This window comes from Streptomyces sp. NPDC018026 (genome assembly GCF_044327745.1).
GTDB classification, from domain to species: domain Bacteria; phylum Actinomycetota; class Actinomycetes; order Streptomycetales; family Streptomycetaceae; genus Streptomyces; species Streptomyces rubrogriseus.
The window spans coordinates 1-111776 of the sequence record NZ_JBIRFY010000016.1; the positions used below are offsets into that span (position 1 = coordinate 1).

A 111776-nucleotide genomic window follows, 5' to 3' on the forward strand; every position below is an offset into this window, starting at 1 on the left:
GGCCGCCGTCGAACTGCCCATCCCCTACGACGGCGTGGTCCGCGAACTGCACTTCCCCGAGGGCACCACGGTCGACGTGGGCACCTCCATCATCGGCATCGGCATCGGCATCGGCACGGGTGCGGCTGCTGCGGCCCCGAGGCAGACACCACCGTCCGAGGGGCGCCAGCCGGTCCTGGTCGGGTACGGGGTCTCCACCTCCGCGACCCGCCGCCGCGCCCGCAGGGGTGCCGAGGCCCCGGCCCGGTCCAACGGCCACGCCCCGGTCACCGGCGAGCGCCCGCTGGCCAAGCCCCCGGTGCGCAAGCTCGCCAAGGACCTCGGCGTCGACCTGACGACCGTGGTCCCGTCCGGCCCGGACGGCATCATCACCCGCGAGGACGTCCACGCGGCGGTGTCGGCGCCGGCGCCGGCGCCGTACGACACCACGCGCGAGACCCGTATCCCGGTCAAGGGCGTGCGCAGGGCGACGGCGGCGGCGATGGTCGGCTCCGCGTTCACCGCGCCGCACGTCACCGAGTTCGTGACGGTCGACGTGACGCGCACGATGAAGCTGGTCGAGGAGCTGAAGCAGGACAAGGAGTACACGGGCCTGCGGGTCAACCCGCTCCTCCTGATCGCCAAGGCCCTCCTCGTCGCGATCAAGCGCAACCCGGACATCAACGCCTCCTGGGACGAGACGGCCCAGGAGATCGTGGTCAAGCACTACGTCAACCTGGGCATCGCCGCCGCCACCCCCCGCGGCCTGATCGTCCCCAACATCAAGGACGCCCACGCCCAGACCCTGCCGCAGCTCGCCGGCTCCCTGGGCGAGCTGGTGTCAACGGCCCGGGAGGGCAGGACGTCCCCGGCCGCCATGCAGGGCGGCACGGTGACCATCACCAACGTCGGCGTCTTCGGCGTCGACACCGGCACGCCCATCCTCAACCCGGGCGAGTCCGCGATCCTCGCGGTCGGCGCGATCAAGCTCCAGCCATGGGTCCACAAGGGCAAGGTGAAACCGCGCCAGGTCACCACCCTCGCCCTGAGCTTCGACCACCGCCTGGTCGACGGCGAACTGGGCTCCAAGGTCCTCGCCGACGTGGCAGCGGTCCTGGAACAGCCCAAACGGCTGATCAGCTGGACGTAGCCACGGCCGGTGCCGGGCGGACCGGGCGGACCGGGCGGTGCGGTGTCCGGTCAGTCGTCGAAGGCCGTGGCCCGGGTGTGCTTCTCCCACGCCTCGACGTCCTCGCGGACCTGGTCGAGGTGGCCGAGGACCGCGCTCACACCGTCGTCGCCCAGCGGCAGGCGCAGCGGGGTGTGCTCGGCGGCGAGGGCCGCGCGGATGACCGCCGCCGCCCTGGCCGGGTCGCCGGGCTGGCTGCCGTCGGCCGCGGCGATCATGCCGCGGGTCTCGCCGACCTTGGCGTACACGCCGCTGTCGGCGCTGATCCCGGCGTTTCCGTCCCCGAACAGACCGGTGCGGAAGGAACCCGGCTCGACGATCAGCACCTTGACGCCGAACTCCCGTACCTCGTCCGCGAGCCCCTCGGACATGCCCTCCAGCGCGAACTTCGTGCCGCTGTAGGCAGAGAAGCCCGCGAAGGACATCTGCCCGCCCATGCTGCTCATCTGCACGATGGCTCCCGAGCGCCGCTCCCGCATGGACGGCAGCACCGCGCGCGTCAGCGCGGCCGGGCCGAAGACGTGCACGTCGAACAGCGCGCGCAGCTCGTCCTCGCCGGTCTCCTCAAGGGCCCCGACGTGCGTGCGGCCCGCGTTGTTGACCAGGACGTCGATCCGCCCGTGCCGTCCCAGCACGTCCCGTACGGCGTCCGCGGCGGCGGCCGTGTCGGCGACGTCCAGGCGCAGCGCCTCCATCTGGTCCGGGTGCCCGGCCACGAGGTCGTCGAGTGCTTCGGGGCGCCGGGCCGCGCCGACGACGACGTCGCCGTCGGCCAGGGCCGCCTCGGCGATCGCCCGCCCGAAGCCGCTGCTCGCTCCGGTGATCAGCCACACCTTGTTCATTCCGACTCCCTCGTGTCCGCGGTTGCGACTTCCGTCGCTCCGACACCAACCACCCTCGCCCACCCGCCGGTTGCCGGTCCAAGACCCGAGGTGATAACCAACGGTTATGACGACGGACGTACATCTGCGGGAGCTGCGCTACTTCGCGACGGTGGCCGAAGAGCTCCACTTCACGCGGGCGGCCGAGCGCCTGTACGTGTCGCAGCCCGCGCTGAGCAAGCAGGTCCGGGCGCTGGAGCGGCAGTTGGGTGCCGAACTGTTCCACCGCGGCCCTCGGGGCGTGGCCCTCACCGAGGCGGGGGCGGCGCTGTTGCCGCACGCCCGGCGGGTGCTGGCCGACTGGGCCGAGGGCGCGGCGGCGGTGGCGGCGACCCGTTCCGCTCGGCGCCGCACGCTGCTCGTCGGCATGAGCACCAGTCCCGGCCGCGGCGGTCTGCTGCCCGCGATCCGGTCCCGCTTCACGGCGGCCCACCCGGAGGCGGTCCTGCGGCTGCGGCAGACGAGTTGGGAGGACCCGACCGCGGGCCTGGCCGACGGCACGGCCGACGTCGCGTACCTGTGGCTGCCGCTGCCCGACGCCGACCGCTACGCCTGGACGGTGGTCGCCGAGGAACCCCGGCTGGTCGCCCTCCCCGACACCCACCCCCTGGCCGCCCGCGAGGAGATCGACTTCGCCGATCTGGCCGACGAGCCGTTCCTGGCCCTGCCCCCGGAGGCGGGCGTGCTGCGCGACTTCTGGCTGGCGCTGGACGAACGGCGTGCGCTCGACGGGCCCGAGGTCCGGCCGCCGCGCGTCGGCGCCGAGATATCCGGCACGGAGGAGACGTACGAGGCCCTGGTCGCGGGCCTCGGCATCTGCTTCGTGGCCACGGGCAACGCTCCCCTGATCACGCTGGGCGGCGTCACCACCCGCCGGGTGCGCGGCCTGGCCGCCAGCCGCTACGTCCTGGCCTGGCGCCGCGAGGACGAGAAGCGGCCACTGGTGCGCGGGTACGTGGACGCGTGTCGCCGGGTGACGGACCGCGGCTGACGGCGCCCCGCCACCGCCCCGTCACCGCCCCCGTCACCGACCCCGCCCCGGCCACCGCCCGGACGGCCGCTCAGTCGTCCCGCTCACCGCTCCCGATCCGGCCGGCGCCGCCGCGCACGTGCGCCCGCACGCCCTGGAGCCCGAACAGGACGAGCAGTTCGACCGCGCCGCCGTCGGCGCTGCCCAGCCAGTGCGGCAGGGAGGTGTCGAACTCGGCCGCCTCACCGGACGACAGCGTCAGGTCGCGCTCGCCGACCAGCAGGCGCAGCCGGCCGCCGAGCACGTACAGCCACTCGTGGCCCTCGTGGGTCTGCGGGGCCGGTTCGAGCGGCGCGGGACGGCTCGGGATGATCATCTTGAACGCCTGGGTGCCGCCCGGCCGCCGGGACAACGGTACGAAGACCATGCCGTAGCGCTTGACCGGCTTCAGGTGGATGCGGGGGTCGCCGGTGCGCGGGGCGCCGACCAGGTCGTCCAGGGGGACGTCGTAGATCCGGGCGAGCGGCAGCAGCAGCTCCAGGGTGGCCCGGCGCTGCCCGCTCTCCAGCCGGGACAGCGTGCTCTCCGACACGCCGGTGGCCGCCGAGAGGTGGGCGAGCGTGATGCCCCGCTCGCGGCGCAGCGCGCGCAGTCGTGGGCCCACCGCGTCGAGTACGTCGTCCGTTCCGGCGTCCATCGGGCCACCTTGTCATAACGGCAAGTTTTCGTGCCGGATCGGGCGGTCGCTGCCGACACTGGCCACGTCCGTCGCCCGCGCCCGACCGAGCGGGCCGAAGGCCGGACAACAGCAGGCCGAGGACCGAGCGAAAGCCGACCGAAGGAGTTCCGATGAGTGCCACCGACGCGGTCACGTTCTGGGACGGCGTGTACGCCGCCCGTCCGGCGCCCGACGCGCCACGCCCCAACGTCCGCCTGGTCGAGACGGTCACCGGCCTGCCGCCCGGTGACGCGCTGGACCTGGGGTGCGGCAGCGGCGGCGACGCGCTGTGGCTGGCCCGGCGGGGCTGGCGGGTCACGGCCGTGGACATCTCCGGCGTGGCGGCCGAACGGCTCGCGGGGCACGCCCGCGCACACGGCCTCGGCGACCTGGTCGACGCCGTACGGCACGACCTGCGCGCGTCCTTCCCCGAGGGCCGGTTCGACCTGGTCTGCGCCCACTACCTGCACACCCCCTTCGACCTGGACCGCGCGTCGGTCCTGCGCACGGCCGCGCACGCGCTGCGTCCGGGCGGGCGGCTGCTGGTCGTCGACCACGGTTCGACCGCGCCGTGGTCGTGGGACCAGGACCCCGACACGCGGTTCCCGTCCCCGCAGGAGGTCGCCGCGGGTCTCGCGCTGGACCCGGTGACGTGGCGGGTCGAGCGGGCCGACGCCCCGCGCCGGACCGCGACCGGACCGGGCGGGCGCACCGCCGAGGTCGTCGACCACGTCCTGCTCGTCCGCCGCACGGACTGACGGCCAGGTCCCACGAGGAGGTCACCATGCCCACCACCCCCCGCACCCCCCGCCGGGACGCCCCGCCGCCCCGGACCGGCGGCAGCGAGGCCGAGACCCTGCGCGGGTTCCTCGACTACCTGCGGACCTCGATCGCCGGCAAGGTCGAGGGCGCCCCGGAACCGCAGGTCCGCACGGCCGCGGTGCCGTCGGGCACCAACCTGCTCGGGCTGCTCAATCACCTGACCCACGTCGAGCGCGCCCTCTTCCTCGGGGATGAGGTGCGGAGCTGGCCGGCCACCTTCCGGGCCGCTCCCGAGGACGGCGTGGCCGAGGTCGCCGCCCGCTACCGCGCGGCCGTCGAACGGGCGAACCGCGTGCTCGACGCCTGCGCCGACCTCGGCGAACCACTCCCCCGGGCCCGTCCCGGCCGCCCGGCGCCCAGCGTCCGCTGGGCCCTGACCCACATGATCGAGGAGACCGGCCGCCACGCCGGCCACGCGGACATCCTGCGCGAACTGATCGACGGGACGACGGGGCGCTGACGGGCAGCGTGGCCGCGGCCACTCCCATCGCCCAACCGCGCGGTCGACAAGGGACGTTGACAACAGTGACGAGGTGGGCGAACCCTGGCGAGGGCACAGCCTGCCCCGCACACCCACGGGCACCACGGGTGCCACAGGCACGGCAGGCACCGTAGGCACCGCAGGCACGGCAGGCACCATCGGGAGGAGACGGCATGGCGAACGGGATCGAGATCCGTCCGGCGGACAAGACGGAGACCACCGGCGACAGCGGTGGCAACGGCGGCGCCTGACCGGACGCGCCCGATGCACCGCTACCTCACGGTCGCGGAGGCCGCCGAGTCGGCGCGGCGGCTGGTCTCCCGGTTCCCCGGCGCCTGCCGCCTGCGCCGGATCGGCACGTCCCGGGCCGGCCGGCCGATCCTGATGCTGTCCGTGGGCCACGGGCCGCGGCACGTCCTGGTGGTGGCCCGGCCGCATTCGGACGAGCCGGTGGGCGGCGCGACCGCGCTGGCCCTGGCGCAGCGGGTGGCCGACGGCGACCGCCGGTCCAGGGCGACCGACCCCGACACCGTCACCTGGGACTTCGTCCTGTGCCTCGACCCCGACGGCGCGGCCCTGAGCGAGGGCCTGGAGGCGGCGACGGCCGCTCCCGGCCACGCCCTGGAGCGCTACTACCGCGCCGCCTTCCGCCCGGTCGCGGCGGAGCAGCCGGAGTGGGCGCCCATCGAGGGGCGGCGGCTCCCGGAGAGCCGTGCGCTGTTCGACGCGATCGACGAGCTGCGGCCCGTCCTCCAGTGCTCGCTGCACAGCGTCGACGCCGGTGGCACATGGGTCCAGCTGACCCGTGGCCTCCCCGGCCTCGCGGCGCCCTTCCGCGCGTCCGCCACCTCGGTCGGCGTCCCCATCCAGCACGGCACGTACGACGCCCTGTACTGGGAGAACCCGGCCCCCGGCATCCACGTCCTGCCCCCGCCGGACAGCACCGCCCGGCTGGCGGCGGGCTCCGAGAACATCGGCCTGTCCACCTGGTGCGCGCCCCAGCGGTACGGCGGTGTCACGGCGATCGTCGAGGTCCCCCTGTGGGCCACCGGTACGGCCGACGACCCGTCCCCGCACCCCGACCCGGCCGGTGCCCTGCGCGAGCTGTCCGGGCTGGTGCGGGAGGGCGGACGGCAGGTGACCGCCGTCTTCGACAGGGCCCGGGGCTTCCTGCCGCCAGCCGGGGACAGCCCGCCCAGGCGCGTACTCGAGTGGATGGCCGACGGTCTGTACGACCTGGTGGCCGAATCCTGGGAGCCCTTGCTCCGGCAGCCGGACGAGGGTTCCGGCACCGCGGCCTCACCCCGGCTGACGACGGCCGAAATCAGCGCCCTCGAGGTCGTCGCGCGCCGCCAGCCGCTGCGCGCGGCGGGGCTCCTGCTGCGGCTGCTCCGGGCGGCCGACGACCCGGCGGCCGCCGGACTCCACCACGAACTGGACGACCTCTTCACCACCTGGTGCACGGACTTCGAGCGGTCCCTGCGACTGCGCCGGGTGCCCGTGCCCGACCAGGTGGCACTCCAGACCCGCACGGTGGTGGCGGCGGCGGAGTGCGCGCTGAGGCGCTGACACACCCACCCGCTGACACACCCACCCGCTGACACACCGACCCACTGACCCGCTGGCCCACCGACCCACCGGCCCGGTCCCGGACCGGCGGCGCGGGTCACCGCGTCGGCGTGCCGATCCGCAGCCGGTTGCCGTCGGGGTCGCGCAGCTCGACCTCGCGCGCCCACGGGGCGTCCTGCGCCCGCACCCCGAACTCGGCGGCGACCGCGTCGACATCCCGGACGCGGAGGTAGACCAGCGTGTCGGGGCGGGCGTCGCCCTCGTGCTCCGACAGGAACAGCCGCACCCCGCCCCGGGCGACCTCCACGAACGCGGGGAACCCCGGTTCGAAGCGGTGTTCCCACTGGCGGACGAATCCCAGTCGCCCGTACCAGGCGACCGCGGCCGCGGCGTCCTCGACACGAAGTACGGGAATGGCTTCCTCGTGGTCCATGACGCCATGGTCGCAGACCGTCGGCGCCCGGTTCAGGAGAGCCGCACGCCGATGACGTACTTGCCGCGGACACCGCCGGATTCGAGCCGCCGATGGACGGCCGCGATGTCGTGCACGGGGAAGACGGTGTCGATCACCGGCCGGATCGTTCCCGCCTGGACGGCCCGGGTGGGGTCGGCGATCCGGTCGGCCGACGGGTTGTTGGAGCGCCTGGCGCGGCTCTGCGGCGAGGCCCGGTCCCTGGCGCGCGAGCACCCGCCCGCGACCGCCCTCCCGACGCCGCGCAACACGCCAGCCGGCTCATGGGGATCGCCGTCGAGGGCCTGGGCGTGACCGGACACGTCCCCGGCCGGTGACCCGCGTTCAGCTCCAGACCTGCCGCTCCCGGCCGCGGGGATCGTCGACCGGCGTCCACTCGGCGTCGATGCGCATGGTGGCCCGGCGGTCGGTGTCGTACGGGTCCCAGCCGGGGTCGCCGGTCCGGGCGAACCGGATCCAGGTCCCGTGGACGCGGCCGGCGAGGTCCGCGGGGGCCTCGTCGGGGCCGAGCAGGGCGCGCGGGCCGTGGAGTTCCGGCCGGTCCGCGATGTCGAACACGAAGGGCAGTTCGACGCCGTGGGTGGCGCCCAGTTCTCCGTCCAGGGCACGGGAGCGCCAGGCGAACCGGTAGGCGTAGGTGGCGGACCGCCGGTGGGCGGCATGGGCGTCGGCCAGAGCGCGGCTGCCCGCGCCGAACAGGGCGTCGCCCATGATGGCGGAGCGCAGTTCCGCGAAGGACGCCCCGGGACGTGCCGCGCGGTAGGTCTCGACGAGCCGCGCGGGATCGGGGTGCGAGCGTGCGGCGGCCTCGTCGACGTCGGCGGCGGTCGAGGTGGCGTACTTGCCCACCGGGACCAGGTAGAGGTTGCCCTCCTCGGCGTTGGTGCCGATGAGCAGGTCGACGTCGGCGGCGCGACCGGCGGCGACGGAGACGGCGGGCTGGGTGTCCAAGACCAGGCTGAAGGGGCTGAGGCCGATCAGCGGGTCGCCGTGGGTCCCGGTCCGCAGGTCGATGTCCGTCAGCCCGGCGGCCGCCTCGACGAGCCGCTCGTCCGGGATGCCGCCGAAGGCGTCCACGTGGGGCTCGACGCCCAGGGCCCCGGCCGCGGCGCGGGTGACACGGGCGGCCTGCTCGGGCGTGAACGCGCCCAGGCCGCTGCCGCTCTGCACGATCGCCCGGCGGAACAGCCCGGCGGCCTCGGGGGTGGCGAGGACGCCGCCGACGACGGTCGCCCCGGCCGACTGGCCGAAGAGGGTGACGTTGTGCGGGTCGCCGCCGAAGGCGGAGACGTTCTCCCGGACCCAGCGCAGCGCGGCGACGACGTCGAGCAGACCGCGGTTGGCGGGCGCCCCGGGGATGTCCAGGAACCCGGCGATGCCGAGCCGGTAATTGAGGGTGACGAGGACGACGCCGTCGCGGGCGAACGCGGAGCCGTCGTACAGGGCGGCCCGCGTCGATCCGGCGACGAAGCCGCCCCCGTGGACGAAGACCATGACCGGCAGGGCGTCTCCTCCGGCGGCGGGCGCGAAGACGTTGACGGTCAGGTAGTCCTCGCCGCGGCTCCAGCCGGTGCCGAAGTAGGGGGTCATGTCGATGTCGCCGAGCCTGCGCGCGGACTGCGGGGCGTTGGGCCCCGGCACGGTGGCGTCCCGTACGCCGTCCCACGGCTCGTGCGGTTGCGGCGGGGCGAACCGGCCGGCGCCGCGGGGCGGAGCGGCGTAGGGGATGTTCAGGAAGGTGCGGGTGTCGCCCCGGCGCAGACCGCGGACGGCGCCCCGCACGGTGGTCACGACGGGTTCGGGGTGGTGGTTCATCTCTCGTGTCCTTCCGCGGACCTCAGGCCGACTCGGTGTACCTGGTGAAGGGCGCCCAGCCCTTGACGGCGAACTTGCCGCCCTCGCGGACGACTTCGGCGGCGCCGTGGCCGCCGAGGTGCGCGGGGAAGACCAGGGCGTTGCTGTCCACCGCCGAACCCAGGAGCCGGTGGCGGGTGGCACGGGCCTCGGCGGGGTCCTCGCAGAAGCAGCTGTTGGCGTCCGGCTCGTGGATCTGGATCGGGCTGTGCATCAGGTCGCCGACGAACAGGGCCCGGTCGGAGCCGGACTCCAGCCGCAGCACCGACGAGCCGGGGGTGTGGCCGGGGGCGGGTTCGAGGCGCAGGTGGGAGTCGATGCGGTGGCCGTCCTCCCACAGCAGGGTGAGACCGGCCTCGTGCACGGGGGCGACGCTGTCCTCGAAGACGTTCTGGTTGCCGCGGCCGAGCAGGGTCTTGATCTCGTTGGCCGGGTTCCAGTAGTCGAAGTCCGCCTTGGCCATGAGGTAGGTGGCGTTGGGGAACGTCGGTACCCAGGTCCGGCCGTCGAGGTAGGTGTTCCAACCGACGTGGTCGACGTGCAGGTGGGTGTTGATCACGATGTCGACGTCCTCGGGCCGGACCCCGGCGCGGGCGAGGTTGCCCAGGAAGTCGGTGTCCAGGCGGCTCCACACCGGCGCGTACGGCCGGTCCTTGTGGTTGCCGACGCCGGTGTCGACCAGGATGGTCCGGCCCTCGCTGCGCAGGACCCAGGTCTGGATCGCGGTGTTGACGATGCGGGTCTCGGCGTCCAGGAAGTCCGGCACCAGCCAGGAACGGTGCGTGTCCCACGCCTGGGCCGGGCTGTCCGGGACGAACGCCTCGGGCGTCAGGCCGACGGGGCCGTAGTACTCCCGGACCCGGGTCACGGTGACATCGCCCAGGGTGATGGTGTCCAAGGGGTGCTCCAGTTCAGAAGATCTCCAGAGGGTCGGGCGTGAACGCCCCTGTGCCGCAAGAGTGCGACGCGGGTGACGGGCGGCGGTATGCGTCACGTGACTGCACCCGCGGCGGCCCGGACCCGTGGTGAGCGGCGGTGAGCGGCCGCGACCCGGCCGTGAGCGGCTGGGGGTTCGCAGGAATACGGCCGCCGCCCTGGCACGTTGCGTCGGAGGTGTCTCAGTTCCTGGAGCATCCGTGAAGAATGGTGAACGCGCCCGAGCCGGCCGCGGCTCGCCCGCGGGCCCCGGTCCGACCGTGGTGGGCCGGGAGGCCGAGATCGCGGAGATCAGGAGTCGCCTCGCCGCCGGCCCGTCCCAGGGCTCGGTGCTGATCGTCGAAGGCGACCCCGGTGCCGGCAAGAGCGTCCTGCTCGATCTCGCCGTGCGGTTGACCCGCGGTACCGGCCATCGGGTACTGCGGGCGGTGGGCAGCGAGTCCGAGGCGCCGCTGGCGTTCGCCGGTCTGCACCAGATGCTCCGCCCGGTGCTGGGCAGCCTGGACGGCCTCCCGGCCCGCCAGCGCTCCGCGCTCCGGACAGCCCTGGGACTGACCGAGGACGCCGAAAACCCCGACGCCCTGCTCGTCGGCCTGGCCGTGCTGACCCTGGTGTCGGACCTGTCCGAACCGGCCCCGCTGCTCGTGGTGGTCGACGACGCCCAGTGGATCGACCGCGCGACCCTGGACGCCCTCTCCTTCCTGGCCCGGCGCATGGACAGCGAGCCCGTGACACTGCTGATGGGCGTGCGCGCCGCGGCCGTACTGCCCGGGTTCGACAAGGGCTACGAGCGGCTGGGAATCGGGCCGTTGAACGGAGACGCGGCGAACCGGCTGCTCGACGAGCAGCCGGAGCGGCCCACCGGCCGTACCCGGGCCCGGATTCTGCAGGAGGCGGCGGGCAATCCGCTGGCCCTGGTCGAACTCGCCCGCGCCGCCGCGGACAGACAGCCGGAGGGCAGCGGAGTGGAGGGCCCGCTGCCCGTCACCGACCGGCTCGAAGGGATCTTCGCGCGCGACATGCGGAGCCTGCCCGAAGCCACCCGCCGCGCCCTGCTGTCGCTCGCCACCGCCGACGCGGCGGACGCTCCGGTGGCCGCACGGGGCCTGCCCGAGGCCGACGACCCGGTATGGCTGCCCGCCGAACGGGCCGGTCTCGTACGGCGGGACGGCACCGGGGTCTCCTTCCGCCACCCGCTCGTCCGCTCGGCGGTCTACCACGCCGCGCCCTTCGAGCAGCGCAGACGGGCCCACCTCGCCCTCGCCCGACTGCTGGGCGAGGAGCCCGACCGCCGCGCCTGGCACCTCGCCGCCGCGGCCGTACGGCCCGACGAGCAGGTGTCGGCGGCCCTCCGGGAAACCGCGGGCCGGGCCAGCCGCCGAGGCGGCCACGCGGCCGCCGCCGCCGCTCTGGAACGCGCCGCGGAACTCAGTCCGCACCGCGCGGACCAGGCGCGGCTGCTGGCCGACGCCGCGGACACGGCCGTCTTCACCGGTCAGCTCGGCTGGGTGGAACGCCTGGCCGCCGGGGTACGGGAGCGCAGTGACGACCCGGCGCTGACCGGCCGGGCCGCGCTGGCGACGGGGCGGCTCATGACCATGGGGTCGCACCACACGGCCGCCTTCGCCCTGCTGTCCCGCCTCGCCGGCGAGGCGGCGGCCACCCGGTCGCCCCGCCTGCTGGACGTGCTCGCCGCGGCGGCGGTGGTCCGGTACTACTCGGGCGAGGAGTCCCAGCGGCGGCGGATCGAGGCGCTGCTCGCCGATGTGCCGGACTCCGCCGCGGGTGGTGCGCTGCGCGCCTGGGTACTGGCCGTCTCCGATCCCACCGGCGCGGGAGCGTCCCTGGCCCCGGCGCTGCCCCGGCTGATCACCGCGGCCAGGGACGAGGCCGGATCACTGATGGCGCTCGCCGTCGTGGCCTGGCTCCTCGACCGGACCCCCCTCGCGGCCAGGACCTTCGACGAGGCGTTCGGGCGCTGGCAGGCCCATGCCCCGCTGCCGGCCGGTCTGGCCTGCGCCGCCGGCTGGGCCTATCTGGAGCAGGGCCGCTGGGCCGATGCCCGCTCGGTGGCCGCCGAGATCGCGGAGGTGGCCTCGCAGGCCGGACTGGATCACGCCGAGGCGTGCGCACGAGCTCTCGACGCGACCGTGCTGGCGCTGCTCGGTGAACCGGCCGGGGCACGCGCCGGCGCCGAGCGGGCGCTGGCCCTCGTCGATCCCCTGGAGAGCCGCTCCGTCGCGGTCTTCGCCCGCCGTGCCCTGGGGCTGGCGGCGGTGGCCGAGGGCGACTACGACAGCGCGTACGCGCAGTTCCGCACCGCCTTCACCGAGGACGGAGACCTGGTCCACTACCACGTCTCCCCCACCGTCCTGGCCGAACTCGCCGCGGCGGCCGTCCGCCGAGGCCACCGCGAACACGCCGCACGACTGCTGGAGCGCTCGGCACGGCACCTGGGCCCCGGCAGGTCGGCACGCCTCTCGCTGTTGATCGAGCGAGGCCGCGCGCTGCTCGCCGAACCGGAGCGTGCCGAACGCCACTTCCGGGCGGCGCTGGCTGGGGAGGCGGGCGAGCAGTGGCCCTTCGAGCGGGCACAGACCCGGCTGGACTACGGAGAGTGGCTGCGCCGGCAGCGCCGGGTGGCGGAGGCCCGCCCACTGCTGACCGGAGCCCTCGACACGTTCCGGCGGCTGGGCGCCCGGCCGTGGATCGACCGCGCGAAGGCGGAACTGCGGGCCGCCGGCATCGAGGCGAACACCGCCGCACCCGGTGCCCTCACCGAACTCAGCCCCCAGCAGCAACAGATCGTCCGGCTCGCGGCCCACGGCCTGACGAACCGCGAGATCGGGGAGAAGCTGTTCCTCTCCCCGCGCACGGTCGGCTCCCACCTCTACCGGGTCTTCCCCAAGCTCGGCATCACCGCCCGCACACAACTGCGCGACGTACTCACCGGCCGCCGGCCCGTGCCGGTCGAAGGGCGGCTGCTCTAAGGTCGGCGCCCCAGGTAGGCGGCCAACCGGGTGTAGACGTCGGCGTCGTCGGACACCGCTACGACCGGGCTGAACGGGCCCTGTTCACTGCGGTCCTCCGGCGGCGCGAACTTCGAGAACGCCTCCAGTGCCCTCGCGGCAAGGTCGGGGTCTAGCTCGGCAACTCGCCGGGTGGCATGGGCGAGGTCCCAGGAATGAGCGGTGAACTCGTGGGTGTACGCCTCAAGGGCATCCCGGCCGGGCAACGTCGCCCAGGGGAGGGTGACCATTCGGTCGAGCTTCTCGCCATCGGCCCACACTCGCTCGACCTCGCTACGGGCTCGGTCGAATGCGCTGGTCCAGCCGTCGTCGGGGATCCCGTCGAGCACATCGGGGACGTCGCGGGCATCATCTCCGGTGCCGACCCGGACGAGCTTGTGCAGCACTGAAACCACATGCCCGAGCAGCGCGCGAACGTCGTAGTCGGCACACGGAGTGCGGTTGCTCAGCTCATCCGGACGCACCGCCGCAACCTGTTTCCCGGCTTGGTCAAGTGCCCGGGAGAAGACCGGACGGGGGTCATGGAGTGTCATTCGGCGATCCTCAATCGGTATCGGATGGGCGCTTTGCGCCACCAGGGCATCTCTACCCAGAGCTGCGGCATACGACGTCGGCCCGTTACGGCAGCACGTGTTCGGCCTCGGCCTCCGCCCCCTCGGTCGCTGCCCGCGCCTGTGCCGGCGTGGCGGGGATGAGCAGGGAGGCGAGCAGGCCCAGAGCGACGAACCCTGCTGCGACGTAGCCGCCGATGGCGACGCCGTCGGACATCGCCGAGCGGGCCGCGTCGGCGACCGAGGCCGTCTGCGGGTTGCCGGCGAGCGGGCCGATCGCAGCGCCCGCGCTGTCGGTGACGGCATGGGCGAACTCGTCGGCGGCAGCTCCGGACAGGCCGGAGGAGACCAGGCTGTCGTGCAGCCTGGAACTGAGGGTCGTGAAGAACACCGTGGTGAGCGCGGCGATGCCGAGGGCGGAGCCGAGCTGGCGGAAGGCGCTCTGAATACCGGAGCCCTGACCACTGCTGTCGGCGGGGATGTCGGCGAGTACGACGCTGGTGACCTGGGCGGTGGCGAAGCCGACGCCGATGCCGTAGAGGAAGAGCACGGCGGAGACGGACCACCAGGAGGTGTCCGGGGCGGCCACGAGCGAGACGCCGGCCAGGCCGACGGCTTCGAGCGCGAGGCCGATACGCAACTGGATCAGCGGCGAGATCTTGGCGGCCATGCCAAAGCCGGCGCCGCTGGCGACGAAGCTGCCGATGGCGACGGGCACCAGGGCGAGCCCGGCCTGCAGCGCGCTGTAGCCGAGGGTGAACTGCAGCCACAGCGGGAGCACCGCGACGATGCCGAACTCCCCGACACCGATGATCAGGGCGGCGATGTTGCCGCCCCGGAATGAGGCGATGGAGAACAGGCGCACGTCCATCATCGCCTTGGAGGCGTCGCCGCTGTGCGTCAGCTTCGACTGGCGGCGCACGAACAGACCCAGGGCGAGGGCGGCGAGGATCAGCGCGACCAGGACGGGCGACGGCCCGCTGTCCCAGGTGAGGCCAAGAAGGTCGAGCGGGTGGACGGTGGTCACCCAGCCGTGGGTGCGGCCCTCGACGAGCCCGAAGGCGAGCAGGCCGAGCCCGATGACGGACAGGACGGCGCCGAGCACGTCGATGCGCCCCTTGGTCCGGGACGAGCGGGCCATGCAGCGCACCACGCCGAACGCGACCAGCACGGACAGCGGCACGTTGATACCGAACGCCCAGCGCCACGAGATGTGCTCGGACAGCCAGCCGCCGAGCAGCGGACCCAGCGCGGCGGCGGCTCCGATGGTCGAGCCCCAGACCGCGAACGCCTGGCCGCGGGCCCTGCCGGTGAAGTTGGCGTTCAGCAGGGCCAGCGAAGCCGGCAGGATCATCGCCGCACCCACGCCCTGCAGGAAGCGGGCCAGGATCAGCAGCTCGCCGTTGGGCGCCAGGCCGGCGAGCACGCTGGTGGCTCCGAAGACCACAACGCCCCAGGTGAAGACCTGGCGGGCGCCGAGCATGTCGGACAGTCGGCCGGCCAGCAGCAGCAGCGCGGCGAAGACGATCGCGTACGACTCCTGGATCCACTGCGCCTGCGAGGAGTTGACGCCCAGGTCCTCGACAACCGATGGCGTGATCACGTTGACGATCGTCGTGTCCACGACGATCAGCGCCACACCCAGGGCGATGGCGATCAGGCCGAGCCACCGCCTGGTGGCTGTCGAGTCCGACATCCCTATACCTCCATCGTGAAGTAATTCCACCGTGAAGGTAAATCGGGGCGGGTAGATTGTCAAAGACGATCTGCGGGTGCGGGTCCGGCGATGTGCGTGCAGGGGAAGGACGGCCGCTGACGATGGAGGAATCGGCGCTCGACGGCGCGACGGCGCAGCGCGAGCTGCTGGTGGAAGCCCTGAGGGTTCACAGCGGTCGCTATGCCGAGCTCAGCCGCAGCTTCGCCGCCCATCTCGGCCTGTACTCCACAGACGCGACCGCGCTGCTGGAGATCATCGAGGCCGAGGAACGGGGCACCCCGATCTCCCCGGCCCGCCTCAGCAAGCGCATCCTGCTCTCGTCGGGTGCCACGACCTCACTGCTCAACCGCCTCGAAGGAGCCGGGCACATCGTCCGCAGTCGCGAGCACAGCGACCGCCGCGTGGTGACCCTGCGCAGCACCCCGCACATCCAGGAACGCGCCGATGAATTCTTCCGCCCGCTGGCGGCGCCCATGGACGCTGTCGTCGGCCGCTACCCGCCGGAACTCCTGGACCGGTTCCGGGACTTGCTGGGAGAGATGTGCGCCGTCATTGACACGCACCTCGCACAGGTGAACCAGGACGCGCAATGACGCGCACCCGCCCAGGCCGAGAGGACATCACCTCGCCCCACCCGGCACGGGAAAAGCCTGCGGCGACGCCCCGCGCAGGGCACTGACCTGGGGTCTCCTGGTTGGCATGCGTTGGCTCCCGACGGCCGTTTACGGGCGTCCTGCGGACTGGCTGCGGACCGGAGGACACCCTCACTCGGCCGACATGAGCCTCTCGTCCGTCATACCCAGACGCGCCTGTTCCTCCTCGACGATCCGACGTGCCAGCTCGGTGTCCGACACGTCGACCGCGTCCGGGGTGGCTTCTGCCACGGCGCTGCGGCGGGCATAGGCATCGAACAGGCGCGTCTTGGCTCCCAGCATCTTCACCATGCGTTCGTCCACGCCTACGGTGGCGAGGAGACGGTGCACGCAAACCCCGTGTCCAGTTCACGAGGACGCTCGCCGGGCAGACGACCATGAAGTGACTCTGCCCCTCGGCGGCCAGGTGCGTGAGGACGGCGATCGCCTGGATGGTCTTCCCGAGACCCATCTCGTCGCCGAGGATCACCTTGCGCTGCGCAAGCGCGAACCGTGCGCCGAACGACTGGTAACCGCGCAGGGAGACCCGCCGGTGCGTGTCGTCGAGGTGCTGGGTCCGTACCCGCTCCGCAATCTCGTCCGGCAGAAAGCCCTCTGCGGCAGCCGCGTCCGGCAGCCGCCCGGAAATCTCGGCGAGCAGGCTGTAGTACTCGGCGGAGCGGAGTTCGAAGTCCACCCAGGCCGCGACGTCGGACGAGAGCCCCCGGAGCAGGTCCACGCGCGAGCCTTCTTCTCCCGGCCGGCCAGCAGCATCCGGAACCTTCCGGCGGCGGGCCCAGCGTCGGCCAGCGGCGGACCGAGCCGTTCCGCCAGGATGGTGGCCTTGTCGACCGCACGCTGGGCGTCCGGGCCGGCCTCCACCAGGACATGCAGGGCCATGACGAGCGCAGTGGTGCTCGGTTCCGGCCGGTCCACGTCGATGTGGACGGCCACGGTCTCGTGCACGGCCCCGGAGAGCCGGCGGGCGGCGGCGAGCATCTGGTCGACCGGGCGCTGCCCTACACCCGGAATCTGCCGCAGCCGGTAGGGGCCCGCTTCGAGAACACTGCCCACGGTGCGCAGTCCGCTCCTCTCGACGCTCCCCAGCCGCAGCCGTCCTTCGGCGACGTCCTGCAGCCGGGCAACGGGAATGGCGTCGAGCTCCCGCTTCACCGCCGCATCATGGATCGGCTTCAGTGCCGCCCGTACCGCCTCCACTGCCCGTCCATGGTCACCGACCGCTGCCTGCGCCGCCTCGTACAGTCGCGTCCCCCTCGCGACTGTGTCCCGCTCGCCACGCCCCACGCTTCCCGCACCTCTCCGGCCCTCCCCGCATCCTTCCACCGCCCACACGGGGCCTCGACGGGCATGCGCAGCTCCCTGCTGATCAACCGAACCTCGGGGCAGTCATTCACACCCCCAGACTTACGACCACCGGTAGGATCGGCACCATGAGCGGTAGTAGGAAGTATTCGATCAGCCTGCCCGAGGATCTCGCCGAGGCCGTACGCGCCCATGTCGGGCCCGGCGGTTTCTCCGCCTATGTCGCCGAGGCTCTGGAACAGAGGGTCGCCATGGACAAGCTGCGGGAGATCGTCGCCGACTTCGAGACCGACAACGAAGCTCTCACCCGCGAGGAGGTCGAGGCCGCCCGGGCGCTGCTGCGCCACGACCACCGGCAGGCCGGCGGGGCCGCCGCCTGATGCCCGGCACCCTCCTGCTCGACAGTGAAGGACTCTCGAAGCTCTACCGCAAGGACCGCACCGTGGTGGTCCTGGTCCAGGCGGCGTCGGAGGAGGGCGTCCGAGTCGCCACCAGCGCCATGACCACGCTTGAGGCCGACTACGAGCGCATTCACCCGGCCCGCATCAAGTGGGTCCTCTCCCGCGTCGACGTCCACGACGTCACCAAGGAGATCACCGACCGGGCCGCCGTCCTCCTGCGCACCCATCACCTTCACGGCCACAAGTACGCCATCGATGCCGCTCTCGCCGCCATCGCCCGCAACGCGCCCCAACCGGTCACCGTCCTCACCTCCGACCCCGAGGATCTGACACTCCTGTGCGGCCCTTCCGTGGAGGTCGTCAAGGTCTAAGACCGCGTCGCTGCCACGCCGCCCGGCCAAACGCTGTCACCGCATCGCGGGATCGGGGACTCACTGCGGACACACAGCTGTGCCCGACCGGCCAACAGGAAGATCGGGCACAGGTATTGACATGGCGTCAGACGTTGAAGCGGAACTCCACCACGTCCCCGTCCTGCATGACGTAGTCCTTGCCCTCCATGCGGGCCTTGCCCTTGGCGCGGGCCTCGGCGACCGAGCCCGTTTCGACCAGGTCGTCGAAGGAGATGACCTCCGCCTTGATGAAGCCCTTCTGGAAGTCGGTGTGGATGACACCGGCGGCCTCGGGGGCGGTGGCGCCCTTCTTGATGGTCCAGGCGCGGGATTCCTTGGGGCCGGCCGTCAGGTAGGTCTGCAGGCCCAGGGTGCGGAAGCCGACGTGGGCGAGGGTGGCGAGGCCGGGCTCGTCCTGGCCGACGGACTGGAGGAGCTCCAGGGCCTCGTCCTCGTCCAGCTCGGCGAGGTCCGCCTCCAGCTTGGCGTTGAGGAAGATCGCCTCGGCGGGGGCGACCAGGTCGCGCTGCTCGTTCTTGAAGGCGTCGTCGGTCAGCTCGTCCTCGTCGACGTTGAAGACGTAGAGGAAGGGCTTGGTGGTGAGGAGGTGGAGGTCGTGGAGGAGCTCCGCGCGCTCGGTGCCCTGGAGGATGCCCTGGGAGAAGAGGGTGTCGCCCTTCTCCAGGATCTCCTTGGCCTCCTCGACCGCCTTGACCTTGGGAGCGACGTCCTTCTTGATGCGCGACTCCTTCTGGAGGCGCGGGAGGACCTTCTCGATGGTCTGGAGGTCGGCGAGGATCAGCTCGGTGTTGATCGTCTCGATGTCGTCCTTCGGCGAGACCTTGCCGTCGACGTGGACGACGTTCTCGTCCTTGAAGGCGCGGATGACCTGGCAGATCGCGTCGGACTCGCGGATGTTGGCCAGGAACTTGTTGCCCAGGCCCTCGCCCTCGCTCGCGCCGCGCACGATGCCCGCGATGTCGACGAAGTCGACCGTGGCCGGGAGGAGCTTCTCGGAGGAGAAGATCTCGGCCAGCTTCGTCAGGCGGGGGTCGGGGACGCCGACGACGCCGACGTTGGGCTCGATCGTGGCGAACGGGTAGTTGGCCGCGAGCACGTCGTTCTTGGTCAGGGCGTTGAACAGGGTCGACTTGCCGACATTCGGCAGACCGACGATTCCGATCGTGAGCGACACGTTGCGACTTCCCGTACGTGAGATGCGGAGGGGCGGGGTGTGATGGGCAGGCCAGGCATGGGCCGATCCACCAGTCTACGGGGTGTGCCGCACCGGACCCGCGCGGAGTCGAACGCTTGGCCAAGGCGCGCCCGACGGCGTGTCTGTCGGCCTATTCGGCACATAAACCGACCTAAGTTGGTCCAGTGGAGCAACACAGGACGCGACCTGCCCAGTACGGACCGCGACGAAGCCGGGCGCCGCTGCCCTCGCAGGGGCGGGGTGGCACCCCCGCGCGGCCGCCCGCGCGGCCGCCCGCGGGGCGGGCCGGGCGGCCGGCGGGACAGCGCACGGCACCGGTGCGACCGTCCCCGGGGGCGGGTTCGCCGGTGGCGAGGGTGGTGCGTGCCCTGCGCGGGATGCCCAATCCGCGGTTGACGGGGCTGGGCAGCGGCCTGTTCTGCGCGGCGGTGATGACCCTGCTGGGCTTCCTCGACGAGCTGCTGTTCGGCGCGTCCCTCACCGCGTACGGCGTGCTGTTCGTGCCGGTGAGTCTGCTCACCGCGCTCTGGGTGCGCCGGGGCGACCTGCTGACCGCCCCCGTCGTCGTGCCGATCGCCTTCGCCGTGGGCCTGGTGCCCGTGGCGGAGAGCGGGGACGGGGGTCTCGGCGGACGGCTGATGGGGATCGTGACCGCGCTGGCCACCGAGGCGGGCTGGCTGTACGGCGGGACGCTGGTCGCCGGGTCGACCGTGCTCGTCCGCCGGATCCGGCTGATGCGGCGACGGGCCGCCGCCGCCCGGAACCGGCCCCCCGCCTGACCGCTCCCGCTCAGCCGGCCGCGTGCATCGCCGCGCCCACGATCCCCGCGTTGTTCTGCAGCTGGGCGGGGACGATCTCGGCCCGGATGCCCGCGATGTGGGGCAGGAACTTCTGGGACTTGCGGCTGACCCCGCCGCCGATGATGAAGAGCTCCGGCGAGAACAGCATCTCGACGTGCGCGAGGTACTTCTGGACGCGGTGGGCCCAGTGCTCCCACGACATGTCGTGGTCGTCCTTGACCTTGCTGGAGGCGCGCTTCTCCGCGTCGTGACCGTCCAGCTCCAGGTGGCCCAGCTCGGTGTTGGGGACCAGGAGGCCGTCGGTGAACACCGCGCTGCCGATGCCGGTGCCGAAGGTGAGCAGGACGACCGTGCCCTTGCGGCCGCGGCCGGCTCCGAAGTGCATCTCCGCGACGCCCGCCGCGTCCGCGTCGTTGACGACCGTCACGTCGAGGCCGCCCAGCCGCTCGCCGAACAGCGCCCGGGCGTCGGTGTCGACCCAGCTCTTGTCGACGTTGGCCGCGGTGCGCACGGTCGCGCCGCCCGTCACCACGCCCGGGAAGGTGAGGCCGACCCGTCCGGTCCAGCCGAAGTGCTCGACGACCTGCTTGACCCCGTCGGCGACGCCGTCGGGGGTGGCCGGGTGCGGGGTCAGCACCTTGCAGCGCTCCTGGGCCAGGTCGCCCCTGTCGAGGTCCACAGGGGCGCCCTTGATCCCGGATCCGCCGATGTCCACGCCGAAGATCTGCATGGCCCTACGTTACGACGGACCACTGACGGTCACCCAGGCGGCCGCCCAGCGGTCACCCGGCGGCCGCCCGGCCGGTCAGGCCCCCGCCGCCCCGGAGCCGCCCCGCTCCGCCACCAGGGACGCCGCCTCCTCGCGCAGGTCGCGGCGCAGTTCCTTGGGCAGCGAGAAGATGATCGACTCCTCGGCGGCCTTGACGATCTCCACGTCCTCGAAGCCGCGCTGCGAGAGCCATTCCAGGACCTGCTCGACCAGCACGTCCGGGACGGAGGCGCCGGAGGTGACGCCGACCGTGGTGACGCCGTCCAGCCAGGTCTCGTCGATCTCGTCGGCGAAGTCCACCAGGTACGCCGCGCGGGAGCCGGCCTGCTTGGCGACCTCGACCAGGCGCTTGGAGTTGGAGGAGTTGCGGGAGCCGACGACGATCACCAGCTCGGCCTCGGCACCCATCTGCTTCACCGCGAGCTGGCGGTTCTGCGTGGCGTAGCAGATGTCGTCGCTCGGCGGGGAGATCAGCTGCGGGAACTTGTCCTTGAGCGCGTCGACGGTCTCCATGGTCTCGTCGACGGAGAGGGTGGTCTGGGAGAGCCAGACGACCTTCGAGGGGTCGCGGACCTCGACCTTCGCGACGTCCCCGGGGCCGTCGACGAGCTGGATGTGGTCGGGGGCCTCGCCGGAGGTGCCGATGACCTCCTCGTGGCCCTCGTGGCCGATCAGCAGGATGTCGTAGTCGTCGTTCGCGAAGCGGACGGCTTCCTTGTGGACCTTGGTGACGAGCGGGCAGGTGGCGTCGATGGTGGCGAGCTTCCCGCGCTCGGCCTCCTCGTGGACGACGGGGGCCACGCCGTGCGCGGAGAACATCACGATGTTCCCCTCGGGGACCTCCTCGGTCCGCTCGACGAAGATCGCGCCCTTCTTCTCCAGGGTCTGGACGACGTACTTGTTGTGGACGATCTCGTGCCGGACGTACACCGGAGCCCCGTACTGCTCCAGGGCTTTCTCGACGGCGATCACGGCGCGGTCCACACCCGCGCAGTAGCCACGGGGGGCGGCGAGCAGGACACGGCGGCCAGGCGAAGCAGTCATGGCACCCATCGTAAGGCCGCGTTCGGCGGGTCAGAGATCGCGTGGGTGCGGCGTTGCCGGGGAGACTGGCGGGAACGTTCCGAGGCGTGGCCCGAAGCGGAAACCCGGGCGGGAACCGAGGCACTGGCGGAGGCACGATGTCGCAGGCGGATACGACGGCCCCTGGGGCCGGTGGTGAGCACCAGCTCAGGCGCAGTCTGGGCTTCCGGGACCTGGTGGTCTACGGGCTTCTGTTCATCGCGCCGATGGCGCCGGTCGGCGTGTTCGGCACGCTGGACGCCAAGTCGCACGGTGCGGTGGCCCTCGTCTACCTCGTCGCCACGGTCGCGATGGCGTTCACCGCATTCAGCTACGCGCAGATGGTGCGGGTGGTCCCCCAGGCGGGGTCGGTGTTCGCCTACGCGCGCGCGGGGCTCGGCAACGGGGCCGGGTTCGTCGCCGGGTGGATGGCGATGCTGGACTACGTCCTGATCCCGGCGGTGGCGTACCTGTTCTCCGGCATCGCGATGGAGGCGCTCGTCCCCGAGGTGTCGCGGTGGGTGTGGACAGCGATCGCGGTGGTCGTCACGACGCTGCTGAACCTGTGGGGGGTGCGGACGGCGGCCCGGGTGGGTTTCCTGGTGCTCGCCATGGAGATCGTCGTACTGATCGTCTTCGTGGCGACGGCGATCGTGGTCCTGGCGCAGGACGGGGCGGAGCGCGACTGGCTGTCGCCGCTGTCGGGGGACGGCACGCAGGGGGCGTTCGCGCTGTCGGCGGTGGTCGGGGCGGTGTCGGTGGCGGTGCTGTCGTACCTGGGCTTCGACGCGATCGCCACGTTCGCCGAGGAGGTCACCGGCGGTTCGGCGAAGGTCGCGCGGGCGCTGCTGTTCTGCCTCGCCCTGGCGGGCGTGCTGTTCGTGGCGCAGACGTACCTGGTGGCGCTGCTGGAGCCGGTGTCGTCGGCGCAGCTGGCGGCGGAGCCGGAGCGGCAGGGGGCGGCGTTCTACGACGCCGTGGACGCGTCGGTGGGCACCTGGCTGCACGACCTGGTGGCGGTGAGCAAGGCGATCGGCGCGGCGTTCGCGGCGCTGGCCGGGCAGGCGGCGGCCGGTCGGCTGCTGTTCGCGATGGGCCGGGACCGGCGGCTGCCGGGGGTGCTGTCGCGGACGGACGCCGGGGTGCCGAGGGTGGCGCTGCTGGTGTCGGCGGTGATCACCATGGCGGCGGCGGTGTGGGCGGCACGCCGGGACGACGGTCTCGACCACCTGGTCTCGGTGGTCGACGTGGGCGCGCTGACCGCGTTCACGCTGCTGCACGCGAGCGTGGTGGGCTGGTTCGTGGTGCGGCGCGGCGGGGGCCGGGTGAGCTGGTGGCGGCATCTGCTGGTGCCGGTGCTCGGCGCGGCGATCACGATCGCGGTGATCGTGGAGGCGTCGGGGACGGCCCAGGTGGTCGGCGCGATCTGGCTGGCGGTGGGTCTGGTGGTGCTGGCGGCGCAGTGGAGGGGACGGCGGGAAGCGGACCCGACGGGGGCGTGACCGGCCCAGCGGGGGCGTGACCGGCTCAGCGGGGGTGCGACGCGGACCCGGTGGGGGTGCGACTCGGACCCGGCGATGGCGCGACGGGGCCCGGCGGAGGCATGACGGGGGACCGCGGAGGCATGACGGGGGCGCGACGGGCACGGCTCCCGCGCGCGTGGACCCGGCGGGTGGGCGACGGTGGCGTACGCGCGGGCCGGATTGTCGGACCCGGCCGTTACGCTCGGGCGCATGGCTGCCAACTCGACCCCCGAAAGTCCGCTGCCCGTGGGCGAGGTGTCCCGGCTGATCGGGGGCTGGATCGACCGGCTCGGCGCGGTCTGGGTCGAGGGGCAGATCACGCAGTTGTCGCGGCGGCCGGGCGCCGGTGTGGTGTTCCTGACGCTGCGCGACCCGTCGTACGACATCTCCGTGAGCGTGACCTGCTACCGGCAGGTGTTCGACGCCGTGGCGGACGTGGTCGGCGAGGGCGCGCGAGTGGTCGTGCACGCGAAGCCGGAGTGGTACGCGCCGCGGGGGCAGCTGTCGCTGCGGGCCGCCGAGATCAAGCCGGTGGGCGTCGGTGAGCTGCTGGCGCGGCTGGAGCAGCTGAAGAAGGCACTCGCGCGCGAGGGGCTGTTCGCGGTGGAGCGGAAGCGGCCGCTGCCGTTCCTGCCGCAGCTGATCGGACTGGTGTGCGGGCGGGCGTCCGCGGCCGAGCGGGACGTCCTGGAGAACGCCCGGCACCGCTGGCCCGCCGTCCGCTTCGAGGTGCGCAACGTCCCGGTGCAGGGCGTGCACGCGGTGCCGCAGGTGGTGCAGGCGGTGAAGGAGCTGGACGCGCGGGACGACGTGGACGTGATCGTCGTCGCGCGGGGCGGCGGCAGCGTGGAGGACCTGCTGCCGTTCTCCGACGAGCAGCTGGTGCGGGCGGTCGCCGCCTGCCGTACGCCGGTCGTCTCGGCGATCGGCCACGAGCCGGACAGCCCGCTGCTCGACCTGGTGGCCGACCTGCGCGCCTCCACGCCGACCGACGCCGCGAAGAAGGTCGTGCCGGACGTCGGCGAGGAGTACGAGCGGGTACGGCTGCTGCGGGACCGCGCCCGGCGGTGTGTGGCGGCGTTCGTCGACCGCGAGGAGCGTGGGCTGGCCCACGCGCTGGCCCGGCCGTCGATACAGGATCCGCACCGGATGATCGAGGAGCGGGCCGAGCAGGTGACGGCGCTGCTCGACCGGGGCCGCCGTTCGCTGCGGCACCATCTCGACCGGGCCGACTCCGAGCTGACGCACACGCACGCGCGCGTGGTGGCCCTCTCCCCCGCCGCCACTCTCAAGCGCGGGTACGCGGTGCTCCAGCGGGCCGACGGCCACGCGGTCCGCGACCCCGGCGAGGTGGAGCCCGGCGAGACGCTGCGGGCACGGGTGTCCGAGGGCGATTTCTCCGTACGAGTCGACGCATAGGGTGGGTGGATGACCAGCGAGGTGGAGCAGCCGACGGCGATGTCCGAGGCGCTCGGGTACGAGCAGGCGCGGGACGAGCTGATCGAGGTCGTCCGGCGGCTGGAGGCCGGCGGTACGACGCTGGAGGAGTCCCTCGCCCTGTGGGAGCGGGGCGAGGAGTTGGCGAAGGTGTGCCGCCGTCGGCTGGACGGCGCGCGGGCCCGCCTGGACGCGGCGCTGGCCGAGGAGGCGGACCCGGAGGACGGAGCCTCCGACGAGGACGGCGGCGGGGCGGGCTAGGCCCCCTGGGCCGGACCGGCCTTCGCCGGGTCCTCGGCCAGGGTGTGTGCGACGAGGGCGTTGGCGTGCCCGTGGCCGAGGCCGTGCTCGGTCTTGAGCCAGGCGACGAGTTCCATGTGCTTGGTGAGCGGCGAGGACCGGATGAGGTCCTTCCACTCCGCGACCGGGCGGCCGTACTTCTTCTCGATGGACGGGAAGTACGAGGCCGGGCCCTTCACGGTGGCGGTCATGTCGATGCGCTCCCTGTGGACGAGGTGCGGGGTACGGGTCACGAGTGGTGATGTGCCCTTGGGACCGCGGCCGGTGCGGGAAATGATCGGCGACCGCATGTGATGCGCGTCACCCGACCTTCAGCCGCCAATGCGCCGGGGCGGAACAGCGGCCGGTCACTGTCCCCGGGCGATGGCGGCGCACGTGGGGCCGGCGGCGAGCGAGTGGCCCAGCCCGCGCAGCAGGAGGGCTCTCACTCTCAGACGGAGGTGTGAAGCGGATCACCGCAATCCCCTTTTGGTTGAAGCTTGAACTTCTTTGGCGTACTGTCGTGTGCGTCAACGGCCCCCGGTCCCCACACCGCGCGGAGCCGACGCACCCCCGCAGAAAGATCACGCATGTCTCTCGTTCTTGACCCCGCCGCCCAGGACCTGCTGTTCCGCGAGGCCCGCACGGCGAACACCTTCACCGACGAGCCGGTGACCGACGAGCAGGTGCAGGCGATCTACGACCTGGTCAAGTACGGCCCGACCGCCTTCAACCAGTCGCCGCTGCGCATCACGCTGGTCCGCTCCCCCGAGGCCCGCGAGCGCCTGGTGGCCCACATGGCCGAGGGCAACCAGCCCAAGACGGCCACCGCCCCGCTGGTCGCGATCCTGGCCGCGGACAACGAGTTCCACGAGGAGCTGCCGCACCTCTTCCCGCACTTCCCCGCCGCGAAGGACGCCTTCTTCAGCGAGCGTCCGGTCCGCGAGGGCGCGGCCACCCTGAACGCCGCCCTCCAGGCCGCGTACTTCATCGTCGGCGTCCGCGCCGCGGGTCTGGCCGCCGGACCGATGACCGGCCTCGACTTCGAGGGCGTGCGCAAGGAGTTCCTGGACGACGACCACACCCCGCTGATGGTCGTGAATATCGGCCGCCCGGGTCCGGACGCCTGGTTCCCGCGCTCCCCGCGGCTGGCCTACGACCAGGTCGTCACCACGGTCTGAGTCGCGCGGCACCGCACACCACGACGAAGCCCCCGGCAACTCGCCGGGGGCTTCGTCGTGGTGTGCGGGCCGAACCGGGCCGCGCGCCCGGTGGCCGGTCAGGCCAGCTTCAGGGCCGCCGCCATCTTGCCCAGCTGCTCGAACGATCCGGTGCCGGCCACGACCGTCGTCGCGCCCTTCATGTCGCCGGTGCCGTCCAGCACCAGCGCGTCGTACCGGCCGCCCGTGTACCGCGTCCAGGTCCGGCCGCCGATCTCCTCGGTCCGCTCGGTCGCCTGCCCGCCCTGGCTGGCGTCGTGGATGAACGTGGACGGCTTCTTCGTGGACTGCTCGACCGCCACGTACTCGCCGTCCGGGGCCCGGAACCCCAGGTGCCAGGCGTCGGAGTCGTCACCGCGGAAGCGGACGGAGGTCGGCTTCCAGTCCTCGGACAGCCCCTCGGGCGCCGCCACCGGGTACGACGCGGCGCGCTGCGCGGTCAGCAGCTCGACCCGGTAGTCGACCCGCTTGACGTCCGGTTCGCCGTCGTCGTGCGGGATGAAGATCCAGATCACGCCCGCCGCCAGGACGATGACCCCGAGGGACAGAATCATGTCCCGGGCCGACTTCTGCTTGCCTTTCATACCTGCCACGCCCCCTATCGTCGCAGGTGCCCGCTCCGCTCATACGTGGGGTCCCCTGCTCATTTTGTCGGACTGACGATAGAGTCGTGGCCATACCCTCATCCGGCCGTCGTCGTATCAGAAAGGTGCGTTCCGATGACCGAGCATCATCTCCCGTCCGAGCTGGACGTCCCCTCGGAGGCCCCCGACCGCAACCTCGCCATGGAACTCGTGCGGGTCACCGAGGCCGCGGCGATGGCCGCGGGCCGCTGGGTCGGGCGCGGTGACAAGAACGGCGCCGACGGTGCCGCGGTACGCGCCATGCGGACCCTCGTCCACACCGTCTCGATGAACGGCGTCGTCGTCATCGGCGAGGGCGAGAAGGACGAGGCCCCGATGCTCTTCAACGGGGAGCGGGTCGGCGACGGCACCGGCGCCGAGGTCGACATCGCCGTCGACCCGATCGACGGCACCACGCTGACCGCCAACGGCATGACCAACGCGATCGCGGTGCTGGCCGCGGCCGAGCGCGGCTCGATGTTCGACCCGTCCGCGGTCTTCTACATGGACAAGCTGGTCACGGGCCCCGAGGCCGCCGACTTCGTCGACATCAACGCGCCCGTCGCCGTGAACATCCGCCGGATCGCCAAGGCCAAGCGGCGCACGCCCGAGGACGTCACCGTCGTCATCCTCGACCGGCCTCGGCACCAGGGCCTCATCAAGGAGGTCCGGGAGACCGGCGCCCGGATCAAGCTGATCTCCGACGGCGATGTGGCCGGCTCGATCCTGGCCCTGCGCGAGGGCACCGGCATCGACCTGCTGCTCGGCATCGGCGGCACGCCGGAGGGCATCATCTCGGCCTGCGCCGTGAAGTGCCTGGGCGGCACCATCCAGGGCAAGTTGTGGCCCAAGGACGACGAGGAGCGGCAGCGCGCGGTCGACGCCGGGCACGACCTGGACCGGGTGCTGACCACCGACGACCTGGTCTCCGGGGACAACGTCTTCTTCGTCGCGACCGGCATCACCGACGGCGAGCTGCTGCGCGGGGTGCGGTACCGCTCGGAGACGGCGACGACCGACTCGATCGTGATGCGGTCCAAGTCGGGGACGGTGCGGCGGATCGACTCCGAGCACCGGCTGAGCAAGCTGCGGGCGTACAGCGCGGTGGACTTCGACCGGGCGAAGTGACTCCGTCGTCGGGGGGCGCCTGCTGAAGCGGGGGTGCCTGGTGTGTGGCGGCTGCGGCGCCGTCGTGGCTGGTCGCGCCCGCGCGGCTGAGCCGCAGATCGGACACAGCCCCGCGCCCCCTTCGGGTCGGCTGCGGACCCCGGCGTTGAAAGGGCACCCTCTGTGCGGAGAGGGTGCCCTTTCGCGTGGCTGGGTGCTAGCCGGCCGCGGCTATGCGGCCCGTCGTGCGGGCGGCGTTCTTGAGTTCCACGTCGCGGCGGCGGCGTCGGGCCAGGACCACGCGGCGCTCGGCGGCGGTGAGGCCGCCCCAGACGCCGTAGGGCTCGGGCTGCAGGAGGGCGTGCTCGCGGCACTCGACCATGACCGGACAGCGCGCGCAGACGCGCTTGGCGGCCTCTTCGCGGGAGAGCCGGGCGGCGGTCGGTTCCTTGGAGGGGGCGAAGAACAGTCCGGCCTCGTCGCGCCGGCACACCGCCTCGGTGTGCCAGGGAGCGTCTTGGTCCCTGTCCCGCACGGGCCCCCGCTGGGCCGGAACGGCAGCTACCTGCAGGGACGAATGCGGCGGTTGCAGCACGGGTCTACTCCTGACGACGGCTTCGCTAGCGAGAGACGATGCGTCAAGGCTTACCCGTTGTACGCGCGCCTATGCACAGGGTCCCCAACCGCTGCCGGTGCCGTCCTACACGTGCTTGCGCAAACCCTTCTCGACGCGTCGGTGCACCCGGTCGAGGATGTCGGCGACGACCTTGCCGCGCTTGGGGCGGGCCTCCACGCTGCCCAGTACGGCCCAGCCGTCTATGTAGATCACGGGGGCCTCGGCCTCGCTGGAGTCGAGGGTGTGGACCTCGAAGCTGCCGAGCACGCTGCCGCCCGCGCCGCGCACCGACACGTTCTCCGGGACGCGCACCTCGACGCTGCCGAAGACGGAGAACGCCTTGATGACGACCTGCTGGTACTCGAAGACCGCCTCGCTGAGGTCGATCTCGACGCTGCCGAAGACCGCGTAGGCGTGGATGCGGCGGTTCGCCCGCCAGCGGCCCTTGCGGACGGCGCTGCTGAAGACCGCCACCACGTTCTCGTCGGGCTCCGCCGGGATGGCGCCGGCGGTGGGGCGGTGGGGGGCCGGGGCGGTGGTCTCCCGGCCTCGGTGGGCGGCGGGCAGGTCCCGCACGAAGACGTCCAGCTCGCCCACGGTCTTGGCGGCCAGCACTCCCTCGACGCGCTCGGCGTGCTCGTCGGCGGTGAGCCGTCCCTCGGCGAGGGCCTCGCGCAGCATGTCGGCGACGCGGTCGCGGTCGGCGTCCGAGGCGCGCAGCTCGGCGGTGCGCGGGGCGGCTTCGGGGGCGTACTTCTGAAGGTCCACGGCAGTAGCGTACCGAAACGCGATAGATCGCGACTACCCCTGTGGACAACCTTGTCGCGGACCCGAGGTCGCCAACTGAGTCTTACCTCACCCGCTCGGCGTCGCGGGCAGGTTTTACGCTGGTTGGCGCTGCCAATGGAGGCCAGCCGTCGTTGCTGAGGAATCCAGCCGCGCGTGATGTCGAGTGAGGAATGGGCGAGATGCCTGAGTTCGCGTACACCGATCTGCTCCCCCAGGGCGAGGACACCACTCCGTACCGGCTGGTGACCGCCGAGGGTGTCGCCACCTTCGAGGCCGACGGGCGGACCTTCCTCAAGGTGGAGCCGGAGGCGCTGCGCAAGCTGGCCGAGGAGGCCATCCACGACATCCAGCACTACCTGCGCCCGGCGCACCTGGCGCAGCTGCGCCGCATCATCGACGACCCGGAGGCGTCCGGCAACGACAAGTTCGTCGCCCTGGACCTGCTGAAGAACGCGAACATCGCGGCGGCGGGCGTGCTGCCGATGTGCCAGGACACCGGCACGGCGATCGTCATGGGCAAGCGCGGCCAGAACGTGCTCACGGCGGGCGGCGACGAGGAGGCCCTGAGCCGGGGCATCTACGACGCCTACAAGAACCTGAACCTGCGCTATTCACAGATGGCGCCGCTCACCATGTGGGAGGAGAAGAACACCGGCTCCAACCTCCCCGCCCAGATCGAGCTGTACGCGACCGACGGCGGCGCCTACAAGTTCCTGTTCATGGCGAAGGGTGGCGGCTCGGCCAACAAGTCCTTCCTCTACCAGGAGACGAAGGCCGTCCTGAACGAGTCCTCCATGATGAAGTTCCTGGAGGAGAAGATCCGCTCGCTGGGCACGGCCGCCTGCCCGCCGTACCACCTGGCGATCGTGGTCGGCGGCACGTCGGCCGAGTACGCGCTGAAGACCGCCAAGTACGCCTCCGCGCACTACCTGGACGAGATCCCGGCCGAGGGCTCGGCGCTCGGGCACGGCTTCCGGGACCAGGAGCTGGAGGAGAAGGTCTTCGAGCTGACGCAGAAGATCGGCATCGGCGCGCAGTTCGGCGGCAAGTACTTCTGCCACGACGTGCGCGTGGTGCGGCTGCCCCGGCACGGGGCGTCCTGCCCGGTCGCCATCGCGGTGTCCTGCTCGGCCGACCGGCAGGCCGTCGCGAAGATCACCGCGGAGGGCGTCTTCCTGGAGCAGCTGGAGACCGACCCGGCCCGCTTCCTGCCGGAGACGACGGACGAGCATCTCGAAGCCGACGGGGACGTCGTCAAGGTCGACCTCAACCAGCCCATGGACGCCATCCTCGCCGAGCTGACCAGGCACCCGGTCAAGACCCGGCTGTCGCTGACCGGTCCGCTGGTCGTGGCCCGCGACATCGCGCACGCCAAGATCAAGGAGCGGCTGGACGCGGGCGAGGAGATGCCGCAGTACCTGAAGGACCACCCGGTGTACTACGCGGGTCCGGCCAAGACGCCGGAGGGGTACGCCTCCGGGTCCTTCGGTCCGACCACCGCCGGGCGCATGGACTCCTACGTGGAGCAGTTCCAGGCGGCGGGCGGCTCGAAGGTGATGCTGGCCAAGGGCAACCGGAGCAAGCAGGTCACCGACGCGTGCGACGCGCACGGCGGCTTCTACCTGGGCTCGATCGGCGGTCCGGCGGCGCGGCTCGCCCAGGACTGCATCAAGAAGGTCGAGGTCGTCGAGTACGAGGAGCTCGGCATGGAGGCGGTCTGGAAGATCGAGGTCGAGGACTTCCCAGCGTTCATCGTGGTGGACGACAAGGGCAACGACTTCTTCCAGGACCCGGCGCCCGCGCCGACGTTCACGACGATTCCGGTACGCGGGCCGGGACTGGCGTAACCCTCGTCCCCTCGTCCCCTCGTCCCCTCGTCCCCTCGGCAGCAGGCCGGTCCGGCTACGTCCGGACCGGCCTTTCCCGTCTCCCCGCCGTCCGGATATCGAACGGACGGTTCTTCTTTCGGACAACCTGCCCTCCCGGACGTCCGTTCCGTTGACTGTCCCGGCTTCCACTGTGAGTCTTTCGCCGCTCCGACATGTACACGCCATGCGTGCATGCCGTGCGTGGCCACCCCTCAGCCACTTCTGGAGGACCAAGGTGAAACGAAGATTCGCCGTGGCGAGCCTGTCCCTCGCCGTCGTGCTCGGCCTCGGCACACTCCCCGCCGTCGCCGCGGACTCCGCGCCCACCGCCCAGTCGCCCGACGTCGACGTGACGAAGGTGACGGCGCACCTGACCGAGCTGCACTCCATAGCCGGACGCAACGGCGGCAACCGCCGCTCGACCGGCCAGGGGTACCGCGACTCCGTCGCCTACGTGAAGGGCAAGCTGCAGGCGGCCGGTTACACCGTCACCGAGCAGCCGTGCACCTCGGGTTGCAGCAGCGGCGCCGGCCCCAACCTGATCGCCGAGTGGCCGCACGGCGACGCGGGCAACGTGTACATGTTCGGCGCCCACCTGGACAGCGTCTCGGCGGGCCCCGGAATGAACGACAACGGCTCGGGCTCGGCGGCCCTCCTGGAGAACGCCCTGACCCTGGCGGAGCAGAACCCCACGATGAAGGGCCGGGTCCGCTTCGCCTGGTGGACCGACGAGGAACAGGGCCTCAACGGCTCCGACTTCTACGTCCGCTCCCTCTCCTCGGCGCAGCGGTCCGCCATCACGGCGTACTACAACTTCGACATGGTCGCCTCCACCAACGGCGGCTACTTCGTCAACCACGTCACCTCGGCCGCCGCCGCGCCGATGAAGGCGTACTGGGACTCGCTGGGCCTGCAGCCCGAGGAGAACACCGAGGGTGCCGGGCGCAGCGACGACTACTCCTTCGAGCAGTACGGCATCCCGACCTCCGGCTACGCGATGGGCGCCGGGGCCCGCAAGACCTCCGCGCAGGCCGCCAAGTGGGGCGGCACCGCCGGGTCCTCGTACGACCCGTGCTACCACCGGTCGTGCGACGACCTCGGCAACATCAACACCACCGGCCTGGACCGCGCGTCGGACGGCATCGCGTACACCATCTGGCAGCGCGCCGTGGACACCGGCGGCGACGGCGGCGGCTGCGACACCGACCCCGTCGCCAACGGCGGTTTCGAGAGCGGCAGCTCGCCGTGGACCGGGGACACCGGCACCATCGGCGCCCACTCGGGCCAGTCGGCGCACACCGGGACCCGCTTCGCGTGGCTCGCCGGTTACGGTTCCACGCACACCGAGTCGGTCGGCCAGACGGTGACCGTGCCGGCCGGATGCACCCGGCTGACGTACTGGCTGCACATCGACACCGACGAGTCGGGCGCGACGGCGTACGACACCTTCACGGTGAAGGCCGACGGCACCACGCTCGCCACCCTGTCCAACGCGGACGCCCGCGACGGCTATGTGCAGCGCACGGTCGACCTCGGCGCCCACGCCGGCCGGCAGGTGGCCCTGAGCTTCACCGGCAGCGAGGACGGCAGCCTGCAGACCGGCTTCGTCCTGGACGACGTGAGCCTACTGGCAGGCTGACCCGCCGGGCGGGTGCCGGACCACCGCGTGAGACGGCACCCGTTCGGCCCGGCCCCGGAACATCCGCGCCGCCCCGCACGCTGTACCCGGTATGAGCGAATACCGCATCGAGCACGACTCCATGGGCGAGGTCCGCGTCCCCGCGGACGCCAAGTGGCGCGCCCAGACGCAGCGCGCCGTCGAGAACTTCCCCGTCTCCGGGCAGCGCATCGAGCGCGCGCACATCGAGGCGCTCGCGCGGATCAAGGGCGCGGCGGCGAAGGTCAACGCCGAGCTGGGAGTGCTCGACGAGGACCTCGCCCGAGCGATCCAGGAGGCGGCCGGTGAGGTGGCCGAGGGGAAGTGGGACGAGCACTTCCCCGTCGACGTGTTCCAGACCGGGTCCGGGACCTCGTCCAACATGAACACCAACGAGGTCGTCGCCACCCTGGCGAGTGAACGGCTCGGCCGCGACGTGCATCCCAACGACCACGTCAACGCCTCCCAGTCGTCCAACGACGTCTTCCCGTCCTCGATCCACATCGCCGCCACCGCCGCCGTCACCCGGGACCTGGTCCCGGCCCTCGACCATCTCGCCGGCGCCCTGGAGCGCAAGGCCGCGGAGTTCGCCGACGTGGTGAAGTCCGGGCGTACGCACCTCATGGACGCCACGCCCGTCACCCTGGGGCAGGAGTTCGGCGGCTACGCGGCCCAGGTGCGGTACGGCATCGAGCGGCTTCGGGCCTCGCTCCCCCGGCTCGCCGAGCTGCCGCTGGGCGGCACCGCGGTCGGCACCGGCATCAACACCCCGCCCGGCTTCTCCGCCGCCGTCATCGAGGAGGTGGTCCGCGCGACGGGGCTGCCGCTGACCGAGGCGCGCGACCACTTCGAGGCGCAGGGCGCCCGGGACGGCATCGTCGAGACCAGCGGGCAGCTGCGGACCATCGGCGTCGGACTGACGAAGATCGCCAACGACCTGCGCTGGATGGCGTCCGGGCCGCGCACCGGGCTCGCGGAGATCTCGCTGCCCGACCTCCAGCCCGGGTCGTCCATCATGCCCGGCAAGGTCAATCCGGTGATCCCCGAGGCGGTCCTCATGGTCGCCGCCCAGGTCACGGGCAACGACGCGACGGTCGCCGCGGCGGGCGCGGCCGGCAACTTCGAGCTGAACGTGATGCTGCCGGTCATCGCCAAGAACGTGCTGGAGTCGGTGCGGCTGCTCGCCAACGTCTCCCGGCTGCTCGCCGACCGCACCGTGGACGGGATCGTGGCGCATCCCGAGCGGGCCCGCGAGTACGCCGAGTCCTCGCCCTCCGTGGTGACGCCGCTCAACAAGTACATCGGGTACGAGGAGGCCGCCAAGGTCGCCAAGAAGGCGCTGGCCGAGCGGAAGACGATCCGCCAGGTGGTGCTGGAGGGCGGGTACGTGGAACGCGGCGACCTCACGAAGGAGCAGCTGGACGAGGCCCTGGACGTGCTGCGGATGACCCGCCCGTGAGGGGTGCGGACGATCACGGGGGCGTACGCCGGCACCCGCTCTCGCGATCTTCGGCGCGCCGATTGGCCATGGCACCTAATATCTCTCCATGACAGACGGAGAAGCGGTGAGCGCGACGGCGGGGCCGGGAGCGGAGGGCCCGCCGGGCCCGGTGGAACGCTGGGCGCCCGGCAGCCACATCCTGTGGCGGTACCGGGAGAACGGCGGCCCGCACATCCACATCGCGCGCCCCGTCACCGTCGTACGGGACGACTCCGACCTGCTCGCCGTGTGGCTGGCTCCCGGCACCGAGTGTGTGAAGCCGGTCCTGGCCGACGGCACGCCCGTGCACCTGGAACCACTGGCCACGCGCTACACCAAGCCGCGCGCCGTGCAGCGCGACCGGTGGTTCGGCACGGGGGTGCTGAAGCTGGCGCGGCCCGGCGAGGCCTGGTCGGTGTGGCTGTTCTGGGACCCGGGCTGGCGGTTCAAGAACTGGTACGTGAACCTGGAACGGCCGCTGACCCGTTGGGAGGGCGGGGTCGACTCCGAGGACCATTTCCTGGACATCTCCGTCCACCCGGACCGCACCTGGCACTGGCGCGACGAGGACGAGTTCGCGCAGGCCCTGCGGGACGGCCTGATGGACCCCGCGTCGGCCGAGCGGGTGCGCCGGGCGGGACGGGCCGCGGTGGCCGGGATCCGCGCCTGGGGGTCACCGTTCGCCGACGGCTGGGAGCACTGGCGGCCCGATCCGGCGTGGCCGGTACCGTCGCTGCCGGGGGACTGGGATCGCACGCCCGCGCACGTCTCCTCATGAGACCCTTGATGTGCCCCCCGGCAAGAAACGTAGGATCGTCCTCCGCAATGAGCGCGGCAGCGGCAACCGGCGGAGCGTGCGCTGTGCTTGACCGATCGTCACCGAGGGGCGGCAGGACGTGAGCGAGGGGTACGAGGGCAACACGCAGACGGGCCGCGGACGGCCCGCCGGTGACACAGGAACAGCCTCTGACCACGCGGGAACCCCGTTCCTTGGGCACGGATTGCGGGTATCGGGATTTCTGCGGGACGAACTGCACGCGCCGCGCGCAGTCCCGGACGGATGGATTCGACACGCGTGACGGAGCACCCGACCTCCTTCGACCGCCCCTCGACGGGCGCCGACCCCACGGATCCCCGCGGGGCGCTCCTGCCTGCCCCCGTGCCGCCGCGCACCTCCGGGTCCGCGTTACCGGCTCAGGGGCGCACCGGGCAGACGCCGCCCACCGCGGGCGCGGACTCCCCGGGGGCCTTCGAGCACTCCCAGCCGGGCGCCGGGCAGGCGGCCGAGCCCGACACGCACCGCCCGCGGCCCGGGTCCGACGGCGTCCCCGCCCAGCCGGACGGCGGGCAACCGGACGGCGCGCAGCCGGGCGGTGAGCCGTCCGGCGCGACGCCGGGTGTCGCGCCGCCGGAGCCGGACCGGCGTACCGGGCAGCCCACCGCGCCCGGACAGCCCACGCCCATGCGGCGGGACGGGGACCGGCTGCGCTTCGTGGGCGCCGCGACCCGGCGGATCGCCCGGGGCATGGACCTGGACGAGATCGTGATGGGGCTGTGCCGGGCCACCGTGCCCACCTTCGCGGACGCCATCCTGGTCTATCTGCGCGAGCCGCTGCCGGTCGGCGACGAGCGGCCCACCGGCCCCCTGGTGCTGCGGCTGCGGCGCACCGACCGCATACCGGCCGAGCGGGACACCGAGGGCGGCTTCGCACCCGCGGCCCAGCCGGAGCCCTCCGAGCTGGAGACGGTCGGCGCCGAGCTGTGCGAGGTACGGCCGGGCAGCGCGCTGGCCGAGGTGCTGCGCGGGGTGCGCCCGGTCTTCACGGACACCCCGGCCGCCCGCGCCGCACTGCCCGAACTGCTGGGCGAGGAACGCGACTTCGCCCTGCCCGACGGCCGCAGGGCGATCCTCGCGCCGCTGCGCGGCCGACGCCGGGTGATCGGCGCCGCGCTGTTCCTGCGCGGTCCGGAGCGCATCCCCTTCGAGGCCGACGACCTGCTGGTGGCCGCCCAGCTCGCCACGCACAGCGCGCTGGGCATCGACAAGGCGGTGCTGTACGGGCGGGAGGCGTACATCGCCGACGAGCTGCAGCGCACGATGCTCCCGGAGAACCTCCCGCGCTGCACCGGCGTACGGCTGGCCTCCCGCTACCTCCCGGCCGCCGAGACCGCCCGGGTGGGCGGCGACTGGTACGACGCCATCCCGCTGCCGGGCAGCCGGGTCGCGCTGGTCGTCGGGGACGTGATGGGCCACTCCATGACGTCGGCGGCCATCATGGGCCAGCTGCGGACCACGGCGCAGACCCTGGCCGGGCTCGACCTGCCGCCGCAGGAGGTGCTGCACCACCTGGACGAGCAGGCGCAGCGGCTGGGCACCGACCGGATGGCCACCTGCCTGTACGCGGTGTACGACCCGGTCTCGCACCGGATCACCGTCGCCAACGCCGGCCACCCGCCGCCCGTGCTGCTGCACCTGGGCGGTCACGCCGAGGTGCTGCGGGTGCCGGCCGGTGCCCCGATCGGGGTGGGCGGCGTGGACTTCGAGGCCGTGGAGCTGGACGCCCCGGCCGGCGCCACCCTGCTGCTCTACACCGACGGGCTGGTCGAGTCCCGGCTGCGGGACGTGTGGACCGGCATAGAGCAGCTGCGGGAGCGCCTGGCGGCGACCGCGCAGCTGACCGGGCCGGACCATCCGCCGCCCCTGGAAGCCCTGTGCGACGAGGTGCTGGACATGCTCGGCCCGGGTGACCGGGACGACGACATCGCGCTGCTCGCCGCCCGCTTCGACGGCATCGCGCCCAGCGACGTGGCGTACTGGTTCCTGGAGCCCGAGGACGCGGCCCCCGGCAAGGCCCGGCGCCTGGCCCGGCGGGCGCTCGCCCGCTGGGGCATGGAGGACCTCACGGACGCCGTGGAACTGCTCGTCAGCGAGGTGGTGACCAACGCGGTGCGGTACGCCTCCAAGCCGGTCACCCTGCGGCTGCTGCGCACGGACGTGCTGCGCTGCGAGGTCGGCGACGACGTGCCGCAGCTGCCCCGGCTGCGGCAGGCGCGGGCGACCGACGAGGGCGGTCGCGGGCTGTACCTGGTGAACCGGCTGGCCCGGCGCTGGGGCGCGACGCGGCTGAGCACCGGCAAGGTGGTGTGGTTCGAGCTGAACCGCGGCTGAACCACGGCCGGTTACCGGCTGGGGAGCGGCGTCGCGCGAAGGGGCGCCCGGTGAGCACCGGGCGCCCCTTCGCGCGTGTCCGCGACCGCCGACGGTCTACTGTCCCCAGTCCCCGCCGGGGAACTCCGGGTCCCCCGGCTCGGTGGACCCGCCGCCGTCCGGCGGTGGTTCGGTGGACGGGCTGTTCGACGGCGACTGCGTCGGCGACTCCGGCGGTTCCTCCGTCGTCGGTTCGTTGGACGGCGGCGCCTCGGTCGTCGGGTCGTTGGACGGCGGCGGCGCCTCGGTCGTCTCCTCCTGGGTCGGCGACTGGGTCGGCGACTCGGGAGCCGTCGGCGACTTGCTCGGCCGCACCGCGGCGCCCTGCTTGGTCTCCAGGTCGAACTCGGTGACCTCGTCCATGACGCCGAAGGTGTACGCGGCCCAGATCTCCGCCGGCGGGCCACCGCCGTTGACGCGGTAGTCGACCCCGGCCGCCTCGTACATCGGGACCTGCTTGTGCGGCGGCTTGTCGTCCTCGCCGAACAGTCCGACGGAGGTGACGAGGCCGGGGGTGAAGCCGGTGAACCAGGCGGACTTGTTGTTGTCGGACGTACCGGTCTTGCCGGCCACCTTCTGGCCGTCGCGCAGCGGGTTCTCCCGGACGGAGGTCTTGGCCGTACCGTCGTTGACCACGCCGGTGAGCACCGAGGTCACCGTGTCGGCGGCCTCCCGGCTGATGATCTCCTCGCCGATGGGGTCGGGCATCTCGATCGTGCGGTCCTTGTGCTCGACCGACTTCACGATCGCCGGGGTGACCTTCTTGCCGTGGTTGTCGAAGGTGGCGTAGACGCCTGCCATCTCCAGCGGGCTGGCGCCCATACTGCCCAGGGTCTGCGCGGGCACGGCCTGCTCGCCCTCGGTGTCCATGCCGAGGTCGGCGGCGACCTTCATCACCTCGGGCATGCCGACGTCGATGCCCATCTGCGCGAAGACGGAGTTGACGGACTTGTTCATCGCCTCCTGGACGTCGATCTCGCCGTAGTCCCGGTCGTCCTCGTTGGGCGGTGCGAAGCCGACCTCGTTGTCGCCGTCCATCACGGGGCGCTCGCTGTCGCCGTCGTAGAGGGTGTTGGCCGTGATCGGCACGCCGTCCTGGGTCTCGGCGTCGTGGTCCACGGCGGCGGCGAGGATGACCGGCTTGAAGGTGGAGGCGGGCTGGTAGTCGTCGCGGGTGGCGTTGTTGGTGTAGTGCTTCAGGTAGTTCACGCCGCCGTACATCGCCACCACGGAGCCCGTCTTCGGGTCGACGGAGACGGCTCCGGCCTGGACGTCGGCGTCGACCTTGCGCTTGTCGGGGTCCAGCTTGCTGGTGAGCTGCTTCTTGACCGCATCCTCCAGCGCGGCCTGCTTCTTCTTGTCGATGTTGAGGGTGACGGTGTAGCCGCCGAGGTCCACCAGGGCCTTGGCCTGCTCCATGTCCTCGGCAGCGCCCTGGGCGACCAGCTGCTTCTTGAGCGCGTAGTCGGCCGCGTCCACCAGATAGCCGACCTGGCCCTCCTTGCCCGCGGCGGCCTTGGGCTCCTTGGGCTCCGGGAACTTCATGCCCTGGCGGTCGCCCGCGCCCAGCCACTTCTGCTCGACCATGTTGTCCAGGACGTAGTTCCAGCGCTGCTGGACGAGCTTCTTGCCGGTCTCGCTGGCGATCGCCCAGTCGTACTGGTTCGGCGCCTGGAGCAGCGCGGAGAGGTACGCGCCCTGTTCGACCGTCAGGTCCTCGGCGTCGACGCGGTAGTAGGCCTGGGCGGCGGCCTGGATGCCGTAGGCGCCCCGGCCGTAGTAGCTGGTGTTGATGTAGCCGGCGAGGATGTAGTCCTTGGACTTCTCCCGGTCCAGCTTGAGGGAGATGACCAGTTCCTTCAGCTTGCGCGAGACCGTCTGTTCCTGGGTCAGGTAGTAGTTCTTGACGTACTGCTGGGTGATCGTCGAACCGCCCTGCGCGCCCTTGCCGGAGAGGGTGTTGAGCACGCCGCGCGCGGTGCCCTTGAGGTCGACGCCGGCGTCGTTGTAGAAGGTCTTGTTCTCGGCGGCGACGAAGGTCTGCTGGACGTCCTTGGGGATCTTGGCGAGGTCGACGATCTCGCGGTTGCGGTCCCCGGTGCGGGCCATGACGCTGCCGTCGCTGTACTTGTAGACGTTGCTCTGCAGCTCGGCCTCGGGGTTGCCCTCGGGGATGTCGATCATCATGTACAGCACGATGAAGGCGCCCATGCAGAGCAGGCAGAAGCCGAAGAACGCGCCGAGGATCTTCTTCCAGGTGAACAGCCGGCGTATCCGGCTCTTTCCGCCCGAGGCACTGCCCGCGGCACCGCCCGCACCCGACGAACGGCGGCGTTTCGGCGCCGCGCGGCGTCCACCGCGCTGTCGCGCTTTTCTCTCTTCCGCTCGTCCCATGGGTCCGATCCGCTCCGCTTCGGTCATCTGTGGGCACGCCTCGCTCACGCGTCACACAGGTTCGTCGCTCAGGTCAGCTCAGAAAGCTAACACCGGGAGATGTGACAAACGGCAACCGATCCAGCCTTGTACGGACGTGAGAATCAGCACCCGTTCCACAGGAACCGACGTACGAGAGGGGTGCAGGGTTGTCATTTGCGAGTAAAGTGATATCAGTTAGTAAGCAAAGAGAGAACGGGGGACCACCCATGTCCACGCACGATGCCCCACAGGTCACCGCGGATGTGCCCGAGATGCCGGCGCCGCGGGTGCGCGAGAACCAGGCGCACAGCATCGGCGGCGGTTTCGCGCTGCTGCTCGGTCTGGTCGGGCTGCTGGTCGGCGCCGGTCTGATCGCGGGCGCCACGGCGGTCGGCTCGACCGGCGGCAAGGCCGTGCTGATCATCGGCGGCATCCTGATCGCCCTGGCCGCCTTCCTCGCGATGTGCGGCCTGAACATGGTGGCGCCGGGCGAGGCCCGCGTGGTGCAGCTCTTCGGGCGGTACCGGGGCACCATCCGCCAGGACGGCCTGCGCTGGGTCAACCCCTTCACCTCCCGCACCAAGATCTCGACGCGGGTGCGCAACCACGAGACGGCGGTCCTGAAGGTCAACGACGCCTACGGCAACCCGATCGAGCTGGCGGCGGTCGTGGTGTGGCGGGTGGAGGACACCGCGCAGGCCACCTTCGAGGTGGACGACTACGTCGAGTTCGTCTCCACCCAGACCGAGGCGGCCGTGCGGCACATCGCCATCGAGTACCCCTACGACGCCCACGACGAGGACGGCCTCTCGCTGCGCGGCAACGCCGAGGAGATCACCGAGAAGCTCGCCGTCGAACTGCACGCGCGCGTGGAGGCGGCCGGCGTACAGATCATCGAGTCCCGCTTCACGCACCTCGCGTACGCGCCGGAGATCGCCTCGGCGATGCTCCAGCGGCAGCAGGCCGGTGCGGTGGTCGCCGCGCGGCGGCAGATCGTGGACGGCGCGGTCGGCATGGTCGAGGCCGCGCTCGCCCGGATCAGCGAGCAGGACATCGTGGAACTGGACGACGAGCGCAAGGCGGCGATGGTGTCCAACCTGATGGTCGTGCTCTGCGGGGACCGCGCCGCCCAGCCGGTCCTGAACACGGGGACGCTCTACCAGTGACGAACCCGCCCGAGGGTTCCGCGCCCGAGGATTCCGCGCAGGATTCCGCGCAGGGTTCCGCGCCGTCCGAGGGCCCGGCCCCGAAGCGTCGGCCGCAGCAGCGCAAGCAGGTGCTGCTGCGCCTGGACCCACAGGTCTACGAGGCGCTGGCCCGCTGGGCGGGCGACGAGCTGCGCTCGGCCAACGCCCAGATCGAGTTCCTGCTCCGCAGGGCGCTGGCCGAGGCCGGCCGGCTGCCCGGCGGCACCGGACCGATACCGCGCCGCGGCCGCCCGCCCAGGGGCGGCGGTCCGGGGGCCGCGCCACCCCCGTGAGCGACCTTCACCCGCCGCGCCTACGCCACCGGGCCAAGGCGCGGCCTCCGTCGTAGCGGAACCGTGACAATCGGCCCCCACCTGCGGCGCCGCACCCTGGCCGATCCCGGACCGCACCCGCCGCCACGATCTCTGCACTGTGCGTATACATGGTGCGTATACACCGTGTGTAGAGTGCTCCGCATGTCCATCGGTCACACCCTCCTGGGGCTCCTGGAGTCCGGGCCGCGCCACGGTTACGACCTCAAGCGCGCCTTCGACGAGAAGTTCGGTCACGACCGGCCGCTGCACTACGGCCAGGTCTATTCGACGATGTCCCGCCTGCTCAAGAACGGCCTCGTCGTGGTCGACGGCATCGAGGCGGGCGGCGGTCCCGAGCGCAAGCGGTACGCGATCACCGACGAGGGGATCACCGACGTACAGCGGTGGCTCGCCACCCCGGAGAAGCCCGAGCCGTACCTCCAGTCGACGCTGTACACCAAGGTCGTCCTCGCGCTGCTCACCCACCGCGACGCCGCCGACATCCTCGACACCCAGCGTTCGGAGCACCTGCGCAGCATGCGCATCCTCACCGACCGCAAGCGCAAGGGCGATCTCGCGGACCAGCTGATCTGCGACCACGCCCTCTTCCACCTCGAGGCCGACCTGCGCTGGCTGGAACTGACCGCCGCGCGCCTCGACAAGCTCCGTGAGGCGGTAACCCGATGACTCCCCCCGCAGGCTCCCTCCTCTCGGCGGACCAGCTCCGCAAGGCCTACGGCCCCACCCTCGCCCTCGACGGCGCCGAGTTCTCCATCCACCCCGGCGAGGTCGTCGCCGTCATGGGCCCCTCCGGGTCCGGCAAGTCGACGCTGCTGCACTGCCTCGCCGGCATCGTGCCGCCCGACTCGGGGACGATCACGTACAACGGGCGCGAGCTGTCCGCGATGTCCGACGCCCAGCGCAGTGCGCTGCGCCGCTCCGACTTCGGGTTCGTGTTCCAGTTCGGCCAGCTGGTGCCGGAGCTGACCTGTGTCGAGAACGTCGCCCTTCCGCTGCGCCTGAACGGCACCTCCCGCAAGGAGGCCGAGCGGGCCGCGCTGAGCTGGATGGAGCGGCTGGAGGTCGACGACCTCAAAAAGAAGCGGCCCGGCGAGGTCTCCGGCGGCCAGGGGCAGCGGGTCGCGGTGGCCCGCTCGCTGGTCACCAACCCGCGGGTGCTCTTCGCGGACGAGCCGACCGGCGCGCTGGACTCCCTCAACGGGGAGCGCGTGATGGAGCTGCTCACGGACGCCGCCCGCTCCACCAACGCCGCGGTCGTGCTGGTCACGCACGAGGCACGGGTGGCCGCCTACTCCGACCGCGAGATCGTCGTACGCGACGGCAAGTCCCGGGACATGGAGCGGGTCGTATGAACGTGCGCCAGTGGGCCGCCGACCTGATGCTGGGCGTCCGCTTCGCCTTCACCGGCGGCCGCGAGGGCTGGACCCGGGCCGTGCTGACGGCCGTCGGCGTCGGTCTCGGCGTGGCGCTGCTGCTGCTGACGACGGCGATCCCGAACGCCCTCAGCGTGCGGCACGAACGGGAGGCAGCACGCTCCGACATCACCTTCGCCTCCGACCCGATGCCGAAGGCGAACGACACACTCGTGCTCGCCAGGGTCGACGACTACTTCCGCGACGACGACGTCCGGGGCCGGGCCCTGGAGCCCGAGGGGCCGCGGGCACCGCTGCCGCCGGGGGTGGAGAAGTTCCCGGCGGTGGGCGAGATGGTGGTCTCCCCCGCGCTGAAGGAGCTGCTGGAGTCGGACTCCGGCGCGCTGCTGCGCGAGCGGCTGCCGGACCGGATCGTCGGCACGATCGCGGAGGACGGGCTGATCGGCTCGGCCGAACTCGCCTACTACCGCGGCGCGGAGGGGCTGGCGGAGCAGATCACCCCGGGCCGGATCGAGCGCATCGACCGGTTCGGCGACCCGGATCCCGGGGAGGAGCGGTCCGACCCGGTGCTGATCCTGCTGATCCTCGTCGTCTTCGTGGTGCTGCTGATGCCGGTCGCGGTGTTCATCGCCGCCGCCGTGCGGTTCGGCGGAGAGCGGCGGGACCGGCGGCTCGCGGCGCTGCGTCTGGTCGGCTCCGACAGCCGCATGACCCGGCGCATCGCCGCCGGTGAGGCGATGGCCGGCGCGGCGCTCGGGCTGGTCTTCGGTGCCGGGTTCTTCATGGTCGGACGGCAGCTCGCGGGCAGTGCCGAGGTGTTCCGCATCAGCGTGTTCCCCAGCTATCTCAACCCCTCGCCGCTGCTGGCCCTGCTGGTCGCGGTGGCGGTGCCCGCGGCGGCGGTGCTGGTGACGCTGTTCGCGCTGCGCGGGGTCGTCATCGAACCGCTCGGCGTGGTGCGCGCGGGCCGTCCGGCCCGGCGCCGGCTGTGGTGGCGGCTGCTGCTGCCGCTGGCCGGACTGGCGATGCTCTACCCAATGATCGGCAAGGGCCGGGAGAACGGCGACTTCAACCAGTACCTGGTGACCGGCGGCGTCGTCCTGCTCCTGGTCGGCGTGACCGCGCTCCTGCCGTGGATCGTGGAGAGCGTCGTCGCCAGGCTCGGCTCCGGCGGCGTGGCCTGGCAGCTGGCCGTGCGCAGGCTGCAGCTGAGCAGCGGGACGGCGGCCCGGATGGTCAACGGCATCGCGGTGGCCGTCGCCGGGGCGATCGCGCTGCAAATGCTGTTCGCCGGTGTGGACGACGACTACACCAAGTCCACCGGGCAGGACGTGTCGCGGGCGCAGATGGAGGCACAGCTGTCGAGCGGGGTCCCGATGGCCCCGGCGGCCGAGAAGTTCCGCGACACCAAGGGCGTGCAGGCGGTCTACGCCTTCTCCGAGGGCTACCTGGGCGACCGCGCCCGGGACCCGGAGCACGGCACGATGATCACCGTGGGCGACTGCGCGTCGCTGCGGGAGGTCTCCGAGCTGCCCTCGTGCACGGACGGGGACGTGTTCGCCGTTCACGGTGCCGAGTGGGACACCGGGGAGGACATGTCGAAGCTGGCCGCACCCGGCCGGAAGCTGTATTCGGACCCGACCTACGAGGGCGGCCCGACCAGGGAGGCGGTCCCCTGGACGGTGCCGCAGGGCATCAAGACGGCGAAGGCGCGTCCGGGGCTGGTCGCCGGAACCGACCGGGGCGGCTTCCTGATCACGCCGGGGGCGCTGCCGGACGCGCTCGGGCCGACGCTGGACGGGCACGCCTACCTCAAGGTGGACGAGTCGGTGTCGGACGTGCAGGACCTCGTGCGGAACACCTCGGCGGCCGTCGATCCCCTGGCGGACACCGTGACCTGGGCGGCGACCGAGCGGACCGACCGGTTCGACGCCATCCGCACCGGCCTGTTCGTGGGGGCGGCGTGTGTGCTGGCGCTGATCGGCGCCAGTCTGCTGGTCTCGCAGCTGGAGCAGCTGCGCGAGCGCAAGAAGCTGCTGTCGGCCCTGGTCGCCTTCGGCACCCGGCGCCGCACGCTCAGCCTCTCGGTGCTCTGGCAGACGGCGATTCCCATCGTGCTCGGTCTGCTGCTCGCCACGGTGGTGGGTCTGACCCTGGGCACGGTGCTGCTGAAGATGACTAGCACCCCGGTCGGCGTCGACTGGACCGGCGTCCTGGCCATGACCGGCATCGGCGCCGCGGTGGTCCTGGTGGTGACGCTGTGCAGTCTGCCGCCGCTGCTGCGGCTGATGCGGCCGGAGGGGCTGCGCACGGAGTAGGCCCCGCAGGTGCACGGCTGGGGTCCCTCAGTCGTGCACCGTCCGCACCGGCAGGTCCGCCATCGCCTCGCGCAGGGCCGCGGCCAGTTCGCCGTACTCCGCCGAGCGGGCCGCGCCGGTGCGCATGGCGAGGGCGATACGGCGGGTGGGGGCCGGGTCGCTGAAGGACGCGGTGAGGAGCCGGCTGGAGCGGGAGGTCTCCACCCGGACGGCGGTGCGCGGCAGCAGCGTCACCCCGAGGCCGCCCGCCACCAGCTGCACCAGCGTCGACAGGCCGGCGGCCGTGGTCGTCGCCGGGACGCCCGCGCGGCCCGCCTCCCGGCAGATGTCGAGCGCCTGGTCGCGCAGGCAGTGCCCCTCGTCGAGCAGCAGCAGCTTCAACTCGCGCAGCACCGAGCGCTCCAGGCCCTCCCGGCCGCCGAGCCGGTGGTCGAGCGGCGTGACCAGGACGAAGTCCTCGTCGAAGAGCGGGAGTTCGGCGACGCCGGGGACACCGAGGGGCACCGCGAGCAGCAGCAGGTCGAGCCGCCCGGTCGTCAGGCCCTCCAGGAGACTCGCCGTCTGCTCCTCGTGGACCTGGAGGTCGAGGTCGGGGTAGCGCTCGTGGACGAGGCGCAGCACCGTCGGCAGCAGGTACGGCGCCACGGTCGGGATGACGCCGAGCCGCAGCGCGCCGGTGAAGGGTGCCCGCACCGCCTCCGCCTCCTCGATGAGCGCGCCGACCTCCGCCAGCACCGCCTTGGCCCGTACCGCGAGCCGTTCACCGGCCGGGGAGAGCAGCACCTTGCGCGTCGTACGCTCCAGGAGGGTGACACCCAGTGCCTCCTCCAGGGCGGAAACGGCGCCCGAGAGCGCCGGCTGGCTCATGCCGATCGCGGCGGCGGCGTCGCGGAAATGCAGGTGCTCGGCGACCGCTTCGAAAGCCCGCAGCTGAGCGAGGCTGGGCTGCCTCTTCTTACTGGACACTAATAGCTACCTCCGATCAACTCGACCGAGTGTAGCTATTTCACTAATCAATGCACCCTGTGCCAACATCACTAACGTCCAACCCATGGGAAACGCTCGCAAAATGGGCGTTTCTTCGCTGCGCTTTTGGAGAGCACGTGCTCACTGTCGGTGACAAGTTCCCCGAGTTCGACCTGACCGCCTGTGTCTCGCTGGAGAAGGGCAAGGAGTTCCAGCAGATCAACCACAAGACCTACGAGGGTCAGTGGAAGGTCGTCTTCGCCTGGCCCAAGGACTTCACCTTCGTGTGCCCGACCGAGATCGCCGCCTTCGGCAAGCTGAACGACGAGTTCGCCGACCGTGACGCCCAGATCCTCGGCTTCTCCGGCGACTCCGAGTTCGTGCACCACGCCTGGCGCAAGGACCACCCGGACCTGACCGACCTGCCCTTCCCGATGCTGGCCGACTCGAAGCACGAGCTCATGCGTGACCTCGGCATCGAGGGCGAGGACGGCTTCGCGCAGCGCGCGGTCTTCATCGTGGACCAGAACAACGAGATCCAGTTCACGATGGTCACCGCCGGCTCCGTCGGCCGTAACCCCAAGGAGGTCCTGCGGGTCCTCGACGCCCTGCAGACCGACGAGCTCTGCCCGTGCAACTGGAGCAAGGGCGACGAGACCCTGGACCCGGTCGCGCTGCTCTCGGGGGAGTGATCTGACATGTCCCTCGACTCCCTGAAGTCCGCCGTCCCGGACTACGCCAAGGACCTGAAGCTCAACCTGGGTTCGGTCATCGGCAACTCCGGCCTCCCGGCGCAGCAGCTGTGGGGCACCGTGCTGGCGACCGCCATCGCCTCGCGCTCCCCCATCGTGCTGCGCGAGCTGGAGCCGGAGGCGAAGGCCAACCTCACGCCCGAGGCGTACAAGGCCGCCAAGTCGGCGGCCGCCGTGATGGCGATGAACAACGTCTTCTACCGCACCCGGCACCTGCTGTCGGACCACGAGTACGGCACCCTGCGCGCCGGTCTGCGGATGAACGTCATCGGCAACCCGGGCGTCGACAAGGTCGACTTCGAGCTGTGGTCCTTCGCGGTGTCCGCCGTCAACGGCTGCGGCATGTGCCTGGACTCGCACGAGCAGGTGCTCCGCAAGGCCGGTGTGGACCGCGAGACGGTCCAGGAGGCGTTCAAGATCGCCGCCGTGGTCGAGGCCGTCGGCGTCACGCTGGACGCCGAGGCGGTCCTCGCCGCCGAGTAGTCCCGCGGAGCAGTCCCGCACGGGATGCGTCCCGGTGCGGTACGCACGGCACGGGCCCCGCTCACCGAGAGGTGGGCGGGGCCCGTTCGCGTACCGGTGCCCCGGCGGCGCCGCGCCGCTCGCAGGCTCCGCTCGCCGGCTCCGCTACGCCGGGGAGGTGTCCGACGGCGGGCCGTCCGCCGGGGGTTCCGGGGTCTTCGGCGGGCCCGGCACCCGGTCGACGGCCGGGGCGGCGTCGGTCGAGGTGGCTCCGTGCGGTCTCGGCGTCTGCCGCAGGGCGGCCTCGCGGGAGTACGCCCGCAGGTAGCCCACGACGGTGTTGGTCACCGCCACCAGCGGCACGGCGACCACGGCGCCGCCGATGCCGGCCACCATGCCGCCGGCGGCCACCGACAGCACCACCGCGAGCGGATGGACCCGCACCGCGCGCCCGAGGATGAACGGCTGCAGGATGTGCCCCTCGATCTGCTGCACCGCCAGCACCACGACGAGCGTCATGACCGCCGCGAACACGCCCTGTGTCACCAGCGCCACCACGACCGCGAGCGCACCCGACACCACCGCGCCGACCAGCGGGATGAAGGCGAACAGGAAGATGAACACGGCCAGCGGGACGGCCATCGGCACGTCCAGGAAGTAGATGCCGAGGCCGATGAAGATGGCGTCGATCAGCGCGACTATCACCGTGCCGCGCACGTAGGCGGTCAGCGTCCGCCAGGCGCGCGGGCCGGCCCCGGCCACGCCCGGCCGGGCTGCCGCGGGCACCAGCTTCAGCGACCACTGCCAGATGCGCTTGCCGTCGTAGAGCAGGAACAGCGTCGAGAAGGCGGCCAGCAGGATGCCGGTGAGCGCCTCGACGACGACCGTGACGCCTTCCAGTCCGGCCGACGTGATCTGGTCGGTGTTGGCGCCCACCGCGTCGCGCAGGTTCTTCGCGATCTCGTTGATCTGTTTGTCGGTGACGTGGAAGGGGCTGTTCAGCAGCCAGTTGCGCAGCTCGTCGATGCCGTCCTGGACCTGGTCGGAGAGGTTGTCGATGTTCTCCATGACCTGCCAGGTGACGAACCAGCCGATCAGTCCCATCACCACGAACCCGAGGATCGCGGTCAGGGCGGTGGCCGGTCCCCGCGGCACCCCGTGCCGGCGCAGCCAGGCCACGGCCGGCTGGAGCAGCGCGGTGATCAGCAGCGCGGCCACGAACGCCAGCACCACGAGCTGTACCGCGCTGATGACCCGCATGAGCACCCACACGGTGCCCGCGAGCACCAGCAGCCGCCACCCGGCCTCCGCGGCCACCCGTACTCCCCAGGGCACGGCCTGGGCCGGATCGGGACGGTTGGCGAGCACGACCGGGCGGTGGGCGGCGAGGTGCTCGCCACCGGAGTCCCCGGCGGTGTCTCCGGCCGCGTCCCCGGCCGTGTCCTCAGCCGGGTCGTCCAGGGGCCGCCGCGCGTGGTGGGAGGCCGCCCCGGGTCCGTCGTCCGGGTCGTCGCGCCGCGCTTCCTCGCGGCGCTGCTCCAACCGCTCGCTCGCCCGCGTCAGTCCGGCGCCGAGCCGGCCGAGCCACCCTGGCACTCGTGACATGATCCGTCCTCTTCCCCCGTCCTTCCCCACCGCTCCCCCCTGGAGTCGTTCCGGTCCGACCGTACATGGCGGGAGCGCGAAAGCCCCTCACCATAGGACGGTGAGGGGCTGCGCAAGGTTGAGCGTGGACCGCGCCGCCGGGGAAGGCGGGCGACTGCGGGCTCAGTACCAGTGGTTGGCCTGCCAGAAGGCCCAGGCGTCGCACGGGCTGCCGTAGCGGTTGTCCATGTAGCTGAGGCCCCACTTGATCTGGGTGGCCGGGTTGGTCCGCCAGTCGGCGCCCGCGGAGGCGTACTTGCCCGCCGGGAGGGCCTGGAAGAGGCCGTAGGCACCGGAGGAGGCGTTGACGGCCTGGTAGTTCCAGCTGGACTCGTGGTTCACGATGTTGCTGAAGCACTGGAACTGGCCGCTGGGCACCATCTGGCGCGCCATCGCCTGGATCTGGCTGGTGCTGTAGGAGCTCTGGACGGTGAAGCTGCTGGCGTCGCGCTGGGCGTCGCGGCTGGCCGCCTTCTTCTCCGCCTCGCGCTCCTTGGCCTCCTCGGCCGCCTTCTTGGCCTTCTCCTGCTTGGCCACGGCGGTTTCGGCGGCTGCCTTGCGGGCCGCCTCCTCGGCGTCCTTCTTGGCGCTCGCGTCCGCGGCGATGGCCTGCACGTCGGCCTGCTGCGTCAGGGACGCGGTCTGCACCTGCGCCTGCTCACCCATGGGGATGTCGGCAAGCAGGGTCGTGCCTGCTGCCGTCGCCTCCGCGTCGTCGTTGTTCTGCGCGACGCTGCCCGAGGCAACTCCGACGACGCTTCCGACGGCGGTGACCGCCGTGGCCGAGGCCACTGCGAATCCCCGGACCGAGATCCGGCTCACACGGTTTCCTTCCAGCATCGCCCGCTTCGGTGACCCTCGCGGACGCAATCGTGCCCCTGGCACTGGCCTCCCCAACTACGGGTCACGGGAGGCACGGGCCCGGTGGACAACTCCCTCGGCGGGAGCGCCGCGTGGTGCTCGGGCGGCATACGACTCTGCTATGGAGTTGGAGCTGGTGCTTCTGGGGCGCCGTACCGCTGGGGGTACAACTGTGTCGTATGCGGGGCCTGACAGGAATGAGACTCTGCCGTAACCCGGCGGGGCGAGGCAATTCTGTGTTGCGTGTGAAAGCTCACATCTCGTTTGGCCCAGGGGATTCACGGAAATCCGCACACGCCGAGGCGCCGCCCGGCTAGGCTCTGGGCCTTTCCGGACGGCGCCGAACTGACGGGTAACCGGCCCGTGTCGGGTCGGATTTCCCGGATGGGTGGGAGTCGGGTCAGATGTGCCCGTCCTCCAGCATTTCGGTCACGAGCGCCGCGATCTGGGACCGCTCGGAGCGGGTCAGGGTGACGTGCGCGAAGAGCGGATGCCCCTTCAGCTTCTCGACGACGGCGACGACTCCGTCGTATCGGCCCACCCGCAGATTGTCCCGTTGTGCCACGTCATGGGTGAGTACGACCCGTGAGTTGGCCCCGATCCGGGACAGCACGGTCAGCAGGACGTTCCGCTCCAGCGACTGGGCCTCGTCCACGATCACGAACGCGTCGTGCAGCGAGCGCCCCCGGATGTGGGTGAGCGGCAGCACCTCCAGCATCCCGCGCGCGGTCACCTCCTCGATGACCTCGCGGCTGGTGACGGCCGACAGCGTGTCGAACACCGCCTGCGCCCACGGGCTCATCTTCTCGGCCTCGGAGCCGGGCAGGTAGCCGAGCTCCTGCCCGCCCACCGCGTACAGCGGCCGGAAGACCATCACCTTCTGGTGCTGCCGGCGCTCCAGGACCGCTTCGAGGCCCGCGCACAGGGCGAGCGCCGACTTGCCGGTGCCGGCCCGGCCGCCCATCGACACGATGCCGACGTCCGGGTCGAGGAGCAGGTCGAGCGCGATCCGCTGCTCGGCGCTGCGGCCCTTGATGCCGAACGCCTCCCGGTCGCCGCGCACCAGCCGGACGTTGCCGTCGGGCGCGACCCGGCCGAGGGCCTTTCCGCGCTCCGACTGGATGGTCAGACCGGTGTGCACGGGCAGGTCGGCCGCCTCCGGGACATAGACCCGGCCCTCCTCGAAGAGCACGTCCACCTGCTCACCCGGCAGGGTGAGTTCGGACATTCCGGTCCAGCCGGAGGCGTCCGTGATGGCCAGCTCGGCGCGGTACTCCTCGGCCAGGAGTCCGACGGAGGACGCCTTGATCCTGAGCGGGAGGTCCTTCGAGACGACGGTGACGTCGAATCCCTCCGCCTGGAGGTTGCGGGCGACCGCGAGGATGCGGGAGTCGTTGTCTCCCAGGCGGTAGCCGGTGGGCAGCACGCTGGGGTCCGAGTGGTTGAGCTCGACGCGGACGGTGCCGCCGAGGTCCCCGATCGGGATGGGGGCGTCGAGGCGACCGTGCCGCACCCGGAACTCGTCGAGCAGGCGCAGGGCCTGCCGGGCGAAGTAGCCGAGTTCGGGATGGTGCCGTTTGGCCTCCAACTCCGTCACCACGACGATGGGGAGCACGACCTCGTGCTCGTCGAAGCGGTTCAGGGCGTTCGGGTCGGCCAGCAGGACGCTGGTGTCGAGAACGTAGGTGCGCCTATCTGGCTTGTGGCGCTTTGTGCTGGTCACCACGGAAGGACGTACCCCCTCGGAAGAGGTCGGGGAGCGACGGAGTGGACGCTGGGCCGGGAGGGCCGGAACGAGCCGCGCCGGGAGGGCGGGAACGAGCCGACCGATCGGAGGGCCGCCGGACGGTCGTCGTCAGGCAGGTCCCTGGGGCCGCCCTGCACTGGCGCGGACCGGGGACCGGTCCTCCGCCGCGTCTTCCGTGCCGTGACCGCACGGTGGGGCTGGTGCAAAGGGCCTCCCGGGCGGACGGCTCCGTGCCGTCCGCTGAGATCCGACACCCGTGGTTCGGGCGTCGACCTGCTTGGCTTATGCCCTCGAACAAGCGCCGCCATGCCACGACACAGGACGGCGCACCGGTGAACTCCTCGTTACGGACGTACCACTCGCGGCCGCCGCCCGGACGGGCAGAAAAAACGGGCCGGTCCGTGGGGGGGAGACGGACCGGCCCGAGGGGGGGGTTTCCACCATAACCCTTCGTAAGTGATGCTGCGTGCATCGGCGTGCCACAACTACTCTCCGGAGTCGCCCGGCGACGCCCGGATGACCACGGAAGCCCTTATTCCGGCCTGAACGGTGGCCAAATCACCGCGCACCCCGGGGCGGGCCGTGATGCGCGTGCGACTGGTGGGGCGGGGCGGGTCCGCCGACCGGCGCGATGGCGCGGAAGTCCGCCCCCCGTCCGGGCGGCACGACCGGCGCGGCCGGCTTGACCGGGGCCGGTCCGACGGTCGGCCCGGCAGCTTGATCCGGGGGTTGATCCGGCACCGCGCAGCCCCCTCCACTGCGCGGTGCCACGCGCGCAGCTTTGCTCACGCGAATTACCTGGCATCGAACTTACGCGACCGGGCAGGTCGTTTTCGACTCGAAGAGGACATCGATGAATAACGATGTGGAAACCCTGTGAGGATCGACGGGTGATTGCGTACGCTGCCTCCGCGCACGCGGATGTTTGCGAAGGTGCGCCACTTGAGCCCGGAAGATCCGCCGCCGACGGCCATGGACGGGCACGGATGGCCACGGATGACCGAGGACGGAATCTGTCCTACTTCTCACCTAACGTCGCCTCATGACGAAGACGACCGGGATCACTTGGGCCGCGGCGAGCGCACGACGCGTGGAACGGCAGTTCCTGGCCAGCCGGGCCCGAACGGGCACGCCCGTCGCCGACGTGGCCGCCGCGATGCTCGGCGTCCACGCCCAGGTACTGTCCGCGGCCGAGTTGTCGGTCGGCCTGCGGGCCGACGGCGTGACCCGCACGGACGTACGCGACGCCCTGTGGCCCACCGCTCCGCTCGCCCCACCCGCGCCCGCACCCCCGCCCACGCTGGTGAAGACGCACGGCCCGCGCGGGACGGTGCATCTGCTCCCCGCCCGCGACCTGCCGATGTGGTGCGCCGCGCTCCCCGCGATCCCGGCCGGCCCGGCCGCCTTCCCCACCGACGTACGCCTCACCGGGGAGCAGGCCGGGCAGGTCGTGGCCGCGATCGCCGACGCGCTCGACGGCGCCTTCCTGACCATCGAGGAGCTCGGCGAGGAGGTCGTCACGCGCACCGGCCCGTGGGCCGGCGACCTGGTCATGCCCGCCTTCCAGACCATGTGGCCCCGCTGGCGCCAGGTCCTGCACCGGGCCGGCCAGTGCGGCGTCCTGTCCTTCGGCCCGAACCGAGGCCGCAGGGTGACGTACACCAGGCCGCCCCACTTCACCCCGCTGCCGCCCGAGGAGGCGTCACGGCTCCTCGTACGCCGATACCTGTACGCGTACGGACCGGCGACGCCCCAGCACTTCGCCCGCTGGCTGGCCGCGCCACCCGGCTGGGCGAAGGCCCGCTACGCCGAGCTGGCCGCCGCGGGCGAGATCGAGGAGGTCCGCTTCGAGGGCGCCCCGGCGTGGGTGGCGGCGGGCGACACCGACTTCCCCGATGCCCCGGAACGGGACGAACTGCTGCGCGGGGTGCGGTTGCTGCCGTACTTCGACGCGTACGTCGTCGCCGCGCAGCCGCGGGAGCTGCTCTTCCCCGGGGCCGCCTACCGGCGGGCGCTGGCCGGCGGGCAGGCGGGCAACTTCCCCGTGCTCCTGGTCGACGGGGTCGCGGCGGGCGTCTGGCACCAGCGCCGCCGGGGCCGCCGTACGACGGTCACGGTCGAGCCGCTGAGCCGCCTGACGGCACGGCAGGAACGCGAGCTGGCGGACCGCGCGGAACGGGTGGTGGCCGTGCTGGAGGCGGCGGCTGAGCTGGTGATCGGGGAGGTGACGGTGGGGGCGCACGCGTGAGGACGCGCGCCCGTGCCCGGCGGCTGGGTGTCAGCGCTGCGTATGGGGTGTGCCGGTGGCACCCGGCTTGCGCACGTCGAAGAGATGACGGGAGCTGTGGGCGACGAAGGGCCCCTCGGCCTCGATGCGTTCGTGCAGTTCGCGCAGCCGGTCCCGGTACGCCTCGACGGTGAACCCGGGGACCATCCACACCACCTTGCGCAGAAAGTGGACCACGGCACCGATGTCGAGGAACTCCATCCGCAGCCGTTCCGCCCGCAGCTCCACGACCTCCAGCCCGGCCGCCTCCGCGTCGGCGCGCTCCCGCTCGGGGTCACGGTGCCGGTGGCTGTCCTCGGGCAGCGGCCCGAGGAAGTACTCGATGAGCTCGAAGACGCTGGCCGGCCCGACGTGCTGCGCGAAGTAGGTGCCGCCGGGCATGAGCACGCGGGCCACCTCGTCCCAGTGCGGCTCGACGGGATGCCGGCTCACGACCAGGTCGAAGGCGCCGTCCGCGAAGGGCAGGGGCGCGTCGTCGGCCGAGGCGACCACCGGGACGCCGCGCGGTCGCAGCAGCCGGGTGGCCTCGGCGACGTTGGGCGCCCATCCCTCGGTGGCGACGACGAGCGGGGCCCGGCCGGCGCCGACGGCTCCGAGGGCGAAGTCCAGCACCTCCCCGCCGCCGGTCTGCACGTCCAGTACGGCGGTGGCCCCGGCCAGCCGCCCGGCCATGGACCGCGCGTACCCCCAGGAGGGCCGGGTCTCGGTGGCCCGCCCCTCGAACCAGGAGAAGTCCCACCCTTCGGTGGGGACGGCGGCACCTTCGGCCACGAGGTCCTCGAAGGTTCGGGGGTGGGGCGGGGACGCCATGGGGAAAGCTCCGCTCGGCAGCCGGTCGGGAACAGTGGAGGACCGGGGTGGGGACAGGTGGACCGGCTCAAAGATACGACCGCCGACGGCGCGGACCCGGGTGATTTTCCGGCCCGGCCCGCGGGGCAGGGGTGCATGCCGGAGGGGATGTCAGGGGGCGGTCGCGGCGCGCAGCGTGCACAGTGCCGCCGCCTCGTGGGAATCGGGCGCCGCGGAGTAGACGATCATCGACTGGTCGGTGTCGGGCAGCAGCAGCGTGTCGCAGTCCAGGAGGAGAGTCCCGAGACCGGGGTGGTCGACCGTCTTGCGCATCGACCGGGACGTCGTGGAACGGCCCTCCTCCCACATGCTCCAAAAGCGCTCACTGCCGTCGATCAGCTCCTCGATCAGTGAGCGGAGGTCCGGGTCGTGGGGGTAGCGCGAGCGCGCGGTGCGCAGCAGTCCCACGGACTGCTGCGCCGTCGCTTCGTCCTCCTCCGGAGAGGGTGCGACATGGGTGACACCGACGCCGAGGAACCGCTGCCAGACGATGTTGCGCTGCCCGTCGGGCCAGCTCATGAGATCGCCGAGGAGCGCGCCGGCCATCGGGTTCTGTGCCAGCAGGTCGCCTTTGGCGGACAGTACGAGCGCGGGCAGGTCGCTGAGCCGTTCCAGCAGCCGCAGCACGCTCGGGCGGACCGTCGTCTCGATCCGGCCGGACAGGGGCGGCGAATTGCCGGCCAGCCGGAAGAGCTGGTCGCGTTCGTCGCGCTCCAGCCGGAGCGCCCGGGCCAGGGCGGAGAGCACCTGGGCGGACGGCTGGGGTCCGCGGCCCTGCTCCAGGCGGACCACGTACTCGACGCTGAGCCCGGCGAGCTGGGCCACCTCCTCGCGGCGCAGGCCGGCGACCCTCCTTCTGGGACCGGACGGCAGGCCGACGTCCCCGGGCGCGATGCGTGCGCGGGCGGCCTTGACGACGCGGGCGAGCTCGAAGCGGTCCATACACCCATCCTCTCCCGCGGCGGTGCCCGCGTCCTGGGACGGCCGCTACCACTCTCCGGCGTACCTGGATGGCCTCTCGACCCCTGCCTAGCGTCGAAGCATGAACGACTCACAGGAAACCCCGACCACCACCACGGCCCTCGTCACCGGCGCCAACAAGGGGCTGGGCTACGAGACGGCCCGGCGTCTCGGCGAGCTCGGCTGGCGTGTCTTCCTCGGCGCACGCGACGAGGCCCGCGGGCAGGAGGCCGCGAAGAGGCTCGCCGCCGAAGGCGCGGACGTGACGTTCGTGCCGCTGGACGTGACCTCGGACGACTCCGTCGCGGCGGCCGTCCGGACCGTCCGGAACAGCACCGCCCGGCTCGACGTCCTGATCAACAACGCCGGAATCACCGGTGAGCGCGTCGGCCCCATGGACAAGCTGACCTCACCCGAGGAGACGCTGCCGCAGGATCTCGTCCCCGTCTTCCAGGTCAACGTGTTCGGCCCGGTCCGTGTCACCCACGCGTTCCTGCCGCTGCTGCGTGCCGCGGACGACCCGCGCGTGGTCATGGTCTCCAGCGGCGCCGGGTCACTGGCGGTCGCGACCAACCCGGAGCGGCCGGAGTCGGCCGTCGCCCACCTGATGTACCCGGTGTCCAAGGCCGCCCTGAACATGCTCACCGTGCAGTACGCCAACGGCATCCCGGACGTCCGGTTCAACCTGGCCGACCCCGGCTTCACCGCCACCGACCTCAACCACCACCAGGGCGTCCAGACGGTCACGGAGGGCACGGACGCGATCGTCGAGTTCGCCACCACCTCGCCCGGGCCCACCGGGCAGTACCGCGACCGCAACGGTGACGTCCCGTGGTGAGGGCGGCCGACGTCCCGGTGGGTACCGTACCCACCTTCTCGATGGCCGAGCGGGACCGCCGATGGGATCTGGCGCGGGCGTTCATGGAGCGCGAGGGCATCGACGCCCTGCTGGTCTTCGGGGAGCACGAAGACGCCGGCCCGGCGCCGTTCGCCTACGACACCTGGTTCACCAACGGCCGGGCCGGCACCACCGTCGTCTTCCCGCGCGACGGCGAGCCGGTCTCGCTGCTCCCGATGGAGATGTTCACCAAGGACCACCTCGAATCCGCCCGCCGGGGCGATGTCGTGTGGATCGCGCCGGAGAACCTGCGCATGCCTCGCGACTCCCGCGCGATCGCCGCGGCCCTCGGTGAGCTGGGGCTGGAGAGGGCCGCGGTCGGGGTCGTCGGCCTGGAACCCTATCCGCCGTGGCACCCCGAGGGCATCGTGCCCCACCGCCTCTGGGACGCCGTGTCGACGGCCTTCCCCGCCGCCCGCTTCACCCCGGTGGGGATGGCGCTGTCCCGGCTCATCATGGCGCTGGGGCCCGAGGAGATCGCCGTGGTGCGCCACTCCGCGCGTATCGGCGACGCCATGGTGCGCGCCATGGTCGGGACCGCCGCCGCCGGTGTCCCGGAGAGCGAGGTGTACGCGGCCGGAATGGCCACGGGATACGCCCACGGAACCACCCCCGCGGCCATGCACTTCTGGACCGGCCCCGCCCCTCTCGCATCGGGCCCGCCGCAGTGGAGCTACCGCCCGCAGGCCCCGCGTGTCCTGGAGCACGGCGACGTCGTCTCCGCCGAGGTGTTCAGCAATGCCGGCGGGCGCCACACACAGCACCAGGTCACCCTCACCATCGGTGAACCGCACGCGGACCTCCGGCGCGCCGCCGACGTCGCGCGGGCGGCGTACGACGCCGGTCTGCACGCCTTGCGCCCCGGCCGGACGTTCGGCGAGGCCGTCGACGACATCCGCAAGCCGTACGCCGACGCCGGCGGATGGGAGTTCGGCCCCGCCGTCCACACGCTGAACCCGATGATCGCGGCGGGCGGCTTCCCCAACGACGCCAGCCGCCGCATGGCCGGGGCCGGTGCCTACCCGCCCGAGGACGACCACCGTCCCACCATGGCCGCCGACATGGTCCTGGAACCGGGGATGACCTTCGCCCTCGAGCCCAATTACGCCTACGGACGACACCTCGCCTACCTCGGCGGCACAGTGATCGTCGGCGATGACGACGCCATCGAACTGAACCCGTACACGGCGCGGCTCCTTCGGGCAGAGGGCCCCGCACCGGAGCAGGGGGGTGCGTGACGACGATGGCGAAGGAGGTGGCCGGACGGCCGCGCCGAGTGGGCCGGTGACCGGCTCGGTGACCGGCAGATCCTCCAGGTCCGCCGGGTGCGCACCCGGCCCCTCCCGGATGCCCGCACACCTTCTGGGCACCCCGGCCGCCCATGGCCACCGCTAAACAGTCAACGGCCGGACCCGCTCGGCGGCGAACCGCACGAAACCCTCCGGGTCGGGTTCGTCCCCGGTCGGCTGGAGGATCACCGTGTCGGCCCCGGCCTCGGCCAGCCGCCGCACGGCTTCGGCGACGGCCGCCGCGTCTCCGGCGACCCCGAGATCGGGCACGTCGCCGACACCTTCGGCGACCAACTCGTCCCGAAGCCGTTCATCGGCGCCGGGTCCGGTGGCGGCGAGGAGATACACGACAACCCGGTGCGCCTCCGACCGTCCGGCCGCCGCCCGCCCTGCGTCGATGAGCCGCCGGGCCCGGCGCACCCCGTCCGGCGGCGTGTTCGCGGTGAGCACGGTCCCGTCGGCGGCCTCACCGGCCAGCCGCAGCGAGCGCGGCCCGGTGGCGCCGGCGAGCACCTCGACGGGCTGCTCGGGCGGCCAGTCGAGCGTGACGTCGTCGAGCCGGACGTAGCGCCCCTTCGTCGTCACCCGTTCCCCGCCCAACAACGCCCGCAGCGCGACGAGATGCTCCCGCAGCAGCGTGAGCGGCGACCCGGCCCGCGCCCCGACCTGCCCCATCCAGTCCTGCACCCCGTGTCCCACGCCGAGGACGGCGCGGCCGGGGAACATCCGGTGCAGCGTGGCGGCCTCCATCGCGGTGACGGCCACGTTCCGCAACGGCACGGGCAGCAGCCCGACGCCGACCCGCACCCGCTCGGTCCACGCGAGGGCGGCGGCGGCCGTGGAGATCCCGCCCTCCCGGAAACAGTCCTCCCACAGCCACAGCTCCTCGAGCCCCACCTCATCGGCGGCACGAGCCACGGCACGCAGCCGCTCGGGGGCGAGCTGGGGACGGAATACGGCACCGAGTCCGGTCATGGCGCCTTCCTACCCTCGGCCGGTCCCCGTTCAACACCCTTTCGAGGCCATCACCCCGGGGAGAGCCGACCTCACGCCCTTGCTTCAGCACGGTCAGCGGTTGACGGCCTGGATCTCCTGGACGACGACGTCCTGGGTGGCGCCGAACGTACCGTCGGGAAGGTCGCCGCCCGCGCCGCCACTGCCGGTCCAGTGGATCTCCCAGGTGACGGTCGCCTGAAGCGGGAAGGTCCCCTCGCCCGAGGAACGCAGGTACTTCACCCCGCACGGCGGTGCGTCGTCCGCCCTCCCCTTCTCGTACGGAGCGCCGATACGGCCGTCCTTGATCGCGCAGACTCCCGATGCCGGGTAGGTCTCGGCGTCCGGGGTGCCCGGCTTGATCTGCAGCGAGACCGGCTCGGCCGTGGCCGTCGCCTCGATGCCGATGTCCTCCACGGACGCGGTGACCGAGACCGGCTTGAACTCGGCACCGTCCAGCCACGCCCACGTCGGAAGGTTCACCTTGGTCGCCTCGGCAGGCGCCAGCGTCACCTCGGTCCCGGGGACGCGGATCTCCGCGTAGGCGAGTTCGGCGAGGACCTCGGGGGTGACGGCGTTCTCGACGTCCGCGGGCGGGGGCTCACCCGTGTCCACCCAGAAGTAGTCCTCGTCGCACTTGTCCCAGCCCGGCGGGTAGCTCTTGTTCACGTACGAGCCCCACCAATAGCCCTCGCCCGTCTTGTCCTTGTTGAAGCCCTTCTTCTCATCCTTCGCGTTGTACTTCTCGCGCTGCTTGGCATCCCACTCGTACCCCGTGGACTCGGCCTCCCAGATCGGCTCCAGGGTTTTCTGCAACTCCTCAGGCGTGTACTTCGGGGCATACCAGCACGCCGGCGGCGTCCAGGACGTGGACGACGTCACCGCGCCGACCGAATCACCGCTCCCGTTCTTCGAACGGTCGAAGACGACACCACCCACGGTGACCGAAACGGTGCCATTGTCGTCCACGTCGGCCTGCTGGTCCGTGGAGCCGCGACTGCCGCCCTCGCCTCGTCCGCCCGCGAAGGCAGCGGGGGCCGACATCACCGAGGCGAGAACGATCGCGGCTACGGTCGCACACCTCAAAGATTTACTCACGGCTGGCATTCTTCACTCCCCCGAGTTGACGCAATGTCGGTCGTCTGCCAGACGCCCTCAGCGTTCTTCGCAAGCTTTGCGTGGTAAAGGACGTAGCTGTCCGCCGTTGTTGGCGTGTCCTTGACCTTTCCCGTCTTCTTGTCCTTGATGAATGACTTGCTCTCGTCCGAGCAGTAGGTGACGTACGCCTCAAGCTCCCCCGAGAGACTGACCTTGTAGTCGAAGTACCGCGTCTCACCAACCCATGTGTGGTTCTTGTCGATGTACCCCGACGCATACGTGATCGAGTCACTCAAAGCGGACTCGGCATTGTAGAAACCGAGGGCCTTGGTGTCGGTACTCCCCTCGAAGATCGCTTCATCAACAGAGTTGACACTCAGCGTGCTGTCCGCGAGGGCCGCGTCCTTCGCCGCGTTGCCCGTCTTCTTGTACTCGAAGACATTCTTCGCATCGGAAGGGAAGGTGATTTTCGGTCGGCCTGCGGTCTCCGCCTCGCTCGGGCTCGGGGCAGCTGACGTCTCACTGCCCGTGTCAGCACCCGCGATCTTGTCGCTGTCCTTTGCGGCACCGTCCTCGTCGCTGCCGCACGCGGACAGCGTCAAGGCCGCTGTGGCGGTCAGTGTGAGCGCTGCGAGCAGGGTGGGTCGGCGGCGATTCACGGTCAACTCCTGGAGGGACGGGGCTTCTCTTCAGCGAAGCAACGCTATCCAGCGAGGCCGAGGGACACCAGAGTGAAGCCCGTGGCCATGCTGGGGTCCACGCGATGACCCGGCCGCCCACCAGGCACCTTCGGTCGAACAATTCATCACCACGCACGCACTGGTGCCCGAAATGTCACTGGCCACGCCCCACCCCCACACCCGAACTTGCCTGAGCAACCCGTTGAGCCGGGTGAACACGCCCTCGTCGGCCTTCCGGCGGCCCGGCGGAGGCCGCTGCACGGTAGAACTGCCTGACGGCCCGACGCGTCTTCGCTGTTCTACGGGACCAGTCGCGGGAGGGTCTGGATGAATGTCGAAACCGGTGTAGGCGTGTGCGCGACCGTCATAGCGCTGGGATCCTTCTGGATCAGTTGGGGGCAGGCGCGGGCATCCCGGGCACACAACCGGCAGTCGGTGCGGCCGTTGGTACTGATCCGCACAGTTCGTGCGGGGTACCGGGACGACGTGGCCCGCCTGGAGGTGATCAATGCGGGGATCGGGCCGGCGGTCGTGACGCGGACGTCGGTCACTCTCGACGGGGAGGTCATCGGCCAGTGGGATCTGCCCACGTATCACCAGATGGCCCAGGACCTCCCTCTGCTGCCGAAAGTGAAGACGATGTTCACGGGGGCAGCTCTCATCCCGGGCGAGAGGAGCTACCTGCTGCATCTCGAAGAGCGAAACGGGCAGGAATCCGCATGGTTCTGGGAGCTCATCTCCACGAGACTACTCGTTGAGATCCGGTACGAGTCCCTCTACGGCGGTGAGGACTTCGTGGCTCGCTCGACGCCGCTCTGAGGGGCACTGACCAAGACGAAGGCCGTGAGGGTGAGTCTGCTGCCTGATGCCGTACAGAGGGAAGCGTTCGCGAAGCGGCGCCTGGTCCTGGCGGAGTGCTTGTAAATGTTCACGTCGGAGGAAGTAGCTGCTGAACAACTCTGGCGGTGCTGTACTCCTGCACGACAAGTCGAGTCTGAGTCGGATCCGCGGTAGGGGAGGCGTTTTCCGTGCACACGTCGGACAAGCTGGAGGCTGAGGGGGTATCGCTGGTCAACCGCGGCTTGGCGTTGTGGAACCAGGGGCTGCGTGAGGAGGCTGTGACCACCACTCGGCAGGGCATCGCGGTGTGCCGCCAACTGGCCGTGGCGGAACCGGCCAAAAGCAACCACCTGGCGCTCGCTTTGAGCAACCTGGGCGGCATGCTCATCGACTGGGGCCGACCGGCCGAGGCCATTCCCGTGCTTGAGCATTCGATCAAGATCACTCGAATCTACAGCGACAAGAGCCTCGAGTTCACCGCCGACCTTGCGGGAGCGCTGAAGAACCTCGGCAGCGCCCTGCAGCAGTGCGGGTCTCAGCCAGAGGCGATCGCGGCCTTGACCGAGTCGATCGCGACGTATCGGAGCCTGGTGGAGCAGGGCAGACCGCAGTACGGGGTCTCCTTGGCCCGGGCGTTGAACAGCCTGGGCAACACCCGCGGCCTCGTCGCCGAGGCACGGGACGACTTTGACGCGGCCATCGCTCTCTTGCGCCGTGAGGATTCCGAGGATGCGGCGATGCAGCTGGCCGCGACGCTGGCCAGTCAGTGCGGAGTCCTGATGCACCTGAACGACCACGAGCGGGCCATGGCCAACTCCGAGGAGGCGGTGGCGATCTTCCGACGGCTCGGCGAAACCAACCCCGCAGGGGTTGAGCCTTACTTGGCCAGAGCGCTTCCCACCATGGCGCAGGCCTTGATGGCCGTCGGCCGGCTGGACGAGGCGCACACCGCCGCCACCGAGGCGATCGGGATCATCCGCAGATCCTCCGCGGCCAATCCGGACGGGTGGCGACAGCAGCTGATCCGTGCGCTGCGCCTGCTCGGTGACCTGCTCCCCGCACTGAACCGGCACGCGGAGGCGGCCGCTGTCGCCGAGGAGCTCGCGCGGTTGGTCGAGGAAGACCGCCACGACGTCAAGGCCCTGCACCGGCCCGCCCCCGAGAAGCCGAAGGGGTTCTTGTCACGCTTCAAACGCAGGCGCTGACGAACTGTGCCGGGTCGGCCGACGCGTCACCGGCCGGACCGCTTGATGGACTGCTCGGCATCGGCAAGGATCGCATCCTTGTCCTTGAAGCAGTTTTGCACGGAGGGCATCTGAATGGCACGGCAGCGGTGGCGGGACGGGGCGGGGGCTCTGGTCGTGGCGGGGCAAGACGGCGAACGTGTGCGCGTTCCGCTGGAAATCTCGGGCTCTTACCGTGCGCGCCGCAGGGGGCTGTTGGGGCGTGACTCGGTCGACGGGGCGATGCTGCTGAGTCCGGCCAACAGTGTGCACACGTTCCGGATGCGGATGGCCATCGACGTGGCCTACCTCGACCGGCAGCTCAACGTCGTCGCCGTGCGCACGATGCGGCCGGGCAGACTGGGACGGCCCCGGCTGCGGGCGCGGCATGTGCTGGAGGCGGAGGCCGGGGCGATGGGTGAGTGGGGGGTCCGGGTGGGGGCGCGGGTGGAGGTCGTGGAGGGCTCGGCCGAGGCGGCCGGCGGAGTCGGTCAGCACAGCTAGGGCGGCCTGTCTGACAATTCCCGTCTGCCGCGCGGGCCCGTTCGTTCAAGACCGCGTGGGAAGACCCGCCGGACGGCGTTTCCGCCCGGCACGGAGTCAACCGTTGGCGTTCGCCAGTTTGGCACGCAGTTGCAGTACCGACTTGGTGTGGATCTGGCTGACCCTGCTCTCGGTCACGCCCAGCACGTTGCCGATCTCGGCGAGTGTGAGGCCCTCGTAGTAGTACAGCGTGACGACGGTCTTCTCGCGCTCCGGCAGTGTGTTGATCGCCCGGGCCAGGAGCCGGCGCAGCTCGCGGTCCTCGGCGACCTCCACCGGGTTGTCGGCGGCGGTGTCCTCCAGGGTGTCCATCAGGCTCAGCCGGTCGCCGCCCTCGCCGCCCGCGTGCAGCAGCTCCTCCAGGGCCACCACGTTGGCCAGCGACAGCTGGCTGAAGACCGCGTGGAGGTCCTCCACCGCGATCCCCATCTCCGCCGCGACCTCGCTCTCCGAGGGGGTGCGGCGCAGACGTGCCTCCAGCGTCGCGTACGCGCGCTCCACGCTGCGCGCCTTCTGCCGCACCGACCGCGGGATCCAGTCCAGCGCCCGCAGTTCGTCGATCATCGCGCCCCGGATCCGGGTGATCGCGTACGTCTCGAACTTGATCTCCCGGTCGACGTCGAACTTCTCGATCGCGTCGATCAGCCCGAACACCCCGGAGGAGACGAAGTCGGCCTGCTCGACATTGGGCGGCAGTCCCACGCTGACCCGGCCCGCCACGTACTTCACGAGCGGCGAGTAGTGCAGGATCAGCTGCTCCCGCAGCCGCTCGTCGCCGGTCGCCCGGTACGACCGCCACAACTCCGGCAAGGAGTAGGCGCCTCCGGGGGACGGAGTCGGGGCAGGCGAGGAGCCTTCGTCGGTCAGGACGGTGCCCGCGCGCACGTCGGGAACGCTCTCGGCGGCGCCCCGGAGGCGGACGTGGCGCGGCCGCGCCACGCTCCCGGCAGAGTGCTCTCGGCCCTCCGCGAGTTCCACCACCTTCTCCGCACGGGTGGCGGGGGTGCGCCGGCGCAGCGGACGGGCTCCCGGAGTGCCCAGGGAGGATTGCTCGAGGAGTTCTTCGAAGGTCCGGTCGTCAGCCATGCCGCCACTCCCCCTCACTGCTCTTCGCCTTCTTGCGCCACCGGTACAGGAGCGCCTCGATCACACGGGTCGAGCAGGCGTCGAGCAGCTCCCTGATCTCCTCGTGCGTGTAGTCGGCCAAGGCACTCGCGGTCACTGCCCTGCGCGTGCGCAAGTCGGTGATCTTGTCGATCTCCTGGCGGACCCACAGGATGCCGAGTGCTTCCTCCTCCGCGCTCGGGGCCAAGGGGTGCCTGGCCCGCTGCGCCTGTTGCCGGGACACGGCACGCCGGTAGCGGTCCTCGCCCGTTCTGTACAGTCGGAACTCGTTCGGGAACGCTCTCAGACAGGCACCCATGAAGTAACTGGTCAGGCCGGCTCCACCGTCGTAGGTCCAGCCTCCCTCGATCAGCGCGGTCTGCCTGAAACGGGGCAGCGCGCGGGCCACGGTCAAGTTCGCCAGTTCCTCGCGCAGATCGCCGTCGCGGCGCAGCTCCTCCCTTTCCACCTCGGTGGGTTGGACTCCGAAGCCGCTGTGCCGGACGAGGTTGAAGATGTGGCCGGAGTGCAGCCACGCGCACAGGACGGAGAGGGCGTAGCGCACGAGTTCGTTCTGGAAGCGGTCGTAGTCCGGGCCCTCGAACCCGTTCTTGGCGAGGTGTTTGAGGAGCAGTTCGTCGGCAGCGCGACGCTCTTGGCTGTCCCGGGTGTCGTCCCCCTGCATCGTCCTCCCTTCAGCTCGTACCCACGGGTGTTAGGTGCGGCCCCCGGCTCCGCCCCACGCGCTTGCGGCGAGATGACCCGAACGGTCGGGGTGCCGCGGGTGTGCGTGGGGTTCTCCTGTGGGTGCGATCTAGGAACGGCAGCATCACGACAACTGCCAGCCCGCTGCTTCCCGAGGAGCCGTCCGTGCGTTCGTCCGATCACAGCCCGCCGCCCGAGGCTCCGAGCCCGTTCCTCACCCTGCACACCGCGTTGGTGCTGCTCACCGCCGCCGTCATCGGCATCGTCGTGGGCGGTCTGACCTGGCTGAGCGGCAGTCCGGTCGCCGGATCGGTCCTCACGGGGCTGGTGAGCGCGGGTGGCGGCGTTCCGGTGCTGCGATCCCTCATCGGCACCTGAAGCACCGGGGCGTGGCATCAGCGGTGCACCCGGTCGAGCACGCGCCGCCGGTCACGGTGACACGATGTGGAGCAGTGCCGTGCCGTCCGCGCCCGTCGTCGCCTGGATCACCACGGCGTCGGGCCGCGGGCTGGGGCGGGCGCTGTCGAGGGTGCCGCAGGAGTTGCCGCTGCCGTGTTCGCGGAGGTACGTGAGGCAGCCTTGGCCCGGGCCGCTCGCGCCGCCCTCGGAGCGGTTGTTGCCCGACTTCACCTCGTACTCGATCTCGTTGGGGCCGACGGCCGTCACCGACAGCGTTGCCCGGCTGCCGTCGGCCGGTCCCGGGAAGTGGATGGTGACTGGCCCGGTCACCGCGATCTCGCAGTTGCCGTCGGTGCAGGCGCCGACGTCGGTGCCGTCCGCTGCCGCGGCGGAGGGGGAGGGGGGTTCAGAGGAGGGTTCAGGGGCGGGGCGGGATGGCGTGGGGCGGTCCCGGGGCGTTCGGGGTGGCTCGTCGTCCGCTTCGTTGGTGCCGCCGCACGCGGCCGTCGTGAGGGCCGTCAGCGCGGCGAGGACGGTCAGGGCGGTGCGGGTGGGGTGTGGGCGGGGGTGCGTTCGGTAGCTCATGGTGCCTCAGGGCTCCGTGCGGGGGAAGGTGACTTCGACCCTGCGGTTCTTCTTGCGGCCGGCCTCCGTCGAGTTGTCGGCGATGGGGTACTGCTCGCCGTAGCCGCGGACCTCGTAGGTGATTCCGGCGTCGTTGAGGGACTGGGACAGGACGTCGTGTACGGCGTTGGCGCGGCGTTTGGAGAGTACGTCGCCGTGGGCGGAGGAGCCGAGGTCGTCGGTGAAGCCGAAGACGCGGACTCTTGTGGCGTTCTGGGTCCTGATCTCGTCGGCGATGCCTCTGATGCGGGACTTCGCCTCCGCGCCGAGTTTCGAGCTGTCCTTGCCGAACAGCACCTCGGCCTGGAGTGCGAGGGTCACGCTGGTGTTGGTGTCCTCGCGGCGTTCGTCGCCGCTCTGCTCCTCCACCACCGACTTGATGTCCAGCACCTTGGCCTGCGCGAGCGTGGCCCCGTCCGGAAGCTTCAGGTCGGGGTCGTTGGGGTCCACCTCCACGGGGGCGGAGGCGGAGGGTTCGGTGCCCGGGGGGTCGTTGGGGTCGTCGTCGGCGTGGGCGGTGGTGGTGCCGTAGACGGTCGTCGTGAGCATGAGGGTGACTGCGGCCAGCAGGCGTGGGGGTGAGGTCATGGTGTGCCTCACCCGGAGATCTCGACGGTGCCGGTCGTGAACATCGGCAGCTGGAGCGTCACCTCGGCCGTGTCGGCGGGAGGCGCGGGGAACTGCATGAACACCGGCAGGGACTCGCCCGTCTTCAAGGCCGGGAAGTTGGTGGTCGTGAGTGGACGCCCGTCCGTGTCGCGCAGCACGTAATAACGCTTCTTGCCCTTGGAATCCACGAGAGTGGCACCACCGAGAGAGCTGCCGTTGCGGATGATCTCGGTCTCGTTCCCACTCAGCTGGGCGGGGACATTGACGGTCTTCTCACCATCGTTCTTCAGGTCGCCACTGATCGTGATGAAACCCCCCGCATCCCGCTCCGCGGCGGTGATCTTCAGGAACAGGCCACTGGGTCCCTTCAGCTCGGCCAGCGTCTCGCCCGCCTCGCTCTCCTGAGCGTCCGGCTTCGACTCGCTGCTCTTGGAAGCGGCCGTCGACGATTCAGGCTTGTCGTCATCGCTTCCGCCTCCACCACCACAGGCCACCAGGCCGAAGGCCAGCACGATGGCAACGGGCCATGCGGGCAGCCCTCCTCGTGCCCTTGTTGCGAACCGAATTTTCATGACTCGCTTCCTTCGTCCTCGTCGTTCGCTTGTCAACTATCGGCCAGGTGAACGTCGAACAGATCCTCGGGCTTCGGCAGGTCCGCGAGATCGTCCGGCTTCAGGTCCCAGTCCTCGCCGCCCTTACAGGCGAGGCTCGGCAGCGCATCTGCTTCGGCATCCTCGGCGGGCGGCTTGAGCGAGCAGCGGGCTTCAATGACGGCCGTCGCACTCTCCGTCGCATTCTGATCCTCTGTGCCCGGCACGATGGTGTCGCCGACGGTGTCATTGGTCTCGGCGGAGACTCTGTAGCCCAGGAGGCCATCCGGTTCGCAGTCCACCCCCGCGTCGTTGCGCGCCGCCAGTTCATGGGCACGCCAACACGCGTTGGGGACGGTCACTTTTCCCTCGAAGATGTCCTGCCAAGAGTCCGGTTCCCGGACGTTGTCGAGCCACTGGTCCGCGAGGCGGTCCCGGGTTTCGAGAGCCGCCGCGAGTGCCGCGGCGTCCGCTGCCGTCTGCGCCTGGCTACGGGTTCCTGCAGCCTGGCCGACCGCGAAATACGCGAGCGCGAGAAGGAGCAGGCCCCCCACCACCGTGATGTAGATCGGGAAAGCCTGCCCTGCGTCGTCGTATGCACGTGCTGGCGTCAACCGCCGGTGACCTCGGTGATCTTGTCCTTGATCGCGTTGTAAATCGTCTGCCCGATGTCCGTCCCCGTGATCGCCAGCACGATGGCCACCACCACCGCGATGATGCCCAGGTACTCCACCGCCGTCTGGCCCTTGTCGCGTGGCGTGGTGAGGCGGGTGTGCAGGTGTGCGGCGGCGGTGTGGAGCCAGTTGGTCATGGTGTTCCCCTCCAGGGTGGGCGAAGCCGTGTTCCTCGTGCGGGTGGGCGGCGGTGATCCGCTGGCTGGTCGTGCCGGACGTCAGGGCGTCCACGATCTCCACCTCCCTTGCGCTCGGTTGGGACCTCGACCTGTCGGGAGAACCAGGTATCGACTGTCCCACAATGGATTGCACATGCGAAAGGTGTTGCGGTGAAGTGAGGCCAATGGCGCATTGGTGGGCGGTAGTTGTCGTCTCCTGTTCATGTGCAGTCGCACTCCCTACTCACCCGTGATCGTGCCGAAGTCCGTCCCCGAGCCCAGGATCAGGCCGGCGCCGAGGAGGATCATCGTGGCCGGGACCATGAAGGTCGTGATCATCAGCGTGGCCTTGGGGACCGCGCGGGCGGCCTTGCGGCGGGCGTTCTGGGCGTCCGTGCGGCGCATGTCCTTGGCCAGGGAGACCAGGGTGTCGACGATGGGGGCGCCCAGCTCCTCGCCCTGCTGGAGTGCCGTCACGAACATCGCCACCTGCTCGGAGTCGTTGCGGCGGCGCAGCTCCGTGAAGGCCTCCCGGCGGCTCATGCCGAGGTCCATCTGGCGGAGCGTGATGCGCAGTTCGTCGGCCCAGGGACCTTCGTAGCGCGTGGACACCCGGTCCAGGGCCTGCCGGAAGCCCAGGCCCGCGCTGACCACGACCGCGAGGACGTCCAGGAAGTCGGGGAGCGTGCGCTCGATGACGTCCTTGCGGATGCGGATCGCGGACCAGATCCCCACCTCCGTCCAGAACGCGCCGAAGGCGAGGAGCAGGAGGGCCACCAGATACTGGCCGCGGAGGAGGAAGACCAGGAAGCCCAGCGCGCCCAGGGCGCCGTAGACCGCGCGTCGGGCGGCGTAGCGGTCGATGGTGAGGCCGCCGGGGTTGCCGGCCAGGTCGATCCTGCGGCGGTACCGGGCGACCAGGGCCGGGCCCATCAGGCGCAGTACCGCGGGGGCGTAGCGCATGCCCATGCGGTCGATGAGGGAGTGCGCCGCGCCGGTGCGGGTGGCGCCGACCTCCAGGGCGAGGGCGAGGTCGTCGGGGAGCTTGGCCTCGGCGCGGTACATGCGGACGCCGGCGAAGACGCCCCAGACGCCCAGGGCCATGAGGAGGGCGAGAAGTACTCCCGGCAGTACGAGGGTCATGGCGGTTCCTCCCCTCCTCTCAGACGTCGATGCGGGACAGGCGGCGGATGAGGACGAAGCCGACGGCGTAGAGCGCGAAGGCGGTGATCACGGCGGCCTGGCCGGCCGGGGAGCCCGTCATGCGTTCCAGGGCGCCGTCCTTCACCCCGTTCATCAGGAGCAACGAGCCGATGCCCAGGACGGGGACGGCGTACGACGTCATCGTGACCTGGGAGAGCTGGGTGCGGACCTCGCGCCGGGTCTCCTTGCGTTCCTCCAGGGTCTCGGTCAGGTTGCGCAGCGCGCCGACCACCTGGCCGCCGGCGCGGTTGGACAGCACGAGGGTGGTGACCAGGACCACCAGTTCGCGGGAGGGGAGGCGGTCGGCGAGTTCGCCGAGGGCGTCGTCCATCGAGGCGCCGATGGCGAGTTGGTCCGCCACCTTGCCGAGTTCCTCGCCGGCCGGGGCCTCCAGTTCCTCCGCGGCCATGCCGATGGCGGTGCGCAGGGCGAGCCCGGCCTGGGTGGCGTTGGCGAGGATGCGGGCGAGTTCGGGGAGCTGGTTGATGAACTTCTCGATGCGTTTCTGGCGTTGCCAGTTGAGGAACTGGATCGCCACGCCGATACCGAGGAGACCGGCCAGCGGGCCGAAGAAGGGGGCCAGGGCCGCCTGCCCGATCAGCCACAGCCCGGCGACCGTCGCCAGCATGTACGCGAAGAACTCGCCGGGGGTCACGTCCAGGCCGGTCGCCGACAGGCGCCGTTCCAGGTTCCGGCCGAGCCCGGTGCGGCGCAGGCGGCGGTCCAGGGTCGGGAAGCGGCGTCGGCGTCCGGCCGCCGGTGCCTGGCCGGTCGCGGTGAGCCGGTCGACCAGGGCCGCGCGCTGCGCCTTGCCGGCGGCGTAGGAGTGCAGGCCGACGACTGCCAGGACGCAGGTCAGCAGCGTGATGCCGGTGGTGAGCGTGACGAGCGTGTCGAGTTCCGGTTCCATCGGGCGGTCCTACCTGGCTTCTCGGGTGGTGAGCTGGTCCGGTGTGTGGGCCACACCGAAGGCCTGCGGGATGGGCTGGCCCGCCATGTAGAGGCGTTCGGCGGTGCGGTGCGGGAGCGGGTGGTACTCGTACGCGCCGAGGACGCGGCCGTCGGCGGTCATCGGGCGGGCGTTGAAGCGGGCGACCGTGGCCAGGCGGTAGGGCTCGCCGCCGTGGCTGGCCAGCAGGGCGATCTCGGTGATGCGGCGGGCGCCGTCGGCGAAGCGGGTGAGCTGGATCAGGACGTCGACGGAGCTGTTGATCTGGTCGTGCAGGGCCACGAAGGGGATCTCCACGTCCGACATCGAGGCCAGGGTCTGCAGGCGCATCAGGGCGTCCTCCGCGCTGTTGGCGTGGACGGTGGCCAGCGAACCGTCGTGGCCGGTGGACATGGCCTGGAGCATGTCCAGGGACTCACCGCCGCGCACCTCGCCGACGACGATGCGGTCGGGGCGCATCCGCAGCGAGTTGCGGACCAGGTCGCGGATGGTGATGCGGCCCTGGCCCTCGACGTTCGGCGGGCGGGACTCCAGGCGGATGACGTGCGCCTGCTGGAGCTGGAGTTCGGCCGAGTCCTCAATGGTGATGATGCGGTCGGACTCGGGGATGAGGCCGGAGAGGGCGTTGAGGAGGGTGGTCTTCCCGGTGCCCGTCGCGCCCGAGACGATGATGTTGAAGCGGGCCTGCACAAGGCCTGCCAGCAGGTAGAGCATGTTCTCGTCGAGCGAGCCGAGGCCGATCAGCTCCTGGAGGGTGAAGGAGCGGGGGAAGCGGCGGATGGTGAGGGTGGCGCCGGTGAGGGAGAGCGGCGGGATGATGACGTTGACCCGCTCGCCGGAGGGGAGGCGGGCGTCGACCATCGGGTTCGACTCGTCCACGCGGCGGTTGACCGTCGAGACGATGCGCTCGATGGTCTGCATCAGCTGGTCGTGGGAGGCGAAGCGGAGGGGGAGCTGCTCGACGCGGCCCGCGCGTTCGACGAAGATCGCGTCGGGGCCGTTGACCATGATCTCCGTGATGGAGGCGTCTTCGAGGAGCGGTTCCAGGATGCCGAGGCCGAGGGCCTCGTCGACCACCCGCCGGATCAGCTGGGAGCGTTCGACCGTCGACAGGACCGGGCCCTCGCGGCTGATGATGTGCCCGAGGACCCGCTCCAGGCGGGCCCGGCGCTCGGCCATGGCGAGCGAGCTCATCTCGGCGAGGTCGATCTCCTCCAGGAGTTTGGCCCGGTAGGAGGCGACCAGGTGTCCGTCCTCGCCCCGGCTGCCGTGCTCCTCGGGGGAGTGGATGCGTGCGCGCAGGCTCATGCGTCCTTCGCTCCTCGGTCAGTGGTCCAGCGGCATGGTGGCGGTCCGGGTGGCGGCGTCGAAGTCCCAGCCGGGGACGATCGAGGGGATGTCGACGGTCGCGGTCACCGTCACCTCGTCGCCGCCGTACGACGCCGGGCAGTGCGTGCCGTCCGCCAGCCAGCTGCTGACGGCCGCCGCGCACGCCGTCTGCGCGCTCTCCTGGAGCGAGGCGCCGCGGGCCCCCGCGCGGGCCGCCGTACCGGCCTGCTGGGCGGTGTACGCGATCAGGCCGAGCTGTACGACGGCCATGCCGACGAGGACCAGGATCGGCAGGAACCCGAGGTACTCGATGGCCACCTGGCCGCGGTCCCTCACCCGTTCCCTGTGGGAGTACGGCATGTCAGTCGTCCTCCTCTTCCACGGCCCCCGCGTGTCCGTGCACGGTGAACGGGACGCTGAGGGTGCCCGGGAAGAGGAGGGGGACCTCGATGCGCACGTCGGCGGTGACGTAACCGCCCGCGGTGCCGCAGTCCACACCGGCGCCTCCCTCCCACGCGCCCGGCAGCTTGTCCAGGCCCGCCTCCCGGCAGGCGCCCTGCCGGGCCCCGCGCTCGGCCGCGGTCGCCGCCCGTACCGCCTCGTCCGCAGCATTCCCCGCGAGCGTGTACGTGTATCCCACGAGCACGAGCTGCCACAGCACCACCAGCGTCGTGATGATCACCGGCGTCATGCCGAGGAACTCGATGGTGACCTGACCGCCGTCCCGGGCGCGGTCCAGTCCGCCGCGTAACCCGCTCACCCGGCACCGTCCTTCCGGCGTCGGAAGCCGGACGCGCCCCGCCCTCCGCGGTCGCCCCGGTCTCCCCTGAGGCGGCCGTGCCCCTTCCGGCCCCCGTCGGGCACGCCGGCCAGGCCCAGTTCGCCCGCGAGGGCCCACAGGGCCTGTTTCACGGTGCTCCTGCCGTCCAGTTCGTGGACCCGGCCCGCGTCCACGGCACCCTGGAGCTCCTTGAAGTTGGCGGGGACGGTGGTGGCGGCGATCGCGGTGCCGGTGATCTTCTGGATCAGCGGGGGCTGGATCTCCGTACCCCGGGTGTGCCGGTTGACGACCACGGTGGTCTCCGCCGCCTTGCGGATCTGCAGCCGTTCCCACATCCGCACCGCCCGCTTGGCGCCCCGTACGGCGACCACGTCCGGGGTGGTGACCAGCAGCGCGGTGTCGGCGCTCTCCACGGCGGCCGCGCCGGCCCCGCCGAGCTGGGCGCCGCAGTCGACGACGACGACCTCGTACCGGGAGCGCAGGGCGCTCACGATCTGGCGGGCGGCGCGGTCGGTGACCTCCTCGCCGCGTTCGCCCTCGCCGGGGGCGAGCAGCAGGGCCAGTCCGCTGTCGTGGCGGAAGACGGCGTCGGCCAGGACGCGCGGGGACAGATCGGTGATGGCGGCCAGGTCGGCCACGGAGCGGCGGAACTGGACGTCCAGGTAGGAGGCGACGTCGCCGGTCTGGAGGTCCATGTCGAGCAGGGCCGTGGACCGGCCGGAGGCCTGGGCGGCCAGGGCGAGTTGGACGGCGGTCAGGGTGGCGCCCACGCCGCCTTTGGCGCCGCTGACGGTGACGACGGTGCCGCCGGTTCCGGTGAACACGTCGACGGCGCTGCCGAGGTGCCGGCGTACGCCCGCCGACCACTGGGCCACCGCCTGGACGCGGCTGGCGAGTTCCTCGTAGCCGAGCGGGAGGGCGACCAGGCCGCGGGCGCCGTGGTCCATGGCGGCCTGGAAGAGGCCGGGTCCGGGGTCGGAGGTGACGAGGATGACGCCGACGGCCGGGAAGCGGAGGGCTACCTCGCGGATCAGTTCAAGGGCCGGGACCGGTCCGATGCGCTCGTGGACGACGACGACCTCGGGCAGTTCGTCGACCGATTCGGCGGCGAGCCGGGCGAGGGTGTCGACGAGCTGCGTGGAGTCGGTGACCGGGGCGACCGGTTCGGCGTCGGGCAGCTGGCTGAGCAGCGACGTGAGGGACCGTACGGCGTCCGGGTCGCCGACTGCCGGGAGGATCCTCGTGGCCATACGGCTCTCACTTGTCCTTCGCGAGTTCGTACGTCCGGTCCTTGTCGGGGACCGTGGTGTCGCCGCCGGGGGCCACCAGCGCGAGCCGGACGCGCCGGGCGAACGACTCGGCGTAGGTGATGCGCTGCGCGTCGATGGTGGACAGGGCGAAGGTGATGGGGACGGCGTCGGTGGGTTCGCGGTCGCGGCTGTCCTCGTCGGGCTCCAGCGAGGTGAGTTCGCCGACGTCGATGACCTTGGCGCCGGTCACGATGACCTTCGACTGGTCGGGGTCGCCCTCGCGGGCGCCCTCGAAGGTGGCGTACACGTTGACGGTGGAACCCGGGGTGATCTTCCCGGCGACGCCGGTCGCCGCGTCGATCATGATGGCGACCTCCTGCTGTCCGGGCCGCAGGGCGGGCGTGTCGACGATCATGTCGGTCTGGAGCAGCGAGCCCGCCTTGAGCGTGGTCACGGCTATCTTTCCGCGGACCCGGGACAGGTCGGTGACGGCGTTCTCGGACAGCCAGCGCTCGGGCATCTCGACCTTCTCGAACTGCGTCGCGCCCAGCTCCGTGTAGGGCTCGATGTCGGACTTCACCCGGTACGCGGTCACCTCGGGGCCGACCTTGGACTTCACGTCGTTGATGACGGACAGCACGCCGGCGAAGGCGCCGAGGGCGCACAGGACCGACAGGATCAGCAGGATGATGCCGCGGCGCTGACGGGAGTTCATGGGCCGTGCAACCTCATTGGGGGGTCGGACGTCCGGACGGGGCGGACGGACAGGGGGCGGGCGGACGCGGACGGGGCGCTACGGATCTACCCAGTCAGGGCCCGTCTCTCACGACGGCGGCCGAGGGCGGGATCGCGGCGGTGGCCCAGCGCGCGGTCCCGGCCGCCGCCACCGGCGCCGCCGTCGTCGTAGACCGGTGGTGTCGCGGAGCAGAACACGCAGCGGTCGCCGATGACGTCGATGCCGCACCAGTGGCAGGTGCTCCGCCGTACGGACGTGACGAGTTGGTAGAGGACCGAGAGGTCGGGGAGGTACGCGCAGAACTCGGTCAGCCGCCCGGTCCCCCACCAGGTGGCGGACTCGGCGGGCAGGGCCGTCTCGCGCAGCCCCTGGACGTGCCAGGACGGGGCGAGCGAGCCGGTGACCCAGTCGGCCGGGTGCTGCCCCTTGGCGACCAGCAGCCAGGTGCCGAACTCGGGTCCGGCTAGGGCGGCTTCGGGGCCGATCCTCACCAGCTGCGGCACGGGGTGGGCGACGACGCCGAACTGGCTACCGGGCACCCAGGACCTGGCGTGCGTCTTCAGGCCCACGGGGACGTGGTCGAGCCGGGCGACGGAGCCGAGCAGGGCCCCGGCGTGGATGTAGTGGGTGAGCAGCCGGCCGGCGGAGGCGAGGACGCCCGGGCTGAGGTCGCAGGAGGCCAGCTGGCGCAACTGGCGGGCCAGCACCGCGATGCCGAGCGGCGGCAGCGGCGGCCGGAACAGCGCGATGCGGTCGGTCTCCAGGAGGGCGCGGACGGTGTGCAGGCGGCGTTCCACGCTCGCGGGGACGGCCTGGGAGCACACGACGATCACGTGCCCGCACTGGTCGACCAGCATCTGCAACTCGGCCAGGACGTGCTCCAGCGGGCGCCGGTCGACGTCCTGGAGCACGGCCGCGGGCAGGGTGCGTTCGTCCTGTGGCGGCAGTGCCAGGTCGGCACTGGTCACGGCAATGGCAGTTGGCACGCGCGGCTCCCCGTCTCCCATGCCCGTCGGCCCGCCGGTGTTACTCCGGCACACCCGGATGACTTCACTGCGTGACTACCTGAGCACTGTATCCACGCGTCTGTGACCGGAGAACAGCGTTTCTCCAGCCTGTGGAACAACTTGTGTTGCACAAGATGCGCCAAATCAGGGCAGGTTGAGCATTTTCGAGGGCGAGCCACCGCTTTCCGGACGGTACGGCCCGGCCGCCAATTTGGTCCGTACCTACCTCTTGACACCTTCAATTGGTCTGGACCACCTTGTACGTCAACGGTGGCCACCGTCCCCCATTCCGCCCCACCCCACCCCCGGAGGCAGCAGTGGACCCCGTACGCAGACGAAGCCGCGGAAGACGTCTCGGCTCCTTGACGGGCGCCGTCACCGCCGCCCTCGCACTCGCGTTCACGGCCGTCGGCCCGGCCTCGGCCGCCGACGTCAACAACGCCAAGAACGCCGGTTTCGAGTCGGGTCTGACCAACTGGACCTGTTCGGCGAACAGCGGCACGACGGTCGCCTCCCCGGCGCACGCCGGCTCCGCCGCGCTGAAGGCCACCCCGGCGGGGCAGGACAACGCCCGCTGTTCGCAGAGCGTCGCGGTCAAGCCCAACTCGACGTACACGCTGAGCGCCTGGGTGCAGGGCGGGTACTCCTACCTGGGCGTGACGGGCACGGGTACGACGGACGTGTCGACCTGGACGCCGGGCTCGACGGCGTGGACGCAGCTGAAGACCACCTTCAGCACCGGCTCCTCGACGACCTCCGTGTCCGTGTACACGCACGGCTGGTACGGGCAGGCGGCGTACTACGTCGACGACCTGTCCGTCTTCGGCCCCGACGGCGGTGGCGGCGACGGGGACCCCGACCCCACGGTCCCGTCGGCCCCGGCCGGGCTGAGCGTCTCCGGTACGACCCCGAACTCGGCCTCCCTCACCTGGAACACGGTGTCCGGCGCCACCGGCTACAACATCTACCGCGACGGCACGAAGGTGACCGCGGTGACCGGCACGTCGGCGACGGTGACCGGCCTCGCGGCCTCGACGTCGTACTCCTTCCAGGTCACGGCGACGAACGCGGCCGGTGAGTCCACGAAGTCGGCGGCGGTCACGGCCCGCACCACGGCGCCCGACGACGGCGGCGGGGACGGCGGCGACCTGCCCAAGCACGCGGTGACCGGCTACTGGCAGAACTTCAACAACGGGGCGACGGTCCAGAAGATCTCCGATGTGCCCTCCGCGTACGACATCATCGCGGTGGCCTTCGCCGACGCGACCACGACGCCGGGCGCGGTCACCTTCAACCTCGACTCGGCCGGGCTCGGCGGCTACACCGTCGACCAGTTCAAGGCGGACGTACGGGCCAAGCAGGCCGCGGGCAAGAAGGTCATCATCTCGGTGGGCGGCGAGAAGGGCACCGTCTCGGTGAACAGCTCGTCCTCCGCGACGAACTTCGCGAACTCCGTGTACTCGGCGATGCAGGAGTACGGCTTCGACGGCGTCGACATCGACCTGGAGAACGGCCTCAACCCGACCTACATGACCCAGGCCCTGCGCGCCCTGTCGGCGAAGGCGGGCCCGGACATGATCCTCACGATGGCCCCGCAGACGATCGACATGCAGTCGACGCAGGGCGGCTACTTCCAGACCGCGCTGAACGTGAAGGACATCCTCACGGTCGTCAACATGCAGTACTACAACAGCGGCACGATGCTGGGCTGCGACGGCAAGGTGTACGCGCAGGGCACCGTCGACTTCCTCACCGCCCTGGCCTGCATCCAGCTGGAGGGCGGCCTCGACCCGTCCCAGGTGGGCCTCGGCCTGCCGGCCTCCACCCGCGCGGCGGGCGGCGGCTACGTCTCCCCGTCGGTGGTCAACGCCGCCCTCGACTGCCTCACCAAGGCGACCAACTGCGGCTCCTTCAAGCCCTCGAAGACGTACCCCGACCTCCGGGGCGCGATGACCTGGTCCACCAACTGGGACGCCACGGCGGGCAACGCGTGGTCCAACGCGGTGGGCGCGCACGTGGACGCGATGCCGTAACCTACGGCCGACCGGCTCCCCCGCCCGCGAAGGTCCGGACGGGGGATGCCTGTGTGCGGCCTCCCCGCTCGCGAGCCCTCCCTTCGCCGGGGCGCTGCAGGAACCCCGCACCGGATGGCGGAACCACCGGCATCATGGGTAGCTTTCTGTCGTCCGGTTGCTCGGTTCTTCCCACGACGGAAGTCCGAGCCGACGCGATGAACGGGGGGCACGGTGGGTTCGTCGAAGTACCCGAATCTCGGGTTCGATCCGGCTCCGGGTGATCTGCAGACCGTGCAGCTGATGGTGTCGGCGATGGGCCGGGTGACCAGCGACAGCGGTACGGCCGAGACCAACCTGAGCAAGCTGGGGTCCTCGGACGGCGTGTGGGCCGGGAAGTCGGCGACCACCTTCGCCGAGTCCGTGGACAAGATTCCGCCTTACCTCAAAAAGGCGCTGAACTCGATGAGTTCGGCGCACCGGGCGCTTTCGGGCTGGGAGGTCAGCCTTGAGGGATTCCAGTCACGGGCCCGGAGGCTGGAGGAGGAAGCCGCCACGGCCGCGCAGAAAGTGAGCACGGCGAAGGGGGGCCTGGACGGTCTGCCGAACAGCACGTCCGGGATGTCCGACCAGCAGAAGGAAGAACACGAGAAGGACGAGAAGGGCAAGCGGAAGGCGTACGACACCGCCAACGACGAGCTTGAGGACGTACGCAGGCGCGCCCGGTCCCTGCACACCGAGTACACGCACGCGGCCGACACCACGGCCCGCGCCGTCAAGGACGCCGCGGACGACGCCCCGCCGGAGCCCGGTTGGTTCGACGACTTCGTCGACGGGTTCAAGGAGTTCTGGTCCGACACCTGGGAGACCCTCTCGGACCCCAACTTCTGGAAGGCGGTCGGCGACATGCTCGCCGACCTCGCCATGGTGATCGGCGTGCTCGCCATGATCGGCGTACCCGGCCTCGGACTGATCGGACTCGTGATCGCGGGCGGCGCCCTGCTGGCCCACGCCGGGGCGATGCTCGGCGGCGCCGACGGGGTGACCTGGCAGACCCTCGCCTGGGACGCCGCCGGTCTGTTCGCGGGCGCCCGTGCCTTCAAGGGCCTCAAGGTGGCAAAACAGGGCAAGGGCCTGATGAAGGCCGGCAACGCCCTCAAGGCGACGGGTCAGGCCAACGCGCGGGCGGGTGAGGCCCTGCGCATGGGCCAGGGGTTCGCGGCGTCGCTGGGCAAGGCCGGTCGGAACATCTTCAAGCAGAGTCCGTGGAAGAACCTGAAGGGGCTCGGCGACGGCATGCGGAACTCCGTGAAGGGGTTTCGCCAGACCAACCTCGGCTACCGGCAGATCGGCCAGGGCGAGCGCCAGATCACGGCAGGCCGGAACATGATCGCCCGGGGCAACACGATGGACGCCCGGTGGACACAGGCGGGCGTGGGTCTGGCCGGCGGCTCCAACCTCAACGGCGGGCGCTGGCTCGACGGGGACTGGAACATGGCCGACATACCCGTGGTGGGGACCGCTCCACCGCTACTGGACTACGACTACGGCCATCACTCCACCCCGTCCCAGGCCCTGTCCTCGGCGGGCGGCACGTTCACCGACGGACTCCAGTCCTCGGCTCCCGGGGTGGCGTGATGACGATGCTCCCGCCCCCGGACCGGACGGACCGCACAGCAGTGCCGTACGCCTTCCGCTACCGGCTTCCGGAAGAGTTCGTGACGGTGCCGGACCCGACCACCGTCGAGGGCTGGGAGGCGGCCCTGGCCGAACTGATGCCGGGCGCCGAAGCGCTGGAACGCGCGCAGTCCGCCGAGCGGATGCGCCACAGCCTCCCCGTGTTCCTCGATCGGGACGACACGCTCGTCGACATCGCCATGTGCCTGGGCGCCGAACGCGTGCGCGACGAGGACAAGCTGTCGTACGGGCTGCTCGTCGTCTCCGTGCGTCCCAGCGGCCACGACGACAGGCTGCTGGCCGCCGAGGGCATCTACCGGGCCAAGGAACGCCTCTTCTTCACCCGGGAAGCCGAGGTGGAGGAGCTGGACTTCGCCCTGGGCAAAGGCGGCCGGGGGCAGCAGGACATGCTGCTCGCGGCCAAGCTGCCGGGCGGGCCCGGCGTGATGTCGGCGTCCCTGCGGACCGTCGAGCTGCGCACCCCCCGGCAGGCCACCGCGGGTGGTGAGGACGCGGCCGCGCAGAAGATCCCCATGGCAGTGCTCCAGCTGATCTGCCCCGCGCCGCGGGACTACTGCACGTACATCACGATCGCGACACCGTCGGTCTACCTCCTCGACTCCTACACCGAGCGACTCGCACACATCGGACGGACCTTCGTCTTCGAGGCACCGACCCCGCTCACGGAGGCGGGCCGACCCCCGACCGCTCGAGCAGCCGCCGGTACGTCGCACGGCGACGGCGCATGAAGACCCTGGAGGCCGTCAGCACCACGATCAACGCCACGGCCATACCGGCCGCGACGCGCAGTCCTGTCGCGTGCAGCTCGCCATTCACCAGCAGAAAGAGCAGGAACACCACCGGAATGCCGATGAGCCACGGACGCATCCGCTGCCGTCCCAGCGCACCGTAGTAGTCGACGACGATCCGGGCGCGCAGCAGCTTCACCTCGCTCCGTGCCGCCGGCAGCGTCAGCACAGGCAGCGGCCATGCGCGCATTCCCGGCAGCCGGCCGCTCTCGGGGGCGCCGGGGAAGCTCTCCCTCGTGCGCGCGGCGCGTTCGCCCGCGTCCGGCAGGCGCCGGAAGACGAAGAACGGCGTGCCGGAGTCCCGCAGGTCCGGATCCAGGCCGGAGTACCGGTATCCGTACTGCTCGGCGATGTACGCGAACTGAGCGAACTTCCGCAGCGACGGCCACGGGACCTCTGTCGTGAAGGACGCTTCGGCTTCACCCGACGAGCCGGGTGCGTGAGCGGACCCACTGGGCCGACCGTCCTCTCCCGTTGCGCGCAGGAGCTTCCCGAGGAGGCGCCGAAGGGTCACTTCTCTGCCTTTTCCTCACGCGCTTTCCGAAGCTCGTCGTCCAGCTTCTGGTCGAGTTTGGCGAACTCCTCGGCGGCTTTGTTGGCGAATTTCGACACGCCCTTGGTGATTTTGGAGAGCTGCCCGAACCCGTAGTCCCACGAGTCCGCGAAGTCGTCGCACGCGGATTCCAGACCCGAGTGACCGACCTGCTTCGTGTCGGCGCTCTTCATCTCCTTCGACGCGCTCTTCATCTGGCCTCCGCTGGTCTCCAGCTTGGTTGCCATGTCCTTTACCTCGGCTTCCGCGAACTTCAGAAAGGACACCCGGTTCCCACCTTCCCGCTGCTTGGCCGCGCTGCGGCTGTCTCCACCGGCCTCGATCGAACAGTAGCGAACGCGACCGCAGGTCACGAGCGGGATGCAGAAGTGTCCCAGGCGCCATCGGATGCCTCTCGGGGCGGCGGCATGGGCGAGGTCCATCTCGCCCGGTCGGCCGGGGGCCGCACGGTCGCCGTGAAACCGGTCCGGTCAGGACTCGCCTCGGAGCTCGGACACCGAGGCGGCCGCGCCGTGGGTCGCCACGGGTATGCGCCTGGGCCCTCGCTGCACGTGGTGATCGCCGGGCGCCCGGAGCCGCTGCCCGAGCGGCCGGTGCGGATCCTCCCAACCGGCTCGGCTGAATCTGCTGATCTCGTCGCCCGGGATGCCCGACTCAAGTGCTGCCCGACGAAATTCTCCCTGGTCGTCCATGCCCGAGAAGACAGAGCCAGTCCCGCCTGGTCCCGCCGTCAAGGCGCCCCGTACGCCGCCGCGCTCGCCCTTGGCAGGGTCGCCCACATGCGTGTCCCGCCGCCCGGCTCCCTGGCCTCGCCGAAGCCCCACGTGCCGTCGCAGGCACGGCAGACGCAGGCCAGGACACGGAGGGCCGCGCGGCGTCGGGTGTCGCAGGCGGTGGCCAGGTGGGGGCTGGTGTGGCGGGGGTGGCTGTCGTAGGCGATCAGGCGGAGGGTGGAGAAGCGGTAGCGGAGGGTCAGGTAGTAGTTCGAGGATTCCGTGAATTGGCTGGCTACGGCTGTCAGTTCGCCCACGGCCTGCAGGGCGGGGTCCAGCATGTCCGTCAGACCGTGCGCCCGCAGGACCTCCCGCGTCGTCGCCCGCGCGAGCGCTGCGCTGGCCAGTGCGGCGGGGGGCGTGAGGCTGTAGGCCAGGGTTTCGGGGATGGGGGGTGTCGGGTCCGCCGGGTAGGTGGGGGCGGCGGGGCAACGGGTTGCGGGCACGGCGACTCCTTCGTCGGGCGGTGGGCGGTCGGTGGCTCCGTCGCGCGGGCAGGCTCGCGCGATGCACTGCCGAACGCCGTGTGTAGCGTTTGCATCACTGAAAGTACCGTCGCTGGTGCCTAATTTGGCACTCGTCAGGAAAAAATGCGCTCGATCGTGGGGCCTTGCGTGTGCCGACGGCAGACTTGCCCACGACGAGGTGGAGGGAGCGGCAAATGGGCGCGAGGACGTCAGCCACGGCGCGTCAGAAGCGGCTGGGGATCGAGGTTCGTCGCATGCGCACGTCAGCGGGCATGTCCGCCGAGTCAGCCGCGGGGCTGCTCGGGGTTGACCGGGGCACGATCTCGCACATCGAGTCGGGGGTACGGGCCGTCAGCCCGGAGCGAGTCCGCACCCTGGCCTGCAACTGCGACTGCGCGGACGCGGAGTACGTTGAGGCCCTGGTCAGCATGGCCGCAGCCGGTCGGCGGGGCTGGTGGGAGAAGTACCGGGGGTCGCTGCCCCAAGGGATGCTGGACATCGCGGAATTGGAGGCGCACTCCACCCGCATGCGAGCCGCCTACTCGATGCACGTTCCGGGGCTGCTCCAAACATCCGACCACGCGATGGCTGTCTTCCGGGTCGTCATCCCGCAGTTGCCCGAGCACGAGGTCGCCCTGCGCATGGCTCACCGGGTCGAGCGGCAGAGCGTGCTGGACGGGGACGACGCAACGCCGTTCGTGGCCATCGTGCACGAGGCCGCGCTCCGCATGCAGTTCGGGGGGCGAGAGGTGGCCAAGGCACAGTTGCGCTACGTCCTGGAGAGGTCGGAGCAGGACAACGTGACTGTCCTGGTGATTCCCTTCGCCGCCGGAGCCTTCCCCGGCGCCGGACAGACCGTGCTGTACGCGGAGGGGCCCGTGGCCCAGCTCGACACCGTGCAGGTCGACAGCTCGCACGGGCCTGATTTGCTGCACGCCGACGCCCAGTTGGCGAAGTACCGTGCCCATTTGGACTGGATGGAGCGCATCGCCCTCTCGTCAGAGGCCTCACGCGGCTTCATCCACGCGATCGCCAACGACCTTTGAGGAGACGCCCGATGAGCGACATCACCTGGGAAGCACCCTTCTGCGGCGAGGGAAACTCCTGCTTCCGCCTCGGCACCGACGCCACCGGCAACGCCTACGTGGCCATAGCCGGTGCGGAGGACGCGCCCCTCACCGACAGCCGGGAGGCGCTGCGGCGGATGATCCTCGACATCAAGGCGGGGAAGGCCGACCACCTGCTGTGAATCCTGCTGTGAAGTCCGTATGAAACATTTCCCGGGGTCCACCGCATCAATGAGGTGAAGGCGGTACACCACGGCGGGGACTTCGGGGGGAGCGGACGGATGAGGCAGGTGCGGGCGGACGAGTACGCCGAGTTCGCGGTGGCGCGGGCCGGGCATCTGTACCGGTCCGCGTGTCTGCTCACCGCCGGGGACACGCATCTGGCCGAGGATCTCGTGCAGGAGACCTTCGGCCGGCTCTACGTGCGGTGGGGGCGGGTGTCGCGGGCGGAGAACCCGGCCGCCTACGCGCAGACCGTGCTCACCCGCGCCTTCCTCGCCCATCAGCGGCGGCGCAGCAGCGGGGAGCGGGCGACCGACGTGTTCCCCGATCTGCCCGGCGCCGGTGACGGGGACGCGACCCTGCGGCTGACGCTGCTGGACGCGCTCGCGCGGCTGCCCGCCAAGGACCGGGCCGTCGTCGTCCTGCGGTACTGGGACGACCGTTCGGTCGAGCAGACCGCCGACGTGCTCGGCGTCAGTTCGGCGGCGGTGCGGACCCGGTGCTCGCGGGCGCTCGGCCGGCTGCGGGAGCTGCTGGGCGAGGACCTCTCGGAGTACGCCAGACCCTAGGCGGCCACTGCCCGGGCCGTCTCTCGTTCGCCGCTCTGAGCGGCTGATTTCGACTCACGTGTGGAAAGGGTGGTTCACCATGCTCGAAAATGATCGTCAGGACCCCTTCGAGGACCGGCTGGGCACCGCCCTGCGCGACGCCGGTGACGGCTTCGAGACCGATCGGGCGGCCCTCGTCACCGCCGGGCGGGTGCGGGGGCGGCGGGCCCTGCTGCGGCGCAGGGCGGCCGTGGTGAGCGGGGTGGCCGGGGTCGCGCTGGCCGGGGTGGGCGGGGTGCTGGTCCTGCCCGCGGACGAGCCGGCCGGTCCCACGCGGTCCACCGCCGCCTCCGGCAGCAGCCCGACCGCCGCCGCGACCGCCTTCTCCGGCGACGACCTGCTGCGCGAGCTCAAGGGCCTGCTTCCCGGGGGGACGTACGGAAAGGAGTCCGCCCGGGGCTCGGACCACCAGCTGGGTCCCGCCGCGCAGCTCGTGTACGACGACGGGGCCGGGGCCGCGGCCCTCGGCATGGGCTTCGCGCGGGTGGAGCCGGGGAGCGCCCGGGTGCGGGAGCTGATGGCGTGCCCCGACCACAACGTCACGCCGTACGACGACTGCTCCTCCGACCGGCTCCCCGACGGTTCGCTGCTCAAGCTGTACCAGGGCTACGAGTATCCGGACCTGCGCGTGGACACCAAGCTCTGGACCGCCGACCTCGTCACCGCCGACGGGCAGCACATCAGCGTCTCCGAGTGGAACTCCCCCGCCGAGAAGGGCGCCCCGGTCAGTCGTGACGAGCCTCCCCTGTCGACGGAGCGGCTGCGGGAGCTCGTCACCGCCCGGGTGTGGCGCGAGGTGGTCGACGCCATTCCCAAGAGCCCCAAGCCGTCGCGGTCGGCCGCGCCCTCCACCGAGCACCCCGAGGTCTCCGGGAAGTCGGTCGGCGACACGCTCGCCGCGCTGCTCCCCGGGAAGCTGGACGTCGTCGCGCACGGCGGGCAGGAGTCGGAGTACGCATACGTCGTCGTGGACGACGGGCGGGGCCGCAGTCTGGTCCAGATCAACGTGCAGTACGGCATGGGGGACGTCGCCTGGCAGTTGTACGCCGACGGCGAGACCCTGCCCGACGGCACGCGCGTCGCGACCCGGCAGGGACCCGGCGAGAAGGCCGGTTCCGGCGTGGTCATGTGGACCGTGGACACCCTGCGCCCCGGGCCGGCGGGCTTCCGCGTGGTGATCAGCGCCTTCAACACCGGCGACCAGAACGAAGACGCCACCCGCGACGCACCGGCGCTGACCATGGAGCAGCTGCGGAAGATCGCGCTCAGTGGGGAGTGGGACCGGCTGCGGTAGGGGCAGGCGGAGACGGCACGGGGCAACCGGCGCTCCTGCCTCCGCCGAAGCATTCCGTACTCCCGGCCGCGGATTCGTGGGCGGGTGCGCACGGCTGGTCCCCCTCGGCGCGGTGCACGTGCGAACGCCGTGCCCGGTCGTGGACCGTCTCGTGGGTGCCCTGCCTGAAAGCTTGGCCGCACGGACCTGCTCCGTACCGTGCGGATCCGCTTGAATGAAAGGATTGACGACAAGCGTGAGTCCCGAGGAGCACAGGAGCACCGGGGTAAGCGTGGCGGGAGAACCTGTGCGACGACAAGAGGACGACCACCGCGAAGCCGGCGCGCGCAGATCCCCGGTGCCCGCTCGGGACCGGTCGGCCCCGGTGTCCCAGCGCCTGGTCGACCGGACAGTCGCGGGCCGGGCGGGTGCCACGGACGTGACAGCACTGCAGCAAAGCGTCGGGAACGTCGCCGTCCAGCGGGTGGTCGGTGCTCGCCCGCCGCAGCGGGTTCCGGCCCGGGGCCGGTGGCCGACGCCGGTGCAGCGCACCGTCGCGGTGAACGGCAAGATCTACTCGAACTCGCGCACCGACGCGAACGAGAAGAACCACGAGCCACTGTGGAAGGACGTCGAGGCGTTCGCCCGCAGTCAGCCCCCGGAGCGGCAGAAGGAGTTTGACACCTACCAGACGGCGATGAAGCAACAGCTGGTCAAATGGATAGACGACCAGGGCACGGGCGAGAAGAACGTCGCAGGCGGCACAGGCAAGCACCACCCGCTGTACGGCCGCAAGGCCCGCAACCACAGCTTCCCCGAGGTCGGTCAGCTCTACGCCAGCCTGTTGGGCTGGGTGCGCCAGAAGTCCGGACGCCACCGCGAGAAGGAACTCGCCCAGGACGTGAAGGGAAACGACGAGCTGGAGCTCAACCTCGACATCCTCATGGCCAAGGTCCACGGCTGGGTCAAGGGGATCAAGGATCATGAGCCCTACCGCGACAGGTACCCGAAGATCATCGAGGAGCTCAAGACCGGGCTGGTGGGGACGGAGCAGTACGGCACTTACCGCACCCACTTCGATGTCACGGCCGCCAAGACCAACCCCGCCGCGAAGACGGGGATCAACGGCAACATGCTCGCGGTACTGGAAAAGCCCGAGAAGTACGACATGCGGGACAAGGTCGTGGTCCTGCACGACGTCATGGAGTACTTTCTGGCCGCCCGCCATGGCGACGAGACCGCGGGCAGCGGAATACTCGAAGCCCCGACCGCGGATCAGAAGGTGGGCACATCGAGCATCGACGCGGACGGCAAGCGGACCGGCTCGGTGCCCAGCAAGGGAATGTCCGTCGACCGGAATCTGCACTTCATCACCCGCGACGAGCAGGACGCCACCACCGCGTTGGCCCGGCAGAACAACATCCCGGTGTGGGTGGGCCAGTCGGAGACCACGGCTCGGATGATGAACCTCGGCGCCAAGGCCGGCGCCTACACACAGGAGCTCGGGGCCGCGGCTTGGGCCCTCTTCGCCTTCTGGCGCCTCGACTACGACCACACGGTCACCTGGGGTTACCACACCCTCCACGAGGTGCTCGACATGGCGAGCAACTTCGGAGTCGAGTACAACGCACTGGACCGGGAGAAGGGCCTGGAGATGTTCCAGCCCGGCGGTCGGCTCCAGATGCTGAGCCAATGGCGGGAGCATCTGGCGCAGGAGGTGCCGAAGCTCGAAGAGCCCGTCCGGGACCACGACAGGCGAGCCGCCGCGTCGAAAGCCCCGAGCCTGGCCGGTCATCTCGCGCACCTCAAGCAGATGGTGGGAGAACTCGGCCGCATCGCCAAGGAGGTCGAGGCCGCCGCCGGCGCGGGCGACCGTGAGAAGCAGCGGGGTGCGATGCGCAAGTACGCGCTCCGCGTCGAGCAGGCCATCCAGTCGTACCAACACGTCTCGCAGACCGCTGCCGCGTCGGCCGCACCGCCCCGGGCGTCAGCGGGCGCCGGGCAGCGCACGGCCTGACCGCCCCCCGGACGGCCGGGGGAGGGCGGGGCGGCAGGTACGGGCTAGAAGAACTCCGACCACGGCTGGTCCCAGATCTGCTTTACGCACAGGACCAGGAACAGCAGCCCGGCGACGGCGAGCATGCCGTTGCTGAGGCTGCCGTTGCGCCACTCGCGCGGGGTGCGGGAGGAGTTGAGGAGCCACATCAGGGTGAGGGCGAGGAAGGGCATGAAGGCGGCGCCCAGGACGCCGTAGATGATGATCAGGCGGAAGGGCTCGTCCTGGAAGAGCAGGATCATCGGCGGGAAGGTCAGCCAGAGCAGGTAGGCGCGGAAGGTCCAGGAGCGCTCGCGGCGGCCGGAGGCCAACTCGTCGCCCCTCGCCTCACGTTCACCGCGCCGGCGGGCCAGGAAGTCGGCGAACATCAGGCTCACGCCGTGCCAGACGCCGATCAGCGAGGTGAAGGACGTGGCGAAGAAGCCGATCAGGAAGAGCTTGCCGGTCGCCGTGCCGTACTCCTGCTCCAGGATGTCGCCGAGCTGGATCAGGCCCTTGTCGCCGCTCGCGATCGCGATGCCTGCCGAGTGGAGCAGTTCGGCGCCGACGAGGAGCATCGCGACGACGAAGATGCCCGTCGTGGCGTAGGCGACCCGGTTGTCCAGCCGCATGACCTTCATCCAGCCGGTGTTGGTCCAGCCCTTGGCGTTGACCCAGTAGCCGTAGGCGGCCAGCGTGATGGTGCCGCCCACGCCGCCGATCAGGCCCAGGGTGTTGAGGACCGAGTCCTTCTCGTCCGGCAGGACCGGGAGGAGCCCTGCGAAGGCGTCGCCCAGGTTGGGCGTGACGCGGATCGCCAGGTACAGCGTGATCACGAACATGACGCCCACCAGGACCGTCATGACCTTCTCGAAGACGTTGTACTTGTTGAACCAGACGAAGACCAGGCCCACCAGACCGCAGGCGATGCCCCACCATTCGAGGTCCATGACGTCCGGGAAGAGGGCCTGGAGGGGGAGGGCGCTGGACGACATCGCCGCGGCGCCGTAGACGAAGCCCCAGATGACGGCGTAGATCGCGAAGAACCACGTGGTCCAGGAGCCGATGCTGGCCCAGCCGTCGAAGAGGGTGCGGCCGGTGGCCAGGTGCCAGCGGCCGCACGCCTCGGCGAGGGAGATCTTCACGAGGCAGCCGATGACCGCCGCCCACAGCAGGGTGTAGCCGAAGTTGCTGCCCGCGATGAGGGTGGCCACGAGGTCGCCGGCGCCCACACCGGTCGCGGCGACGACGATGCCGGGGCCGATGTAGCGCCAACTGGACTTACGGGGGGCCTGGTCGGCCCCGGCCGATACGCGTGCGTCCGGGGTGTTGCCCGTGGTGTCCGCCATGGGGGTCAAGAAAGCCCATGCCCGCCGGTGCGGCAAGAGGGCGTGCACGGATCTTCACCCGAAACGCTTACTCGGCACGGGCCTTGGCCTCCTTGGCCGCCTCGGCCTCCTTGGCCTCCTTGGCGCCCTCTGCGTCCTTCTCTGTCGTGTCCGCCGTCTCTTCGGCCTCCGCTTCGGCCTCCGGCTCGGTTCCGGCTTCCGCCTCGCCGTCCTCGAAGTACGCGTCCAGGACCTCGTCCAGGGCCGATTCCCACTCGGCGAAACGGCTTCGGGAGGCGGCCTCGATCTCGATCGGGTACCAGCGGCGGTCCGGCGTGTGCACCGTGACCGTGAATCGCTTGCCGAAGCGGCCGGTCTCCGTCTCGACGGCCCCGACCTCGTCCCAGCGGAACTCGCAGCCCTGGTCGTCGAGGGAGAGGCGTACGCCCTTGTGGTCGGCGACGATCTTGGCACGGCGGTCGGCGGCCTCGAAGACGGGGCCGTCCACGGGGGCCTCGTCCTCCGGCTCCCGGTCGTCCTCGACGTCCTCGGCGTCCTCGGCGTCCTCGACGTCCTCAGCGTCCGCTGCGGGCGGTTCGCCGGCGGCCGAGGTCTCCGCGGTCTCCGCGGAATCCGCGTCGGCGTCCTTCTCCGCCTCGTCGCGTCTCACGTCCTCGGGCTCACCGGACACGGGGGCGGTGAGCCCGGGGATGAATGCCGGGTCGAATCCGGCGCCTTCCAGGGGCTGGCTCGTCGATCCTCTGCGCTGCTCCACGCGGGCAGTATGGTCGACGATCCTGTGTCGGGCACAGCCAGCCCCAACTTCGTTATCAGACGCCTACACGAACAGGCTCACCACCGCCGCCACCACGAACCCGGCGACCGACAGGACGCTCTCCAGCACGGTCCACGTCTTGAGCGTGTCCCGCTCGCTGATGCCGAAGTACTTGGCGACCATCCAGAAGCCGCCGTCGTTGACGTGCGAGGCGAAGATGGAGCCCGCCGAGATGGCCATGATGACCAGCGCGACGAACGCCTGCGAGTGGTCGCCCTCGGCGAGCAGCGGCGCCACGATGCCCGCCGTCGTCACGATGGCCACCGTCGCCGAGCCCTGCGCGACCCGCAGCACCACGGAGATCAGGTAGGCGAGGACGATCACCGGCAGGCCGACGTCGTTGAAGGTGTCGGAGAGTGCCTGGGCGACGCCGCTGGCCTTGAGGACGGCGCCGAAGACCCCGCCCGCGCCGACCACCAGCAGGATGTTGCCGACCGGCTTCAGCGAGGCCGTCGAGACGGTCTCCAGGGACTTGCGGGACCAGCCGCGCCGGATGCCGAGCAGGTAGTAGGCGAGGAGCAGGGCGATGGTCAGGGCGACGAACGGGTTGCCGAAGAACTCGATCACCGAGCGCAGGGTGGACGGGTCCAGGGCGATGGAGGAGAAGGTCGCGGCGAGGATCAGGACCAGCGGGGTGCCGATGATGCCGAGGACGGTGCCCAGCGCGACCGGGCTCTCGTTCGGCGCGACGCCGGCCTTGCGCTGCTCCTCGATGACGGCCTGCTTGGCCTCCTCGGACGCCTCGACCATGTCCTGCGGCACGGGCACGAAGATGCGGCGGCCGATCCAGGCGGAGAACACCCAGGCGGCGAGGACGGCGGGGATGCCGCAGACGATGCCCATGAGGATGATCCAGCCGAGCTTGACGTTCAGCAGTCCGGCGGCGGCCACCGGGCCGGGGTGCGGCGGCAGGAAGGCGTGGGTCATGGAGAGACCGGCCAGCAGCGGCAGGCAGTAGAGCAGGATCGACTTGCCGGAGCGCTTGGCGGCGGCGTAGACGATGGGCGCGAGGACGAAGATGCCCACGTCGAAGAAGACCGGGATGCCGAAGATCAGACCGGTCAGGCCCATGGCGAGCGGGGCGCGCTTCTCCCCGAAGAGGCCGAGGAGGCGTGAGGCCAGTACCTGGGCGCCGCCGCTGACTTCGAGGATCGCGCCGAGCATGGTGCCCAGGCCGATGATGATGGCGACGTGGCCGAGGATGCCGCCCATGCCGGACTCGATGGTCGAGACGGCGTCGGACTTCTGGACGGTGCCGAAGAGTTCGGTGACCGACAGGCCGGCGAGCAGGCCGACGGCTATGGAGACGGCGAGCAGGGCGACGAAGGGCTGCAGCCGCACCTTGATGATGAGGTAGAGCAGCAGCGCGATGCCGATGGCGGCGACGGTCAGCAGACCGGCGGTGCCGTCGATCAGGGTGAGCAGACCGCCGGTGTGGGGTGGGGTCTCGGAGGCGGCGGCGAGCGGGAGGGACGAGTAGGACATACGGGGGTCCTCTGGATAAGTACATGGAGCTTTCGGGCAGGGAGGAGCGCGGCACGGCGCCCTGAAGGGTGGGCGCCGTGCCGTTCACAGACAGTCGGGCGGGTGGAGCGGAGAGGACGGTCAGCCGAGGACGGCGAGCGCGTCGATCTCGATGAGGAGGCCCGCGGGCAGACCGACGTAGACGGTCGTGCGGGCGGCGGGCGGCTGGGTGAGGCCCTGCTCCTCGAAGTAGGCGTTGTAGATCTCGTTCATCTCGGCGAAGTGGTCCACGTCCGTGAGGTAGACGCGGAGCATCATCACGTCGTCCCAGGAGGCGCCGCCCTCCTCCAGGATCGCCTTGACGTTGGCGAGGGTCTGGAGGGTCTGCTCGCGCAGGGTCGGGCCGGCCGGGGTGGGGGCCTTGCCCTCCTCGTGGGGGAGGAAGCCGACCTGGCCGGCGACCTGGAGGATGTTGCCCTTCTTCACGCCGTGGCTGAACTTCGCCGGGGGGACGGTGTGGGTCGCGGGGACGAGAGCGATCTTGTCGGTCATGCGGTGACTTCCTTGGCTGGGGTCCTGCCGGAGTACTCGCCGCTGATGGCGTCCGCCGTACGGCGCACCAGCGGGAGCAGGGTGAGGAGTTCCTCGGCGGTGACGACCACGTTCGGCGCGGAGACCGACATGGCGGCGACCACCCGGCCGTCGGCGCCCCGGATGGGCGCGGCGACGCAGTTGATGGACTCCTCGTGGCCACCGAGGTCGGTGGCCCAGCCCTGTTCGCGCACCTTGGCGAGTTCCTTGAGGAACCCGTCGGCGTTCGGTGTCGAACGGGCCGTGTACATGGGGTAGTCGAGCTGCTCGGCCACGGCCCGGCGCTCGTCCTCGGGAAGGTCGGCCAGCAGCAGCTTGGCGACGGCCGCGACGGTGATGGCGACGGGCTTGCCGATCCGGGAGTACATGCGGACCGGGTAGCGGCTCTCGACCTTGTCGATGTAGAGGACCTCGTCCTCCTCGTGGACGGCGAGGTGGACGGTGTGTCCGACCTGTTCGTTGAGGCGTACGAGGTGGGGGTGGGCGATCTCGCGGACGTCGAGGTTCTCCATCGCCTCCTGGGCGAGGGAGATGAGCCGGGCGCCGAGGCGGTAGCGCTGGTCGGACTGCCGGTAGACGAAGCCGTGCTCGTGGAGGGTGCGCAGCAGCCGCAGGGCCGTGGACTTGTGCACGCCCAGGCGCTCGGCGACCCGGCCCAGGTCGGCGGGGCCCTCGGCGAGCAGCGGCAGGATGCTGAGCGCGCGGTCGACGGTCTGGCTCATGGTGTGCGTACCTCCTCGTCGGCCCCTCGGACGTCCTGTGTCCAGCCGGGGCCGAGTCGCAGTCTCCCCCACGCGGCGTCGTCGAGGGCGACGAGGCGGTCGGCGTGGCCGCGGGCGGGGGGTGCGGCGAGGTCGGCGGGGACGGTGAGGGCGGCGGCGGCCCAGAGGTGGCCGTGCCGCAGGCGCTCGCGTACGGGCTTCCCGCGCAGGGTGGCGGAGAGGAACCCGGCGGCGAAGGCGTCGCCCGCGCCGACGGCGGCGACGACGTCGACGTGCAGGGCGGGCACGGAGGTGACCTCGTCGGTGCCGGTGCCGGTGCCGGTGCCGGTGCGGTGGAAGGCGGTGGCGCCGCTCGCGCCCTGTTTGACGACGAGCAGCTCCGGCTCCGGCAGCGCGGCGCGGACGGCCTCGGGTCCGCCGAGGCCCCAGGCGTCCCGTGCCTCGTCGTCGCCGACGAAGACCAGGTCGGCGCCGCGGGCCAGTTCCAGGAGCACCTCGGGGCCGTGTCCGTGCGCGGCGTCGCGCCACAGGCCCGGGCGGTGGTTGACGTCGAAGGAGACGAGGGGGCGGCCGGGGCCGCGGGCGGTCAGCTCGCGCGTCAGGCCGAGGCAGTCGGCGGAGAGCGCGGGGGTGATGCCGGACAGGTGCAGGACGCGGCCGGAGCGGATCGCGTCGAGGTCCATGGTGTCCACGGACATCGCGGAGGCGGCCGAACCCGCCCGGTAGTAGGCCACCTCGTGCGCGTCGGTGGCACGGTCGCCCGCGGTGCGGAAGTAGATGCCGGTGGGGCGGGCGGGGTCGCGGCGTACGGCGGAGACGTCGACGCCGTAGGCGCCGATCGCCTCGACGAGGTGGTCGCCGAAGCCGTCGGCGCCGGCCCGGCCGACCCAGCGGGCGGAGTGTCCGGCGGCGGCGAGCCCGCAGGCCACGTTGGACTCGGCGCCACCGATGGCGCGGTCGAAGGAGGGGACGTCGGCGAGGCGTCCGGGCCGGGAGGGCAGGAAGGTGACCATGGACTCGCCGAGCGCGACGACGTCCACGACGTCGGGGGCGGTGCTGCGGGGTCCGTCAACGGTCACGATGGTCCTGGCTCCTCTTCGCGTCTCGCGGGCGGCGACTCCGTTGACCCCGCGTTCGCCGAGATGTTAGACAGCAGTAAGCGATATACGCAACGATCGTTGCAGGATTTGCAACGGATCAGATCAGGGAGGCTCCATGGCCCTCGACAACGGCCCCGCAGGCGGCCGCGAAGCCCTCGCCGAGCTGGCCGGGGAGCGTGTCGACCACCGCTTCAAGGGCCTCCCGCCGGACGCGTACGGCCTGACCCTCGCCGAGCTGGCCGCACAGCGCCGCAACCTCTTCACCGGCGGTTTCACCACCCCCGTCCTCGCGCTGTCCGCCGAGCGCCTGGAGCACAACCTGAAGCTCATGGAGACGTACTCCGCCCGGCACGGCCTCGCCTTCGCGCCGCACGGCAAGACGTCCATGGCGCCGCAGCTCTTCCACCGCCAGATCGAGCACGGCGCCTGGGGCATCACCCTCGCCGTGCCGCACCAGGTCCGGGTGGCGCGGGCGTTCGGCGTCCAGCGGGTCTTCCTGGCCAACGAACTTGTCGACGCGGCCGCCCTGCGCTGGATCTCGGCCGAGCTGGACGCCGACCCCGGCTTCCGCTTCGTCTGCTACGCCGACTCCGTGCGCGGCGTCGAGCTGATGGACGCGGCCCTGTCCGGGGCGGGGGCCCGCCGCCCGGTGGACGTCGTGGTCGAGCTGGGCGCCGGTGCGGGCGCCCGGACCGGTGCGCGCACCGAGGCCGACTGCGCGGCGGTCGCCGACGCGGTGGCCGGCACCCGGACGCTGCGGCTGGCCGGTGTCGCCGGGTACGAGGGCGAGGTGCCGGACGCCGACCCGGAGCGCGTGCATGCGTGGCTGCGGCGGCTGGTCGCGCTGGCCGCCGACTTCGACAAGGCCGGGCGGTTCGCCGGGAGGGGCCTCGACGAGATCGTGCTGAGCGCGGGCGGCAGCGCCTGGTTCGACGCGGTCGCCGACGTGTTCGCCGAGGTCCCCGGCCTCTCCCTGCCCGTCCTGAAGCTGCTGCGCTCGGGCGCGTACGTCTCCCACGACGACGGCCACTACCGCGAGCTGACCCCCTTCAACCGGGTCCCCGAGGAGGGCGCCCTGGAGCCCGCCTTCCGGCTGTGGAGCCAGGTCGTCTCCCGCCCCTCCCCCGGGCAGGCGTTCACCAACGCGGGCAAGCGGGATGCGGCGTACGACCTCCATCTGCCCTTCGCCCAGGTGGTGCGCCCCGCGGACGGCGGTCCGGAGCGCCCGGCGACCGGCATCGAGGTGACCGGTCTGTCCGACCAGCACGCCTGGCTGCGCACGAGCGGGGAGGCGGACCTGGCGGTGGGCGACTGGGTCGGGGCGGGCCTGTCCCACCCGTGCACCTCCTTCGACAAGTGGCAGCTGATCCCGGTCGCGCAGGCGGACGGCACGGTCGTCGACTACATCCGCACGTTCTTCTAGAGGACCCGGCACGGGATCCAGGAGGAGTCAGGCATGGAAGAGCTGGTCATCAGGGACGCCGACGTCGTGGACGGCTCCGGCGGCGACTCCTACCGCGCCGACGTCGTGGTCGACGGCGGCCGGATCGTCTCGATCGTCAAGGAGGCGGCGGCCGCCGGCTGCCAGCGCCCCAAGGCGCGCCGCGAGCTGGACGCCGAGGGTCTGGTCCTGTCCCCCGGCTTCATCGACATGCACGCCCACAGCGACCTGGCGCTGCTGCGGGACCCCGACCACAGCGCCAAGGCCGCCCAGGGCGTCACCCTGGAGGTCATCGGCCAGGACGGGCTGTCGTACGCGCCGGTCGACGACCGCACCCTCGGCGAGGTGCGCCGGGCGATCGCCGGGTGGAACGGCCACGGGGACGACGTCGACTTCGACTGGCGGTCGGTCGGCGAGTACCTGGACCGGCTCGACCGGGGCATCGCCGTCAACGCCGCCTACCTGATCCCGCAGGGCACGGTGCGCGCCCTCGCCGTCGGCTGGGACGACCGGGAGGCGACGGAGGCGGAGCTGGAGCACATGCGGCGCCTGGTCGCCGAGGGCCTGGAGCAGGGCGCGGTCGGCATGTCGTCGGGGCTGACCTACACGCCCGGCATGTACGCCAAGGACGCCGAGCTGACCGAGCTGTGCCGGGTGGTGGCGTCGTACGGCGGCTACTACTGCCCGCACCACCGCTCGTACGGGGCGGGGGCCCTGAAGGCGTACGAGGAGATGGTGGAGCTGACCCGGGAGGCGGGCTGCCCGCTGCACCTGGCGCACGCCACCATGAACTTCGGCGTGAACAAGGGCAAGGCGCCCGAGCTGCTGACCCTGCTCGACGAGGCACTAGCGGGCGGCGCCGACATCACCCTCGACACCTATCCGTACACCCCCGGCTGCACCACCCTGGTGGCGCTGCTGCCGAGCTGGGCGAGCGAGGGCGGCCCGGAGCGGATCCTGGAGCGGCTGGCGGACGACGACACCGCCGAGCGGATCCGGCACCACATGGAGGAGATCGGCTCCGACGGCTCCCACGGCGTGCCCATGGAGTGGGAGACGATCGAGATCTCCGGCACGGGCGACCCGGCGCTCGCCGAGTACGTCGGCCGCACGGTGCTGGAGTCGGCCCGGCTGCGTGGCGAGAGCCCGTGGACGGTCGCCCGGCACCTGCTCCTCGCCGACCGGCTGGCGCCGACCATCCTCCAGCACGTCGGCCACGAGGAGAACGTGCGCGCGATCATGCGGCACCGCGTCCACACCGGCGGCTCCGACGGCATCCTCCAGGGCGCCAAGCCGCACCCGCGCGCCTACGGCACCTTCCCGCACTACCTGGGCCACTACGTGCGCGAGCTGGGCGTGCTCCCGCTGGAGGAGTGCGTCGCCCACCTCACCTCGCGCCCGGCGGCCCGGCTGCGGCTGCCGGACCGGGGTCTGGTCCGCGAGGGGTACCGGGCCGACCTGGTGCTCTTCGACCCGGCGACGGTGGCCGCGGGCAGCTCGTTCGAGGAGCCGCGGGTGCTGCCCACGGGCATCCCGTACGTGCTGGTCGACGGGCGTTTCGTGATGGAGGACGGGCGGCGCACCGACGTGCTGGCCGGACGGTCGGTGCGCCGGGTTCCGCGCTGAGCCCTGCCGGGCAGGCCCTACGGCTTGGGCAGGGCGCAGCCGCTGCGCGAGAGGTCGAGCTTGTTGTCGAGGGCGAAGCACGCGGGGATCTGGTAGGTCTGCTGGCCGTAGTTGATGCCCTCGCGGACCGTGACGGTGCCGTCCTCGGCGACCTCGCAGGGGTTGTTGTCGGTGCAGCGCCCGCCGTCCTCGTTGCCCGTGTTGTTGACGGCGATGACGTTGCCGGTGGCGTCGTCGACGACGGGCGATCCCGAGGTACCGCCGATGGTCTGACAGGCGGAGGTGTAGCGGACCGAGTCCTTCCAGGTCCACTCCCCCTCCTTCAGGCGGTACGCGAACCCGTCGATGTCGCAGGCGTAGGTGCGCTTCCAGTAGCCGGAGACGACGGTGATCGCGGTGCCGGCCGCAGGACGGGTGTCGTTCAGGGTGAGCGGGCTGATCCCGTAGGAGCCGCGGATCTGGGCGTATGTGCTGGTGAGCTGGTAGAGCGAGACGTCCGTGTCGGTCATCGTCGCGTAGGCGATCTTGTCGGCCCGCAGGGTGCCGACGCGGGTGCCGGAGGCGTTGAGCAGCCCAAAAGTGCGGCTGGAGGGCTGGTCCACGACGACCTCACCGGCCGCCGGGAAGCCGGTCTCCAGGCAGTGGCCGTTGGACATGACCAGCGCCGGGTCGTCGTCCTCGGAGGCGGGCAGGCGCACGAGGGAGCCGGAGCAGTTGCTGAGCGCGACGGTGCCGGCGAAGGACACGGCGCGGGCGGCGGGCGCCGCGGTTGACGCGGGTGACTCAGGAGCCGCGGGTGCCGCGGTTGACGCGGCCGCCGGTGCCACGCCGATCCCGGTGACGGCCAGGGTGGCGAGCGCGGCAAGGAGAGGCTTGTTCATGTGGGGGTCCCCTCTATGGAGGGCACCGGCCGGAGATCGTCCGGGCGGCACCGCATTGTCATGAGCATTCTCATGACGGAGAGGGGTGCGGACAAGGGCCGGTAACCGGCCGCCAGTTGGCGCGAACCGGCCCACCGGACACCGTCACCGGCGGCCGGGACCACCCGGACGGGGGCGTCTCACGTGGTGGAAGACACGGCCCATGGGTCGTAACCGGGTCGTAAGCTCGCGGACATGCAGGTGATCCAGTCGACCAAGCTCGCCAACGTCTGTTACGAGATCCGGGGCCCGGTGCTCGAGGAGGCGATGCGGCTGGAGGCGGCCGGGCACCGCATCCTGAAGCTGAACACCGGCAATCCGGCCGCCTTCGGCTTCGAGTGCCCGCCGGAGATCCTGGAGGACATCCTCCGCAACGTCTCCACGGCGCACGGCTACGGCGACGCGAAGGGCCTGCTGGCGGCGCGCCGTGCGGTCGTCATGCACAACCAGACCCTGGGCATCGAGACGGACGTCGAGCACGTCTTCATCGGCAACGGCGTCTCCGAGCTGATCGTGATGGCGATGCAGGGCCTGCTCGACGACGGCGACGAGGTCCTCGTCCCGGCCCCCGACTACCCGCTGTGGACGGCCGCCGTCTCACTCTCCGGCGGTACGGCGGTGCACTACCGCTGCGACGAGCAGTCCGACTGGATGCCCGACCTCGCGGACGTGGAGCGGAAGATCACCGACCGCACCAAGGCGCTGGTGATCATCAACCCGAACAACCCGACGGGCGCGGTCTACGACGACGCGATGCTGCGCGGGCTGACGGACATCGCGCGCCGGCACAACCTGCTGGTCTGCTCCGACGAGATCTACGACAAGATCCTCTACGACGACGCCACCCACACCGCGACCGCCGCGATCGCCCCCGACCTGCTCACCCTCACCTTCAACGGCATGTCGAAGGCGTACCGGGTGGCCGGATACCGGGTCGGCTGGATGTCGGTGTCCGGGCCGCGCGCGCACGCCGAGTCCTACATCGAGGGCCTGACGATCCTGGCGAACATGCGCCTGTGCGCCAACATGCCGGGCCAGCACGGCGTGGTCGCGGCGCTCAGCGGGCGGCAGACCATCAACGAGCTGGTGCTGCCGGGCGGGCGGCTGCGCGAGCAGCGGGACGCCGCCCACGAGGCGCTGACCAGCATTCCCGGCGTGACCTGCGTGAAGCCGAAGGGCGCGCTGTATCTCTTCCCGCGGCTCGACCCCAAGGTCTTCAAGATCAAGGACGACCGGCGGATGGTCCTGGACCTGCTGCGCCAGGAGAAGATCATGGTGGTCCAGGGCACCGGCTTCAACTGGCCCGAGCCCGACCACTTCCGGGTGGTGACCCTGCCGACGGCCGCGGATCTGCGCGAGGCGGTGAGCCGGATCGGGAACTTCCTGGACGGGTACGGCCAGCACTGAGTGCCGCACCGAGCACCGCGAGTACCCCGAGTACCCCGAGTACCCCGAGTACCGCAAGCACCCCGAACGCCATCAACTTTAGATTCGATCTAATGTAGGATGGTTTCCTGAAGCACTCAGGAGGCCATCCATGTACGAGCCGATCCGCAGCAAGTCGGTCCACAGCACGATGGCCGGCACCCCCACGGACTTCCCCCGCCGCTCCCGGGACGAGGAGCTGGACATCCAGCTAGCCGGCCACCTCGCGGCGCTGCTCGCCGCCACCGACGAGCTGCGCGCGCTGACCCCGGACACCGGCCTGGACGCCGCCGCCGAGCGGCTCGCCGAGCAGGTGACCCGGCTGCGGGGAGGCCAGGCGCCGGTCCGGCTGCAAGTCGCCGCCACCCGCCAGGAGCCGCGTCCGACGGCCCTGCACCGGCGGGCGCACACCCTGGCGGCCCGCGCCCTGGTCGTCGCGGCCTCCCGCGCCGACACGGCGGTCGCGATCCTGACCGCCGAGCGCATGGACGCGCACTCCGCGGCCCTGGAGCCGCGCCCGCTCGCGTCCCGCTGAGCCCTCCCGGGCCCCCGAACGGCCCCGGTCCGCGCGCACCCGCAGCGACGCGCGGACCGGGTGCCACACGTCCGCGTCCGTACGTCCGCGCCCGTACGTCCGCGCGCCCGTCCGCCCGCCGGATCAGCCGAAGAGCACCGTCAGGACGACGAAGCCCAGGAGGATCACGAGGATGATCGCCCACACGGGCCAGGTACCGCGGCCGTCCGGATCCTCCGGGCCGCCACCGCGCGGGCGGTCCTCCTTCAGCTGCGGGTCGGGGTCCCGCGGCCGGTCCCGCTTGTAGAAGTCATCACCGTCTGCCATGGCGGATCCCTCTCCCTTTCCCTGTTCTCCGCGGCCGCGGACCTCCGGGTGCCCCTCGACCGCGTCCCTCCGAGTACCGCGCGGAGAGCGGCGCATGCTTGACGCCCGCCGGGGCGTTGCCGGCGGGCGGAGTGGGCGGTTCCCGTTGCATACCGGTATGACGCGGTCACCTCCCGTTCACCGGGACCCGCCCGGAACGTCTGATTCCGGGAGCACGCTCGCCGCGTGAGACGAATCGCTGGAATCGTCCTCGCGGTCCTGCTGATCGGCGGCGTGGTGGCTGCCGCCGTCGCGGGCCGGGACAACGAGGAGACAGGCACGGCAACGAAGACCGTGCGCATGGTCATCGGGTCGGAGAAGGCGCAGTTCTTCGCCGACCCCGAAGTGGTGAAGGCCCTCGCCGCCAAGGGCTACACCGTGCGGGCCGAGACCTCCGGGTCCTGGGCCATGGAGGAGCTGGACCTCAAGGGCTACGACCTCGCCTTCCCGTCCAGCCAGGCCCCGGCCGACGAACTCGCCGGCAAGTACGGCGTACGCAAGCCGCTGCCCCGGCCCTTCTACTCGCCGCTCGTCGTGGTGACCCACCGCTCCACCGCGGCGGTCCTCGCGGCGAACGGGATCGCGACACTGGAGCGCAGCCGGGGCGGCACCCTCAGGATGGACGCCTACCTCGACGCCGCCCGCGCCGGCCGCACCTGGCAGCAGCTCAAGGGCGCCGACCGGCACACCGAGCTGACCGGGACGCTGTACGTCGCGACCACGGACCCGGAGACCTCCAACTCCGGCGCGCTCTACCTGGCCGCCGCCTCCTACGTCGCGAACGGCGACCGCGTGGTGTCGAACGACGCCGGCCTGGACCGTACGGCGCCCCTGCTGCGCAGGCTGGTCCAGGTGCAGGGCGCCCAGAAGTCCAGCTCGGACGCCACCTTCCGGGACTTCACCAGCGGCGTCGGCGAACCGCTGGTGCTGGCGTACGAGTCGCAGGTGGCCGCGCTGCTCGGGGAGGGCGGGGACGCCGTCTCGGACCTGGTCGTCCTCTACCCGGACACCACCGCCACCAGCGACCACACCGTCGTACCGCTCACCGACGCGGGCCGGGAACTGGGCGAACTCCTGTCCGCCGACCCGGAGCTGCGGCGACTGGCCGTCCGGCACGGGTTCCGGCCGCAGGGCGCGTCCGCCGAGTTCACCCGGGCCACCGAGGCCCACACCGCGTATCTCAACCAGCGGCTGACCGGCGTCCGGCAGGCGCCGGTGCCCACGTCCGAGGTGCTGCGCGAGATGGCCGTCAGGGCACGCGGATGACGGCCCGCGACCACCGGCCGGCCCGACGCCCGGCGGACACGACCGGACCAGCAGCGGAACTCCATCGGCCCACAGGGGGATTCGGCCACGTGAACGGCACCGACCACGACCTCACGCTCACTCTCACCCCGCCCGAGCCCGTCGCCCCCGTACCGCGGGAGCGGGCCGGCGGTCTCGTGCCCCTCGACGAGGCGGCCCGCGCCGACATGGCGCGCAAGGCCGCCGCCTACGTGGACGGACTCGCCGCGCTGGACGCCCGCTCGCCCGAGTTCGCCGGCAAGGTCGGCGAGATCACCGGCCTGGGCGCCGCCGAGATGCGCACCGCGGCCGCGCAGTCCAACCGCATGCTGGAACGCACGGTGCGCAGCCTGCCCGACAAGGGCGGCGACGCCCAGACCCGGGTGGCGGGCTCCCTGGTGGAGCTGCGGCGCGTGGTGGAGGACCTGGACCCGCGCGACCTGCCCGCGTCGAAGGGCCGCAAGCTCCTTTCGCGGCTGCCCGGCGGCAACCGGCTGCGCGACCACGTCGCCAAGTACGCCTCCGCCCAGAACACCCTGAACCGGATCGTCGGCTCACTGCGCGGCGGGCAGGACGAACTGCGGCGCGACAACGCGGCGTTGCAGACCGAGCGGGTCCGGCTGTGGGAGACCATGGGCAAGCTCCAGGAGTACGTCGTGCTCACCGAGGCCCTCGACGCGGCCGTGCAGGAGCACGTCGCCGGGGTCGAGCCGGGCGATCCGCAGGCCGCCGACGCCCTGCGCGCCGACGTCCTCTTCCCGGTCCGGCAGAAGCACCAGGACCTGCTCACCCAGCTCGCGGTGTGCGCCCAGGGCTACCTCGCGATGGACGTCGTGCGCCGGGCCAACGAGGAGCTGGTCAAGGGCGTCGACCGGGCGGCCACGACCACGGTGTCGGCCCTGCGGATCTCCGTGATGCTGACCACCGCGCTCGATCACCAGAAGAAGGTGATCGAGCAGGTCGACGCCTTGCGCGGGACGACGGAGGACCTGATCCGGGGCAACGCGGAGATGCTCGCCACCCAGAGCGGGGAGATCCAGCGCATCGCCGCCGACCCCGCGGTGGGCGTGGAGACCCTGCGCGCCGCCTTCCAGCAGATCTACCGCACCCTCGACACCATCGACTCCTACAAGGCGCAGGCCACGGAGGCGATGGCGGCGACCGTGGAGTCCCTGACCGGTGAACTGCGGCACGCCAACGCGTATCTGGAGCGCAGCCGGTCACGGGGCGCCCTGGACGCCTCCCGGGACGGGGGCCTCGCATGAGACGCGTCCTCGCCCTCTGCCTCACCGCGCTCGCCCTCCTCACCGCCTGCACCACGCGGGAGGACGGGCGCGGGCCGGACGGGGCACCGACTCCCGGAGTCCCGGGCAGCGCCGGGCCCGGCACCCTGCGCGTCCTGGCCTCCAGCGAACTGAGCGACATGAAGCCGGTGCTCGACCGGGTCCGCGAGGACACCGGCCTCACCGTCCGGCTCACCCCCATCGGCACCCTGGACGCCGTGGACCTGCTGGCGAAGGGCACGACGGACGGGCGGTACGACGCCGTGTGGCTGTCCTCCAACGACTCGCTGCGGCTGCGCCCCGAGGCGGCGGAGCGGATCGTCTCCGAGACTCCGGTGATGGCCAGCCCGGTCGCGATCGGGGTCAAGGACGCCACCGTGCGGCGGCTGGACTGGCGGCCCGGGTCGGTCACCTGGTCCCAGGTGGAGCAGGCCGTCACCGACGGGAAGCTCACCTACGGCATGACCGACCCGGCGCGCTCCAACTCCGGCTTCGCCACCCTCGTCTCGGTCGCCTCCGCGCTCTCCGGCGCCCAGTCCGCGCTCACCGACGCCGACGTGGCCAAGGCGACGCCCAGGCTGCGGGAGTTCTTCACCGGGCAGCAGCTGACCTCGGGTTCGTCGGGCTGGCTGGCGGCGGCGTACGAGCGGCGCGGGAACGTGGACGCGCTGCTGAACTACGAGTCGGTCCTCATGGGCATCCCGGGCCTCACCGTGATCCGCCCCACCGACGGCGTGCTCACCGCCGACTACCCGCTCTCCACCCTCGCGTCCACGGACGAGGCCACCCGCGACGACGTCCGGCGGCTCGCCGAGGCGCTGCGCACGCCGGAGATCCAGCGGGAGATCACCCGCACCACGCACCGCCGCCCGGTCCTCACCTCCGTGCCGCCCGCCACCGGCCTGGACACGGGCCGGCGGCGCGAACTGCCCTCCCCCGGCTCGCGCTCCGTCGCCGACGGCCTGCTCGACGCGTACGAGAACGAGCTGCGCCGCCCGTCCCGCACGGTGTACGTCCTCGACACGTCCGGCTCGATGGCGGGCGAGCGGCTGGCACGGCTGAAGACCGCGCTCACCGCACTCACCGGGGACTTCCGCGACCGCGAGGAGGTGACGCTGATGCCGTTCGGCTCGGACGTGAAGCGGGTGGCGACCCATGTGGTGGACCCCGCCGACCCCGGCTCCGGTCTCGAGGGCATCCGCCGGGACACCGCGCGCCTGACCGCCGAGGGCGACACGGCGGTCTACACCTCGCTGGAGAAGGCGTACGGCCATCTCGCCGGCGGGCGGGACGCGTTCACGTCGATCGTGCTGATGACGGACGGCGAGAACACCACCGGCACCGACGCGGCCGGGTTCGACCGCTTCTACGCCTCGCTGAACGGGGAGCGGCAGGAGATCCCGGTGTTCCCCATCCTGTTCGGCGACTCCGACCGCGCCGAGCTGACGCACATCGCCGAACTCACCGGCGGCCGGCTCTTCGACGCGCAGAAGGGGTCCCTGGACGGCGCCTTCGAGGAGATCCGTGGCTACCAGTAGGGGCGGCGGCCGGGTCGTCGCCTACCTGGAGTCCCGCAAGAACCTGGCCGGCAGTGCCTGCGGGCTGGCGGGCGTGGTGCTGACCTTCACCGGCGTGGCGGGGCCGTACTGGCCGGTGGTCGTCGCGGGACTGTACGGCGCCGGTGCGCTGCTCGCCCCGCCGGAGCGGGCCGCACCGCCCGGCTTCCCGGAGCCGTCGGCCCAGCTGGAGGAGGTGCGCGGCGACTTCGGGCGGCTGCGCGGTTATCTGGCGGACGTGGAGCTGCCGCCGGACGCCGGGGAGCGGCTGGCCGAACTGACCGGGCTGCTGGCCGCGCTGCTGGAGCCCGGCTGGGTCGCCGAGGTGCTGGCGGCCGACCCGGACGGTCTGCACACGGTGTCCCGGGCGGTGCGGCGGGACGTGCCGGAAGCGGTGGACGCCTACGTGCGGACCCGCTGGTGGACGCGGATGGCGCCGGGGCACGAGCCGCCGGAGCGGCATCTGGAGCGGCAGTTGGCACTGCTGCGGGAGGAGGCGGAACGGCTGACGGAGCGGCTGCGGGACGCCGAGGTCCGGCGCCAGGAGTCGCACACGCGGTACCTCTCGGACCGCTCGGAGGACTGACCGGCCGGCCGGAGGCCCCGGATCGTCGCACGCCGGAGGGCCGGGGGTCCGTCGCATGCCGAAGGGCCGGGTCCGTCGCACGCCGTTGTGCGGGGACCCGGCCCGAGCGGGGCTTCCCCGCGCTCCGGGGTACGAAGAGCTACTGGAGCGCGGGGAGACCCCCTACGTGACCGGCCTTCGTGACGACTTCGCGGGTCAGGGCTAGTCGGACCGGCCACGGAGCTGGGTGGGGACGGAGCTGGGTGGGGACGGTGCTGGGTGGGGACGGAGCTCAGCCCAGGCGCCGCACCAGCGCCCGGTACTGGTCCCACAGCTCGGCGGGCGTATGGTCGCCGAAGGTGTTCAGGTGCTCGGGGACGAGCGCCGCCTCCTCGCGCCACACCTCCTTGTCGACGCCGAGCAGGAACTCCAGGTCGGCGTCGGCGAGGTCGAGGCCTTCGGTGTCAAGGGACTCCTTGGTCGGCAGCACGCCGATCGGGGTCTCGACGCCGTCCGCCGTGCCCTCCAGGCGCTCCACGATCCACTTCAGGACGCGGCCGTTCTCGCCGAAGCCGGGCCAGACGAACCTGCCGTCGTCGTCCTTGCGGAACCAGTTGACGTAGTAGATCTTCGGCAGCTTGGACTGGTCCTTGTCCTTGGCCACGTCGACCCAGTGCCCCATGTAGTCGCCCATGTTGTAGCCGCAGAACGGCAGCATGGCGAAGGGGTCGCGGCGCAGCTCGCCGACCTTGCCCTCGGCGGCGGCGGTCTTCTCGGAGGCCACGTTGGCGCCGAGGAAGACGCCGTGGTTCCAGTCGAACGACTCGGTGACCAGCGGAACGGCGGTGGCCCGGCGCCCGCCGAAGAGGATCGCCGAGATCGGCACGCCCCTGGGGTCCTCCCACTCCGGCGCGATGATCGGGCACTGCGCGGCGGGCGTGGTGAAACGGGCGTTGGGGTGCGCGGCGGGCGTCCCGGACTCGGGCGTCCAGTCGTTGCCCTTCCAGTCGGTGAGGTGGGCCGGGGTCTCCTCGGTCATGCCCTCCCACCACACGTCGCCGTCGTCGGTCAGGGCGACGTTGGTGAAGACCGAGTTGCCCCAGAGGGTCTTCATCGCGTTGGCGTTGGTGTGCTCACCGGTGCCGGGGGCGACGCCGAAGAAGCCGGCCTCGGGGTTGATGGCGTACAGGCGGCCGTCCTCGCCGAAGCGCATCCAGGCGATGTCGTCGCCGATGGTCTCCACGGTCCAGCCGGAGATCGTGGGCTCCAGCATGGCGAGGTTGGTCTTGCCGCAGGCCGACGGGAAGGCGGCGGCGACGTACTTGGCCGCGCCGGTGGGCGGGGTCAGCTTCAGCACCAGCATGTGCTCGGCGAGCCAGCCCTCGTCGCGGGCCATGACGGAGGCGATGCGCAGGGCGTAGCACTTCTTGCCGAGCAGGGCGTTGCCGCCGTAGCCGGAGCCGTAGGACCAGATCTCGCGGTCCTCGGGGAAGTGCGAGATGTACTTGGTGCTGTTGCACGGCCACGGGACGTCCGCCTCGCCCTCGGCGAGCGGGGCGCCGACGGAGTGCACGGCCTTGACGAAGAAGCCCGTCTCGCCCAGCTCGTCCAGGACCGGCTGTCCCATGCGGGTCATGGTGCGCATGGAGGCGGCGACGTACGCGGAGTCGGTGATCTCGACGCCGAGCGCGGAGAGCGGGGAGCCGAGGGGGCCCATGCAGAAGGGCACGACGTACATGGTCCGGCCGCGCATGGAGCCGCGGAACAGGCCGCCCTCGCCGCCGGTACCCGTGAAGATCTCCCGCATCTCGGCGGGGTCCTTCCAGTGGTTGGTCGGACCGGCGTCCTCCTCCTTGGCGGAGCAGATGAAGGTCCGGTCCTCGACGCGCGCGACGTCGGTGGGGTCGGAGGCCGCGTAGTAGGAGTTGGGGCGCTTGATCGGGTCGAGTTTGCGGAAGGTGCCCTTCTCGACGAGCTCCCCGCACAGGCGCTCGTACTCGGCCTCGGATCCGTCGCACCAGACCACTGCGTCCGGCTGGGTCAGTTCGGCGATCTCGTTGACCCACGAGATCAGTTCCTGGTGGTTGGTGGGGACGGGGGGAGCCGCGATGTCGCGCGCCACGATTGCTCCTAAATGAGGGGTTTTTTGTTGGAGGCCCCGTGGGGGCTGCGACCCGGATGCGTGACGTGTGCCTCGTGGGCGCTCATCCGGTGTCGACCGCACTCATTTGATCATCCGACCTGAGCGCCCATCTGTCCAGAGGGCGTCACAACTGAGCGGCGTGAGGATCGCCACGCCGCGAGACCGGGGATGCCCCGCCGGGTCGCCCGTGAGACGATGGCCACTCGCCGTTCGTCATACGTCCGTACTGATACGTAACTTACGGAACCGTAGGTACGATGCGCCCATGACTGCGTCCGTCCCCGACGCGCCCAGGGACCTGCCGGCCGGCGGCCGCGGGCCTGTAGCGCTCCCCCTCCCGCATCCGGTCAAGCCGAAGCTGCGCGGCTGGCTGCACCTCGGCATGTTCCCCGCCGTCCTGATCGCCGGTCTGGTGCTCACCGCCCTCGCCGAGTCGCCCGAGGGCCGCATAGCCTGCGGCGTCTACGTCCTGACGGCCTGCCTGCTGTTCGGCGTCAGCGCGCTCTACCACCGGGGCAACTGGAGCCCGCGCATGGACGGCGTACTGCGCCGCCTCGACCACGCCAACATCTTCCTGATCATCGCGGGCACCTACACCCCGCTCACGATGCTGCTGCTGCCCGGCGCCAAGGGCGAGTGGCTGCTGTGGGGCATCTGGGCGGCCGCCGCGGCCGGCATCGTCTTCCGCGTCTTCTGGGTCGGCGCCCCACGCTGGCTCTACACCCCCTGCTACCTCGCCATGGGCTGGGCGGCCGTCTTCTACCTGCCCGAGTTCATGCGGGCCGGCGGCATCGCCGTCCTCGTCCTGGTGATCGTCGGCGGCCTGCTCTACAGCGCGGGCGGCGTGATCTACGGCCTCAAGCGCCCCAACCCGTCACCGCGCTGGTTCGGCTTCCACGAGGTGTTCCACTCCTTCACGCTGGCCGCCTTCATCGCGCACTACGTGGGGATCTCGCTGGTCGCGTACTAGCCGCCGCCGGTCGTCGTCGCACCGTCGCCACCCGGCTGTCGGGTGGCCGACAATCATCCCCATGACCGCCGCGCGTTCCGCCCCCTCCCCCGCCGAGGCCCCGCGGCCGGGCCCCGACCAAGGAGGACATCGTCCTCACGGACGAGTACGACCCGGTCATGGCCGCGGAACTCGCCGCCCGGCCCGCGGGGGAACCGTGGTCGGACTCCCTGCGGCACGTGCTGCGCAAGGCCCTCGACCTAGGTCCCGATGAGGAGGCCGAGCTGACCCGGCTGCCGGCCGAGGCACCCGCGGTACGTGCGCGCATGCTGGATGGAGGTCTCCAGGTACTGGGCCGAGCACGACCACGAGGAGAGCCTGACCGAGCTGGTCGACCGCGCCCTGGACGCCCTGGAGAACGGGCTGCCCGCCCTGCGGGAAGGCGCCCGGCCTGGCCCGGGAAAAGGCTGAGGCCCGAGCCCGTCCCCCGTGGCATCCTGACCGGGTGAACGGTCCCGAGATCCACGTCGAGTTCGCCCCCGAGCTGCACCTGTTCGTCCCGCGCGCCCGCCCCACCGGCGCCGCCCGCGCGGCCACCGACGGCGTCTCCACCCTCGGCCATCTCGTCGAGTCCCTCGGGGTCCCGCTGACCGAGGTCGGCGCCCTGCTCGTCGACGGCCGCGAGGTCCCGCCCGGCCACATCCCGGCGGGCGGCGAGTCGGTGCGCGTACGGCCCGTCCGGCATCCCCAGCTGGTTCCCGGCGCCCCCCTGCGGTTCCTGCTCGACGTGCACCTCGGCACCCTCGCCCGCCGGCTGCGGCTGCTCGGCGTGGACACGGCGTACGAGTCGACGGACCTCGGCGACCCGGCGCTCGCCGCGCTGTCGGCGGCCGAGAAGCGGGTCCTGCTCAGCCGGGACCGCGGACTGCTGCGCCGCCGCGAGCTGTGGGCCGGCGCCTACGTCTACAGCACCCGCCCCGAGGAGCAGCTCCAGGAGGTCCTGGACCGGTTCCGGCCCGCACTCAGCCCCTGGACGCGGTGCACCGCCTGCAACGGACTGCTCAGGGCGGCCACCAAGGACGAGGTGGCGGAGCAGCTCAAGGGCGGCACGCAGCGGTCGTACGACGTCTTCGCCCAGTGCACCGCGTGCGGCCGCGCCTACTGGCGGGGCGCGCACCACGAGCAGCTGGAGGCGATCGTGGAGCGTGCCGTGAGCAGGAGTACTCAGGGCGGTTGAGCAGTTCGGCCGATCACCGGCGGCCGGGCCGCAGGGTGTGATGGTCGGCATGACCACCGCCTCCCGGCCCCCCGCCGCGCAGCTCACCCACGCGCGGCTCTCCGCCCGCGCCCTGACCACCGGCGCCGTGGCCGGACTCGTCCTGCTCCCGCCGACCGTCGTCCTCGCGTGGATCGCCGTGCTCGCCTCCGAGCGCGGCAGCCGCTGCCTGACGTACGGCGAGCAGTGCTCGCGCGTGCCCGGCGACGCCCTGTGGGCCTGCTTCTGGGCCTCCGCCGCACTGGGCGCACTGGCCCTGGCCTGGCCCCGCGCCCGGTGGGCGCCCGCCAGGTGCGGGGCCGTGGCCCTGCAGTGGGGCACGCAGCTCACGCTGGGCGCGCTGATCCTCGCCGGCGCCTGACGCCCCGGGCGGGCCGGACCGGTGCGCGCCGTCTCAGCTGCTCGGGGCGACGCCCAGCGCCGCACGCAGCCGCTCCGGGTCGGTGGTCGGCGCGTCGCAGGTGAAGTTCCGGCAGACGTAGGCGGCCGGTGCCCCGCCCACCAGGGGCCGGTCGGCGAGCAGCGGGAACTCGTCGCTCCCCTCGGTACCGAAGGCCACGACCGCTCCGGGCGCCGTTCCCAGCAGTGCCGTACGGTGCAGCCCGCGTGCGGCGGCGTCGGCCGGCGCCGGTGCGACGACGGCGACTTCCCGGGGGCCGTCGAGCAGCGCCTCGGCGGCCGCCAGCCCCCAGCCGATGAAGCGCGGGACGCGCGGGCCGAGCGCCTTCACCACGCCGAGGGCGCGTTCGGCGGCGGCGCGGTGGGGTGCGGAGCCGGTGTGCGCGGCGTACGACAGCAGGGCGCCCGCGGCGGCGCTCCAGCCGGAGGGCGTGGCGTTGTCGGTGGGGTCCTGCGGGCGGCGGATCAACTGCTCGGCGTCGGCCGCGGTGTCGTACAGCGAGCCGGACTCGTCCGTGAAGCGGACCAGTACGTGGTCGAGCAGGAAACCGGCGAAGTCCAGCCAGACGCCCTCCCCGGTGACCGAGGCCAGCGCGAGGAAGCCCTCGGCCACGTCGGCGTAGTCCTCCAGCACCCCGGCGTTGGCTCCGGCCCGGCCGTCCTTGCTGGTGCGGGTGAGCCGGACCTGCTCGTCCAGGTGCAGGCGCACCAGCAGGTCGGCGGCGGCGACCGCGGCCTCGACCAGGTCGGGGCGTTCGAAGTAGGCGCCGGTCTCGGCGAGCGCGGCGATCGCCAGGCCGTTCCAGGCGGCGACCACCTTGTCGTCCCGGCCCGGTGCGGGGCGTCCGTCCCGCGCGGCCAGCAGCCGCTCCCGGACCGACGCGATCCGCGCGGCATCGAACACGCCCTCCTGCTGCGGCAGTTGCAGCACCGAGGCGCCGTGCTCGAAGGTGCCCTCCTCGGTCACGCCGAAGTACTGCGCGGCCAGTTCCGCGTCCTCGGCGCCGAGGACCTCGGTGAGCTGCGCGGGCGTCCACACGTAGTACGCGCCCTCGACGTGCTTGCCCGTCCCGTCGTCGCTGTCGGCGTCCAGCGCGGAGGCGAACCCGCCCTCTGCGGTGCGCAGTTCCCGCACCATGAAGTCGGCGGTCTCCAGCGCGACCCGGCGGGCCAGGTCCGAGCCGGTGGCCCGCCACAGGTGGGCGTACACGCGGCACAGCAGCGCGTTGTCGTACAGCATCTTCTCGAAGTGCGGCACGACCCACTCGCGGTCCACGGAGTAGCGGGCGAAGCCGCCGCCCAGCTGGTCGTAGATGCCGCCGCGGGCCATCCGCTCGCAGGTGTCGGCCGCCATCTGGAGCGCGCCCTCGGCGCCGGTGCGGGCGTGGTGGCGCAGCAGGAACTCGATCACCATGGACGGCGGGAACTTCGGCGCCCCGCCGAACCCGCCGCGCTGCGCGTCGTACTCCCGGGTGAGCCCGAGCAGCGCCTGCCCGAGCTGCTCCTCGCCGGGCGCCTCGGCGTCGCCGTAGGAGATCTCCCGCCCGGCGAGGTCCCGCACGATCTTCCCGGCGACCTCGTCGACCTCGTCGCGCCGCTCGGCCCACGCCTGCTGGACGCCCTGGAGCACCTGGCGGAAGGAGGGCATGCCGTGCCGGGGCTCGGGCGGGAAGTAGGTGCCGAAGTAGAAGGGCTCCGCGTCGGGCGTGAGGAACACGGTCATGGGCCAGCCGCCCTGACCGGTGGCCGCCTGCACGGCCTCCATGTAGACGGCGTCGACGTCGGGGCGCTCCTCGCGGTCGACCTTGACGCTCACGAAGTGCGAGTTGAGGTACTCGGCGGTGGGCCCGTCCTCGAACGACTCGTGCGCCATGACGTGGCACCAGTGGCACGCGCTGTAGCCGACGCTCAGCAGGACGGGGACGCCGCGCCGCCGGGCTTCTTCGAACGCCTCGGCCTCCCACGGCCACCAGTCGACCGGGTTCTCCGCGTGCTGGAGGAGGTAGGGGGACGTCGCCTGCGCAAGTCGGTTGGGCATGCGTCCATCCTCGCGCACGCGCCGCCGCCCCGCGCATACGCCACGGGTGTGGACGTACGGACGGGGCGGCCGGAAGGGCTTGTGCTCAGTAGTCGACGCGGTCGGTCTTGGCGATCCAGGCGTCGAAGGGCTGGGTGCGGTGGGGCAGGTCGAGGTGCTCCACGGTCATGGGCCAGTTCGCCTGGGGCCGCTTCTCGAACAGGTCGTAGAACTTGCGGTCGTCGAAGCCGGCCACGGCGGCGTCGTGGCGGTCGGCGGAGAAGACCAGGCGGTCGACACGGGCCCACAGGGCCGAGGAGAGGCACATCGGGCAGGGCTCGCAGGACGTGACGAGGGTGCAGCCCTCCAGGCTGAACGTGTCGAGCGTCTTGCAGGCGGCTCGGATGGCGCTGACCTCGGCGTGCGCGGTGGGGTCGAGGCCGGCGGTGACCTGGTTGTTGCCGAGGGCGACGATGTCGCCGCCCCTGGCGATCAGGGCACCGAAGGGGCCGCCGCCGTCGCGGACGCTGGTGGTGGCCAGCTCGATGGCCTTGTCCATCCAGGCGCGCTCGAACTCGCGGATGCCGGTTTCGAGGGTGTCGGTCGTCATGCGTGCTCCTTCTTGGGCGGGCGGCGTGCTGGAGTACGGCGTGCGGGCCGGTGCGCGTCACGGGGAGGATGCGTAGGAGCAGTACACAGCTCGCCGACGAGACCCGGCCAGGGGCCGAATACATGAACTACGGGCAGGCTGCGACCGGCGCTTCGTAGATTCCCACAAGGGCCCGCGAGGGCCCTGGAAGGCCCTGGAGGGGTCAGTCCCCGTCGGCCTCGAAGGCGCGCAGCAGGTCGGCCGCCACGCTCACGGCGATCGTCGCGGGTTCCTTGCCGGTGATGTCGGCCAGCCCGATCGGGGTCTTGATCCGGTCGATGGCGGCGTCGTCGTGGCCGCCCTCGTCGGCGAGGCGCTTGCGGAACCGTGCCCACTTGGCCGCCGAGCCGATCAGTCCGACGGACCCCAGATGGTCCGTGCGCAGAGCGGCGTCGCACAGGGCGGCGTCCTCGGCGTGG

Annotated in this window: 110 protein-coding genes and 1 pseudogene (1 of these 111 running past the window's edge); 54 read left to right on the forward strand and 57 right to left on the reverse strand. The window is 71.5% G+C overall.

The annotated features are described in order from the left end of the window. Window positions 1-1129, forward strand: a 1129-nt coding sequence (locus ACH4D3_RS34490; protein ID WP_398330615.1) for a dihydrolipoamide acetyltransferase family protein, incomplete at its 5' end; no start/stop codon positions are given. A 50-nt stretch (window positions 1130-1179) separates the two neighbouring features. Here the strand turns inward: ACH4D3_RS34490 and ACH4D3_RS34495 are convergent. Next, a complete protein-coding gene (locus ACH4D3_RS34495; RefSeq protein ID WP_398330618.1) occupies window positions 1180-2010 on the reverse strand; it encodes an oxidoreductase in 831 nt (276 codons plus the stop codon). Between the two features lie 106 nt (window positions 2011-2116). Here ACH4D3_RS34495 and ACH4D3_RS34500 point away from each other — a divergent pair, with 106 nt between their 5' ends. Further along, a complete protein-coding gene (locus tag ACH4D3_RS34500; protein WP_398330621.1) occupies window positions 2117-3040 on the forward strand; it encodes a LysR family transcriptional regulator in 924 nt (307 codons plus the stop codon). Window positions 3041-3110: 70 nt separating this feature from the next. On the opposite strand, the gene ACH4D3_RS34505 is transcribed toward ACH4D3_RS34500, so the two are convergent. Then, window positions 3111-3716 carry a helix-turn-helix domain-containing protein gene (locus tag ACH4D3_RS34505; protein ID WP_398330624.1) on the reverse strand — a complete coding sequence of 202 codons (606 nt, stop codon included), beginning with the start codon at window positions 3714-3716 and terminating at the stop codon, window positions 3111-3113. Between the two features lie 152 nt (window positions 3717-3868). Here ACH4D3_RS34505 and ACH4D3_RS34510 point away from each other — a divergent pair, with 152 nt between their 5' ends. From ACH4D3_RS34510 to ACH4D3_RS34520, 3 genes are all read left to right on the forward strand, one after another. Continuing rightward, a complete protein-coding gene (locus tag ACH4D3_RS34510) occupies window positions 3869-4495 on the forward strand; it encodes a class I SAM-dependent methyltransferase (RefSeq protein WP_398330627.1) in 627 nt (208 codons plus the stop codon). Window positions 4496-4521: 26 nt separating this feature from the next. Then, entirely contained in the window at window positions 4522-5019 is a 498-nt protein-coding gene (locus ACH4D3_RS34515; RefSeq protein ID WP_398330630.1) for a DinB family protein, read from the forward strand. Window positions 5020-5304: 285 nt separating this feature from the next. Beyond that, the gene (locus ACH4D3_RS34520; protein WP_398330633.1) at window positions 5305-6609 is read left to right on the forward strand and encodes a M14 family zinc carboxypeptidase; all 1305 of its coding nucleotides are present in this window, start codon (window positions 5305-5307) and stop codon (window positions 6607-6609) included. Between the two features lie 97 nt (window positions 6610-6706). Here ACH4D3_RS34520 and ACH4D3_RS34525 read toward each other — a convergent pair whose 3' ends face one another. The 4 genes from ACH4D3_RS34525 to ACH4D3_RS34540 form a co-directional block, all read right to left on the reverse strand. Beyond that, window positions 6707-7042, reverse strand: a complete 336-nt coding sequence (locus tag ACH4D3_RS34525; protein WP_393635184.1) for a glyoxalase superfamily protein — start codon at window positions 7040-7042, stop codon at window positions 6707-6709. Window positions 7043-7074: 32 nt separating this feature from the next. Continuing rightward, window positions 7075-7332 carry a zinc-binding dehydrogenase gene (locus ACH4D3_RS34530; RefSeq protein WP_398330636.1) on the reverse strand — a complete coding sequence of 86 codons (258 nt, stop codon included), beginning with the start codon at window positions 7330-7332 and terminating at the stop codon, window positions 7075-7077. A 73-nt stretch (window positions 7333-7405) separates the two neighbouring features. Next, entirely contained in the window at window positions 7406-8896 is a 1491-nt protein-coding gene (locus ACH4D3_RS34535; protein WP_398330639.1) for a carboxylesterase/lipase family protein, read from the reverse strand. A 22-nt stretch (window positions 8897-8918) separates the two neighbouring features. Further along, entirely contained in the window at window positions 8919-9833 is a 915-nt protein-coding gene (locus ACH4D3_RS34540) for an MBL fold metallo-hydrolase (RefSeq protein WP_398330642.1), read from the reverse strand. 238 nt (window positions 9834-10071) lie between these two features. Between ACH4D3_RS34540 and ACH4D3_RS34545 the strand changes: the two genes are divergently transcribed. Continuing rightward, window positions 10072-12861, forward strand: a complete 2790-nt coding sequence (locus ACH4D3_RS34545; protein ID WP_398330645.1) for an AAA family ATPase — start codon at window positions 10072-10074, stop codon at window positions 12859-12861. On the opposite strand, the gene ACH4D3_RS34550 is transcribed toward ACH4D3_RS34545, so the two are convergent. Together ACH4D3_RS34550 and ACH4D3_RS34555 are read right to left on the reverse strand one after the other, a co-directional pair. Then, window positions 12858-13433 carry a TIGR03086 family metal-binding protein gene (locus tag ACH4D3_RS34550; protein ID WP_398330648.1) on the reverse strand — a complete coding sequence of 192 codons (576 nt, stop codon included), beginning with the start codon at window positions 13431-13433 and terminating at the stop codon, window positions 12858-12860. The two genes, ACH4D3_RS34545 and ACH4D3_RS34550, sit on opposite strands and share 4 nt — an antisense overlap. 85 nt (window positions 13434-13518) lie before the next feature. After that, the gene (locus ACH4D3_RS34555; protein ID WP_398330651.1) at window positions 13519-15147 is read right to left on the reverse strand and encodes a DHA2 family efflux MFS transporter permease subunit; all 1629 of its coding nucleotides are present in this window, start codon (window positions 15145-15147) and stop codon (window positions 13519-13521) included. Window positions 15148-15269: 122 nt separating this feature from the next. Between ACH4D3_RS34555 and ACH4D3_RS34560 the strand changes: the two genes are divergently transcribed. Next, window positions 15270-15761, forward strand: coding sequence for a MarR family winged helix-turn-helix transcriptional regulator (locus tag ACH4D3_RS34560; RefSeq protein WP_398330654.1), 492 nt, complete (start codon window positions 15270-15272; stop codon window positions 15759-15761). Window positions 15762-15932: 171 nt separating this feature from the next. On the opposite strand, the gene ACH4D3_RS34565 is transcribed toward ACH4D3_RS34560, so the two are convergent. Continuing rightward, entirely contained in the window at window positions 15933-16124 is a 192-nt protein-coding gene (locus ACH4D3_RS34565) for a hypothetical protein (RefSeq protein WP_398331049.1), read from the reverse strand. A 16-nt stretch (window positions 16125-16140) separates the two neighbouring features. Further along, window positions 16141-17105, reverse strand: a pseudogene (locus ACH4D3_RS34570) (SNF2-related protein); the annotation flags it as partial. Between the two features lie 146 nt (window positions 17106-17251). On the opposite strand from ACH4D3_RS34570, the gene ACH4D3_RS34575 reads away from it, so the two are divergent. Both ACH4D3_RS34575 and ACH4D3_RS34580 read left to right on the forward strand, forming a co-directional pair. After that, window positions 17252-17503: a hypothetical protein gene (locus tag ACH4D3_RS34575; RefSeq protein WP_018845686.1), complete on the forward strand. Its 252-nt coding sequence runs from the start codon at window positions 17252-17254 to the stop codon at window positions 17501-17503. Further along, window positions 17503-17895, forward strand: a complete 393-nt coding sequence (locus ACH4D3_RS34580) for a DNA-binding protein (RefSeq protein WP_398330657.1) — start codon at window positions 17503-17505, stop codon at window positions 17893-17895. The genes ACH4D3_RS34575 and ACH4D3_RS34580 overlap by 1 nt, the downstream gene beginning before the upstream one ends. A 127-nt stretch (window positions 17896-18022) precedes the next feature. Here the strand turns inward: ACH4D3_RS34580 and ychF are convergent, their stop codons facing one another. After that, window positions 18023-19111 carry a redox-regulated ATPase YchF gene (ychF, locus tag ACH4D3_RS34585; RefSeq protein WP_398330660.1) on the reverse strand — a complete coding sequence of 363 codons (1089 nt, stop codon included), beginning with the start codon at window positions 19109-19111 and terminating at the stop codon, window positions 18023-18025. 185 nt (window positions 19112-19296) lie between these two features. Here ychF and ACH4D3_RS34590 point away from each other — a divergent pair, with 185 nt between their 5' ends. Then, window positions 19297-19911, forward strand: coding sequence for a DUF6542 domain-containing protein (locus ACH4D3_RS34590; RefSeq protein ID WP_398330662.1), 615 nt, complete (start codon window positions 19297-19299; stop codon window positions 19909-19911). 10 nt (window positions 19912-19921) lie between these two features. On the opposite strand, the gene ppgK is transcribed toward ACH4D3_RS34590, so the two are convergent. Further along, window positions 19922-20662, reverse strand: coding sequence for a polyphosphate--glucose phosphotransferase (gene ppgK / locus ACH4D3_RS34595; RefSeq protein ID WP_398330664.1), 741 nt, complete (start codon window positions 20660-20662; stop codon window positions 19922-19924). Between the two features lie 75 nt (window positions 20663-20737). Continuing rightward, entirely contained in the window at window positions 20738-21754 is a 1017-nt protein-coding gene (locus tag ACH4D3_RS34600; RefSeq protein WP_398330667.1) for a 4-hydroxy-3-methylbut-2-enyl diphosphate reductase, read from the reverse strand. Between the two features lie 128 nt (window positions 21755-21882). Here ACH4D3_RS34600 and ACH4D3_RS34605 point away from each other — a divergent pair, with 128 nt between their 5' ends. The 3 genes from ACH4D3_RS34605 to ACH4D3_RS34615 all read left to right on the forward strand — a co-directional run bounded on the left by ACH4D3_RS34605 (window position 21883) and on the right by ACH4D3_RS34615 (window position 24984). Further along, entirely contained in the window at window positions 21883-23265 is a 1383-nt protein-coding gene (locus ACH4D3_RS34605; RefSeq protein ID WP_398330669.1) for an APC family permease, read from the forward strand. Window positions 23266-23496: 231 nt separating this feature from the next. Continuing rightward, on the forward strand, window positions 23497-24705 hold the full coding sequence (gene xseA, locus ACH4D3_RS34610) for an exodeoxyribonuclease VII large subunit (protein WP_398330672.1): 1209 nt from the start codon (window positions 23497-23499) through the stop codon (window positions 24703-24705). Between the two features lie 9 nt (window positions 24706-24714). Then, window positions 24715-24984, forward strand: coding sequence for an exodeoxyribonuclease VII small subunit (locus tag ACH4D3_RS34615; RefSeq protein WP_398330675.1), 270 nt, complete (start codon window positions 24715-24717; stop codon window positions 24982-24984). Here ACH4D3_RS34615 and ACH4D3_RS34620 read toward each other — a convergent pair. Then, a complete protein-coding gene (locus ACH4D3_RS34620; RefSeq protein WP_398330678.1) occupies window positions 24981-25214 on the reverse strand; it encodes a DUF4287 domain-containing protein in 234 nt (77 codons plus the stop codon). The genes ACH4D3_RS34615 and ACH4D3_RS34620 overlap by 4 nt on opposite strands. 378 nt (window positions 25215-25592) lie before the next feature. Between ACH4D3_RS34620 and ACH4D3_RS34625 the strand changes: the two genes are divergently transcribed. After that, window positions 25593-26183, forward strand: coding sequence for a malonic semialdehyde reductase (locus ACH4D3_RS34625; protein WP_398330681.1), 591 nt, complete (start codon window positions 25593-25595; stop codon window positions 26181-26183). Window positions 26184-26281: 98 nt separating this feature from the next. On the opposite strand, the gene ACH4D3_RS34630 is transcribed toward ACH4D3_RS34625, so the two are convergent. After that, entirely contained in the window at window positions 26282-26806 is a 525-nt protein-coding gene (locus ACH4D3_RS34630) for a DUF4245 domain-containing protein (RefSeq protein ID WP_398331035.1), read from the reverse strand. Window positions 26807-26941: 135 nt separating this feature from the next. Between ACH4D3_RS34630 and glpX the strand changes: the two genes are divergently transcribed. Further along, window positions 26942-27973, forward strand: a complete 1032-nt coding sequence (gene glpX / locus ACH4D3_RS34635) for a class II fructose-bisphosphatase (protein ID WP_087807460.1) — start codon at window positions 26942-26944, stop codon at window positions 27971-27973. Between the two features lie 196 nt (window positions 27974-28169). On the opposite strand, the gene ACH4D3_RS34640 is transcribed toward glpX, so the two are convergent. Together ACH4D3_RS34640 and ACH4D3_RS34645 are read right to left on the reverse strand one after the other, a co-directional pair. Next, window positions 28170-28547, reverse strand: coding sequence for a WhiB family transcriptional regulator (locus tag ACH4D3_RS34640; protein ID WP_109033218.1), 378 nt, complete (start codon window positions 28545-28547; stop codon window positions 28170-28172). A gap of 105 nt (window positions 28548-28652) precedes the next feature. Next, window positions 28653-29336 (reverse strand): DUF1707 domain-containing protein, encoded by a 684-nt coding sequence (locus tag ACH4D3_RS34645; protein WP_398330684.1) that lies wholly within the window; start codon window positions 29334-29336, stop codon window positions 28653-28655. 191 nt (window positions 29337-29527) lie between these two features. Between ACH4D3_RS34645 and ACH4D3_RS34650 the strand changes: the two genes are divergently transcribed. The 5 genes from ACH4D3_RS34650 (at window position 29528) to ACH4D3_RS34670 (ending at window position 37531) form a co-directional block, all read left to right on the forward strand. Beyond that, complete coding sequence (locus ACH4D3_RS34650) at window positions 29528-31204, forward strand: fumarate hydratase (protein WP_398330687.1); 1677 nt, start codon at window positions 29528-29530, stop codon at window positions 31202-31204. A gap of 205 nt (window positions 31205-31409) precedes the next feature. Then, a complete protein-coding gene (locus tag ACH4D3_RS34655; protein WP_398330690.1) occupies window positions 31410-32864 on the forward strand; it encodes a M28 family peptidase in 1455 nt (484 codons plus the stop codon). A 91-nt stretch (window positions 32865-32955) separates the two neighbouring features. Beyond that, on the forward strand, window positions 32956-34341 hold the full coding sequence (locus ACH4D3_RS34660; RefSeq protein WP_398330693.1) for a class II fumarate hydratase: 1386 nt from the start codon (window positions 32956-32958) through the stop codon (window positions 34339-34341). An 88-nt stretch (window positions 34342-34429) separates the two neighbouring features. Continuing rightward, window positions 34430-35140, forward strand: coding sequence for a DUF402 domain-containing protein (locus ACH4D3_RS34665; RefSeq protein ID WP_398330696.1), 711 nt, complete (start codon window positions 34430-34432; stop codon window positions 35138-35140). A gap of 282 nt (window positions 35141-35422) precedes the next feature. Then, a complete protein-coding gene (locus ACH4D3_RS34670; RefSeq protein WP_398330699.1) occupies window positions 35423-37531 on the forward strand; it encodes a SpoIIE family protein phosphatase in 2109 nt (702 codons plus the stop codon). 96 nt (window positions 37532-37627) lie between these two features. Here ACH4D3_RS34670 and ACH4D3_RS34675 read toward each other — a convergent pair whose 3' ends face one another. Continuing rightward, window positions 37628-39964 carry a transglycosylase domain-containing protein gene (locus tag ACH4D3_RS34675; protein WP_398330702.1) on the reverse strand — a complete coding sequence of 779 codons (2337 nt, stop codon included), beginning with the start codon at window positions 39962-39964 and terminating at the stop codon, window positions 37628-37630. Window positions 39965-40212: 248 nt separating this feature from the next. On the opposite strand from ACH4D3_RS34675, the gene ACH4D3_RS34680 reads away from it, so the two are divergent. From ACH4D3_RS34680 to ACH4D3_RS34700, 5 genes are all read left to right on the forward strand, one after another. Continuing rightward, window positions 40213-41151 (forward strand): SPFH domain-containing protein, encoded by a 939-nt coding sequence (locus ACH4D3_RS34680; RefSeq protein WP_398330705.1) that lies wholly within the window; start codon window positions 40213-40215, stop codon window positions 41149-41151. Then, window positions 41097-41465 carry a hypothetical protein gene (locus ACH4D3_RS34685; RefSeq protein ID WP_398331038.1) on the forward strand — a complete coding sequence of 123 codons (369 nt, stop codon included), beginning with the start codon at window positions 41097-41099 and terminating at the stop codon, window positions 41463-41465. The genes ACH4D3_RS34680 and ACH4D3_RS34685 overlap by 55 nt, the downstream gene beginning before the upstream one ends. Before the next feature lie 183 nt (window positions 41466-41648). After that, window positions 41649-42173 carry a PadR family transcriptional regulator gene (locus tag ACH4D3_RS34690; RefSeq protein ID WP_003973941.1) on the forward strand — a complete coding sequence of 175 codons (525 nt, stop codon included), beginning with the start codon at window positions 41649-41651 and terminating at the stop codon, window positions 42171-42173. Beyond that, window positions 42170-42859: an ABC transporter ATP-binding protein gene (locus tag ACH4D3_RS34695; protein WP_398330708.1), complete on the forward strand. Its 690-nt coding sequence runs from the start codon at window positions 42170-42172 to the stop codon at window positions 42857-42859. The genes ACH4D3_RS34690 and ACH4D3_RS34695 overlap by 4 nt, the downstream gene beginning before the upstream one ends. Next, entirely contained in the window at window positions 42856-45198 is a 2343-nt protein-coding gene (locus ACH4D3_RS34700; RefSeq protein ID WP_398330711.1) for an ABC transporter permease, read from the forward strand. The genes ACH4D3_RS34695 and ACH4D3_RS34700 overlap by 4 nt, the downstream gene beginning before the upstream one ends. Window positions 45199-45225: 27 nt before the next feature. Here the strand turns inward: ACH4D3_RS34700 and ACH4D3_RS34705 are convergent, their stop codons facing one another. Continuing rightward, on the reverse strand, window positions 45226-46164 hold the full coding sequence (locus ACH4D3_RS34705) for a LysR substrate-binding domain-containing protein (RefSeq protein WP_398330714.1): 939 nt from the start codon (window positions 46162-46164) through the stop codon (window positions 45226-45228). Between the two features lie 137 nt (window positions 46165-46301). On the opposite strand from ACH4D3_RS34705, the gene ACH4D3_RS34710 reads away from it, so the two are divergent. Both ACH4D3_RS34710 and ACH4D3_RS34715 read left to right on the forward strand, forming a co-directional pair. Continuing rightward, window positions 46302-46856, forward strand: a complete 555-nt coding sequence (locus tag ACH4D3_RS34710) for a peroxiredoxin (protein ID WP_003973945.1) — start codon at window positions 46302-46304, stop codon at window positions 46854-46856. 6 nt (window positions 46857-46862) lie between these two features. Beyond that, window positions 46863-47399: an alkyl hydroperoxide reductase gene (locus ACH4D3_RS34715; RefSeq protein ID WP_398330717.1), complete on the forward strand. Its 537-nt coding sequence runs from the start codon at window positions 46863-46865 to the stop codon at window positions 47397-47399. Between the two features lie 144 nt (window positions 47400-47543). Here the strand turns inward: ACH4D3_RS34715 and ACH4D3_RS34720 are convergent, their stop codons facing one another. The 3 genes from ACH4D3_RS34720 to ACH4D3_RS34730 all read right to left on the reverse strand — a co-directional run bounded on the left by ACH4D3_RS34720 (window position 47544) and on the right by ACH4D3_RS34730 (window position 51609). Next, complete coding sequence (locus ACH4D3_RS34720) at window positions 47544-48983, reverse strand: AI-2E family transporter (RefSeq protein WP_398330720.1); 1440 nt, start codon at window positions 48981-48983, stop codon at window positions 47544-47546. A 162-nt stretch (window positions 48984-49145) separates the two neighbouring features. Next, window positions 49146-49844: a transglycosylase SLT domain-containing protein gene (locus ACH4D3_RS34725; protein WP_398330723.1), complete on the reverse strand. Its 699-nt coding sequence runs from the start codon at window positions 49842-49844 to the stop codon at window positions 49146-49148. 439 nt (window positions 49845-50283) lie between these two features. Further along, window positions 50284-51609, reverse strand: coding sequence for a PhoH family protein (locus ACH4D3_RS34730; RefSeq protein WP_398330726.1), 1326 nt, complete (start codon window positions 51607-51609; stop codon window positions 50284-50286). 1063 nt (window positions 51610-52672) lie between these two features. Between ACH4D3_RS34730 and ACH4D3_RS34735 the strand changes: the two genes are divergently transcribed. After that, the gene (locus ACH4D3_RS34735; RefSeq protein WP_398330729.1) at window positions 52673-53878 is read left to right on the forward strand and encodes a winged helix DNA-binding domain-containing protein; all 1206 of its coding nucleotides are present in this window, start codon (window positions 52673-52675) and stop codon (window positions 53876-53878) included. Between the two features lie 30 nt (window positions 53879-53908). Here ACH4D3_RS34735 and ACH4D3_RS34740 read toward each other — a convergent pair whose 3' ends face one another. Next, window positions 53909-54727 (reverse strand): class I SAM-dependent methyltransferase, encoded by an 819-nt coding sequence (locus ACH4D3_RS34740; protein WP_398330732.1) that lies wholly within the window; start codon window positions 54725-54727, stop codon window positions 53909-53911. A gap of 150 nt (window positions 54728-54877) precedes the next feature. Further along, on the reverse strand, window positions 54878-55708 hold the full coding sequence (locus ACH4D3_RS34745; protein WP_398330735.1) for a helix-turn-helix transcriptional regulator: 831 nt from the start codon (window positions 55706-55708) through the stop codon (window positions 54878-54880). Window positions 55709-55808: 100 nt separating this feature from the next. Between ACH4D3_RS34745 and ACH4D3_RS34750 the strand changes: the two genes are divergently transcribed. Beyond that, window positions 55809-56564: an SDR family NAD(P)-dependent oxidoreductase gene (locus tag ACH4D3_RS34750; protein ID WP_398330738.1), complete on the forward strand. Its 756-nt coding sequence runs from the start codon at window positions 55809-55811 to the stop codon at window positions 56562-56564. Between the two features lie 17 nt (window positions 56565-56581). Continuing rightward, window positions 56582-57862 (forward strand): M24 family metallopeptidase, encoded by a 1281-nt coding sequence (locus ACH4D3_RS34755; protein ID WP_398330741.1) that lies wholly within the window; start codon window positions 56582-56584, stop codon window positions 57860-57862. A 153-nt stretch (window positions 57863-58015) separates the two neighbouring features. Here the strand turns inward: ACH4D3_RS34755 and ACH4D3_RS34760 are convergent, their stop codons facing one another. The 3 genes from ACH4D3_RS34760 to ACH4D3_RS34770 all read right to left on the reverse strand — a co-directional run bounded on the left by ACH4D3_RS34760 (window position 58016) and on the right by ACH4D3_RS34770 (window position 60663). Further along, entirely contained in the window at window positions 58016-58888 is an 873-nt protein-coding gene (locus ACH4D3_RS34760; RefSeq protein ID WP_398330744.1) for an LLM class flavin-dependent oxidoreductase, read from the reverse strand. 93 nt (window positions 58889-58981) lie between these two features. Then, window positions 58982-60013, reverse strand: a complete 1032-nt coding sequence (locus tag ACH4D3_RS34765) for a hypothetical protein (protein ID WP_398330747.1) — start codon at window positions 60011-60013, stop codon at window positions 58982-58984. Then, window positions 60001-60663 (reverse strand): hypothetical protein, encoded by a 663-nt coding sequence (locus ACH4D3_RS34770; RefSeq protein WP_398330750.1) that lies wholly within the window; start codon window positions 60661-60663, stop codon window positions 60001-60003. The genes ACH4D3_RS34765 and ACH4D3_RS34770 overlap by 13 nt, the downstream gene beginning before the upstream one ends. A 348-nt stretch (window positions 60664-61011) precedes the next feature. On the opposite strand from ACH4D3_RS34770, the gene ACH4D3_RS34775 reads away from it, so the two are divergent. From ACH4D3_RS34775 to ACH4D3_RS34785, 3 genes are all read left to right on the forward strand, one after another. Further along, on the forward strand, window positions 61012-61503 hold the full coding sequence (locus ACH4D3_RS34775) for a hypothetical protein (protein ID WP_398330752.1): 492 nt from the start codon (window positions 61012-61014) through the stop codon (window positions 61501-61503). A gap of 209 nt (window positions 61504-61712) precedes the next feature. After that, entirely contained in the window at window positions 61713-62729 is a 1017-nt protein-coding gene (locus ACH4D3_RS34780) for a tetratricopeptide repeat protein (RefSeq protein WP_398330755.1), read from the forward strand. A 114-nt stretch (window positions 62730-62843) separates the two neighbouring features. Next, entirely contained in the window at window positions 62844-63251 is a 408-nt protein-coding gene (locus tag ACH4D3_RS34785) for a DUF192 domain-containing protein (protein WP_398330758.1), read from the forward strand. A gap of 96 nt (window positions 63252-63347) precedes the next feature. Here ACH4D3_RS34785 and whiG read toward each other — a convergent pair whose 3' ends face one another. Further along, complete coding sequence (whiG, locus tag ACH4D3_RS34790) at window positions 63348-64376, reverse strand: RNA polymerase sigma factor WhiG (protein WP_398330761.1); 1029 nt, start codon at window positions 64374-64376, stop codon at window positions 63348-63350. Continuing rightward, window positions 64369-65079 (reverse strand): hypothetical protein, encoded by a 711-nt coding sequence (locus ACH4D3_RS34795; protein ID WP_398330763.1) that lies wholly within the window; start codon window positions 65077-65079, stop codon window positions 64369-64371. The genes whiG and ACH4D3_RS34795 overlap by 8 nt, the downstream gene beginning before the upstream one ends. 185 nt (window positions 65080-65264) lie before the next feature. Here ACH4D3_RS34795 and ACH4D3_RS34800 point away from each other — a divergent pair, with 185 nt between their 5' ends. Next, window positions 65265-65477 (forward strand): hypothetical protein, encoded by a 213-nt coding sequence (locus tag ACH4D3_RS34800; protein ID WP_398330766.1) that lies wholly within the window; start codon window positions 65265-65267, stop codon window positions 65475-65477. A gap of 51 nt (window positions 65478-65528) precedes the next feature. Here the strand turns inward: ACH4D3_RS34800 and ACH4D3_RS34805 are convergent, their stop codons facing one another. The 13 genes from ACH4D3_RS34805 to ACH4D3_RS34865 form a co-directional block, all read right to left on the reverse strand. Then, complete coding sequence (locus tag ACH4D3_RS34805) at window positions 65529-66083, reverse strand: hypothetical protein (RefSeq protein WP_398330769.1); 555 nt, start codon at window positions 66081-66083, stop codon at window positions 65529-65531. 6 nt (window positions 66084-66089) lie between these two features. Beyond that, window positions 66090-66710, reverse strand: a complete 621-nt coding sequence (locus ACH4D3_RS34810) for an OmpA family protein (RefSeq protein WP_398330772.1) — start codon at window positions 66708-66710, stop codon at window positions 66090-66092. Window positions 66711-66718: 8 nt separating this feature from the next. Next, window positions 66719-67303: a hypothetical protein gene (locus tag ACH4D3_RS34815; protein ID WP_398330775.1), complete on the reverse strand. Its 585-nt coding sequence runs from the start codon at window positions 67301-67303 to the stop codon at window positions 66719-66721. 32 nt (window positions 67304-67335) lie between these two features. After that, window positions 67336-67935 (reverse strand): pilus assembly protein TadG-related protein, encoded by a 600-nt coding sequence (locus ACH4D3_RS34820; protein WP_398330777.1) that lies wholly within the window; start codon window positions 67933-67935, stop codon window positions 67336-67338. Then, a complete protein-coding gene (locus ACH4D3_RS34825; RefSeq protein ID WP_398330780.1) occupies window positions 67932-68132 on the reverse strand; it encodes a Flp family type IVb pilin in 201 nt (66 codons plus the stop codon). Before ACH4D3_RS34825 ends, ACH4D3_RS34820 begins: the two co-directional genes overlap by 4 nt. 261 nt (window positions 68133-68393) lie before the next feature. Then, window positions 68394-69296, reverse strand: a complete 903-nt coding sequence (locus ACH4D3_RS34830; RefSeq protein WP_398330782.1) for a DUF5936 domain-containing protein — start codon at window positions 69294-69296, stop codon at window positions 68394-68396. A gap of 19 nt (window positions 69297-69315) precedes the next feature. After that, the gene (locus ACH4D3_RS34835) at window positions 69316-70266 is read right to left on the reverse strand and encodes a type II secretion system F family protein (RefSeq protein WP_398330785.1); all 951 of its coding nucleotides are present in this window, start codon (window positions 70264-70266) and stop codon (window positions 69316-69318) included. A gap of 9 nt (window positions 70267-70275) precedes the next feature. Continuing rightward, window positions 70276-71613 (reverse strand): CpaF family protein, encoded by a 1338-nt coding sequence (locus ACH4D3_RS34840; RefSeq protein WP_398330788.1) that lies wholly within the window; start codon window positions 71611-71613, stop codon window positions 70276-70278. Window positions 71614-71631: 18 nt separating this feature from the next. Further along, window positions 71632-71994 carry a TadE/TadG family type IV pilus assembly protein gene (locus ACH4D3_RS34845; RefSeq protein WP_398330791.1) on the reverse strand — a complete coding sequence of 121 codons (363 nt, stop codon included), beginning with the start codon at window positions 71992-71994 and terminating at the stop codon, window positions 71632-71634. A 1-nt stretch (window position 71995) separates the two neighbouring features. Continuing rightward, window positions 71996-72394, reverse strand: coding sequence for a TadE/TadG family type IV pilus assembly protein (locus tag ACH4D3_RS34850; protein WP_398330793.1), 399 nt, complete (start codon window positions 72392-72394; stop codon window positions 71996-71998). Beyond that, window positions 72391-73665, reverse strand: a complete 1275-nt coding sequence (locus tag ACH4D3_RS34855; RefSeq protein WP_398330796.1) for a CpaE family protein — start codon at window positions 73663-73665, stop codon at window positions 72391-72393. Before ACH4D3_RS34855 ends, ACH4D3_RS34850 begins: the two co-directional genes overlap by 4 nt. A gap of 7 nt (window positions 73666-73672) precedes the next feature. Next, on the reverse strand, window positions 73673-74380 hold the full coding sequence (cpaB, locus tag ACH4D3_RS34860) for a Flp pilus assembly protein CpaB (protein ID WP_398330799.1): 708 nt from the start codon (window positions 74378-74380) through the stop codon (window positions 73673-73675). 86 nt (window positions 74381-74466) lie between these two features. Next, entirely contained in the window at window positions 74467-75408 is a 942-nt protein-coding gene (locus tag ACH4D3_RS34865) for a hypothetical protein (RefSeq protein WP_398330802.1), read from the reverse strand. 317 nt (window positions 75409-75725) lie between these two features. On the opposite strand from ACH4D3_RS34865, the gene ACH4D3_RS34870 reads away from it, so the two are divergent. The 3 genes from ACH4D3_RS34870 to ACH4D3_RS34880 all read left to right on the forward strand — a co-directional run bounded on the left by ACH4D3_RS34870 (window position 75726) and on the right by ACH4D3_RS34880 (window position 79846). Beyond that, entirely contained in the window at window positions 75726-77441 is a 1716-nt protein-coding gene (locus tag ACH4D3_RS34870) for a chitinase (RefSeq protein ID WP_398330805.1), read from the forward strand. A gap of 213 nt (window positions 77442-77654) precedes the next feature. Further along, window positions 77655-79058 carry a putative T7SS-secreted protein gene (locus tag ACH4D3_RS34875; RefSeq protein ID WP_398330807.1) on the forward strand — a complete coding sequence of 468 codons (1404 nt, stop codon included), beginning with the start codon at window positions 77655-77657 and terminating at the stop codon, window positions 79056-79058. Then, on the forward strand, window positions 79058-79846 hold the full coding sequence (locus ACH4D3_RS34880; protein ID WP_398330810.1) for a hypothetical protein: 789 nt from the start codon (window positions 79058-79060) through the stop codon (window positions 79844-79846). The genes ACH4D3_RS34875 and ACH4D3_RS34880 overlap by 1 nt, the downstream gene beginning before the upstream one ends. On the opposite strand, the gene ACH4D3_RS34885 is transcribed toward ACH4D3_RS34880, so the two are convergent. The 3 genes from ACH4D3_RS34885 to ACH4D3_RS34895 form a co-directional block, all read right to left on the reverse strand. After that, window positions 79779-80420, reverse strand: a complete 642-nt coding sequence (locus ACH4D3_RS34885; RefSeq protein WP_398330813.1) for a hypothetical protein — start codon at window positions 80418-80420, stop codon at window positions 79779-79781. The two genes, ACH4D3_RS34880 and ACH4D3_RS34885, sit on opposite strands and share 68 nt — an antisense overlap. Then, window positions 80417-80725 (reverse strand): hypothetical protein, encoded by a 309-nt coding sequence (locus tag ACH4D3_RS34890; protein ID WP_398330816.1) that lies wholly within the window; start codon window positions 80723-80725, stop codon window positions 80417-80419. The genes ACH4D3_RS34885 and ACH4D3_RS34890 overlap by 4 nt, the downstream gene beginning before the upstream one ends. Before the next feature lie 464 nt (window positions 80726-81189). Then, window positions 81190-81678 carry an ATP-binding protein gene (locus ACH4D3_RS34895; RefSeq protein ID WP_398330819.1) on the reverse strand — a complete coding sequence of 163 codons (489 nt, stop codon included), beginning with the start codon at window positions 81676-81678 and terminating at the stop codon, window positions 81190-81192. 215 nt (window positions 81679-81893) lie between these two features. Here ACH4D3_RS34895 and ACH4D3_RS34900 point away from each other — a divergent pair, with 215 nt between their 5' ends. From ACH4D3_RS34900 to ACH4D3_RS34920, 5 genes are all read left to right on the forward strand, one after another. Continuing rightward, window positions 81894-82745 (forward strand): helix-turn-helix domain-containing protein, encoded by an 852-nt coding sequence (locus ACH4D3_RS34900; protein WP_398330822.1) that lies wholly within the window; start codon window positions 81894-81896, stop codon window positions 82743-82745. A gap of 11 nt (window positions 82746-82756) precedes the next feature. Beyond that, on the forward strand, window positions 82757-82948 hold the full coding sequence (locus ACH4D3_RS34905) for a hypothetical protein (RefSeq protein ID WP_385356773.1): 192 nt from the start codon (window positions 82757-82759) through the stop codon (window positions 82946-82948). A 99-nt stretch (window positions 82949-83047) separates the two neighbouring features. Then, the gene (locus ACH4D3_RS34910) at window positions 83048-83557 is read left to right on the forward strand and encodes a SigE family RNA polymerase sigma factor (protein ID WP_398330825.1); all 510 of its coding nucleotides are present in this window, start codon (window positions 83048-83050) and stop codon (window positions 83555-83557) included. Window positions 83558-83636: 79 nt separating this feature from the next. After that, complete coding sequence (locus tag ACH4D3_RS34915) at window positions 83637-84890, forward strand: hypothetical protein (RefSeq protein ID WP_398330828.1); 1254 nt, start codon at window positions 83637-83639, stop codon at window positions 84888-84890. A gap of 418 nt (window positions 84891-85308) precedes the next feature. Continuing rightward, a complete protein-coding gene (locus ACH4D3_RS34920; protein WP_398330831.1) occupies window positions 85309-86886 on the forward strand; it encodes a hypothetical protein in 1578 nt (525 codons plus the stop codon). A gap of 44 nt (window positions 86887-86930) precedes the next feature. Here ACH4D3_RS34920 and ACH4D3_RS34925 read toward each other — a convergent pair whose 3' ends face one another. From ACH4D3_RS34925 to ACH4D3_RS34950, 6 genes are all read right to left on the reverse strand, one after another. Next, window positions 86931-88253: an Nramp family divalent metal transporter gene (locus ACH4D3_RS34925; protein ID WP_398330834.1), complete on the reverse strand. Its 1323-nt coding sequence runs from the start codon at window positions 88251-88253 to the stop codon at window positions 86931-86933. Between the two features lie 67 nt (window positions 88254-88320). Further along, window positions 88321-89007, reverse strand: coding sequence for a hypothetical protein (locus ACH4D3_RS34930; protein WP_398330837.1), 687 nt, complete (start codon window positions 89005-89007; stop codon window positions 88321-88323). Between the two features lie 63 nt (window positions 89008-89070). Next, window positions 89071-90552 (reverse strand): GntP family permease, encoded by a 1482-nt coding sequence (locus tag ACH4D3_RS34935; protein ID WP_398330840.1) that lies wholly within the window; start codon window positions 90550-90552, stop codon window positions 89071-89073. Between the two features lie 120 nt (window positions 90553-90672). After that, on the reverse strand, window positions 90673-91083 hold the full coding sequence (locus ACH4D3_RS34940; RefSeq protein WP_087807520.1) for a RidA family protein: 411 nt from the start codon (window positions 91081-91083) through the stop codon (window positions 90673-90675). Continuing rightward, the gene (locus tag ACH4D3_RS34945) at window positions 91080-91844 is read right to left on the reverse strand and encodes an IclR family transcriptional regulator (protein WP_398330843.1); all 765 of its coding nucleotides are present in this window, start codon (window positions 91842-91844) and stop codon (window positions 91080-91082) included. Before ACH4D3_RS34945 ends, ACH4D3_RS34940 begins: the two co-directional genes overlap by 4 nt. Further along, window positions 91841-92923 carry a sugar kinase gene (locus ACH4D3_RS34950; protein ID WP_398330846.1) on the reverse strand — a complete coding sequence of 361 codons (1083 nt, stop codon included), beginning with the start codon at window positions 92921-92923 and terminating at the stop codon, window positions 91841-91843. Before ACH4D3_RS34950 ends, ACH4D3_RS34945 begins: the two co-directional genes overlap by 4 nt. A gap of 136 nt (window positions 92924-93059) precedes the next feature. Between ACH4D3_RS34950 and ACH4D3_RS34955 the strand changes: the two genes are divergently transcribed. Together ACH4D3_RS34955 and ACH4D3_RS34960 are read left to right on the forward strand one after the other, a co-directional pair. Next, window positions 93060-94367, forward strand: a complete 1308-nt coding sequence (locus ACH4D3_RS34955; protein ID WP_398330849.1) for an amino acid deaminase — start codon at window positions 93060-93062, stop codon at window positions 94365-94367. A gap of 33 nt (window positions 94368-94400) precedes the next feature. Further along, complete coding sequence (locus ACH4D3_RS34960) at window positions 94401-96011, forward strand: amidohydrolase family protein (protein WP_398330851.1); 1611 nt, start codon at window positions 94401-94403, stop codon at window positions 96009-96011. 17 nt (window positions 96012-96028) lie between these two features. On the opposite strand, the gene ACH4D3_RS34965 is transcribed toward ACH4D3_RS34960, so the two are convergent. Continuing rightward, a complete protein-coding gene (locus ACH4D3_RS34965) occupies window positions 96029-96892 on the reverse strand; it encodes a serine protease (protein ID WP_398330854.1) in 864 nt (287 codons plus the stop codon). A gap of 234 nt (window positions 96893-97126) precedes the next feature. Here ACH4D3_RS34965 and ACH4D3_RS34970 point away from each other — a divergent pair, with 234 nt between their 5' ends. Next, entirely contained in the window at window positions 97127-98338 is a 1212-nt protein-coding gene (locus tag ACH4D3_RS34970) for a pyridoxal phosphate-dependent aminotransferase (protein WP_398330857.1), read from the forward strand. Window positions 98339-98468: 130 nt separating this feature from the next. Next, the gene (locus ACH4D3_RS34975) at window positions 98469-98891 is read left to right on the forward strand and encodes a hypothetical protein (RefSeq protein ID WP_398330860.1); all 423 of its coding nucleotides are present in this window, start codon (window positions 98469-98471) and stop codon (window positions 98889-98891) included. Between the two features lie 123 nt (window positions 98892-99014). Here ACH4D3_RS34975 and ACH4D3_RS34980 read toward each other — a convergent pair whose 3' ends face one another. Beyond that, on the reverse strand, window positions 99015-99197 hold the full coding sequence (locus ACH4D3_RS34980) for a hypothetical protein (protein WP_398330863.1): 183 nt from the start codon (window positions 99195-99197) through the stop codon (window positions 99015-99017). Between the two features lie 225 nt (window positions 99198-99422). Here ACH4D3_RS34980 and ACH4D3_RS34985 point away from each other — a divergent pair, with 225 nt between their 5' ends. The 4 genes from ACH4D3_RS34985 to ACH4D3_RS35000 all read left to right on the forward strand — a co-directional run bounded on the left by ACH4D3_RS34985 (window position 99423) and on the right by ACH4D3_RS35000 (window position 103945). Further along, window positions 99423-100502, forward strand: coding sequence for a hypothetical protein (locus ACH4D3_RS34985; protein ID WP_398330866.1), 1080 nt, complete (start codon window positions 99423-99425; stop codon window positions 100500-100502). Between the two features lie 89 nt (window positions 100503-100591). Continuing rightward, a complete protein-coding gene (locus tag ACH4D3_RS34990) occupies window positions 100592-101785 on the forward strand; it encodes a toxic anion resistance protein (RefSeq protein WP_398330869.1) in 1194 nt (397 codons plus the stop codon). Continuing rightward, window positions 101782-103341 carry a substrate-binding domain-containing protein gene (locus ACH4D3_RS34995; protein ID WP_398330872.1) on the forward strand — a complete coding sequence of 520 codons (1560 nt, stop codon included), beginning with the start codon at window positions 101782-101784 and terminating at the stop codon, window positions 103339-103341. The genes ACH4D3_RS34990 and ACH4D3_RS34995 overlap by 4 nt, the downstream gene beginning before the upstream one ends. Further along, window positions 103328-103945 carry a hypothetical protein gene (locus tag ACH4D3_RS35000; protein WP_398330875.1) on the forward strand — a complete coding sequence of 206 codons (618 nt, stop codon included), beginning with the start codon at window positions 103328-103330 and terminating at the stop codon, window positions 103943-103945. Before ACH4D3_RS34995 ends, ACH4D3_RS35000 begins: the two co-directional genes overlap by 14 nt. 271 nt (window positions 103946-104216) lie before the next feature. Here the strand turns inward: ACH4D3_RS35000 and ACH4D3_RS35005 are convergent, their stop codons facing one another. Beyond that, window positions 104217-106046: a phosphoenolpyruvate carboxykinase (GTP) gene (locus tag ACH4D3_RS35005; RefSeq protein WP_398330878.1), complete on the reverse strand. Its 1830-nt coding sequence runs from the start codon at window positions 106044-106046 to the stop codon at window positions 104217-104219. A gap of 286 nt (window positions 106047-106332) precedes the next feature. Here ACH4D3_RS35005 and ACH4D3_RS35010 point away from each other — a divergent pair, with 286 nt between their 5' ends. The 4 genes from ACH4D3_RS35010 (at window position 106333) to ACH4D3_RS35025 (ending at window position 108653) form a co-directional block, all read left to right on the forward strand. Then, window positions 106333-107037, forward strand: a complete 705-nt coding sequence (locus ACH4D3_RS35010) for a hemolysin III family protein (RefSeq protein ID WP_398330881.1) — start codon at window positions 106333-106335, stop codon at window positions 107035-107037. Window positions 107038-107334: 297 nt separating this feature from the next. Continuing rightward, window positions 107335-107487 (forward strand): hypothetical protein, encoded by a 153-nt coding sequence (locus ACH4D3_RS35015; RefSeq protein WP_398330884.1) that lies wholly within the window; start codon window positions 107335-107337, stop codon window positions 107485-107487. A 34-nt stretch (window positions 107488-107521) separates the two neighbouring features. Then, window positions 107522-108253 (forward strand): Mut7-C RNAse domain-containing protein, encoded by a 732-nt coding sequence (locus tag ACH4D3_RS35020; protein ID WP_398330887.1) that lies wholly within the window; start codon window positions 107522-107524, stop codon window positions 108251-108253. 49 nt (window positions 108254-108302) lie between these two features. Further along, a complete protein-coding gene (locus ACH4D3_RS35025; protein ID WP_398330890.1) occupies window positions 108303-108653 on the forward strand; it encodes a hypothetical protein in 351 nt (116 codons plus the stop codon). Window positions 108654-108686: 33 nt separating this feature from the next. Here the strand turns inward: ACH4D3_RS35025 and ACH4D3_RS35030 are convergent, their stop codons facing one another. The 3 genes from ACH4D3_RS35030 to xdhC form a co-directional block, all read right to left on the reverse strand. After that, entirely contained in the window at window positions 108687-110729 is a 2043-nt protein-coding gene (locus ACH4D3_RS35030) for a thioredoxin domain-containing protein (RefSeq protein WP_398330893.1), read from the reverse strand. Window positions 110730-110814: 85 nt separating this feature from the next. Beyond that, complete coding sequence (locus ACH4D3_RS35035) at window positions 110815-111318, reverse strand: nucleoside deaminase (protein ID WP_398330896.1); 504 nt, start codon at window positions 111316-111318, stop codon at window positions 110815-110817. Between the two features lie 202 nt (window positions 111319-111520). Next, on the reverse strand, window positions 111521-111776 hold the end of the coding sequence (gene xdhC / locus ACH4D3_RS35040; RefSeq protein WP_398330899.1) for a xanthine dehydrogenase accessory protein XdhC. The gene runs 554 nt beyond the window's last position; only the last 256 of its 810 coding nucleotides appear in the window; the start codon falls outside the window, past its right edge; the stop codon is at window positions 111521-111523.

Bases quoted from the DNA above. Each gene is read 5' to 3' on its own strand.
- ACH4D3_RS34495 (WP_398330618.1), bottom strand. From the start codon at position 2,010: ATGAACAAGGTGTGGCTGATCACCGGAGCGAGCAGCGGCTTCGGGCGG.
- ACH4D3_RS34500 (WP_398330621.1), top strand. From the start codon at position 2,117: ATGACGACGGACGTACATCTGCGGGAGCTGCGCTACTTCGCGACGGTG.
- ACH4D3_RS34505 (WP_398330624.1), bottom strand. From the start codon at position 3,716: ATGGACGCCGGAACGGACGACGTACTCGACGCGGTGGGCCCACGACTG.
- ACH4D3_RS34510 (WP_398330627.1), top strand. From the start codon at position 3,869: ATGAGTGCCACCGACGCGGTCACGTTCTGGGACGGCGTGTACGCCGCC.
- ACH4D3_RS34515 (WP_398330630.1), top strand. From the start codon at position 4,522: ATGCCCACCACCCCCCGCACCCCCCGCCGGGACGCCCCGCCGCCCCGG.
- ACH4D3_RS34520 (WP_398330633.1), top strand. From the start codon at position 5,305: ATGCACCGCTACCTCACGGTCGCGGAGGCCGCCGAGTCGGCGCGGCGG.
- ACH4D3_RS34525 (WP_393635184.1), bottom strand. From the start codon at position 7,042: ATGGACCACGAGGAAGCCATTCCCGTACTTCGTGTCGAGGACGCCGCG.
- ACH4D3_RS34535 (WP_398330639.1), bottom strand. From the start codon at position 8,896: ATGAACCACCACCCCGAACCCGTCGTGACCACCGTGCGGGGCGCCGTC.
- ACH4D3_RS34550 (WP_398330648.1), bottom strand. From the start codon at position 13,433: ATGACACTCCATGACCCCCGTCCGGTCTTCTCCCGGGCACTTGACCAA.
- ACH4D3_RS34555 (WP_398330651.1), bottom strand. From the start codon at position 15,147: ATGTCGGACTCGACAGCCACCAGGCGGTGGCTCGGCCTGATCGCCATC.
- ACH4D3_RS34560 (WP_398330654.1), top strand. From the start codon at position 15,270: ATGGAGGAATCGGCGCTCGACGGCGCGACGGCGCAGCGCGAGCTGCTG.
- ACH4D3_RS34575 (WP_018845686.1), top strand. From the start codon at position 17,252: ATGAGCGGTAGTAGGAAGTATTCGATCAGCCTGCCCGAGGATCTCGCC.
- ACH4D3_RS34580 (WP_398330657.1), top strand. From the start codon at position 17,503: ATGCCCGGCACCCTCCTGCTCGACAGTGAAGGACTCTCGAAGCTCTAC.
- ppgK (WP_398330664.1), bottom strand. From the start codon at position 20,662: ATGCAGATCTTCGGCGTGGACATCGGCGGATCCGGGATCAAGGGCGCC.
- ACH4D3_RS34600 (WP_398330667.1), bottom strand. From the start codon at position 21,754: ATGGGTGCCATGACTGCTTCGCCTGGCCGCCGTGTCCTGCTCGCCGCC.
- ACH4D3_RS34605 (WP_398330669.1), top strand. From the start codon at position 21,883: ATGTCGCAGGCGGATACGACGGCCCCTGGGGCCGGTGGTGAGCACCAG.
- xseA (WP_398330672.1), top strand. From the start codon at position 23,497: ATGGCTGCCAACTCGACCCCCGAAAGTCCGCTGCCCGTGGGCGAGGTG.
- ACH4D3_RS34615 (WP_398330675.1), top strand. From the start codon at position 24,715: ATGACCAGCGAGGTGGAGCAGCCGACGGCGATGTCCGAGGCGCTCGGG.
- ACH4D3_RS34620 (WP_398330678.1), bottom strand. From the start codon at position 25,214: ATGACCGCCACCGTGAAGGGCCCGGCCTCGTACTTCCCGTCCATCGAG.
- ACH4D3_RS34625 (WP_398330681.1), top strand. From the start codon at position 25,593: ATGTCTCTCGTTCTTGACCCCGCCGCCCAGGACCTGCTGTTCCGCGAG.
- ACH4D3_RS34630 (WP_398331035.1), bottom strand. From the start codon at position 26,806: ATGAAAGGCAAGCAGAAGTCGGCCCGGGACATGATTCTGTCCCTCGGG.
- glpX (WP_087807460.1), top strand. From the start codon at position 26,942: ATGACCGAGCATCATCTCCCGTCCGAGCTGGACGTCCCCTCGGAGGCC.
- ACH4D3_RS34650 (WP_398330687.1), top strand. From the start codon at position 29,528: ATGGGCGAGATGCCTGAGTTCGCGTACACCGATCTGCTCCCCCAGGGC.
- ACH4D3_RS34655 (WP_398330690.1), top strand. From the start codon at position 31,410: ATGCGTGCATGCCGTGCGTGGCCACCCCTCAGCCACTTCTGGAGGACC.
- ACH4D3_RS34660 (WP_398330693.1), top strand. From the start codon at position 32,956: ATGAGCGAATACCGCATCGAGCACGACTCCATGGGCGAGGTCCGCGTC.
- ACH4D3_RS34665 (WP_398330696.1), top strand. From the start codon at position 34,430: ATGACAGACGGAGAAGCGGTGAGCGCGACGGCGGGGCCGGGAGCGGAG.
- ACH4D3_RS34670 (WP_398330699.1), top strand. From the start codon at position 35,423: ATGGATTCGACACGCGTGACGGAGCACCCGACCTCCTTCGACCGCCCC.
- ACH4D3_RS34675 (WP_398330702.1), bottom strand. From the start codon at position 39,964: ATGGGACGAGCGGAAGAGAGAAAAGCGCGACAGCGCGGTGGACGCCGC.
- ACH4D3_RS34680 (WP_398330705.1), top strand. From the start codon at position 40,213: ATGTCCACGCACGATGCCCCACAGGTCACCGCGGATGTGCCCGAGATG.
- ACH4D3_RS34690 (WP_003973941.1), top strand. From the start codon at position 41,649: ATGTCCATCGGTCACACCCTCCTGGGGCTCCTGGAGTCCGGGCCGCGC.
- ACH4D3_RS34695 (WP_398330708.1), top strand. From the start codon at position 42,170: ATGACTCCCCCCGCAGGCTCCCTCCTCTCGGCGGACCAGCTCCGCAAG.
- ACH4D3_RS34700 (WP_398330711.1), top strand. From the start codon at position 42,856: ATGAACGTGCGCCAGTGGGCCGCCGACCTGATGCTGGGCGTCCGCTTC.
- ACH4D3_RS34715 (WP_398330717.1), top strand. From the start codon at position 46,863: ATGTCCCTCGACTCCCTGAAGTCCGCCGTCCCGGACTACGCCAAGGAC.
- ACH4D3_RS34720 (WP_398330720.1), bottom strand. From the start codon at position 48,983: ATGTCACGAGTGCCAGGGTGGCTCGGCCGGCTCGGCGCCGGACTGACG.
- ACH4D3_RS34735 (WP_398330729.1), top strand. From the start codon at position 52,673: ATGACGAAGACGACCGGGATCACTTGGGCCGCGGCGAGCGCACGACGC.
- ACH4D3_RS34740 (WP_398330732.1), bottom strand. From the start codon at position 54,727: ATGGCGTCCCCGCCCCACCCCCGAACCTTCGAGGACCTCGTGGCCGAA.
- ACH4D3_RS34745 (WP_398330735.1), bottom strand. From the start codon at position 55,708: ATGGACCGCTTCGAGCTCGCCCGCGTCGTCAAGGCCGCCCGCGCACGC.
- ACH4D3_RS34750 (WP_398330738.1), top strand. From the start codon at position 55,809: ATGAACGACTCACAGGAAACCCCGACCACCACCACGGCCCTCGTCACC.
- ACH4D3_RS34760 (WP_398330744.1), bottom strand. From the start codon at position 58,888: ATGACCGGACTCGGTGCCGTATTCCGTCCCCAGCTCGCCCCCGAGCGG.
- ACH4D3_RS34765 (WP_398330747.1), bottom strand. From the start codon at position 60,013: ATGCCAGCCGTGAGTAAATCTTTGAGGTGTGCGACCGTAGCCGCGATC.
- ACH4D3_RS34775 (WP_398330752.1), top strand. From the start codon at position 61,012: ATGAATGTCGAAACCGGTGTAGGCGTGTGCGCGACCGTCATAGCGCTG.
- ACH4D3_RS34785 (WP_398330758.1), top strand. From the start codon at position 62,844: ATGGCACGGCAGCGGTGGCGGGACGGGGCGGGGGCTCTGGTCGTGGCG.
- whiG (WP_398330761.1), bottom strand. From the start codon at position 64,376: ATGGCTGACGACCGGACCTTCGAAGAACTCCTCGAGCAATCCTCCCTG.
- ACH4D3_RS34795 (WP_398330763.1), bottom strand. From the start codon at position 65,079: ATGCAGGGGGACGACACCCGGGACAGCCAAGAGCGTCGCGCTGCCGAC.
- ACH4D3_RS34805 (WP_398330769.1), bottom strand. From the start codon at position 66,083: ATGAGCTACCGAACGCACCCCCGCCCACACCCCACCCGCACCGCCCTG.
- ACH4D3_RS34810 (WP_398330772.1), bottom strand. From the start codon at position 66,710: ATGACCTCACCCCCACGCCTGCTGGCCGCAGTCACCCTCATGCTCACG.
- ACH4D3_RS34815 (WP_398330775.1), bottom strand. From the start codon at position 67,303: ATGAAAATTCGGTTCGCAACAAGGGCACGAGGAGGGCTGCCCGCATGG.
- ACH4D3_RS34825 (WP_398330780.1), bottom strand. From the start codon at position 68,132: ATGACCAACTGGCTCCACACCGCCGCCGCACACCTGCACACCCGCCTC.
- ACH4D3_RS34830 (WP_398330782.1), bottom strand. From the start codon at position 69,296: ATGACCCTCGTACTGCCGGGAGTACTTCTCGCCCTCCTCATGGCCCTG.
- ACH4D3_RS34835 (WP_398330785.1), bottom strand. From the start codon at position 70,266: ATGGAACCGGAACTCGACACGCTCGTCACGCTCACCACCGGCATCACG.
- ACH4D3_RS34840 (WP_398330788.1), bottom strand. From the start codon at position 71,613: ATGAGCCTGCGCGCACGCATCCACTCCCCCGAGGAGCACGGCAGCCGG.
- ACH4D3_RS34845 (WP_398330791.1), bottom strand. From the start codon at position 71,994: ATGCCGTACTCCCACAGGGAACGGGTGAGGGACCGCGGCCAGGTGGCC.
- ACH4D3_RS34855 (WP_398330796.1), bottom strand. From the start codon at position 73,665: ATGGCCACGAGGATCCTCCCGGCAGTCGGCGACCCGGACGCCGTACGG.
- cpaB (WP_398330799.1), bottom strand. From the start codon at position 74,380: ATGAACTCCCGTCAGCGCCGCGGCATCATCCTGCTGATCCTGTCGGTC.
- ACH4D3_RS34865 (WP_398330802.1), bottom strand. From the start codon at position 75,408: ATGGGAGACGGGGAGCCGCGCGTGCCAACTGCCATTGCCGTGACCAGT.
- ACH4D3_RS34880 (WP_398330810.1), top strand. From the start codon at position 79,058: ATGACGATGCTCCCGCCCCCGGACCGGACGGACCGCACAGCAGTGCCG.
- ACH4D3_RS34900 (WP_398330822.1), top strand. From the start codon at position 81,894: ATGGGCGCGAGGACGTCAGCCACGGCGCGTCAGAAGCGGCTGGGGATC.
- ACH4D3_RS34905 (WP_385356773.1), top strand. From the start codon at position 82,757: ATGAGCGACATCACCTGGGAAGCACCCTTCTGCGGCGAGGGAAACTCC.
- ACH4D3_RS34910 (WP_398330825.1), top strand. From the start codon at position 83,048: ATGAGGCAGGTGCGGGCGGACGAGTACGCCGAGTTCGCGGTGGCGCGG.
- ACH4D3_RS34915 (WP_398330828.1), top strand. From the start codon at position 83,637: ATGCTCGAAAATGATCGTCAGGACCCCTTCGAGGACCGGCTGGGCACC.
- ACH4D3_RS34925 (WP_398330834.1), bottom strand. From the start codon at position 88,253: ATGGCGGACACCACGGGCAACACCCCGGACGCACGCGTATCGGCCGGG.
- ACH4D3_RS34935 (WP_398330840.1), bottom strand. From the start codon at position 90,552: ATGTCCTACTCGTCCCTCCCGCTCGCCGCCGCCTCCGAGACCCCACCC.
- ACH4D3_RS34940 (WP_087807520.1), bottom strand. From the start codon at position 91,083: ATGACCGACAAGATCGCTCTCGTCCCCGCGACCCACACCGTCCCCCCG.
- ACH4D3_RS34945 (WP_398330843.1), bottom strand. From the start codon at position 91,844: ATGAGCCAGACCGTCGACCGCGCGCTCAGCATCCTGCCGCTGCTCGCC.
- ACH4D3_RS34955 (WP_398330849.1), top strand. From the start codon at position 93,060: ATGGCCCTCGACAACGGCCCCGCAGGCGGCCGCGAAGCCCTCGCCGAG.
- ACH4D3_RS34960 (WP_398330851.1), top strand. From the start codon at position 94,401: ATGGAAGAGCTGGTCATCAGGGACGCCGACGTCGTGGACGGCTCCGGC.
- ACH4D3_RS34965 (WP_398330854.1), bottom strand. From the start codon at position 96,892: ATGAACAAGCCTCTCCTTGCCGCGCTCGCCACCCTGGCCGTCACCGGG.
- ACH4D3_RS34970 (WP_398330857.1), top strand. From the start codon at position 97,127: ATGCAGGTGATCCAGTCGACCAAGCTCGCCAACGTCTGTTACGAGATC.
- ACH4D3_RS34975 (WP_398330860.1), top strand. From the start codon at position 98,469: ATGTACGAGCCGATCCGCAGCAAGTCGGTCCACAGCACGATGGCCGGC.
- ACH4D3_RS34980 (WP_398330863.1), bottom strand. From the start codon at position 99,197: ATGGCAGACGGTGATGACTTCTACAAGCGGGACCGGCCGCGGGACCCC.
- ACH4D3_RS34995 (WP_398330872.1), top strand. From the start codon at position 101,782: ATGAGACGCGTCCTCGCCCTCTGCCTCACCGCGCTCGCCCTCCTCACC.
- ACH4D3_RS35010 (WP_398330881.1), top strand. From the start codon at position 106,333: ATGACTGCGTCCGTCCCCGACGCGCCCAGGGACCTGCCGGCCGGCGGC.
- ACH4D3_RS35025 (WP_398330890.1), top strand. From the start codon at position 108,303: ATGACCACCGCCTCCCGGCCCCCCGCCGCGCAGCTCACCCACGCGCGG.
- ACH4D3_RS35030 (WP_398330893.1), bottom strand. From the start codon at position 110,729: ATGCCCAACCGACTTGCGCAGGCGACGTCCCCCTACCTCCTCCAGCAC.
- ACH4D3_RS35035 (WP_398330896.1), bottom strand. From the start codon at position 111,318: ATGACGACCGACACCCTCGAAACCGGCATCCGCGAGTTCGAGCGCGCC.